The following is a 115,343-nucleotide window of genomic DNA, read 5'->3' as shown; positions in this document are numbered from 1 at the left end:
CCTTTTTAGAATAATCTTGGTATAAATCAATATATCTACTTTGATAATCTTGTAAATCTCTTTGAGTAATTATATCATTACCACAAAATTCATCAAAGGAATTAAGAATATTTCTAAGCTTTAGCACCTTACCAAATAGCTTTATAAATCCTTTTCTATCCTTCTCTGTAATCAATTCTACTTCAAGTGGATATAAATTCTCTAGATTGCTAATAACCTCTTTGTAGCCTTCTACGTGCTTTCCTTTTTCCTCATATCCATTTAGATATTCCTCATAAGTTTTTAGAATTACTATTCCACTAGCATCTTTATTTCCAAATAAAGATAATGCCTTTTCAACCTCCTCATTTAAGTTACGGAAACATACTATATTTCCAAATACCTTTATAGAATTTAAGATTCTATTAGTACGTGAGAACGCCTGTATTAAACCGTGATACTTAAGATTTTTATCTACCCATAATGTGTTTAATGTTGTTGCATCAAACCCTGTTAAGAACATATTTACAACAATAAGGATATCTATTTCACGATTTTTCATTCTCAATGATAGGTCCTTATAATAGTTTTGGAACTTGTCTGGACTTGTATCATAACTTGTACCAAACATTCCATTGTAGTCATCTATTGCTCCATCTAAGAAATCCCTTGAAGTTTGGTCTAACTCATCTGTTTCAAAGTTTTCTTCATAAAGACTATCTTCAGGATCTTCTTCATTAGGACTGTAACTAAAGATTGTTGCTACCCTTAACCCCTTTCCTGTTTCTGACATTTGATTTTTAAATTCTGTATAATACTTTATAGCCATTGGTATAGAAGCTACTGCAAAAATAGAGTTAAAACCATTTATTTTTCTATCCTCCTTTATTTCTGAAGCCGTATTATTCTTAGACTTGGCCATTTCCTCAACATTGGTAATAACCTTGTAATTATAGAATGACTTACCTTGGTTCCTATAGGTTTTTTGGTCAAAATGTTCTAATATATATTTAGTTATTTCTGCTATTCTTCGATCATCAAGTAAGGCATTTTCCTTATCTATAGCCTTTACCTTCTTATCATTCATAATGTCAGATTTAGCAATAGTATTATTATAATCAATCTTGAAAGGAAGTACGTTTCCATCACTTATAGCATCAACTATTGTATATGTGTGAAGCCTATCTCCAAAGGCCTGCTCTGTTGTTTTAAGATTTACATTCTTCCCACTTCCTGAATTTACAGAGAATATAGGTGTTCCAGTAAATCCAAATATATGATAATTCTTAAACGACTTAGTTATTTGAACGTGCATATCTCCAAATTGTGAGCGGTGGCACTCATCAAAAACAATAACTATATGCTTTTTATAAATTTCATGTTCCTTATTCTTAGATATGAATACCGATAGCTTTTGAATAGTTGTAATAATAATCTTTACGTTAGGATCTTCAAGTTGTTTCTGAAGAATTTTCGTCGATTTATTACTATTAGCAGCGCCTTTCTCAAAGCGATCATATTCTCGCATTGTTTGATAATCTAAATCTTTTCTATCTACTACAAATAACACCTTATCTATACCATCAATACTTGTTGCTAATTGAGCTGTCTTAAAACTAGTTAATGTCTTACCTGAACCTGTAGTGTGCCATATATATCCTCCGGCTTCTAATGTTCCAGTTTTCTTATATGTTGTAGATATTTTAATACGATTTATAATCTTTTCCGTTGCAACAATCTGATAGGGCCTCATAACTAAAAGTGCATCTTCAGATGTAAAAACACAATACCGAGTTAAGATATTTAGTATTGTATGTTTAGCTAAAAATGTCTTTGTAAAATCCACTAAATCAGTAATGATATTATTAGCTTCATCTGCCCAATAGCTTGTAAATTCAAAGCTGTTACTTGTTTTCTTTTTTTTACTGCTTATCTTTTGCTCAAATTCTTTTACATGTCTATCTCTAGTAGTATTAGAATAATACTTAGTATGAGTTCCATTTGAAATTATAAAGATTTGAACATATTCATATAAGGCACACCCAGTCCAAAAGCTATCCCTTTGATACCTTTTAATCTGATTAAATGCTTCCCTTATAGCCACTCCCCTACGTTTTAGTTCAACATGAATTAACGGTAGCCCATTAACCAAAATAGTTACATCATACCTTGTTTGATGAGCTCCATTATCTTCTTCATATTGATTCAAAACTTGCAAATAATTATTATGAATATTCTTCTTATCAATTAGCTTTATATTCTTAGTTTCTCCATTATCACAAGTAAGATTTTGAATATAATCATCTTGTATTTTACGAGTTTTCTCTAAGATCCCATCATTACTATTTGAAATTATATTACTATAAAAACTCTTCCATTCATTATCAGAGAACTTATAGTTATTTAATTCTTCCATCCTATGACGAAGATTTGCTATAAGTTCCTTCTCATCTTTTATCTTAATATAATCATACCCTTGCTCAGTTAAACTCTTAATAAATTCACGTTCTAACTTATCCTCGTTTTGATATGCTGTGTCTGTTCTTTTCTCAGGAATATACTCAGCTACAACAGTAGCTTCAGTAGTTTCTGCAATAGTTTTATATTTCATAATTATCAATCAATAATGCTAAATGCATTACATCCCCCTTTTATAATCCTTAATTCTTTCCCTTAAAAGTCAAAAGTTTATCTCTATAATAGTCATATTGCTTTTGTATTGCTTCAATTTCTGCTTGAATCTCTATACTAATCCCCTTGTAAATAACATCATATTTCTCTAAAATATCTACTATACGCTGTTGTTCTTCAAGTGATGGAATTGGAATTAATGCTTTTCCAATTCCTTGTGCCGAAATAGAACATATTTTCCCGATTGAAACGTATTTTTTTATTTGCAAATGGTAAATATTAGTTCTTAAATAGTATGAAATATATTTCGGATTAATATTATGCTCAAATATATAACAAGCATCATGCACTACAACATCTTCATCTCCCATCCATGCAACACCAATTCCAATATCCATATCATTTTCTCCAGCTTGAACAATAACAACATCACCTTTATGTGCAAAACGCATTTTTTTAGATAATTCCTTATCTAAAAAGCACTTAGTTTTTTTGGCACTTACACCAAAATAAGTATATAAATCTCCATAATGTATACATGGAACTCCTTCTTCTTTTATATCATTTCTCACAAATCTTTTGCCTCTGGTAAATTTCCCAAGCTCTTCTAGGGTAATTACTTTGATGTTGTTTTTTAAACATCTATTTATCATTTCATCACAATCTTTTCCAAACAATTCATCCCTATAATATTCATATTGCTTACGTCTTGCTTCTAGCTCTGATGTTAACTCTGATATTAGCTTAGTTTTAAGTTCTGTGTAACTATCTAAAATACGTACAATTTCTTCTTGTATAGCTATCGGCGGAACTGGAATTTTTACTTTATCAATACTTGATATATATACATGTGGAACCCCACTACCTTTTTTTGTACCATATATATACTCTTGAATATTAGTTAAACAGTAAAATAAATATTTTGTATAATTGTTATCTATTGCCTTTATCGAGAAAGCATCACACACCCAAATAGGCATATTCCAATATTGTACATACCCTGCACTAGCCCCACTTCCTGCAATAGTTATTGTTTCACCCTCTCTATTGTATTTATCACAATAATAAGCAGGATCCTTCCCTCCAGAAATTACCGGAATATCTCCAATTTTTAAATCTTTTTTAGTTACCGCTGTTCCACGTTGCATTATTGATATATCTTTTAACATCTTGTACTCCACACCGTCTGGACACATTGCTTCTATCAGTTCTTCTAATCTACTCATTTTACACCTCTATTTCAGCAATAATTTTATCAATTTCATCACGTAATGAAGCTTCTCTTGATACTATTTCTTTTATCTCAGCATTTAAAACATCGATATCTATTATTTCTCTTGTATCTTCTTGCTCTACGTACGTAGATACTGAAAGATTATAATTTTCCTTTTCTATATCCTCATTTCTAACAAGCTTTGAGAAATATTCTATCTTATCTTTTTTCTCTACATATGTCTCAACTATTTTCTTTATATTATCTTCAGTTAACTTGTTATTGTTAGTTACTTTTATAAATTCTTTTGAAGCATCTATAAATAATGTTTTATTTTCTGTTTTTGATTTCTTAAGTACCATAATACAAGTTGCTATTGGTGTTCCAAAAAATAAGTTTTCTGGTAACTGAATAATACAATCTACGAAATTATTGCTAACTAAGTATTTTCTTATTTTTTGCTCTGCTCCACCTCTATACATTACCCCTGGGAAACAAACTATAGCTGCTGTTCCATTAGTTGATAGGCTAGATAAGCTATGCATAATAAATGCAAGGTCCGCTTTAGACTTTGGGGCTAATACTCCGGCATCTGAAAATCTTGGATCATTTATAAGTAATGGATTGTTGTCTCCTTCCCATTTAATTGAATAAGGTGGATTAGATACAATTGCTTCAAATGGTCCATCATCTAAGTGTTGTGGGTTTATAAGCGTATCTTCATGTGCAATATCAAACTTATCATAAGGAATATCATGCAAGAACATATTAATCCTACAAAGATTATAGGTAGAAATATTTACTTCTTGCCCATAAAAACCTTGCCTTACATTATCTTTTCCAAGTATCTTAGCAAAATTTAATAGCAATGATCCACTTCCAACAGCTGGATCGTATACTTTATCTACTTCTGTTTTTCCTACAATAGTAAGCCTAGTTAAAAGCTCTGATACTTCTTGTGGTGTGTAATACTCCCCACCACTTTTACCTGCATTTGAAGCATACATTGCCATTAAATACTCATAAGCATCACCAAATGCATCTATAGTATTATCTTGATAATCTCCTAACTTCATATCTGCAATACCATTTATAAGTTTTACTAAATTTTCATTTCTCTTAGCAACTGTAGCTCCTAGCTTATTGCTATTTACATCTATATCATCAAATAAGCCCTTAAAACTTCCTTCACTTTCTGTTCCTTGTGATGAATTTTCAATGTCTCTAAAAATCTTTTCTAGAGTTATATTAAGATCCTCATCATTCTTAGCTCTTTCTTTTAAATTTTCAAAAAGCTCACTTGGATAAATGAAGAATCCTTTTAAACTTACTAAGTCATCTTTTATTTCAGCTGCTTCTTCATCTGAAATCTTTGCATAATCAAAATCAGTATTTCCCGCTTCATGTTCATCTGCATTTATTGTATTAGTTATATTTTCTGAGATATAACGATAAAACAACATTCCTAAAACATATTGCTTAAAATCCCAACCATCAACACTCCCTCTTAGGTCATTTGCTATCGCCCAAATAGTACGATGTAATTCTGTACGTTCATTATTGTTAGCCATTTCATTTCCTCCATTTTTTATCTAATTTCTTATGATATAATCATCATTATTTTAAAATTTATTTTTTAAATCTATAAATTATTGATTTTCCACTTAATTCTACTTAACCTTACTTAACTTACTTATCATTAAGTAAGGCTAATATAGATTTTGACTTATATTATTTCAAAAATATCTTTTATATTCATTTTATCATATAAATCAAACTTAAGATTGTCTATTTTAGCTTGAAGTGCTTCCATCTCTCTTTTTAAACTTTTCTCTTCTTCTATATATTCATTAATAATCCTATTTTGCTCTTCACTACTCATATCTATTAAAGGTATCTCCTTTAAATCCTTCGCATTAATCATAGCTACTGCTGTTCCTGTTTTTCTACCTTCAATTAAATATTCACCTATAGGACTTTCTAAAAATTCTTTTATATATTGAGGATTATTACCTTGTTTTAATCTTATACCAATAAAGTTTTGTGATATTAAAATATCTCCATCATGTTCTGGAATGATACAAATCTTAGTTGCACCCTTATTCGATATTATTATATCCCCTGCTTCAACCTTGTAAGTTTCAACTCTAGCATTATTTTCTATAGAATACCTTGGCATAGACTCTACATCTAACTTACCATTTTTAATATCTGCAAGATTTATTATTTTATATTCACCATTAGCATCTTGAACGTTCTTACTAGTAACATTTATTCCTCTAAAAAAGCTTCCTATATCACCTAATGTTTTCGATGTGTTAAGCTTGTCTAAATGAATCTTAACCTTACCAAATTCAGAAGATTCAAACTCTGTTCTAACAACATTTCTACTTGGTAGAATATTACTATTTTCTATATTGTTTAACTCTACTATTGAACTAATACCATCAACAACTTTTTTGTTTCTATAGATATCTAAAATTGTATTGATATTTTCAGCATTTAAAATATTCTTACCCCTTCTTACATTTTCATATATATCATCAGCATTTATGAATTGTATCTTATTCTTCATTTCTTCACTTTTATTCATATTAAATACAATCATTGCACAAGGTATAGCAGTATTAGTAAATAATCCACTTGCTAACTCTATAACTGACTCAATATAATCAAATCCTATAATTTTCTTTCTTAAGCTTTCCTCTGCACCAGCTCTAAATAATGCACCAAGAGTTGTTATTATTACAGCTTTTCCATTTTCTTTTAATGATTTTAATGCACTACATATAAATAACCAATCAGCACTTGATACTCCTGGAGTTCCATATATAAATCTTCCATACTTATCATTTAATATTTCATTTTCTCTATCCTTCCACATCATGCTAAATGGTGGATTCATTATTACAGTGTCAAACTTCTTAATCGTATTTTCCCCTTCTTTAAATACCGGATTTATTAATACATCTCCAACTCTTATATCTGCTGATTTAATTCCATTAATAAACATTCTTATGCAAGCTATTGAATATGTTTTTAACTCTAATTCTTGACCATAAATTTTAAGCTCATTTCCATAACTTGCTGCAAACTTATATGCCTCAAAAGCATCTCCACCTATTCCAAAATTTCCATCATAAAACTCTCCATCTTTAGGTTCCACTATTTCAACTGCTAATTTGTTTATAAAATTTGGCGTTGATCCCGCAACTCCCATCTTTCCTGATAATTCTGTTGTACTACCTAACATATATTCAAATGCATCTCTATATTGTTCTGCATTAAAGAATGAACTTTTCAATATCACTAGTATTTTAGCTATTTCTTCACTTGATAATTTTAAATTATTTAAATATGATACAGCACTTCTTATTTCTTGTACTTCTTCACCTATGTTGTCTAATGCTTCTTTAATAGCAGCTTTAATATCGACACTATTTAAAATCACATCTAAATTTACATTGTCAGAAATATCATTGTTAGAACAATAACCTACTAATAACAATATCGCTGTACTTGAATCTAACTCCTCTACACTAATTGCCCCCCTTTGAACCTCTAATACTTCATCAATAACTCTCTTAACATTTTTCATTTTAACATCTCCTTACCTCTTTTTAATAATTTAATTACTAACTTGTTTTCTTTAAAATTTTTATCTCTTTGTTTATGTTTTAAGTATACATCCACAAAATAACAATGTCAATACTTTATTTTAATAATTTAATTACTAGCTTTTAATATTTAAATTCGCTATTTTAATTTCGTGTAATCGTTAGACCCCCTAACGCAAAAATTCCCCAAGACCGTAGTCTTAGGGAACATAAAACACACTATTAAATTTTCTAAAAACCCGCTAAACCTTTGATACCAGGCTATTTCTTAATCAGCCTTACAACCGTCTCAGCGTGTGATGTATTAGGGCATATTTATTATCCATTTAAATAATTATTATAACAAACAAATAATACTATTTACCATTTGTTTTTTCTAGCATATCTATCCTTGTTTCTACTTTTTGTGATAAATCTGCTGCAACCATCTTTAAAAATTCAATATTTTTTTGTGAATTCCAATTATCATTATCTATATCGGTTTTATAAGCTTGTACTAATAACGGAAGAATTTCAATGTATATTAATAAGTATAACTTGGCTAGTAATTCTTCTTCATCAAACTCCTCATACTCACCTTGATATCTTTCTAAAGCCGTAGTTACAGTACCATTATTAGTTAATACTAACTCTATGTTTTCATGATTTCTATATTCTAAATCAAGTTTTATTTGATTTAGATTTTTACTTTCTAATAAAAATGATAGTGTACTTATTATATTTATAACTGATTCTCCAGTTGCCGAAACTTTATTTAATAAATCTTCTGTATCACCTTTAAATCCTTTTATTGTATCAAGCGAAATATTTCCCAACATCTCACTTTCTGTTTCAATAATATTTTCACCAGTATATACTTTACTAATCAACCATACAAAGAAATCACTTTTTATATCAAAACTATTTTTAGAAATTTCATTTCTCCCTGAATATTTTAACATTTTTCTTAACAATTTCATTCCGTCTGAATTTCTACTAATTATGTAACCAATCCCTACCCCATTAGAATAAACAACTATAAACCCATTTTTAGGTATTGTCCTATCCTCTATCGGTTGATTTCCTGATGATATTTGATTATATGAATATTTTATTAGATTATAGCTAATTTCTCTATTGTTAAGCGTAATTTTAGGATTACCATCAAATTTCTTATTAATTTTCCAATCAGCATATGCTATAGATTCCCCTATCTCATCATCTTCTGGAATTTGCAATAACCTTTCAATAACATTATCTAAAATGCTATTCTCACTATCTGACCATCTCGTAGTAACCATTTTACCTCCATATTAATTTAAATTAAATTTATTATATGTAAACTTATAGCCAAACTTTTTTTCTAAGCTAGGCTGGATAACTGTTGAGTACTCTTGATTTGAGGAATAATTCTTTATCAATCCGATTTTAAATTTAACACTTGTACTTTCTATAGTATCTCCTCTTAAATTGATAATTTTATCAATTTTAATTTTACAAACATTATTCTCTATCACAATTAAATCATCACAACTATCTATTTGAATATCTACCCAATTAGGTATTGTTATCAAAACATTATTTTTGCACAGCTTCTTTACTTTTCCTGAAACATTAATTTTACCATTAATATAAGCAACTTCATTTCTAAATTGAATAGCTGGATTACTTTCAATACTTTCTTGCTGTCCACTACAGTAAAATAAACATTCAATCTTAGCTTCATTTTCTTTAATTTTCCATACTAGTCCAGCATATAACCACTCCAGAAAACCTAAATACGCAGCTAGTCCAAATTCAAATACATAATCATTGGGTATAAAAGTAATACTCTTAAACAAATTCCATTTATCCACCAAAAATACTGCAATTATAGGAGCAAGTACACATTTTACAATTATAAAGAATAAAGATGCCTCCATTAACTTAGACACCTCTCAATCTTTTTAATAAGAATTTCTGACTCTTCTTCAAAACATTTTTTATTTATTCCAATTATACCATTAACTTGTAATGAAATATTAACTGCTTCTTTCTTATCATTTCTACCCCTTAGTTCAATACTTCTAATATCAATAGCTGATTCTTCTGATAAAAAATTAATTTTTTCTAATAATAACCCAAAATATGCTCTCTCTAATCTTAGCTTACTTAAAATTGAATCAATTTCATTTTTTAACGTTACATCATCTTCCATAAACTCTATAGATGTAATATTATATGAGTTTGTATAAAAATACTCCTCAATAATAGATGTCATAATCTTTGAGGTAATAATTATCTGCCTATAGCCTTTGGTACAATTTTCTTTTACAATACTATAATAATCATCATGCTCTGGAGAATATTTTACTTTTACAATTTTATTATCTAACTTATTTACAAATAACTTCGCATAATCATTCCTCAAAATAACTCTCCTCCTAATTAATATCTTTATAATATAGCACTATATATTATATTATACTTTTGTATTCTTTTCCATAGCTTTATTCATATTATTATTTTCTTTAATACTTACCCCTTTATGCGTAAAAATGTACACCCATTAGTGAAAATTCCACTAAGGGGTGTGCACAAATACTCAAATTACCTAAAAACGGCTAAAATCTCTATTAAAATCAGTTTTAAATTTATCTTTAAAAAGCAAAATACAATGGCCAAGCCTTGATATTTCAAGGTTTTACCATTGTATCCTTACTTGCGTTCTTATTTGGTGGAGGCGAGGGGTATCGAACCCCTGTCCGAAAGCAGACCAGCCTGACTTTCTACGAGCGTAGTTTGTGACTAAAATTTCGGTCCTTAGTTCGCTCACAAACAAACTCCTAATTCCCTAGCTTCATAAATACCCCTCTAGCTCAAAGCTTTGCTAGACTTCGTTCCCTACTTCAATGACACCAGCTACCCAAGACGTAGGCATCCTGGACTGATGAGCAAGCTATATTAAGCTGCTAATGCAAAATTGTCTTCTGCGTTTATATTTAGTGCATACCTGATTATCGAGGTCACATGCTTCCCTCGGCCCGCTTATCAAACCCATCACACCCCCGTCGAAGCCAAAACGCCCCCATGTTAAGGTAAATAGGTCATAAACGCTTTCCCTATTCAATTTTTAAACGATAATTTATATCGTGTTTTTATTATAGAACATGATTCTCTAACTGTCAACTTAACTATACCATTAAAGTATTAGCAAACTCTCAATAATATAGGTAATAAAGAAAAATTTAAGTAAATAGAATTATTTTTCTTTACTATCTAATTGTTATTATTATAAATTTCTAATATTTACTATTTATATTTTAAAATAAAGTTCTTGCACTATTTGTCGAAAGATGTTATTCTAAATAAGCAGTTGGTACGTAAAGTGCTAATTATTTGTAGAGCCTAGTTTGTCCTTCGCCGGAGTCTAGGCTCTACTTTATTTTTAAAATAAAAATTTATCCACACATACTAAAAAACAATTCACACTTTAATTAACATTTTTCCCAATAAATGTTTATAACTTTATTTCCTATTTTCTTTAGGTAAAATAATTATAAATTCTGATCCCTCATTTATTTTACTAATAACTTTTATATCCCCACCATGAGCATTTATTATAGATTTGGATATTGTAAGTCCAACGCCAATTCCTTTTACACTTCCTCTTGATTTATCTACTCTATAAAATCGTTCAAATATATTACTTATCTCATCTTGTGGTATACCAATTCCATTATCCTTAATTGATAAATTAACATTATTATCTTTTATAAAAGTTCTAATATGTATTTGACCATTTCCTTTATTATATTTGATAGCATTAGATAATATATTTACTATTACCTGTGCAAATTTCTCTTTATCAATTAAAACTTCTAAATCTTCTAATTGATATTTAATTATTATATTCTTAGCAAGTGCTTTCCCCTCATAATTATAAGTAATATTTCTTATATAATTTTTCAGGTTTACTACTTCTTTTTCTAAAGTATTTCTTCCACTATCAAACTTTGCTAATTTCCTTAAATCATCAACAAGCTTTGAAATTCTTGTTACTTCTTCATTTATACTAACAAGCCTTTCAGTTGTAGGTTCCCAAATTCCTAAAATAATTGCATCTAAATGACCTTTAACACTTGTTAATGGTGTTCTAAGCTCATGTGCTATATCTCCAGTTAATTGTTTCCTTAAATTTTCTTGCTTATTTAAAGCAGTGGCCAATTTATTTATAGAATCTATAAGATCATCAACTTCTCTTATATTACTTTTGTACTCTAATTCCTTTTTATAATTTCCTTGCTCTATGGTTTTTGTCATTTTTGCTACTTTAGAAATAGGGTTTGCTATAGATTTAGATATTATTATTGAAATTATTATAATGCTACTTATAGAAATTACTCCTATTATAAATATAATTTTATTGATAGCATTAAAAAGTTCCACATCATTTTCCATATAATAAGTTGATGCATAATGACCTATATACGCATATCCAACTAACTTTCCATCTATATCGATAATATTAACCTTATACTCTTTAAAATAATCATCCCATTTTCGTTCTATACTTTGCATATTATTACTTATTTTTCTTAAGGTAATATCTGATAACACCTTTTCATCTTCAAATACACTCCATATTTTATCATTGCTCTCATCATATATCTCAATTGCAATTCCTTTTCTTATTGCATCTACGCCTAAATTTTCTATTAACTCAATATCCCAATCATTATTTACATATATATTTTTAATATCAATATCTAATAAGTGATCTACTTCAGTCTTATTACTATCATCAACATACTTCTCAAACGAAGCCTTAAAGCTTGTATTTACAAAAAATCTTATTGCTATAATAGTTGCAATCATAATAAAAGTGAAAGATATTATAAGCTTACTATTTATTGATCTTAATTTACTTTTATAATCCAAATCTATATCCAACTCCATATACAGTTTGAATTATTCTTGGATTTCTTGAATCTATCTCTAATTTTTGGCGTAAATTTTTTATATGACTATCTATAGCTCTATCACCTTTTTCATAATATCCATCAATAGCATTCTCTAATAATTTATCTCGCGTATATATCTTCTTAGGATTATTTATTAATGTAAGTAATATCTTATATTCTGTATTAGTTAAACTTACATATTCACCTCTAACCTTAACCTCATGAGAGGACATGTTTATTTCTAATTCATCATCATATCTTATAATTTCTTTTTCATTCAAATTATTGCTTCTTTTTAAAATAGCCTTTATTCTTAATATTAATTCATTTATATTGAACGGCTTGCAAATATAATCATCACACCCTAATTTAAATCCATCTATTTTATCTTCATCTTCTATTTTTGCTGTCAACATAACTATTGGAACATCAGATCCCCTTCTTATATATTCACATATTTTTTCTCCACTTATATCTGGAATCATTCTATCTAATATTATTAAATTATATTTCTTTGAATTAAATTTATCTATAGCACTTTTTCCATCATAAGCAACTTCTGTATAGTATCCTTCATTATCTAAAAAAGCTTTTATAAATTCACATATTTTCTTTTCATCATCAACTATTAATATGCTTATCATAATATCCTCCTAAAAATTTATAATTTAATATTACAATAATATTATTCATAAAAACACTTAAAGAGTTGCATAAAATATTTTTTATAACAACTCTTTGTAAATTTTATATTCCTAAAAATATTTTAGCAAAGCCAAAATATACTATTAATGCAAAAGCATCTACTATTGTTGTAATAAGAGGGCTTGCCATTATTGCCGGATCTAAATTTAATTTTTTTGATATTATAGGTAAAATTCCCCCTACAACCTTAGCTAATACAACAGTAAAAAATAAACTTATACATACTGTAAATGAAATCATAATATCTGCACTAGTAAAGATATATAATCTCAGGAAATTTACCACTGCCAAAACTGTTGCTACTACTATACTTACTCTAAATTCTTTAAATATTACTTTAAAAAAGTCTTTTGTAGTTATTTCACCTAATGCTAGTCCTCTTATAATTAATGTTGATGATTGAGACCCTGAATTACCACCAGTATCCATTAGCATAGGTATAAATGATGCCAATATAACTACTGATTGTAGAACTTCTTCAAAACCTTGAATTATTGCTCCAGTAAATGTTGCTGATATCATTAATACAAGCAACCATATTATTCTATTTTTTGCTAACTTTAAAATTGGTGTTTTTAAGTATGGCTCTTCATTTGGCTCTATCCCAGCCATTTTTTGAAAATCCTCAGTATTTTCTTGTTCAATAATATCTACAATATCATCTACAGTTATAATTCCAACTAATCTATTTTCATTGTCTACTACAGGCATAGATAATAAATCATATGTTTTGAACAAGGCTGCTACATTTTCTTGATCTTCCGATGTTTTAACAGAAACTATATTTGTGTCCATCACCTGCGAAACTAACATTTCTTCATTACTTAAAATTAAATCTTTTAAGGATATAACCCCTTTTAATACTCTTTCTTTATTTATTATAAAACAGTTATCTAACGACTCTTTATTTATACCTATTTTTCTAGTATGATTTATAGCTTCTTTTATAGTCATCTGCTCCTTAAAATCTACAAACTCTATAGTCATAATAGCTCCGGCAGAATCCTCTTTGTACTTTAAAAATTGATTTATTAACTGTCTTTTTTCTAATGAAGTATTTAAAATTACTTTTCCTACTATATTAGCTGGTAATTCTTCTATTATATCTACTGTATCATCTAAGAATAAATTTTCAATTATATCTTTTAATTCATTATCTGTAATTAATTCTATAATCTTTTGCTGTGATTTTTTATCTAAATATGAAAACACTTCTACAGAAGTATCTTTAGTTAAAAGTCTAAAAACTACTAGCAAAGATTTATCATCTAATAATTCCATACTTTTTGCTATATCTACAGGATTCATTTTTTGCAGTTCTTGACTTAATTGCCCCATATTTTTGTACTCAATAATTTTTAATAATTCTTTTGTCATAATTGCCTCCTTATAAAGCTCATATATAACAAAATTACATAATAAAAACTAACGATAATTAACCAATCTCTGCTATATATGAACTACTTAACCTATTTAATTTATCTATTTTTTTAATTCCTAAGGGTATATCGTCCATATAATCACTCTCCTAAAATAATCTACTTTCAAATTATATAAAACAATTATGGAGAAATTATGAGTTTTTATATTAAACCAAAAAAAATGATAAGACCTATGCACTTTCATAAGCCTTACCATCTCTTTTACTTAACTAATATATACTATTCATTTTTGTTGAAAATGATACTGATTTCCCAAATGCTAAACTCCTATTGGTGGTAAAAGTTTAAAACAATTAGAATCCCTTTATTTTCATTATATATATTAAATTAGTATTATCAATATTTATTTTATGAATATTGATTTTATGAATACTTTTTTACAAATTCCACTTTTCTATTAAAGCAGTTCCTGTTCCTTCAAGCTTTAGGCACTTATCTATTGAATCATTATAAATTCTAGTAGTAAATACCTCTTCTCCATCATTTAGGAATATCTCTAAAATAGAATTATCAGAGAATATTTTTAAAGAATCTATAGAATTAATTTCCACAGCTCTCATAGCTCTTCCATAACCTGATTTTCCAAGTTCTAATTTGAATACTCCATCTTTAAATGAAAGTACACAATCTTCTCTTAATGAAACTCTAAAGTCATTACAATTCTTTAAATCAATATTTAACTCAAAAGTATTGTTTTCGAATATTTCTAAAGTTTTTCCTTCTTCTAAAGAAACTTCAGCCTTGTAAGCTTCACCTTTTCTTAAAGTTTCTAATTCAATAACTGGTACTTGATATATTTTATCATTTTTTAAAATTAATTCTCTTGGAATAGTTAATGCATGTTGCCAAAAGTTATCTATAGTTGGATTCCTATGTATAACTGCATCTGGAACTCCCATCCATCCTATCATTATTCTTCTATTCTTGCTATCTTCAAATGTTTGTGGTGCATAGAAATCAAATCCTCTATCTATCTCAATGAAGTCTCCAAGTTCTAAATGCTTTTTACCCTCGTCAAAGTTTCCAACAGCATATCCACTTTGATATACATTATTATACTTATAACCTTCTGCATCTATTCCTTGTGGTGAAAACATAAATACATCTTTACCTTCTAGTTTAAATGTATCTGGACATTCCCACATATATCCCATATCATCTCTTTCGCCTGCTGGTATTGAATTAAACTCCCAATTATAAAGGTCTTTTGATTTATATAATAAAATACAACCTTTATCATCAACAGTTCTAGCACCTAATACCATGTAATAAACTCCATCTTCTTCCCAAACTTTAGGATCTCTAACATGAAGTGACATATTACTTGGGAAATCTTCATTTCTAAGCACTACTGTCTTTTCTGAAAAGTTAACTCCATCTTTACTAGTTACAAGTATAACATTTTGTTCTCTTCCAGTTAAAATATAATCATGCTCTCCTGCATGTTTAACATTCCCTGTATAAAAGAAATAAACTGTATCATCTTTCACAAATGCAGAACCTGAATAAACACCATCTTTATCTTCAGCTATATCTGGATAAAGAGCTACCCCTCTATCTTCCCAATTAACTAAATCCTTAGATGTATATTGACCCCAGAATTTTAATCCTCCCATTGGAGTAAGTGGTGAATATTGATAGAAACAGTGATACTCTCCATTAAATTCACATAATCCATTTGGATCATTTATCCAACCTATTGGAGCCATTATATGATACTTATTTCTCCATTTATCATTTTTTACAGCCTCTAAATTTCTGTCCATACAGTCCTTTATTTGCTTATCGAACTCTTTTCTTAACATAAAACTATTATCTCCCTTGTGCTAAAGTTAATACTTCTTCCTTAGTTGGTAAAGCTCCTATAGCACCTCTCTTACATACTGTTAAAGCAGCTGTTGCATTTGAGAATGTTAATATTTCTTTTACTTTTTCTTCATTTAAGCTAACTAAGCTTTCTAAAGTATTATCTCCTTCAGCAACTTGGTATAGGAATGATCCTATAAATGAATCTCCAGCCCCTGTTGTATCTTGAGCTTCTACCTTAAATGATGGCGAGAATATTTTCCTTTCTTTTGTTATAAATTCTGCTCCATTAGTTCCTTTAGTGTATATTATAACTTCAACAGCTCCTTGTAATAAGAAGTTTAATGCTTCTGTTTCATCAGCTATTCCAGTTATAAATTCTAATTCTTCATCACTTATTTTAACAATGTTTGCAAATGGTAAGAATTCTAATATTGCTTCTTTGCAAGCTTCTGGAGTTTCCCATAATGGCAATCTAACATTTGGGTCAAAGCTTATTAAGCAATTATTTTTCTTAGCTAATTCTATAGCTCTTCTATGAGCATCTTTTATTGGAGCATCTATTAAACTTACTGAACAGAAGTGTAATATTCCACCTTCTGAAAATACTTCTTCTTTTATTTCTGATGCATTTAATAGCATGTCTGCACTTGGATTTCTGTAGAATGAGAAATCTCTTTCTCCATCTTCTTTTAATGAAACAAAAGCTAAAGCTGTGTTAGCTTCTTTTGTTCTTAAAACATTTGAAACATCAACCCCTAATGGTTTAACTTCTTCTAATATATGATCTCCAAATCCATCAACACCTAGTTTAGTTAACATTACAGATTTACCACCTAATTTTGAAACAGCAGCAGCAACATTAAGTGGTGCTCCACCAGCAACTCTTAAGAAATTGCTTACATCCTTTAAAGCTACTCCTTTTTCATGAGGTATAAAGTCTATTAAAGCTTCTCCGATTGAAATTACTTTTTTCATTTATTTTCCTCCTAAATTATCCTTAATGGGAACGTTCCCTCATTTTCAAAAAAATATATTGAAATCGAATTACTTATCCCCTCTTTATAATTTCATAAATTATAAAATACTACGCTTATGAAAATATTATATCATTTATCCTATGTTAGTCCATATATTTTTCTTAGAAATATCCCCCTTTTTATTCTATAATTTAAACATCTATATTAATGAGAAACATAATATAAGTTATAGATAAATTAAATTTTAATTCATCTATAACTTATATTACTTTTTATCTTTACTTGAATTACCTAAAAGAAATCCTATACATCCGCTAATTAAATCTCTAAATTGAGATATTTTCGAGTCTGCTCCTGCCGGAATTATATTAAAGTTTACTCCAATTATTAGAGATATAATAATTGTGATACATAAAATTATAGCTATAGCATTCTGTAGTGTTTTATTACAAAAGTATCTTTCTTTTTCTCGTGTTATTTCTTTTTCTTCATCATATTCAGTTTCAACTTTTCCCCTTATATTATCTTCTTGTAATTCATTGTTTAAAATCTTAAACTTATAGTCATTTTCCTCATCTATATAAGACTCTTCCTCTTTGTTTCTAACCAAAAAGTTAGAGCTTAAAAAATATCCAAATATACTAGCAACACTAGTTCTAATCATTACATTTACAGTGACATAATCTGTGTTAGTAGGATCAGGGGTATATAAGTTATGAATACATTGTATAATTAAAATTATCATAATTAATATTAATCCCTTATCTTTAAAACTTATCTCACTCCAACATCTTTTAATAACCTTAATAAATCTAGGTTTCCTTTTACTCACACCCTCACCACCTTAACTTTACCTATTATTATTTTATTAAGTAAAAATTAAAATGTTACTTTATCCAACCTTCTGAAAATTACACTTTCTCTTTCTTAACTATATTTCCTTATATTTATTTCTACACAACCTTTAAACTCATTTATAAATATGATAAATAAAAAAATAGCAACTATATTTATTTTTATACAAATATAGCTACTATTTTTAAAATTAATTACCTATATAATTTATTTTTATTTTACACTTTCTTTATAAACTTAATATCGAAATATATATCATATTATGATATTAGTTTTTCATATGGTATAGTCTTATACTTACCTTAGTAAAATTCGTATTTATCTATTGTCAAACATATATATAACTTGAGCTAGATAATTATCTTCTCTATCTTCATATCCCAAGTATACAGTATGCATAAATTGATCGAATTCTACTGTATCAAAAGATATTAATCCATTTTCATCTATACACTCTTCTACATTAAGAATCGTATCTTCCAAGGTTTTGTTATTTCTCACTATTATTTGTGTTGGATTTAACTTTTCCCCTTTTCTGTTTATAACATCGAAGTTTATAGTTATTTTATTATCTTTTTTATAAAGACTACCTGCAACTATATTTTGATACATAGCTTTTACGTCAGTTAATTTTTCAAGATTCTTTATTGGTACTAGATTCTTTATTTCATTATACTGAATATTTAATGACTCCAAGTTCTTAGCATATTGCAATCCTTCTAGGTTTGAAATTCCATATCCAATAGCATTTAACTCAATAAGATTATATATATCTCCTATAGTTATAGCATCTGATGATATATTTAATTGTGCCTTAATAGCTCTCTTCAGATATTCATCTGGAATATTTACTACTTCTGATAAATCAATAGCTTGTTCTAAATTTTCATATGCTTCATTTAGTTTAACAAACAAGTTATCAACCTCTTCTTGAGTATATCCATTAGCTAAATCTACATTAACTTCTTCTAAAACCATTTGTAAATTATCGAAACTTTCTTCAGTATAAATATCTTTATTTAAGTTATTAATGCTTTCAATTAATTCATCTAATTTAGCTCTATTTATTTCAATACCTTCATTATTGGCAAAGTGTAATTTAGTATCTCCCCATGTTGCATGATCTGAACCATTACCATTTCCACCATCAGTTACAACAAGCTTTAATTCCTTAGCTCCATTAATATCTACTTCAACATATTTTTGTGCATCTCTCGATGTCATTAATCCACTATCAAACTTCTTATCGCCATCAACCCAAACTTCAAAAGTTACAGATCCAACAGTTCCGTACATTTGTCTATCTACACCAACATATGAACTAAAGTATGCATAATCTTTATCACTTAAATCATAAATTATCGTTGATGTTGAATGAGCTCCTATACCTCTTTCATAAGATATCTCTTGTCCATTTTCATCTGTTAACCTTAACGTTCTTCCACTTATTGATATATCCTTTCTAGGTGCAGTGTAACTATTATTAGTTGATTTCCAATCATATTCTGTTAAATACTTATAATCATTCATGTCAACTACTGCAACACTTCTTGTTTTTATACTTGTATTTCCATCAGAATCTGTTACCTTGTAAGTTAATTCATACTTTCCAGCTTTATTAAAATTAACTTCTCCTAATACTTCAATATTAGATGTTAAATCTCCATCTTCAGCATCAGTTGCAGAATACTCTTCATTTAATTCTATAGGATGACCTACTTTTGTAGATACTGATTTTGGTACATTAATCTTTGGAACCGAATTTAATATTAAGAATTTGGCATCACCAAAACTAGCATGATCTGATGCATTACCATTACCTGCATTATCAGCAATAATCTTCAACTCTGATACTCCTTCTAATGGAATCCTTACTAATTTAGCATCATCTTCCCATTTCATAAGTCCACTATTATAAACTTCTAAATCATCAGCATAAATTTTGAATATTACACTTGAATTATTTTGCTTTGTAATATTTCTATCTATACCAACGTAAGTTTCAAAATATTTATAATTTGTACCTTCTAAGTTATAAACTATCTCTGAATTTGCATGAGTTCCAATACCTTTATCAAATATCTTTTCCTCGCCATTTACACTTAATTTAATTTTAGCTCCAACTGAAGCTAAGTCTTTTCTTACTTGACCATAATCAGTTCTTGCAGAAGTCCATTCAATATCAGATAAATATTCTAAATCACTATAAACTATAATAGTTTTTTCTAAAGTAGCAACATTTCCATCATTATCTGTTACTGTATATGAAACTTTATATTCACCTGTTTTATTAGTTGTAAAATCATTTGCATTAACTATTACTTTATTAGTTATGTCTCCATCTTCTTGATCATTTGCACTTACAGATGACATTAAGTCATATTCACTTCTTAACTTAACATATTCTGTTCCACCTACTACTAAGCTTGGGAACTTATTTCTTATAATTTGTTCAGCTCTATTTAAGTCATCTTGGAAAAGCTCCCTTGCTGGATGAGCATCAACCTCTTCTCTTAAAACTTCTAGCTTTTCTAAAGTATTATATTTTTCACTTACTTCATTTTTATTACTATCAGTAAATAGTTCATTTGTAATCTTATCTGATAATTCATCACTCTTATAGAATGACATCTCCCCTATACTTGCCCAATTTTGATTTGCTTCAATAAATTTAAATTTCACTCTTCTTGCTTCTGTTTTAGTTATATCAATTTCAATAACATCATTAACACTTCCATTGTACGAACCAGTACCTGCTAGTCTAAAGTCATTTCCTTCTGCTTCAGTAGAAATATAAATTTCAAACTTAGTTGCAAATCCTTTTCCACCATTTCTAGCAGCATAAGCAATTTTATCTATTTCATTAATTTCACCTAAATCAAATATAACTTCATTTTGGAATGAAAGGCTATTTGGTTTTCCTGTTTCCCAATGTGTATTTCTATTATTATCTATTGCATAACCAATAACACTACTTCCATAGTTTCCACCATTATTAGAAACTGAAACTACTGGTATTTTAAACTTTTCATTATAAGCTTCTAAATCATTAAATAAACCATACTTTGATTTAGTAGTGACTAACTCCTCGTATATTGTTATATATGAAGTCTTTTCAACCACATTATTATCACTATCAGTAACTCTATAAACAACCTCAAATCTTCCAACTTTATTTTCTTCAAAACTATTAGAAATTATTTCAACATTATCAGTTAAGCCTCCATCTTCTATGTCTGATGCAGTAACTCCTTCCATAAAGTCTACTGTTTCTCCTAATTTATAAGTTTTATCTATAACAGTTAACGATGGTTTAGCATTATTAGTAGTTAACTTTGGATTAGCTATTACTGCATGGTCAGAAGTATTACCATTTCCTCCATCATTAACTTCTATAACTAATTCTTTAACACCCTTAACTGGAACATTTATAGTTACCATATTATCTTCATGCTTTATTACACCTGTAGTCGCCAGAACCTTACCATCACCTATAACCTTAAATGATATGCTTGAGTTAGCTTGAGCTGTTATTCCCATATCAACACCAACCAATGCCTCAAAATTATCATAATCTTCATTAGATAAATCATAAGTTATCTTACCATTTGCATGTATTCCAAAACCTTTATCAAAAGTCTTTGTTTCATTATTTATTCTTCCCTTTATATTCGCATTTCTTCTTGGAGTTCCATGTTGAGTTGTAGCATTTTTCCAATCTGAATCTGATAAATAATCATAATCACTTACAACTTGTACATTTACTGTTTTTGTAACAACTACTCCATTATCCTCAATAGTATATTCTAATGGATAAGTTCCTTTTTCATTTACATTTACTTCTCCATTTATAACTATATTTGAACTTATATCTACACCATTGTAATTTAATGCTTTAACTAAATCCATTGGATTAAATTCTTCTCTAAGTTTTATGCTTATTGATTGTTGTTGTAAATTTAAACTTGGAGTTAGAGAATTTACTACTACCTCTTCTCCACTATTTAATTTCTTATCATAAGGTATAACAGTATAATTTGCATCTTCCCCTACCATTGATTCTGTATCCACAAAGCTATTAGTTGAAGTAAATCCAATTAATTTACCATCTTTAAATATTTCATAACCTAATACATCATTTTTAGAATCTTCATTAACACTAAATAATAATTTTATATTTTCATTTTCTTTAAGAATACTAACACTTAATTCAGGATTACTATCAAATCCTTCACCATCATACTCTATATAATCATAATTAGCATACCAAGTTTTTATATCTGGTTTTGGATATTTACTTAATAATTCTTTTGTCTCATCAGAAACCCAGAATCCATGTCTTTCAAAATGCTCGCTTAAATCTAATTCTAAGGCTATACTAGAATATTTAGCTAGCTGATTTAATTTATCATTTGCTGAATTTTCAGAATCTAAAACTACGTTATTTTCTCTATACTGACTATTTAATTTTCCCCAATATCCTGGATATATCATTTCTAATTGCCAGAATACAGCTAAGTTTTCAAAGTATCCACCATTATAATAATTGTTATTATTAGTTGCTATAACATTCTTAAAAACATGACTTTCAAAAGGTATTCTTCTATTTGCCTTATTATAATAATAAGAAGAATATTGAGGTATCATATTGTTTGTAACCTCACCTATAGTTCTTACTCCTATATCCAGCTTATGCCCCATTTCATGATCAACACCCCAGCCACCTACACTAGTTAACATAGATACCATTACATCACCTTGAACACCAATATGTCCAGATGCAGCATACATATATCCAAATGGTTGAGCTAATCTTATATTCTCTCTAGTATACTTAATATCATTCTTTATACTACTTCCATCCATGCCTAAATATTCAAATATCATATCCATATGATCATCATACATATTTACAGTATTCATTGGACTAAAACCTTGATTTATATAAGCTTCATATGCCCCTGTTGCAGTTCCTGTAAATACAAGATGATCTGAAACTACCTCTACAACATCTATCATTTTTCTATCCATAACATTTGGATTTTCTACCTTATCTGCATCAACTCTTGCTTTATAATCCTTTAGAAGTTCTAAGAATTCTTGTTCATCAGTATTTTTATCCATCATAGGGAACTGTTCACAACCTGATGCAAATCTTATAACTGGTGCTTTACTTTGCTGTTCCTCTGTATAAGGATTTACTATATATACAGCTCCACCTGGAGTTACATCATGATTGTACCATCCATCATTTTGACTAACAGCTGGTACAGTTATTACATTCTTACCTATGTGTAAACTTACAGATCTTCCCCAACTTGCAAAGCTTCCTTCCTGTTGAGAAAACATTAATTGTGGTAATGGCTCACCTGGTTCTGCATCAACGTATACAGTTATTGTTTCCCCCGCTCTAGCAACTATTCCTGTAGGTTGATTATTATTACCAAATCCAAACTTTAGATTCTTATTTGCATGTGCATTTCTATCTCCATACTGTTCTGCCACAACAGTTTTAACAGTTTCTAATGCACCATTTATAATATCCTTAGCCATTTGTATATCTTTTAAATAAACTGGTGCTAACGGATGCTCATTAACCTGATTTTCAAGTTCTGTTAACTTTTCTATAGTATTAAATTCTTCTGAAACAATATCCATTAACCCATTTGTAAATAATGTTTTTATTTTTTTAGATACTAAATCCTCTTTATATAATCTTATATCTTAAATTGATGCCCAATTTTGATTAGCCTTATCAAATACAAACTTTACTCTTTTAGCCTTAGTAGCTTCAAATTGTATCTCTAGCATATCACTAGTTACTGTATAACTTCCTTCAGTTACTTTTTGGAAATTATCTCCTGAAGCTACTGGCGATATATATATACTAAACTGCTCTGCAAATCCCTTACCATTGACTCTTGATTTATAAGTTAAACGACTTATCACTTCTGCATCTTCTAAAGTTAATATAACTTCATTCTTAAATGAATCACTATTTGGATTTCCAGTTTCCCAATGACTATTTGTATCTTCATCTATTGCATACTTTATCGCTGAACTAGAATATTGTCCACCATTGTTGCTTATACTTAAATTTTTAACTCTATACACATCATCATACTCATTTATATAGTTTGTATAAAATGGTTCAAATTTAGACACATTTGCAGTACCGCTTTGAACTTTTCCAAATTCTACTAACTCTTTAGCTATATTTAATTTTTCAATATATTCATCTTTAAACGGATGTCCATTAGCTTCTTCTATTAAATTATTAATAACTTCAATTGTTCCAAACTCTGGGTTAACTTCATTCATTTTTTCATCTATAAATAATATATCTATTTTTTGATCTAATTCATCTGGCATATATAAACCAAATTCAGAAGCTAAAGCCCAATTTTCATATCCTTTTTTATATACAAATTTTATTCTTCTTACTTCTGTTTCTTTAAATTTTATTTGTAAAGTATTTTTAGTTGTTATACTTGTAGACCCATCTGATATTTTCTCAAATGTATCCCCCTCAGAAGTTCTAGATCCATATATCTCAAATTCTTGTGCAAATCCTCTTGAAACTAGGCTTGTATACATTATTCTATCTATTGTAGTTAACTCATCTAAAGTTATTACTACTTCATTTGTATGGCTAGATGTATTTTGCTTACCTGAATGCCAATTTGTATTTACATCTCCATCCATAGCTCTTGCTATAACATTAGAGGAATAATGTCCACCATTAGTTGTTATACTTGTAACTTTCTCTAACGGCACTTTGAATAATTCATCATAACTAGCTAGCCTTTCATCATTAAATGACTTAAAGTTAGATACCTTAGCCTCTGTAAATTCCAATGCTTTTCCTTCTAATATTATTCTAGCATTATTAATATCTTCTCTTATTTCACTATATAAAGGATGTGTGCTGGCTTCTAAATCAAAAGCTTCTAGTTTTTCTAGAGTATTAAACTCTTCACTTAACTGATTTTTTGAATCATTAGTAAATATATTATTCATTTTATCTATTATATTATCTTCTTTATAAAACATAAATTCAGATGCACTTGCCCATCCTTGATTTGCTTTTTTAAATACAAATTTTACCCTCTTAAATTCAGTTGCATCAAATTTTATTTCTACAATATCTCTTATTGAACCATCATATTGACCTGAAGCTACTAGTTCAAAGTCTTCTCCATCCTCTGTATTAGATGAATATATTTCAACTTCCTCTGCAAAACCTTTTCCACCTGCATCTGGTCTTGCCGCATAAACTATTCTATTTAATGTAGCTACTTCATTTAAAGTTATTATAACTTCATTAGTAAAATTACTATTATTAGGTATTCCTGTTTCCCAATGAGTTTGGAAGTTTCCATCTATGGCCTTATCTATGGTACTACTTGAATATTTCCCACCATTATTAGTTATAGATTTTATGTTAGAGTTGTCCATTTTAAAAATTTCATTATAACTCTCTAACAACTCACTACCATATAAAGTAAATTTAGTTATAGTAGCTTTATTAGTTTTATTTTCCTCCTCCACTTCATTAGTTTCAATAATATTGTTTCTTGTTAATGTTTCTGCAAACACATTAACTGGTGTAGCAACTAAATTAGTTATTGTTGTTGCTAAAATTAATGTTGATAACTTTCTTTTTAACATTCATTTTCCCCCTGAAATATTATTTCCCCCAGAAAAGCACATTAAAAAAGCTACTCCCTAAAGAGTAGCTAAAATAAACATAAACTTTTAATAAAAGTAATTTTTACTTACAGAAAATATCGGTATCATTATTAAACGTTATCATTTAAATATAACTTTTAATTTTCTATAAATACTATTAACCTTTTAAAACTTTATAAACAAAAAGTATAATGCACTCTTTGGCAACTGGCTGACATAGAAATACTTCCTTAGTCCCTATAGCTTTGCGTCTCTAAATTTCTTTAGATTTGCCTATTTAATTTTAAATTTAATATCAATATGCTACCACTTATAATATGTATTATTTATTATTAAATAATAGTTAGCAATTGTTGTTTTTGATTATACTATAAAATTTAACTTTTTACTACAAAATGGCATATCTTTCATAAATTTCAGTATAAATAGATTTCTCACTTATTTTTTTCTATTTAGCACTGTATTTTTCCCTTTTATGATTAGAATAATATACTTTTAAAAGCCTAGTTGTTAAAAAATACAATTTACTTATTATCTTTATATACTTGAAAATACAATTAAATAAATAATCACAATAACTTCTATTATATTTTTAATATAAAAAAAGAAGAAATTAATTTAACAACTTCTTCTTTATTATAAAATATTAAGCTTCTTCTTTAATTCCCATTATCATAGTAGCGGCAAAAGCAACACCTATTGCTATAACCATTCCTATAACATAATGTAACATTGATGTAGAATTTGTTATGGCTATTCCTGGTATTCCAGTAACACCAACTGCAGTCATTCCAACTTTCATAGCTACTACATAAGCTCCACCAATAGCTCCACCAATGGCTGCTCCTATAAATGGAGTCTTATATCTTAAATTAACACCAAATATAGCTGCTTCTGTTATACCGAATAGTGTACTTACTGCTGATGGAAGAGCTACAGCCTTCATCTTCTTATTCTTAGTTAATAAGAATGCTGCAAAACATGCTCCCCCTTGAGCTACATTTGCCATTGACCAAATTGGTAATAATGTATTTACACCAGTTTCAGCTAAAAGATTAAGTTCTACAGCGTGGAAACTATGATGAATTCCTGTTATAACTATTGATGAATATGCTCCTCCAAATATAAGTCCAGCAATTACACCTAATTTAGATATTGCAAATGTTAAGAATATACTTATTGCTGCTCCAACAACATTGGCTAATGGCCCTACAACTGCTAAAGCTAAGAATCCAGTTACTAATACTGTTATTAATGGAGTTACTAATATATCAAGCATTTCTGGAACTATCTTTCTAGTACCCTTTTCTATATATGCCATTATAAATACAACTAATAATATAGGTAATACTGTTCCTTGATATCCAAGTAATGGCATATTTATAAATCCTAAAACTTTAATAGTTTCATATCCAGTACCTTGTGTCCATGCATTTTGTAAAGCAGGGTGAATCATTATTCCCCCAACAGTAGCCGCTAAATATGGATTACATCCAAATACCTTTGCTGCACTTATTGCAACTAATATTGGTAAGAAGTTAAATGCTGCTGAACTGAACCAATCAAGCATCATCCACCACCAAGTATTAGAGTATTGCTCTAATCCAAATTTACCTGCTAAACCTAATAATCCCATTAATAAACCTGCTGCAACTATAGCTGGTATAATTGGAACAAATATATCTGATAATATCTTAGCTAACTTTTGTATTGGATTTAGTTTTTTAGCACCTTCTTGCTTAACTTCTGCAGTGCTCATTTCTTTAATTCCTGCAATTTTTATAAGTTCTGCATAAACTTTATTTACTGTCCCTTGTCCTATTATTATTTGGAATTGACCTCCATTTAAAAAGGCACCTTTAACAATATCTAATTTTTCTAGTTCTTCTTTGTTAGCTAAGTTTTGATCTTTTAATACTAATCTTAATCTTGTTGCACAATGTGCAGCACTACCAACGTTTTCTGGCCCACCGATATACTTTAAAATATCTTGAGCAGCATCAAAATACTTATTTGACCCCATTTTAAAATCCTCCTAATAATTTTTAATTTTTAATTTTTAATAAATTTATAATTACCTTATAATAAAGGCTTTATTCAATAAGTGGTAATGTTCCCACAGTGCTTATAAAAAACTTGTGGTAATGTTCCCATTCACCTTAAAAAAACGTATTACGTTTTCATTTTTTGCTAAGTCAATTGTCGAAATTTGTTTATAATTTAATTTCAATACGATTATATAACTTTATTTTATATAAGTCTACACTTTCTTAAAATTTTTATCTTGGTAATTTTTGAATAAACATTATACATTTCAGTATTATTCTATTTAACCTATATATTTTTTTAATGATTTATATATAGGAACATTCCCATATATAAATCATTAAAACCTTTTCACAGTTTGATTATACACTATTTCTTTTTATTAGTAAACAATTTATTTTAACTTTTTTTACCATTTTTTCTTTTTGTATTGTTTTCTCATTAAGATATTCCAACATTATTTCTGCCGACTTTCTTCCTGCAGTTTTATAATGATAGTGAATTGTTGTAAGTTTAGGGGTAATAACCCTTGATATTTTAGAATCTCCCATACCAACCACTGCAACATCTTCTGGAACTCTGTAATTATTATCAATTAAATACTCTATTGCACCTAATGCTAAATTATCAGTCACTGCAACTATTGCAGTAGGTGGATTATTTCCTTCCATAATTTCCTTTGCTAATTTATAACCACTTTCTTCAGCAAAGTCACCTATTTTTATATTCTCATTAATTATTTCTATATTTTTTTCATTTAATGTTTCTATAAATGCCTCTCGTCTATCAAAACCAACAGCCTGATCTTCTTCATAAACTCCAATATAGCCTAACTTTTTATGACCTTTTTCAATTATACAATTTGTTATATCTCTTGTTGCATCAAATTCATTAAAGAATACTGATGAAAACCCCTCTATATCTTGAGCTACAACTACAATAGGCACTTCTAAGTTTTTCATAACACTTATATGTTTTTCAGTTACTTTAGTTGCCATAAAGATAATTCCATCTACTTGATTAGCCTTAAATATATTAAGATATTCTAATTCCTTTTCAATTGAAAGATTCGTATTTGCAATTAAAATATCATAATTATTAGGTGATAAAATTTCTGTAATTCCCTCCACTACTCTTGCTGGAGTTTCACTACTTATTTTAGGAACTATTACTCCTATTAAATTTGTTTTTTTAGTTCTCATTCCTTTTGCTTGTCTCTGAGGAGTAAACCCTGTTTCATCAAGCACTTTTTTTATTTTTTCTCTAGCTTCAGCACCAACATACCCATTATTTAAGTATCTAGATACTGTTGATTTAGATACCCCTGCTAACTTTGCAATATCAATTATATTTAATGCCATTATCGCTTCTCCTTAATAATTGTTTAAATGTTTTCACTTAAAAACATATTCATATACTATACTAATTTATATACTGTAATATTTCAACTTTAAAATGTATATACTTAAATAATCAACTTCAATCATATTATTACTATTTTTAGTAAATAATAAATTTATTAATTGTTAATACTATATTTAGAATTATTTTCTTAGTATATTTTCTATACTAACCATACCTTATATATATTAATTAAATATTAAATTTATAAAACCTTATATTTGTTATAAGTTTTTAATATCATATTTACTTTAAGTTTTAGTTACAAGGAGTGATTGAATGTTTTCTAAAGATAAAAATATTAAAGTAAGATATACCTTTAAACATTTTTTTCTAGTATTCATATATGATATCCTTATAATTTCTTTATTTATATATTTCTTTTATACACTAGGAACTGTTAAAGGTCATAGTTATATTGATTATACTGAAAATAATTTTTTCCTTACTAATAATGATTCTATTTATACCTTTGTAGATTACACTGAAAATTCACTACCTAAAAATAGTAATTTACAATCTTATGAAGAAAGTATAAATAAATTTTTATCTGAAGCTTTTACCAAAAGAAATAACAGCTTCTTATCTGGAGATGTATCTTCTTTATATAACTACTATAGAGCTTCTAGCTCCAATGGTAGATATTCATTAATATACGAATTTAAAAGAATTGCTTATTTAAGAGATTGGGCTATTGAGCGTGGTATTTTATTTACTTCCATAAACTCTTTTATAATTATAAATAGTATCACTCAGAAGGATAATAAATTTATAATAGATGTGGATGAACAATGTACTTTTACTTATGTTCATAATAAAGGTAAATTAAAAAATGAATTTTCACTAACTATTCCCCATATATTAACTCTATATAGTTATAGTGAAAATTTTGATGATTTATATTTAATCGATAAGGATTACTACTGTGATGTATTTGATGATGGAATAGATAATTACACATTTACATTAACTGAAACAGTCTTACCTTATACCAAAACTTTAAATAGCAACTTTTCAACACCTACTAATTTGAAAGTTGATGATATTTTAAGATTTGAAAAATCACTATTTACAGATCATAAGGCTGTAATTTCTGGCTTTGATTCAAATGGTTATCCTCTAATAAATTGCAATAGCTTAAATGCTGTTAATATGCCATTCGACTTTGGTTGGAATGAAAAAAATATTAAATCTTCTTATTAACACCTTCTTGCCTCAATATAAAAATGAGATTATATCAAAATTGATGATATAATCTCATTTTATAATACTTTAAATTAGTATCTATTTCTTTCTTTCATTTGACGCTCTATATCTCTTTTATGTGCTTTTTCAAGCATAGAATCTCTCTTGTCATAGTTTTTCTTACCTTTACAAATACCAAGAGCTACTTTAACTCTTCCATTTTTTAAATATAAAGATAGAGGTACTAATGTGTATCCATCTCTAGAAACTAATCCTGCAAGTCTTCCTATTTGTTCCTTATGAAGTAAAAGCTTTCTTTCTCTTAAAGGATCAACATTAAATATATTTCCTTGCTCATAAGGACTAATATGCATATTTAGAATAAATACCTCACCATTTTTAATATCAGCATAACAATCCTTTAAATTACACTTTCCACCTCTTATAGACTTAACCTCTGTCCCAACTAATGCAATCCCTGCTTCAATTGTTTCTTCAACAAAGTAATCATGACGAGCTTTTCTGTTTTCAGCTAAAGAATTACTATTCTTAACTCTTGCCATATCCTCACCCACTTCTTTATTAACACGTTTTTTTTAATTATATCAATTTATAACTAAAATCACAACTTAAGTAATTTATTCATTGAATTCTTCTTCTGGTTCTATTGATTCCTCTGTTTTTTCTTCATCTTCAATCTTAGTTCCAAACTCTTTTTTTACTTCTGCAATTATTGAAGCTGTCTCTTCGCTTGGCACTATTTCTTCTAAATGTTGTTCACTTTCAAGTATATCAAAGAAAATTTCTCTGTTATCTATATCAACTCTAGAGCATTTTACTTTAACCGAATCACCTAATCTATAAATTTTCTTAGTTCTTTGACCTAAAAGCATTAAATGTTGCTCATCATAAACATAATAGTCATCATCTAAATCAGTTATATGAACAAGTCCTTCTACTGTATTTGGAAGTTCAACAAATATACCAAATGATGTAACAGATGATATAATTCCTTCAAATTCTTCACCTATTCTATCCATCATATATTCAGCTTTCTTTAAATCATCAACTTCTCTTTCTGCTTCCTCTGCAAGTCGTTCCATATCTGATGATTGCTTTGCAGCTATATCAACTATTGGTGCAAGTTTGGCAGCTCTTTTTTCATCTATCTTACCATTTAAGAATTCCTTTATTATTCTATGAATTTGTAAATCAGGGTATCTTCTAATTGGTGATGTAAAGTGGCAATAATATGTTGCTGCTAATCCAAAGTGCGAAGAACATTCTGGTGTATATTTTGCCTTCATCATACTTCTTAATAAAAGAGTACTAACTACAGTTTCTTCTTTCTTACCTTTAACCTTTTCTAGTACTTCTTGAAGAATTCTTGGATGAATATCTTGTGTTACTTTCATTGTATATCCTAAGTTGTAAATAAAGTCCCTAAATTTTTGTAATTTTTCTTCATCTGGATTTTCATGAACTCTATATACAAAAGGTAAATTAGTCCAGAACATATGCTCAGCAATAGTTTCATTACAAACAAGCATGAATTCTTCAATTATTCTATTTGCTATTTCTCTTTCATATGGTTTTATATCAATTGGTTTACCATTTTCATTTAAGATTATTTTAGATTCTTCAAAATCAAAATCTATAGCGCCCCTTCTCATTCTCTTATTTCTAAGTATTAAGCAAAGCTCTTGCATTGTTTTAAAGTCATCTACTAAATAATCATACTTCTTAATAAGTTCCTCATCATTATCTCTAAGTATTTTAGTTACATCTGTATATGTCATTCTTTCTGATGTTCTAATAACAGTTTCAGCTATTTCATGGTCACAAACTTTACCATTGTTATCAATAGTCATAAAGCAACTTAATGCTAATCTATCAACCTTAGGATTAAGTGAACATATGCCATTTGAAAGCTTCCTTGGAAGCATTGGTATAACTCTATCTATTAAATAAACTGAAGTTCCTCTTTTTAACGCTTCTTTATCTAGCGGATTTTTTTCTTTAACATAATGAGTAACATCTGCAATATGAACTCCTAACTTATATCTACCATTATCTAATTTTTCAATAGAAACAGCATCATCAAGATCCTTTGCATCTTCTCCATCTATTGTTACCATTCTAAGATTTCTAATATCTTTTCTTCTCTCTATTTCTTTTTCTTCTATTTCTTCTGAAATTCCTTCAGCATAAGCTAAAACCTTTGGTGGAAACTCTTCTGGAAGACCATGTTTTTTAATTATAGTTAAAATATCTAATCCTTTTTCACCTTTTTTTCCAAGCACTTCTTTAACTATTCCTTCAGGACTTCTTCTCTTTTCTGGCCATTTAGTTACTTCCGCAATAACTACATCACCATGCTTTGCTCCATTTTTATCTTTCTTTGAAATAAATATATCTTGATTTAATCTAGAATCCTCTGGAACAACAAACCCAAAGTTTCTACTATCTTCATAAACACCTATAATTCTAGTATTAGCTCTCTCAAGTACTTCTACAACTTCTCCTTCTCTCTTCTTCCCATTAATATCATCTCTAGTAATTTGCACAAGTACCCTATCGTTATTCATAGCACCATTAATAAATGAACTTGGAATAAAAACATCCTTTTCTCCTTCTTCTTCTGGAATTAAGAAACCAAATCCTTTTTGATGCGCCTGAAGTTTCCCTTTTATAAGTCCTAATCTTTCAGGAAGTGCAAATTTATCTTTTTTTGTTCTAATAATTAACCCTTCTAACTCCATAACCTTTAAGGCTCTTTTAAATGATTTATATTCATCTGGATTTATATCAAAAACTGTAACTAGTTCTTGAATATCCATAGGTCTATATGCCTCTTCCCTCATAAAGCTGAGTAAGGTGTCTTTTATTTTCATGTAATTTCCTCCGATTAATTTAATTTATTGTCTTTATCCATTATTTTCTTATACACACTATTTATTATAGTACCACATGTATGTTTTTTTATTCAACACACAGCGCTTAAAATAATTTCCCTACTATAATAGTATTCTCAAAATTTTAGTAAATCACTAAAAAAAGACCACTATTTTATATAGTGGCCTAAGTAATAATTATATTAAACTATATTTAAAACTACTGTGTTTATTGCAAATAGAAGCATTGAAACTATTGTTAACTTAACTAACATTGCTTCTTTTGTCTTAGCTTTGTTTTTTGTAAAGAATGTTTCACTCTTACTTCCTTGAATTAACCCACTTAAAGCATCAGCTTTACTTTTTTGCATTAATATTGACACTACAACTATTAATCCTAAAACCGCTTCTAAAACAAATAATACATTTTTCACGGTTACACCTCCCACTCTATACTTTCAAGCATACTCATATGAAATTATCATAACATAATAATCCTACTATTACAAGATTATTTACAAATAACTCCATAATTTTCTAGGCCATTCTTCTGTAAATATCAAAATATTACATTAAGATTTTACTAAATAAATTTAATATATTTTAAGTATCCTATAGATAATATTAATAAGCTCAAATTATAATTTTATATAATTTTTTCATTGGTTAAACTACCTTTGCTACACTTAATGCTAGACTTGCTTTTTAATAATCTTATGCTAGCTACAACAATTCCACTTATTATTACAAACAGATAAAAACTAATCCCTCTACTAAGTAACATTGCTGAGCTTAATGAACTTGATGGAAAAAGTGTTTTAAATAAAGTTAAAAAACTACCTTCACTTGTTCCAACAGCTCCAGGAAGAGGAATTGCAGAAACAGAAATAAACAATATTGCTTGTATTAAAAAAACTGTAAAGAATGAAAAATCATCAAGGCCAAATGCTTTATACACAAAAAAAGTTATACTATACATTGCTCCTATTTGAATAATAGTTATTAAAAGTACTTTTATAAAAATATATTTATTTTCTATAATTAGTATTGCTCCTTGTTGGTATTGACTTATTTGTTCTTTTACTTGTTTTCTAATCTTTTCAACATCTATAAATTTCAGTATACTTATTAATCTTAAAAATAATTCCGCTAATTTCATTGTAAATTTTTTCGAAAATATAGCTAAAATAATAAAGCAAAGAATTAACAAATTAATTAACAATCCTAAAAAAATAAGAATCCTCATTGTGTAATTTAAGTTCATAATAAAATCTAAATTAGCTATAATACCTATTACTGCAATAGTTACTGTAACAATTTGAAAACTAGCAAGCTCCATAAGTAATACAAGCGAAGAATGTGAAATATTAATGTTGTCTCTCTTCATATAATAAACTTGCATAGGTTGTCCTCCTGAAGCTGATGGAGTTATGGAACTAAAAAAGAAACCTACAAATGAATATTTTAATCCTTGAAAAACACTTATATCATATGAAAATATTTTTAGCATTCGTCTAATATTTATTCCTTCACAAATTATGAATATAAACATACAAATAATTCCTATAAATATATAAAATAAATTTACAGACTTTAGTGAAATTAATATATTACTTACACTACTGTCTTTAAATAAAATAAAAAATGTAACTGAAATTAACGCTATAAAAAATATACTATTTTTAAAAATATCTTTTGGGGTTATATTATTACTCATACAGTTCTCCTATTGTGATAAACTCATATCCTTCTTCAAGCCATATAGGCAATGTTTTTTCTAAAGCTTCAATTGTTCTAAGAGGAGCTTCATTTTTACCTCTTCCATCATGTAAACAGATAATACTTTTATTTTTTGTTTCATTTAATAATCGTTTTGATATTTCATCTGAACTTATATCACTTTTCCAGTCACCAATTATTACATCCCAAAGTACTAAACTTAAGTTATATTTCTTCAAATTAACTAATGTTGTTAAATTGAGATGACCCCACGGTGGTCTAAATGACTTAACTGAAATCTTTAAATTCTTAAAGATTTTTATACTCTCTTCAAAATCTTTATTTGTATATAAAGGACCTCTTATTAAACCATTTTGATGTTCTAAAGAATGAAGTCCTATAGTGTGTCCTTCTTCTTCCATACGCTTTATAATGCTACTATTTTTTTCTGCAAACTTAGCAACAACAAAAAATGTAGCTTTTATATTATATCTTTTAAGTAAATCCAAAAGTTTTTCTGTATATTTTTCATCTGGTCCATCATCAAAAGTTAAGGATAAAAACTTTTCACTTTTAACCTCATTAGCAATAGACGTACCTTTAAATTTAAAATAAAAGGTTGGAAAAACGCTATATGCCAATATACTAATTGCTATAATAACTACAAATCCCATTACTAAGCTCCCCTCTTAAACTTTTCTATAATATTTATAATCTCTTCTTGTCTTAGTTTCTCTTTAATTTTCTTCATATTACGTTTCATTTCTAAAACAGCTACATCATTATTTATTAATTCTATAATGTCTTTTTCTATATAAAAATTCTTTTTCCAAATAACTTTACCTATTTTTTCTCTTTCAATATATTGTGCATTTTTAATTTCTTGTACTAAAAAAGGTTCTATAACATAAATAGGTACTTCACTATGAATTGCTTCAAATAAAGTTATTCCACCTGACTTTGATATTATTAAATCTGCTTTTTTCATATACTCGCTTATTGTATCTGTATATCCAACTACAACTATATTTTTATACTTCCCTTTAATATAGTCATACATTTTTTTATTATTTCCCGTTATAATTGTTGTTTTTATATTTCTTTCATTATTAAGTGATTCAAATACCTCTTCTTTAAAGGGAATTAAACCTAAGCCTCCACCCATAATTAAAACCTCTTTTAATCTATTTTTATGAAGTGATACAGTATTATTTTTAAATTGTTGCTTAACCGGAATTCCGGTAACAAATATTTTCTCTTCATCAATACCTTTTTTAATTAAATCTTCTTTTATACTATAATCTCCAACACAATAAAAATCTGTATTTTTGTAAATCCATTCACTATGACTAGAAATATCAGTTATGAATGTAAATAAAGGAATATTTAATTTCTTAATGGATTTATATTTTGAAATATATTGTGAGCTTATTGGTAATGTAGATATAACTAAGTCAGGTTTATACTCTAAAAATAACTTATCTATTTTATTTACAAATAAATAATTAAAAGTTTTAATATTATAGTCTTCATTATTACTATTTATAAAATTATATAAATTCGACCATTTTGTAACTAATACATTAAAACTACTATAAATAACCTTACTTGTTTTTGGCATTAAATATTCTAATATATCTACTATATCTACATTAATATCTGAACACTTACTTTTTATTTCTTCATTTATTGCTTCTGATACAGAATAATGTCCCATTCCGAATTTTCCTGTTAAAATTAATACATTCATTTTATTTCCCCCAACTTTTTACTATAAATTAATTATAAATAGTAAATCTTAATATTTATTTAATTCAAATCTTAATATTTACTTATATAGAATGCTTAATTTATTAAGATTTTATTAAATTACTTCATATTTAAAACTCATTACTTTTTCTTAATTAATTTTATATAAAAAATTTTTTATAACATATCGATTAATATTACATAGTTATTACAATTTTGTAATATATAAAAAGACCGTGCTAAATTTGCACGATCCTTTATTTTTAACTATTAATTTTTTATTGTTCCTTTATGTTAAAGAATGCTTTTCTTCCTCTATATTCTGCAACATCATCAAGTTCTTCTGCTATTCTAATTAATTGATTATATTTAGCAACTCTTTCACTTCTTGCTGGTGCACCAGTCTTAATTTGACCTGCATTAACTGCAACAACTAAATCTGCTATTGTAGTATCTTCTGTTTCACCACTTCTATGAGATATAACAGCTGTATATCCTGCTCTATTTGCCATTTCTATAGCATTTAATGTTTCTGTTAATGTACCAATTTGATTTAATTTAATAAGAATTGAATTTGCAACTCCTCTATAAATACCATCTTCTAATCTTTGAGTATTAGTTACAAATAAGTCATCTCCAACTAATTGAACTTTCTTACCTAATCTATCAGTAAGTAATTTCCAACCTTCCCAATCTTCTTCTGCCATACCATCTTCAATAGAAATAATAGGATATTTATTTACCCAATCTTCAAAGAAATCAACCATTTCAGCAGCAGTTAAGCTCTTTCCTTCATGTTCTAATACATATTTACCATCTTTATAATATTCAGATGATGCAGCATCTATTGCTATAAATATATCTTTTCCTGGTTCATATCCAGCCTTCTTAATAGCTTCTAATATAACTTCAATAGCTTCTGCATTACTCTTTAAATTAGGTGCAAATCCACCTTCATCTCCAACCCCTGTTGAATATCCTTTATCATTTAAAGTTTTCTTTAATGCATGATAAACTTCTGCACAAGCCTGAACAGCTTTATCAAAAGAATCAAATCCAACTGGCATAACCATGAACTCTTGTAAATCAACAGAGTTATCAGCATGAGATCCACCATTTATAATATTCATCATAGGTACTGGAAGAACTTTCGCATTTACTCCTCCTACATATTGATATAGAGGAAGTCCTAAATAGTTAGCTGCTGCTTGTGCAACTGCTAAGGAAACACCTAATATTGCATTAGCTCCTAATTTTCCTTTATTATTGCTTCCATCAAGTTCAATTAACATTTTATCAATATATGTTTGATCAAAAACATTACATCCAATAAGTTCTTCAGCTATTGTATCATTAACATTTTCAACAGCCTTTAAAACTCCTTTACCCATATAATAATCCTTATTTCCATCTCTTAATTCAACAGCCTCATAAATCCCTGTTGATGCTCCTGATGGAACTGCAGCTCTACCAATTGTACCATCTTCTAGATAAACTTCTACCTCTACAGTTGGAAAACATCTTGAATCTAGTATTTGTCTTGCTACTACATCAACAATTTCAACAAAATTTTTCATTTTATATCCTCCTTAAATTTAGCAATAAATGAAATATTTATTTTTTTCTTTACCATCTACCTACTTATTTTTTACAGTAAAAATGAATAATATTCACTTATTAAAATAAAAAATAAGATAGCAAATAGATATTTATTTTCCATTCACCACCTTACTTTTTATTAATACTCTTTTGCATAATATTGATTAATTTTTTGCTCCCACTCTGTTGCCTTTCTTCTATCTATTATATATATGCCTTTTAAAAACTCTTCTAAAACACCTACTCCATCAAGACCTTTCATCAAATGCCTTGGATAATCAACTTTTCTTCTATAACACTGCTTAGGATCAATAACCATTAACCTTTCAGCTTTATCTACATATATATCTCTACATCTAGCATCTAATTTTGTAAATTTTAAAGCCTTAAATTCATTTATTAATCTGTAAAGATTATATATTAACTGCTGACTTAATCCATTTTCTTCTATATAATCATCTAATCTCTTTCCATTTACCATATCCCTTAATATATAATAATCTCCATTTTTATATATTTTGGGGAAATATTTAGATTTTTTTACTTTGTATAATATTTCTGCTTCACTTCTACAAACATTTTTATCTGTAAATATTTTTATAGCCCTATTTCCAGGTACTTCATAAACAATTCCATTATGCCCTTCCCCTAAAACTTTAGCATCTTTGAACAATCGTTCCACTTCTTTATCGAAGTCTGCTGAATACGCATATGTCCTAGCCATTATAACCTACCTTAATTAATATTTGTACTATTATATTAATAATAATATTATTATATTCTTATAATACTCACCTATAGTATATTAATCCTATCTAAAATACAATTTTCTTTTTCTAAAAAATATATAAAAATAGTTAAACTTAATGGATATCAAGTTTAACTATTTTTTATAATTCTATAGTATTTAAATTTATATATATCAATAACTTTTCTTTACAATATTTTTTTAATATCTGTGATAAATAATTAATAACATCTCTTTTACATAGGATAACTTTTTATTACTTCTAATTCACCTTTAACAGAATAATTCCCCAATTTTGCTGGAATTAAGTAGCTATCTCCCATTTTAATTTCTTCAGAGAATTCTTTTCCTTCGATTGTTCCTTTTCCATCAACACAAGTTAAAATAAAGAATTTTTCTTCATTGCTACAGTCTGTCCATTCTTTTTTAATATTAAATTTTTGCATTCCAAAATATTCATTTTCACAAAAATTAATTTTAGAGAATCCTTCAAACTCAACAATCTCATGATTTGATAAATTTTCTGCTGCTAAATCAAAGTTTATTACATCAAGTGATTTTTCAACATGAATTTCTCTTGGTCTTCCGTAATCATAAACTCTATAAGTAACATCTGAATTTTGTTGAATTTCAGCTATTATTAATCCTTCACATATAGCATGAACAAGTCCACTATTTATTAAGAAGCAATCACCTTTTTTAACTTCAATTACATTTAGATAATCTTCTGATTTACCTTCTTCTATAGCTTTTGCAAAAGTAGCTTTATTACAATTTTTTGTTCCAACAATTAACTTAGCTCCTGGTTTTGCATCAACAACATACCAAGCCTCAGTCTTTCCAAATTCATTTTCAACTCTCTTTGCATATTCATCACCAGGGTGAACTTGTACAGATAATTTTTCTTTTGAATTTATAAGTTTAACTAATAATGGAAACTTTTCTGTGCTTACTTTTGAACCAACTAAATCATGACCAAATTCTGAAATTATTTCATCAAATCTTTTTCCTTTAAGCTCCCCATTGGCTACAATTCCAATACCATTTGGATGGCAAGCTATATCCCAGCTTTCACCAATCTCCCCCTCTGGCATATTATCTCTAAAATTTTCAAAATCTCTTCCACCCCAAATTTTATTATAATAAAGATTTTCAAATCTAATTGGATACATATCAAACTCTCCCTTTCTTAAATAAACTTATTATCTTAATTCACTTATAGCTAATGCAGCTGCCCCTAAAACACCTGATTTACCTTCTAAGTTAGATTTTTCTATCTTACAGTTTTCAGCTATTATACTTAAAGACCTATGTTTTACAATTTCTTTTACTCTTTCTATAACAACCTCTCCACCATTAATAACACCACCACCAAGGACTATCATATCTGGATCTAAAGTATTCATCACATTAGAAACTACTAGGCCTAAATATGATAATGCTTCATCTAAAATATCATTAGCCACATAATCTCCTTCAGCTGCTTCAACAAACACCTCTTTAGCTGTTATATTTTCATAATTTTTAAGATTCGTATTAACATTGCTATTAACAGCCTCTAATGCTCTCTTCATTATCGCCGTACCTGATGACATTCTCTCTGAACACCCTTTATTTCCACACCCACATCTTGGTCCATCCTTAAAAACTGTAGTATGTCCTACTTCTAATGCATTTGAAGTGCTACCCCTATATATCTTTCCATTTAATATAGCTCCTCCACCTATGCCTGTACTTACAGTTATATAAACCATATTTTCAGTACCTTTACCTACTCCAAACATATACTCGGCTAATGTAGCTGCATTTGCATCATTATCTAAAAAAGTTGGTAAATTATACGTAGTAGTTAATTCTTCTACTATATTATAATTATTAAAAGGTAGGTTAGGTGGTGCCACAATTAACCCTCTTTTTACATCTAAAGGTCCTGGCGATCCAATCCCTATTGCCCCTACTTTTTCTCTATCAATATCCTCTAAAACATAATCTATAGTTTTCTTTATATTAGAAACTATTGCAATATCCCCTTTATTAGCTTCTGTACTAACAATCTTTTCTTTTATAATATTTCCTTTTAAATCAACTAATGCTGTATATATTTTAGTTCCACCTAAATCAACAGCTACAACATAATCTTTATCCATAATATTTCCGTCCTTGATAATATTTTATTTTCAAAATTTCACCTTAAAAATTAAGAGTAAAGAGCTAAAATTACTAACTCAATACTCTATTTATTATCTATAAAAACTTTAACTCTTAATTTTTAGCTCTTTTAAAATCCATTATTTTCTGCTACTTCTTTAATCCATCTACCTGACTTCTTTATTGTCTTCTTTTGAGTAGCTAAATCAACAGCAATAAATCCATATCTATTTTTGTAAGCATTAGACCAAGACCAACAATCGATTGGAGTCCATGAATGATATCCAAAACAATTTGAACCTTCCTCTATTCCTTTATGAAGATATTGTAAATGCTCTTTAAAGAATTCAATTCTATAATCATCTTGAATTTCACCATTTTTATCTATATATTTTTCTTCACCTTCAACACCCATACCATTTTCTGAAATATACCATGGAATATTATTGTAATTATCTCTTATATTCATAGCTATATCATACATTGCTTGAGGGTATATCTCCCATCCTCTATATGGATTCATTCTCTTACCTGGCATATCATAATAATCAAAGTGCTTGTCTGGCATCCATCCTTTTGAATTATCAAACTCCGATTCTTTTGCTTTAACTCTTCTTGGTTGATAATAGTTTACTCCTAAGAAATCAACAGTGTTTTTTCTTATTATCTCCATTTCTTCCTCTGAAGCTTCCCACATAACACCATTTTCTTTTAATAGTTCAACTAAAAGAGATGGGAATTCTCCCTTAACAGCTGGATCTAAGAATGAGTTATTAAATATGTCATCAGCAATTTTAGCTGCCTTTAAATCTTCTTCACTATTACTTCTTGGATATGCTGGAGTTAAGTTAAGAACTATACCTATTTTTCCTCCATCCTTATCACATCCAATTTCTCTAAATTTATTTATTACTTTTGCAGATGCAAGATTTAAGTTAAATAATACCTGCATAGCTTTTTTACCATCTACTAATTTCGGATAGTGGAACTGATATAAATATTCTCCTTCAACAACTACTATAGGTTCATTAAAAGTAGTCCAATACTTAACTCTATCTCCAAATAACTTAAATGCTGTTTCTGCAAACTTTACAAATAAGTCAACAACATGTTTAGATTCCCATCCACCATATTTATCATATAATTCAACTGGTATATCAAAGTGATGTAAATTCATAACTGGAATCATGCCATTTTTTATAGTTTCATCTATAACATCATTATAAAATCTTATTGCATCTTCATCTGGTTCTCCAGTTTCTAAATCCTTTATAAGTCTTGTCCATTGAATTGATGTTCTAAAACTATTTAAACCAATTTCCTTAAGCATAGCTAAATCTTCTTTGTAGCTATTATAAAAATTAGATGTAACTTGTGGTCCTACTCTATCAAAGAAAGCTTCTGGCTCTACTTCATACCAATAGTCAAATACACTCTTATGTGGTTTATTAAAATCTCCTTCTGATTGTGGACCTGATGTTGCTGATCCCCACCAAAACCCTTCTGGAAATATATATTTTTTAGTCATCTTTTTTCTCCTCCGAAATTTATAATTTATAGAACTAATTCTTAATCATATTATATCCTCGTCTTTTTTAAATGTCTATACTTTTATTTATAAAAACATATCTTTTATTTTTAAAATCATGTTTTTGATTTTAAAAAAACATACTTTTATATTGGAATTTTTCTTATATTACTGCAAAACATATTGATATTCATTTGTCATAATTAAAAAAAGCAAAAAAAATTCTTAGTTAATAAGTTGTGATTTATTAACTAAGAATTTTTTATGTTTTCTCATTGCAGTAATTTTTTAAATTACTGTAATTGCTTTAAATTCAAATTTATCATATCTATGTCTAGAAAAAGAATATTCAAAAACTTTTCCATTATCTAAGTATGCAACTCTTTCTACTTCTAATACAGGTTCATCTAAATTTAATTCTAAATATTCTCTATCTAAATCTGTACTTTTATAGGCTCTTACTGTAGAGTGTGCACTTTGTATTTTTAAATTTAACTTATCTTGTATGTAACTATATATAGATCCTTTAACATCTGCTAATTTCATTCCTGGAATAAGATTTAAAGGTATGTAAGTTTTTTCTATAACTACAGGGATATCATCTACATATCTTACTCTATGGATAGAATAAATAAATTCATCTTTTTCTATTTTTAGCATATCAGCAATTGTTTCGGAAGCATTTATAATTTTAAACTCTAACACTTTACTTGTTACTTTATGCCCTAAATTAGTATTAGTTAATCCAGAAAATTGTTTTTTTTCTATTATTCCTTGAATTTCATTTTCTGTTATATCTTTTACAAATGTCCCAGAACCTCTTCTCTTTATTATTAGACCTTCACCCACTAATAAATCTAATGCCTTTTTTACAGTCATTTTACTTACATTGTACTTTTCACATATTTCCTTTTCAAATGGAAGCTGTTCATTTGGTTTATATTTACCTCTTAAAATATCATCCTTGATATCTAATGCTATTTTTTGATATTTTATCATTTTTTATTTCACCTTTACCTTTATCTACTCTATTTTTATTCTACTAATTATTTATGATTTATTCAAGAAAGATTAAATATATATTTTTTATTGAAATTTGTAATGTTCTATTATATAATAAGTATATACTTTTAAGAGAGAGGGTTTTGTTTATGAATAATATGGAATCAGTTGCATTTGAGTTAATTAGTAATGTTGGAGAAGCAAAATCATTATTAATGGAAGCTTTAATGTTAGCTAGAGAAGAGCAATTTGAAGATGCCGATAATAAAGTTACTTTATCTGGAGAGTTTTTATCTAAAGCTCACCACAGTCACTTTGATTTAGTTCAAAAAGAAGCTAATGGTGAACAATTACCATTTTCTTTAATATTAATGCATGCAGAAGATCAATTAATGACAACTGAAACATTAAAAATGTTAGTTGAAGAATTAATCTTAACACATAAAAAATATTCAAAATAAGTACTTTTTTAATAAAACCAGCAATATGCTGGTTTTATTTTTTATTTATAAATTATATATTAAAATATTAACTCTATTACTTACACTTATTTTTTAATATTTAATTTTCCTTTAATAAATATATCTTTAAAAATTTGTGCTTTATAATATAAAACACAACATAGATTATACTTTAATCTAAAGCTAATCTACATTGTGTTTTATTTTTTAACGATATCTAATATTCCTTTTGCATATAAAAATTTTATGCTTCAAATTCATCCATAACATCATATGCTTGTTCTAAAACAGCTAATCCATCTACTCTTCCGTAAGTAACAGTATCAATTACTGCAACTGGTATTTTTCCACCAACCATAGTTTTCATTTTTGACTCTAAAAAACGTACTTGTGGTCCTAATAATAATACATCTGCTTTTTCCCAATTATTTGGAGCATCACTTTGTGATACTGCCCAGATTTTGCATTCTACTTCATTTTCTTCTGCTGCCTTTTGCATTTTAGTAACTAATAAACTTGTTGACATTCCTGCTGAACAAACTAATAATATATTTTTCATAATAATATCCCTCCAGATTTTATATCTATTTATTTAAATACTGTATTTAAATTTTCTTAGTAAGCTTTTTCTGTCATTTCTGCTGTTTCTTTTGTCTTTTTAAATCTGCTTACTTTATTTTTAGATTTTTCTGCAGCTTCTTTTTCTAATTTAATTGCTTGTATATCCATTACTTTTATAAATGGTGTCCAAATTGCTAATACTACAGCTAATATAACTAATTGTAATATACCACCAGCTAAAGAGTTAGTTGCAAGCATACCACTAAAGAAAATTGGTACTGTCCAAGGTACTGCTACCCCTGTTGTCATTGGAACTAATCCAAATTTCATTGATAAATAAGCTATAGTAACACCTACTATTAGTGAGATAATCCAAGGAATAAGTATTGTTGGATTCATAACTATTGGCAAACCAAATATAACTGGTTCATTAACGTTAAATATTCCTGCTGGTCCTGCTAATTTAGCTACCTCTCTTAATTGTTTGCTTTTTGCAATTATTAATATACCAATTACAACTGCAAGCGTCATACCTGTACCACCTATACCAACAGTAAATGTTTCCATGAACTGTTTAGTAACTATGTTAGGTAAATCTGTATGATTAACTACTGCTTCATAATTTTGAAGTGATAATGTATTCCAAATTGGATCTAATACTGAATTAACTATAATTTGACCATGTAAACCAAAGAACCATAAAAGTTGAATTGCAAATACCGCAACTATTGTTGCTGCTAATCCACTACCTAAGTGCATTAATGGAACTTGTATAAGTTGATATATAAAGTCATGTATATTACCCCAAGGTGTATAAACAAAAATAGTTCTAATTACTAAAAATACTGTCAATACTATACATGCTGGTATTAATGCGGCAAAAGATTTTGCTACTGTTGGTGGAACACCATCTGGCATTTTGATTGTCCAATTTTTTTTCATAATACGTACATATAACCAAGTTGCTAAGAATGCTGCTAAAATACCAACAAACATTCCCTTTGCACCTAATCTTGTAATTGGAATTATATCTGTTACTAAAACACCTGCTTCTGTAGTCATTGAAATCGGTGTTAAAACTAAAAATGATGCTACTGAAATAGCTGCTGGAAAAATAGGATCAACATCATAACTTTTTGCTAAATAATACCCAATGCCCATTACAACAAATAGTGTTGCTATACTCATAGTCGCTGATGGTAGTATACTTAATACATCTGTTACAGTAGCTACCCCATTACTACCTATGACCTTATCTAAATATGGTAGATTCATTATAACAACTGCAAGCGATCCAACTATTGTTAGTGGAAAACTTAGCATAAATGAATCACGTAAAACTGTTAAAACTCTGCTAGCACTTAACTTACCAGCTATAGGTAGTAAATACTTTTCAATTAACTCATTAAATTTAGACATCTAATCCATCCCCTCTCAAGTTTATAACTTTTTATGAAATCTATTACATGACTTATTATAATAAAAGATATATCTTTTGTAAAGCAAAAGTATATTCTTTTATTATAAAAATATAAATTTATTAAAAAAAGTGTGCAAATCATAATTTTTGCACACTTTTTCTACTTTATAATTACACTTTTAAATTCAAATTTATCATTTCTATGATGAGATTTTGAATATTCAAATGGTATACCATTATCTAAAAAAGCTATTTGCTCAACTTCTAATAATGGTGAATATTTCTCTATCTCTAAATACTTTCTCTCCTCTTCATTTGCACTTACAGCTCTAATAGTTCTATGAGCACTTTTAATTTTTAAATTTAGAGTTTCTTCTATATAGTTATATATAGATTTTTCTAAAACATCCTTTTTTAATCCTGTAATAACATTAATAGGCATATATGTATATTCAATTACATATGGTTCATCATTTGCATATCTTACACGACATATATAATAAACAAATTCATCATTAGATATTTTTAACTTATTAGCAATCTCACTAGTTGTATTAATTATATTAAACTCAATAACTTTACTTGTTACTTTTTTTTCCGCAAAATTACCTGTAAATCCAGTTAATAAATTACTTTCACTTATTTCTTTTATTTCGCTACTTTCAATTCCTTTTACAAAAGTACCTGCCCCTCTTCTTTTTACAACTAATCCTTTCATTACTAAAATATCTACTGCCTTTTTTATTGTAATTCTACTGACACCATATTCTTCGCACATTTCCTTTTCTAGTGGCAATTGATCATTTACATTATATTCTCTATTTGCTATTTTATTTTGAAGATCAATTGCAATTTCTTCATATTTTAACATTATAACACCTCATAAAATTTTAATTTTCTATATATCATTATAATTTTACAAATATCTTTAAACAATATCTATATTTAAGTTATTACTATACTTTTTCATATAAATACTCTTCATTATATCTATAACGTAAAATAGAGCTATATTCATCTTAATATATAGCTCTATTTTTATATCCTATATCAAATTTTGTTTTTGTAAAAAATTGTATAAAGCCCCTAATTTATTTGCATCATTTCCATACTTACAAATCTTTACTATTGGTCTTATTGTTGCATCTGGATTAGAATTCATAACTTCATCTATCCTTTTATTTACTTCATCTAAAAAACCTTTTCTTTCACAAATAGCTCCACCTAAAACTATAACTTCTGGGTCATAAGTATATTGAATATTAAATATGCCTATAGCCATATATCTAAAAAATTTATTTACCTCTTCTATCGCAACTTCATCTCCGCTATCATATAATTCAAAAGCTTTTAATCCGTTAAACTTTTCTATATCTATGCCTTTTCTCTCTGCAATAGATTTTGCTAATGCAAATGTTGAGCCTACTCCACTCCATGATAAATATTTTTGCTTAGTAACATCTATATCTACTAAGCAATAACCAAATTCTCCACCATGCTTATGAATACCTGAATGTATTTTTTTATTCTTAACTAATGCTCCACCTATGCCTGTCCCACAAACCACAAAAGCACAATCATTTTCTTCTTTTGCCACACCAATCCAACATTCACCTAAAGCTGCACAATTTGCATCATTTTCTATTTCAACTGGTAATCCAGTATTTTCATTTAATATTCGTTTAAAATTAGGCCCATGTATATATGGTAATGCACTCATACCTCCAATAATTCCACTTTCACTATCTACAGCTCCTGGTGCACTTAAAGCAATTCCCTTTAAACTATACTCTTCTTTTAAACTATTAATTTTAGTAGATAAGTTTTCGAAAAATTCTTCACTGGTTTTAGCTATATCTATTTTATCACTAATAATTATCTTACCTAAATTATTAATTATAGACCACTTTACAGATGACCCACCTATATCAAATACTATATAATTGTTCATATATTCCTCCTACTTATAAAAGTTATTAATATTTACATTTAATATATCGTCCTAATATTTTGTTGTCCATAATATTTAAGTATCTGTGTAATATTTATATTTAAATCTTAAAATTAATCTATTATATATTCTTTCTTTTTTAAGTTCCAATCATTATTAGTTTCAGTTATTATATTTTCTATATTTTTATCAATAATATATCTTTGAGTAAAAGTATAATCTAATCCAATAGATTTTCTTATATTTTCATAAATACCATGTATATCTATAGTATTATCTTTCGTTCTTTCATCTAATATTTCATCTTCATCTTTATTTATTGAAATATTAAATCCTTTTAACTCATTAAAAAATTCCTTGTTTTTCTCACTGGTTTTTAAAGATGATTGTATATTTAATGCATTAACATACTTATCTTCTTCAAATAAAAATTTTAAAAATTCCTTTGCTACTTCGGGATATTTTGTATTTTTAGCTATTGCTAATTTATAATCACCAAATATTTTTATTACTTCACTTTCAGGAAGTGGGAACATTCCTATATCATCACTATTCATTCCCATCTCACTTAACTGATACTTAAAATCAGAATTATAAAAAATCATTGCAACTTTTCCAGATACTATATCCCTTTTACACTGTTCCCATTTATAATCTAATATATTTTCCTCTACATATCCCTTATCTACTATACTTCTAACGAAATCTAAGGATTTTAACATTCCTCCATCTTCATAAAGAATATTGTCATTGCCTAATATTGCGTCAGTCTCTAAATTATTATCTAATAAATATGGTGCTATAGATATCCAACACTCCATTACCCACGACTGCGTATAATTTAAAGCCATTGGTACAATTCCATTACTTTTAATCTTTTCACAAATTTCAAAAAACTCTTCATTTGTACTCGGTATCTTATCAATTCCTAATTCTTCAAAAATAGCTTTATTATATATAATTCCATACCATAAACTAGAACTTGCTAAAAAATATTGTTTACCCTCTTCATTAATTCCATATTTATAATGATATATTTCATTTTCATCAAAGCCTAAATCATCTATGGGTAAAAAATACCTGTCATATTCACTTGATTTTATAGCTCCTGGAACTATTGTAACATCTGGTAATTCCTGTACTGCTGCCCTTCTCTGAAGTATCTCTTCTATTTCACCTATAAGCTCTAGATTAACAGTTACATTGGGATGTAATTTTTCAAATTCTTTTACTAAATTCTTTAATTCTTCTTTTTTATCGGTTCTATTGCTTACAAAACTTATTTCACCTACTAGCCCCTTTTCTTCTATAGTACTCTCATTATTTTTATTATAAGGTTTAATTATACAAATTGTAGCCATAATAATACTTACTAAAATAACAACTACAATACTTAAAACTTTAAAGCTACCTTTAGTTTTCACAAACACTACCTCTTTCTAAAAGCACAATTACATATTTCCTTCTTTATCATCATTATTTCTAAATTCATTTGGAGTCTTTCCTGTTATCTTTTTAAAAGACCTACCAAATGTTCTTGCATCATTATACCCAACATTTTCTGCAATTTCATAAACTTTGAGATTAGTTTTTAAAAGTAGCTCTTTAGCAACACTTATTCTATGTTTTGATAAGAAATCATAAAACCCTTCATTTGTTTCCTTTTTAAATAATTCAGATAAATAGTTTTGACTTAAATACACTTCATTAGCAACTTCTTTAAGTGTTATATTCTTGTTAAAATTATCAACTATATACTGCTTGGCTAACTTTATGGCTGTTAAATTAGTTTTTTTCATTTCTTCATTATTACTCAAATATGCTTTATCTGATAAGTTAAGATTATATTTTTTTATTCTATGCTCTTGTCTTATACTACTCTTCAGCTTTCTAAACTCTTTAGATTGCTCTCTAAGCTTCCAAACCTTTTCTGTTGATTCTACAATATATACATTTCTATTATTTTCAATAAACATATCAACATTTTCATATATATATGAATCAAAATAACTTAAATTCTTTTCCTTAGTAGTATCTATATAAAATATCATATATGTATTATCCTCAAAATTAAATGATAAATACTCCATGCTCTTAAAGTTATCAATTACAGATTTAATAAAGTTTCTCACTAATTCTTTTTCATTATTTTTATCCCTATCTATAATGATCATTTTATATATATAGTTTTCACTTAACTGTATATTTTCAAGTAACCTTTTATCAGTTTTATAATTTGTTTCTCCATTTGAAAATAGCATATGCTTAAAAAAGTCCTTCTTTAAAATATCAATAGATTTATTTAATATCTTTTCTTTTTTGCTATTATCCTTTATTTTATTTTCTACTTCTTCTAGTACACTTATTAATTCATCTTGCTTAATTGGTTTTAACAAATAATTAATTGCACCTAACTTCATTGTATCTCTTACATATGTAAATTCATCATACCCACTTAACACTACAAACATAGGAGGATTAGTTAATGTATCTAAAGAGTTTTTTATTAACTCTGTACCTGTCATTATAGGCATCTTTATATCAGTAATAACTAAATCCACTTTATTTTCCCTTAAATATTCTAGTGCTAACAAGCCATTTTGAAAATCTGAAATTACTTCATGTTGATCAAATAACCTTTTTATTATTTTAGTCAATCCCATTCTGATAATTTTGTCATCATCAACAACTAATATTTTCATATATCCTCCCTTTTATTGAATAAACTTACTAATTGATATATATTAGTATTATACATTAAATGTTTACATATTGTAATTATATATTTTTAGGAATTTATTTATTGGGGGATCACATGACTTTAATTAAAAATTCTTCTATAAAGAAGTTAACACTATCAATTTTTGCAACTTTGTATTTAATTTTTTTCATATTTACTATTTTAAATTTATACTCATATTCTAAATATGAATCTTTAAAAACAGAAAAACTCATTAAAAATTTCAATCTTAGTTTAAGTAAACAAATATCTGAAAAGATTAATAGTATTTCTGATGTGTCCAAGTATCCATTACTTATACCAGAAATATCAAACTTACATAATATCCTTAGATCAGATAATGTTCTTGATATAAATAATTATAATTATTTAAAACATCTTTGCGAAATGATTTTAATTCAAAACGATTCAATAAATGGAGCTTACATATATGATTTAAAAGGCCGTGGTACATTCGCTTCTAGAAATACCTCTACAGATATATTAATAAATCCATCTTTAGAGTGGTGGTTTCTAAAAAGTATTCAATCCGATAACTCAACTTCCATATTTAGCAATATTAATATTAAAAGTATTGTTGATGTTAATACTTCTAGTAACGAAAATTTAATTGCTCTAACACGACAAATTATTGATATATCATCAAATGAAATAACTGGATTATTGTTAATTACAATTCCTACTGATAAAATTTTAAATTTATTAAATAATGACATAGCATTTAATAATCAAATTCTTTCACTTTATGATTCAGATGGCCAGTTAATAGCAGAAACTAATAAAAATCCACTATTCAATGATTTATATCAAAATACACAACTTATAACTACTAATACAGAACCTCAGATTGAATATATGTACAAAGATACTAGCTATATAGTAACTTATAATTATATTCAATTTTATGATTGGATACTTATAAATACAATAAAAAAATCAGATGCTTTTAACTTAAACACACTATATATGATGTTTTTCTTTATTAATTTAATATTCTTCTTGATTATGTCAGCTATACTTTATTTATTCTTAAAAAATAGAATATTTAATCCAATTGAATCATTAGCTAAAAATATGAAATCAAGTAATTTAGAAAAAAACCTTGATACAAAAATTATTTATGATAAAGATGATGAAATAGGTTTTTTAGTTAACTCTTATAATAAAATGAAAAATCGAATAAATTATTTAATTAATATCAACTATAAAAATGCTCTTGAACATAAAGAATTAGAGTTACAACAATTACAAAATCAAATAAATCCTCATTTTATATATAATACATTAGAATCTATTCATATGATGGCTGAAATAAATGACGATATAGAAACATCAACTATGGCAGAATACTTTGGTGAAATAATTAGATATAGCATGAACCGTAGAATTAATACTGTGACATTAAAAGAAGAGCTAAAAATTATAGATAATTATATCTATTTACAAAAAATAAGATTTGACCAATTATTCACTATTGAAAATATGGTTTCAGATGAACTATTATCTTGTGAAATAATTAAAATGATAATTCAACCCTTAATAGAAAATGCCATTTATCACGGATTAAGTGAATGTAGTGGCAACGGTAAAATAATAATTCAAGGGTCAAAGGTAAATAATAATCTTTTATTAACAATATCTGATAACGGAATTGGTATACCTGAAGAAAAATTACAAGATTTAAATGATTATATAAATGATAAAAACCATAACTTTAATGGTATTGCATTAAGAAATATAAATAAAAGATTAAAACTTAATTACGGTGAAAATTATGGTCTTGAGATTTTTAGCATAGAAGGAAATGGAACATCAATGGTATTAACTCTACCATTTATAATAAAATAATTACTTAACCTTGGTATCATTCCATCAAATATAAGAATTAATAATATCACCATTTCTTATATAGTCGTTTAAGCAATAAAAAATAGCTATAAGAAAATCTTATTTTTTGATTTTCTTATAGCTTAACTTTTATATTTAAACATATATTATAACCTTTTTAAATGAACTATATTACCATTGTAATTTTCATATAGCTTTTTTATATTTACTCCACAATACATTAATGCTCCACCTAAAAATACTTCATTAGTGTCCTTATTCACATATACTGCATCTTCATTTAATCCCTTTAATCTTATTCTTTTGCAATTATAACTATTTTCTATTTGACTATCATTGAATATAAGTAAAACTTCTGATTTATCTTTAGAGATAACTTCCCAATATTCTAAAGTATTGTTTCTTGTAGAATTCTTTATAAGATAATAATTCCCATTATTTATTATATCAATACTTATATTGTGTCTTTCTAGCTTTCCCTTAACAGTTTCCTTATCTAATATAACTCTATTTTTATTTATATACATCATTTCATTTTTTAAACTAAACATACCGCTATTTTCTATAATTCTTACACCCATATTTGACTCCCACTATCTTTATTATTTAAAATTCCAATATATATTAACTAATTAATCGCACTCTTGTTAACGTTTACCTATAGCATATCGTATATTCATCTATTAATCAATATTTTTTTATAATTTATTGCAATAATATCCATATATATTATATTTTTTATAATGTCATTAACAAAAAGATGCTATACCAATTTTTTTTGATATAACATCCTTATTTTTTTACTATTATTTCTATCTATTACTCCCTAAAAACAATGCTGCTAAAACTCCTGGTCCTGCATGTGCTCCCACTACATTTCCAACATAGTTTACAACTACATTTTTAAATTCTTGTTCTTCTAATATAATATCCCTTAAAGTCTCTGCTTCTTCTAAGCAATCTCCATGACATATATATAAAGTTTCATTTTTAGTATTTATCGCTTTTTCCTTAACTTCATTAGCTAAAAACCTTAAAGCCTTTTTCTTACCTTTAATTTTTTCACCTTGTACTAATTTTCCTTCATCATCTATATATAATGTTGGCTTAATATTTAAAAGACCTCCAATAGTTGCAGTTGCCCCTGAAATACGCCCACCTCTTTTTAAATGATTTAAATCATCTATTATTATTGAGTGTACTACTTTTCTCTTATTCTCTTCAAGCCAATTAACTATTTCTTCTACACTTTTACCTTCATCTCTCATTTCACATGCCTTACTAACTAGAAAACCTTGTCCAACAGAAACACTTAATGAATCAACTAACAAAATATTTGCATCTGGATATTCTTCTAGTAAAATATTTTTTGCTATATTGGCACTATTAAAAGTACCACTTAAACTTGAAGATATTGATATATAAATTATTGAATCTCCATTCTTTATATGCTTAGTAAATTCTTCTTCAAATTCATGAGCATTTATTTGAGATGTTGTAGGTGTTGCACCTTCTCTCATCTTGTTATAGAAATCTTTATAGCTCAGAGTTTGTCCTAAATCATCTTTTATTAACTTCCCATTTAAATTTAATATTAATGAAAGTAATCCTATATTGTTATTTTCTATATATTCTCTTGTTAAATCACATGCTGAATCAGTTAATATCTTTATTCCCATAATCTTCATCCTCCACTAAATTTATATTAGTTTTGTTTTAAAGCAATTATATACAGAAACATTAATATTGTCAAATCTTTTGATTGCCAAATATTTTTTTCAACAAAAAAAGAGAGGGGTAGCCCTCTCCTTAAATACTATTTTATTAAAGATTCACCTGTCATTTCAGCTGGAACTTCTAATCCCATTACTGTTAACATTGTAGGTGCTATATCAGCTAATTTACCATCTGATAAAGTCTTTCCTTCTGTATGATTAGATACCCATACAAATGGAACTGGATCAGTTGTGTGAGCTGTAAATGGATTTCCTGTTGAGAAATCGATCATAGTTTCGGCATTTCCATGGTCAGCAGTTATAAATACTGTTCCATCTAATTCTAAAACTTTATCAACAACTCTACCTAAGCATGTATCTACAGCTTCAACTGCAGCCTTAGCAGCTTCCATTACTCCAGTATGTCCAACCATATCTGGGTTAGCATAGTTTAATATGATCATATCATATTTACCTGAATCTAATCTGTTTATTAATTCATCAGTTAATTCTGGTGCGCTCATTTCTGGTTTTAAGTCATAAGTTGCAACCTTTGGAGATGCAATAAGAGCTCTATCTTCACCTTCGTTTTCTTTTTCAACACCACCATTGAAGAAGAATGTAACGTGAGCATACTTTTCAGTTTCTGCTATTCTTAATTGATTTAATCCCTTAGAAGCAACATATTCACCTAAAGTGTTTGTGATAGCTTCTGGTCTATAAGCAACTAAAACGCCTTCTAAAGTTTTATCGTATTGAGTCATTGTTACAAATGTTAAATTTAATGTTTCTCTTTCAAACCCTGCAAACTCTTTATCGTTTATAGCTCTAGTTATTTCTCTAGCTCTATCAGGTCTGAAGTTGAAGAATACTACTGAATCTCCATTTTTGATTGTTCCAGTTGGAGCTCCGTTAGTTTCGATAACGCATGGTAATACGAACTCATCTGTTTTGTTATCATGGTATGATTTTTCCATACATTCTACAGCAGATGTAGCAGTTTCACCTTTTCCAAGTACCATTGCATCGTAAGCTAATTGTACTCTTTCCCATCTATTATCTCTATCCATTGCATAATATCTACCTGAAATAGTAGCTATCTTACCAACTCCAATTTCAGCCATGTAGTTTTCAAGTTCTACTACGAAATCTTTTCCTGAACCTGGAGCAACATCTCTACCATCCATGAAGCAGTGAACATATACGTTCTTAACTTCATTTTCTTTAGCTAATTTTAATAATCCTTTTAAATGATCTATATGAGAGTGAACTCCACCATCAGATAATAATCCCATTAAATGTAATGCATTATTATCTTTCTTAGCATTTTCCATAGCTTCTAATAATGCTTCATTCTTAAAGAATCCACCTTCGTTTATTTCCTTAGTTATTCTAGTTAATTCTTGATATATAATTCTTCCTGCACCAATATTTAAATGTCCAACTTCTGAGTTACCCATTTGTCCATCTGGTAATCCAACAAACATTCCACTTGCTTGTAATTGTGAGTGAGGATAATTCGCAACTAATTTATCATAGTTTGGTTTTTTAGCAGCAGCTACTGCATTCCCATCACTTTCTGGAGCTATTCCAAATCCGTCTAATATCATTAACATTACAGGTTTCTTCGCCATAATTCCCTCCAAATATATAAATACTTTTTAGTTTCAAAGAACTTATAACTTTGTGAGTTTCATTATGCAATTTAATTCTCCTTGAATCTCACTTGTCATTAGTGTCCTTAATTGAACCATGTTTATTATACTATAATTATTATTACTAAACAATATATAGAGATTTTTGTAAACGTTTGTCTAAAAAATTTTCTGATAATTTGCTTTTTATTTTTAAAAACACTTATTCAATACTGTTCATATAATATTTTATACTAATTTAAAGGATGTAATACTATAAAAAAGCTAATAATTTATATTATAACCATTAGTATAGCTCTAGTTATATCTTTAAATGTTTTTATGTTTATTAAAAACTCATCATTATCTAATGCCATAAACAATTCATCAAATATAAGAAATACAATAATAGAATTAGATAACTTTAAAACTACTATAACTAACATGAGTAATTCTCAAGAAATTTTTTTAATGACAGGTAACTCAAAATATAAAAATGATTATAATAACTATTTAGCAGCTGCTTATACTGCAACTGATTCACTTTTAACCGATAATATGATTTCAAATGAAGATAAAACCACCTTAGATGATTTAATTAATGACTATGATTCAATTAATGCATCTATATTTAATAGTACAATATCATACCCTGCAAATTCTGAATTTGAATCTCAAGTAATAAGTTCTAATAATGCAAAATTAAAAATTCTTCATACAGTTAGCAATATTATTTCTTCCCATAGAGATATCCTAAATGATTCAAGTGACTCAATTGCTGAATCTATAAGTAGTCAAAAAAGTATTGTCAATTGGATTAGTAGTATTTTTACAGCACTATTAGCTCTACCAACAATTTTTGCTAAAAAATTATTAAAAGTTAACTCTAATTTTTCCGCTGATATTAATTCTAGCACTTCTAATGATTCATCTACATCTAATTCTAATACAGATAGTGAAGGTATCACCCCTTCAATTGTAACTCTTGAAAAGTTTTTTAACTTTGAGAATAATGCAGAGAGCCTCAAAGAAGTTAGAGAACAATTAATCGAAAATGCTGTATTACTTAATTACATTCATATATCATCTTTTAATAGTTCTACTCTTTCTAATAAGTGCGAGCTTTGTAGTAATCAACTTAATTCAATAATAAATGAATTTTCTTCTATTGAAAAAATATATTTAAGTAACTTATCCAAAGAATCATTAGATATTTATTCTCGTATTGCAAATTTAAAAGCTGCATTGAATAATTTATCAATACAGCTATCTCAACTTAATGATTATAATAATTATATAATTAAGATAAATGAAATTCTAATAAATGAAAATCATACTACTTAAAGTGTTTGTTAATGCTAATATTCCATTATCTTCTCTAATAATTTCAGATAAACTTTTATATTATATTAAAAAAAATACTTCAAAGTAAAATATATTACTTTGAAGTATTTCTTCTATTAATAGTTTACGATTTGTGCAAAATCAGTAGCAACTAAGCTAGCTCCACCAACTAAAGCTCCATCGATATCAGATTGAGCCATTTGAGCTTTTATAGTTCCAGGTTTAACTGATCCACCGTATTGGATTCTTACTTTGTTAGCAACTTCTTGACCAAACATTTCAGCAACAACGCTTCTTACAGCCATTATTGTTTCGTTTGCTTGTTCATCAGTAGCAGTTTTACCAGTTCCAATAGCCCAGATTGGTTCGTAAGCTATAACAACTTTTTCTGCTAGTTCTGGTGCTAAACCTTCTAAATCAGCTTTAATTTGAGCTCCAACAACTTCGTTAGTTGTTCCGTTTTCTCTTTGCTCTAAAGATTCTCCACAGCAAAGGATTGGAGTTAAGTTGTGAGCGAAAGCAGCCTTAACCTTCTTATTTAAAGCTTCATCAGTTTCATTGAAGTATTCTCTTCTTTCACTGTGTCCTAAAACAACATAGCTAACACCCATAGCTTCTAACATTCCTGGAGCAACTTCACCAGTGAAAGCTCCTTTTTCTTCAAAGTGCATGTTTTGAGCAGCAACTTTGATGTTTGATCCTTCAACTGCTTTTAATACAGCATCTAAGCAAACAAAAGTAGGACAAACTACTACATCACAAGTAGCATCCTTAACTAATGGTTTTAATTCATTTATAACTTTAACAGCTTCTTCTGGAGTATAGTGCATTTTCCAGTTTCCAGCGATAATAGCTTTTCTCATTATATTCACCTCATAATTTATTTTAAAATAATTAATTATGAATGAAGTCTAGGCTTCATTCATAACCTTTAAATCTATTTTTATTATACTTGCAATTTTTAAATGAAGCACCTACTCCCTTATGCTCGTAGGTGTACACCATTGCATAGCTTAAACTAACCAAATCAAAAATTTGGAATCTTTATAGGAAACTCCTACTCACTTTCGTTCGTATGAGTAAGTTCGCCTATCTAAATCACAGATTTAGAGGCTTACTTATCGTTTAAAGCAGCGATTCCTGGTAAAGTTTTACCTTCTAAGAATTCTAATGAAGCTCCACCACCTGTAGAGATGTGAGTCATCTTATCTCCGAATCCTAAGATATTAACAGCAGCAGCTGAGTCTCCTCCACCGATAACTGTTGTAGCATCTGCATCAGCCATAGCCTTAGCAACTGCAATTGTTCCCTTGTTGAAGTTTTCGAATTCGAATACTCCCATTGGTCCATTCCAGATAACAGTCTTAGCATCTTTAATTGCATCAGCATATAAAGCTTCTGTCTTAGGTCCGATATCTAATCCCATGAATCCAGCTGGAATGTTTTGATCTTCAGTAACTGTAGCTTCAACATCTTTGAATCCATCAGCAATTCTGTGGTCTACTGGTAATAAGAATTTAACACCGTTAGCTTCAGCTTTAGCGATCATTTCTTTAGCGTAGTCCATTCTGTCATCTTCACATAAAGAAGTTCCGATTTCATATCCTTGAGCTTTTAAGAATGTGTAAGCCATTCCTCCACCAATGATGATTGTATCAACTTTTTCTAATAAGTTGTTGATAACAGCAATTTTATCAGAAACCTTTGATCCACCTAATATAGCTACGAAAGGTCTAACTGGGTTATTTACAGCTTCTCCTAAGAACTTTAATTCTTTTTGAATTAAGTATCCGCATACAGCTGTATCTACGAATTTAGTAACTCCTTCAGTTGAAGAGTGAGCTCTGTGAGCAGTTCCGAATGCATCATTAACGTAGATATCACATAAAGAAGCTAATTCTTTAGATAATTCTTCTCCGTTCTTAGTTTCTTCTTTTCTGCATCTAGTGTTTTCTAATAATACAACGTCTCCGTCTTTCATATCAGCAACAGCTTTTCTAGCATTTTCTCCAACAACTTCTTCATCTCTAGCAAAAACTACTTCTTTACCTAACATTTCGCTTAATCTTACAGCAACTGGTGCTAAAGTCTTAGAAGCATCTTTTCCTAAGTGTGAGCAAAGTATAACCTTAGCTCCATTTTCAACTAAGTATTTAATTGTTGGAAGAGCTCCTACTAATCTATTTTCATCAGTGATAACACCATCTTTTAATGGAACGTTAAAGTCACATCTTACTAAAACTCTTTTACCATTAACTTGAACATCTTCAATTGTCTTCTTATTAAAGCTCATTTTCTTCACCTCATAAATTTTTTATCGTTTTCTTCATAATTTTAAAATAGGCCCGGTCTTATAAGTATGCCTTAGAGACCGGACCCGTTTTTAGGATCTTATAAGAGTGCTTTTATAAGCATCTAATCCGTATATAATTATCTATTAAAAATTAAGCTAATTCAGCGAAGTATTTAATAGTTCTAACCATTTGGCTAGTGTATGAGTTTTCGTTGTCATACCATGAAACAACTTGAACTTGGTATAATCCTTCTCCGATTTCAGATACCATTGTTTGAGTTGCATCGAATAATGAACCGTACTTGATTCCGATGATGTCTGAAGAAACTAATTCTTCTTCAGTGTAACCGAATGATTCGTTTGAAGCAGCTTTCATAGCAGCGTTGATTCCTTCTACAGTTACATTTTCACCCTTAACAACAGCAACTAAGATTGTGCTTGATCCTGTTGGAACTGGTACTCTTTGTGCAGAACCGATTAATTTTCCGTTTAATTCTGGAATAACTAATCCGATAGCTTTAGCAGCTCCAGTTGAGTTAGGTACTATGTTAACAGCCCCAGCTCTAGCTCTTCTTAAATCACCTTTTCTTTGAGGACCATCTAAGATCATTTGGTCTCCAGTGTAAGCGTGGATTGTTGACATTATTCCTGATTGGATTGTAGCATAGTCATTTAAAGCTTTAGCCATTGGAGCTAAACAGTTTGTAGTACAAGATGCAGCTGAGATTATGTTATCTTCAGCAGTTAATATATCTTGGTTTACGTTGAATACAACTGTTGGAAGGTCGTTTCCAGCTGGAGCTGATATAACAACTTTCTTAGCACCTGCTTCGATATGAGCTTGAGATTTAGCTTTTGATACGTAGAATCCAGTACATTCTAAAACTACGTCAACACCAATTTCTCCCCATGGTAATTTAGAAGCATCAGCTTCAGCATATATTCTAACTTCTTTTCCATCAACTGTGATAGAATTTTCTCCAGCAACAACTGTATCACCTAAAGCGTATCTTCCTTGTGCTGAATCATATTTTAATAAATGAGCTAACATTTTTGGGCTTGTTAAATCGTTGATAGCAACTATTTCATACCCTTCAGCTCCAAACATTTGTCTAAATGCAAGACGTCCTATACGTCCAAATCCATTGATTGCAACTCTTACCATTACAATTCCCTCCTAAAAATAGATATTATATATTTAAAATTAAATTTTAAATCTTATTAATTAAATTAGACTTTATTAACTCAGCAATTTTTCTGCCTACTGCTTCATCTGTTACTAATACAGCATTAGTATTATACATTTCAGTTGCAATTATAGCTTCTACTTTATTCTTTCCTGCTGCAACAGCAATATGCGTATTAATTTTCTTTGCATCATTAATATTAATTCCAATAGGATTATTTTGTGAAACTACCTTTGAGTCTTTATTAAAATAACACCCAAATGCTTCTCCAACAGCGCCTAATTTTTCAAGATTATTTATATATTCTTCAGATGAGCCTCTTTTTTTAGCCATATGTATTGCATTACCAATTCCATATATTAAAATGTTAGCATTATGAATATTTTCAATAACCTCTTTAATTTGTTTTTCCTTAAGTAATCCTTCTAATACATCCAAACTAACATTTTCAGGTATATGTAACAACTTATACGTTCCATTAACCTTCTTTGCTAAAGATGCAGCCAAAGTATTAGCTTGACTTTCTACTTTTCTTCCCATTCCACCTCGTGCTGGAATAACAAGAATATCAGATAGATTACTTACCTTTGGAAAAGCTTCAACAACTTCTTTTATTGTGCTTCCTCCAGTAATGGCGATTATATCTTTATCTTTTATTATATTTTTTGCATAATTAGCGGCTGCTTTTCCTAATTCCTTTAAAACTGATGGATTTTCATCAACATCTCCAGGAACTATTATAACATCTTTAAGCCCTAAAAATGCTTTTATATACTCCTCAAGGTCATTTAGTCCCTTTATTTTATGTATGAATTCATGTAATCCTTCTAAGACATCTTGTCCTTCTTTTGTTACCGTCATACCTGGAGTATTAATTTCTATTAAATTTTGCGCCTTTAATAGATTTATTTCATTTCTTACTATTCTTTCGCCAAGATCAAGTTCACTTGCGAGCATTCTTCTTCCAATGGGTTGGTTATAATATATTGTTCTCAAAACATTATAACGTTTTTCTAGGACTTCCACCAGCTCAGGAACTATCTTTCTTTGCAAATCTAATATTTCCTGCACTCTAGATCCTCCTTTGGACTAAAAACGTCCCAGCAATGACTTTTATGTCCCACATCTATTATTATAAATCATATATTAAAAATTTAAAAGTCTTTAAAAGAACTTTTTTTAAATTATTTTTCCTTTTTTAATGTTTTCTACTATTTTTTATTTTTTTATTATAATTTTCGTTGTCTTTTTTTACTTTTTATGTAATTTCAAAATTACTCTTATAATATATTTTTTCTAATACTATTATTTTCACTTTTAATTTTCTATAATATTTTGTCCTTATATTTTTATATCTATTCATCTTTTAATTTTTAACACACGAAAAAATAGAAGCTATAAATTTATAGCTTCTATTTTAAATAAAATATAATCAAAAATATCAATATAATAGCTTCTTATTATTTTTCAATAAAGAATATTCCACAAGCTCTTGTACCAGAATGTATCCCTACAGTACACCCAACAATACCATGAATATATTCTATATTTTTTTCTTCAAAATATTTTTTAAGACCTTCAAAAATTTCCTCATTTAATATTTCATCTATAACTATTGGTGAGTTAAAATCTACATTTGCACTTTCAAAGTCAGAAATAATTTTCTTTAAAGCTTTTTTACTTCCTCTAACTTTATCTTTAACTGCCATTTGTCCTTCTTTAACTTCTAATATAAGTCTTAAACCTAAAACACTACCTATAGTACCTGCAGTTTTAGATAATCTTCCACCTCTAACTAAGTTTTCAAGTGATTCAAATCCTAATGAACTTTTTACCTTTGGAATTATATTTTTTATTTTTTCTTCAATTTCAAAAATACTATCTCCATTATCTCTGAATTCACAAGCCTTTAAAGCAAGTACCCCTAGCCCTGAAGTAACATTTCTTGAGTCAATAACTACTATATCATCGCTTTCTAACATATTCTTAGCAATACATGCAGATTGATAAGTACCACTCATTTCTGATGATAAAGTTAACGTAACTATTTTGTATCCTTCATTTAAGTATTTTTTAAATGTGTCTTCAAATCTATTTGGTGTTACTTGAGCTGTAGTTGGAAGCACATTTTCTTTTTCCATTCTTTCTAACATCTCATGAGTAGTTATTTCTACTCCATCTAAATAACTCTCTTCTCCAAAGTTAATAAGAAGTGGTAAAACTTCTATATCTTTCTCTCTAATAAGAGAAACTGGCAAATCTAAAGTACTATCAGTAATAATTTTTATTTTTTCCATAGTAGTACCCCCTTTTATTATTATTATTTCATATTTGGAAATCCTATTTGTTTTAATGCTTCATATGCTATTATCGCAACTGTATTTGATAAGTTTAAACTTCTAGTACTTGTTTGTACCATTGGAACTCTTATTCCACTATGTGCATTATGAACCTCTTCTGGAACTCCTGATGATTCTCTTCCGAACATTATAAAATCACCATCTTGAAATTTCTCATCAGAATATATATTTCCTCCATGAGTGGTTGATAAAAATATTCTTCTATCTCCGTATTTAGCCATAAAATCTTCATATGATTCATGTACTTCTAACTTTAAATCTTTCCAATAATCTAATCCTGATCTTCTAACAGCTTTATCATCTATACTAAAACCTAGAGGCTTAATTAGATGAAGTGTTGAATCAGTTAAAACACAAGTTCTTGCTATATTCCCTGTATTTTGTGGTATTTCTGGTTGATATAAAACTATATTTAAATTCAAGGAATTCACCCTCCAAAACAAAAAGTAAGATGCTTTACACCTTACTCTACAATAATCTTTATAATTTAAATGATACTATATCTATATTTATTAGTCAAAGTTTTTTACAGTTTATTAACTTTTAATATATGGTATTTAATAATTATTACTTTAGTACAATTTTATTACTTACCCTAATTTAACACAAATTCATATGCACTCTTCACTACTACATTGTTTATATTACTATAAACACCATAATTGCTATATTTCTTAAAATAAGCAAAAAAATATGTATCAAAATAACTTTTGATACATATTTTTTATTACTTTATTATTGCGCTTCAGAAGTTTGTTGTGATTGTTGCTCACCTTCTGTTGTTTGTTGCTCATTTTTACTTTCTTCTTGAACCGGTGCTTGTGTAGCTTTTTTAGTACCTCTTAAAACAACAGCATTCATTGGTTGATATATATCAGTTGAAACTAATTCTCTATTTACTTCAACACCATTTTCATAAGTTACTAGATAGCCATTAGATTTATATCCAGCTGCTCCTCCACTCTTTGTAACTTGTTGACCTTCTGCCAATGTTGGATCATCAACATATTCTGTTGTATAGTCATATTTATCAATCACTTCATTTACAAGTTCATATGTCTTTCCAGCCATACCTTCAACATTTCCATAAATATTGAAAACTATAGTACTACCAGTCATATATCCTTCTATATAAATTGGGAAATCATATGTATTAATAAATCTATAATCTATGTCCCCTTCTGCTACTGTTGCATCTAAGCTTGCTTCAGAATATCCAACCATCATTGAATGGTTATATCTTAAAGATGATTTTAAATTAGCTCTCATAGCTGTTCTATATAATGCAGTAGATATTTGACATACTCCTCCACCATATCCTGGTACAACATTTCCACCTACATATGTATTAGCTTCTTTATAACCTCTATCAGCAGTAGTTTCACCTATAGTTTGGTTATAACTAAATTCATCTCCTGGCATTAAAAGTGTTCCATTTACAAACCCTGTAGCTAATTCCATATTTGTAACTCTTCCACTACCATCATTTCTATAAGTATCAATATATTGCGATATTCTACCGTCAATCTTAGCTAACTCAGCTGATGTTATTCTCGGAGCATACTCTTTTAATTCTACAGCTACACTTTCATTAGATGTAGGATTAGGATTTATACACTCAATTAGTTTATTATGTAATTCTTCTGAATCTATCTTTTTACCATTTTGTTCTGGTGTAATAGATATTTGCCCTGAATTTATAGTTATACTAGCATTAACTGCGGCTATGTCTACTTGTGATTCAATATCATTTTCGAACTCTTTTAATTTTTCTTCATTATATGATAGTACTGGTTCTACTTGATACTCTACCCCATCTTCAATCATAGATTTCTTACTAAACATTCCTTCTTCTTTTCCATATTCTAATGCATTTACTACAGTTTCTTCTGCATTTACAGTTGGATTTAAATCAGAATATTTAATTTCAAAGTTTCTATCTCCAACAGATACTGTTATAGTTTTATTACCTATTAAAGTAACTAACTCATTATTTAATATGTTAACAGCTTCTTCTTTAGTTTTTCCACCTAAATCTAAGCCATAAGCTTGTACCCCTGGATATATCTTATCTTCCCATGAATCAACTTTACCTTTTACATTCATTACATAACCAAATGTTACACCTAAAGCTAACACTAGAACTCCTGAAGCTATAAGTATATTCTTTTTATTTTTGTAAAAAGCAACACTTTTTTTATTGATATTATTATCCTTTTCCATAAAAAGCTTTACTCCTCCCCATATATGTTTTTTCTTAATGATATACGTATCTTTTATATTATATTCTATTATTAATACTAATACAATTAATAAAATATCTTTACCATCGTTTCCCTATACATTATTTTAACAAGAATTCTCTCTAAATGTAAGATAAAACATAAAAATTTGTAACTTGCATTATTTTTCATTATTGTTTCATCTTAAATTCAGAAAAAACTCTTGTTACTTTTATACAGTCATACTACTTCTCTTCTTTGATGTCTCTCCATCATAATCAAAAGCTTCAATACTTATTTTTACCGGACCTGTTACATTGAAAGGTAAGTTTTTAACTTGAATACTAAAACTAGTATCTTTTGCATCAACTGTTCCAATCCAATAATTATTTGCAAATATATTATATCCTAGCAAATCTGTATCAGTATTCTTATTCCAAGTAACATTTATAACATTTCCCTTTCTAGTAACACTAAGCCCTGTTACATCTCTAGGTTGAGTTAACAAGTCAATACTATCAGGACCCCAATTTGCATCTACAGGATTTCCAACACCCCCAACACTTGCTTCTTCACTGTATTGCCAAATTCTCCATCTTGTCCAACCTCCTACATCAGGTGGTATTGGTGGATTTCCTGGAATAGATGTATATAAAGCAATCCATAAAATCATATTCTTCAATGGATATCCTCTATTTGGTATAAAGAAATTATCATAAAGCTGAACAAAAAATACTCCAGTATAAAGCATAAGTCTTCTTCTTGTTTTTTTCTCAAATCTCTTTCTAAATCTATCTATCCAATCAATTAATGTAGTTGTTGTAATAGATTTATCTGTAGGTGTCTCTACATCTAAAACTGGAAATAAATCTCCATAATCCTTATTTCCAAAACCTTGTTGTAATATATTTATAAAATCGTCACATTGTGAATCTGCTGTTGTTAAATCTGCACTTGGTACCCCAAAATGATATGCTCCTACAGGAATTTTAAAATCTCTTGCTTGTTTTGCAAACTCTATAAACTTTCTATCCACTCTAAATCTACCTGTTGCTGATCCTGATGACCTTAAGTATAAAAAGTCAATTGTTGTAGCAAGCACTGAAAAATCTACCGATTGTGTATATTCATTAATATCAATACCAAAAAGACTTTTATCAGTTCTATTTTGCATAATTTCCTCCAATAAAAAATTCTCCTTGATATTATGATATTTAACAATTTAATTATGGTTACAAATTAATAATCAACATTTCTTATTCTATAATCATTAGCTAATATAAATAAAACCTATAGGTATTATCCCTATAGGCCTCATTCAATATATCATCTATTAATTAAATAGTTCTCTCAACTTTTAATGAAGTTTCTATTATTTTATCTAAAAGCCCTGAGTAACTAACTTCTATAGCTGCAGCACTCTTAGGGAATAAACTTGCCGGAGTCATACCTGGTAATGTATTTACTTCTAAAATATAAGGTATTCCTTGCTTATTTATAATCATATCTACTCTCGCATAAACTTGACACTTTAAAGCTTTGTAAGTATCTAGTGCCATTTTTTCAACTTCTTTATGAAGATTTTCCTCTAATTCAATAACTATTTCATCTGCACCATCAGCTGCATACTTCTGAGTGTAATCAAAGAAATCCGTTTGTGGTTTTATAGCTATAACTGGCCACATCTTTCCATCAAATACTGGACAAGTTATTTCATCACCTTCTACAAATTCTTCTATCATAACTTCTGTATCCCATTTTAATCCTTCTTCAACAGCAGCTTGAATTTCTTCTTTAGCTTTTACTTTAAATGTAGCTACACTTGAACCACCATTTGTAGGTTTAACAAAAACAGGATATCCCATTTCCTCTATCTTTTCATAATCTATCTCTTCAACTGAAGATACATTTATCCATCTTGCAGTTCTAATATCACTAGCTTTTAAAACTCTCTTAGTTAAATCCTTATCCATGCACATTCCTGAACTTATCGGTCCACAACCTGAATATGGTATATCTAAAGTTTGAAGTACCGATTGAACAGTTCCATCTTCACCAAATTTTCCATGAAGAGCTAATAATGCAAAATCTATACCTTTAACCTTTTCTATTATATCTTCTTTTTTATCAATAACTATAGGTATTATTTCATATTTACTTTTATCTATTTTTTCAACTATAGAATTACCACTTTTAAGAGAAATTTCTCTTTCTGAAGAAATTCCACCCATTATTACTCCAACCTTCATTAGTCAGACCTCCTATTTAACATTAATATAAATTAATTTACTATTGCAAACACTTAAACATTATATCATAACAAAAAAATATTGCGAAGTAATGTTCATTTACTTATTTTTAGCCCTTATTTCTTTAAAATACTTACACCTATTAGTCAAAGGACATTCATTGCATTTAGGATTTCTAGCTATGCAACACCTTCTTCCATGAAATATAAGCAAATGATGTGTAAGACTCCACTCTTTTTTAGGCAACTCTGCCTGAAGCTGTTTTTCCACCTCTAATACATTATCTGAATCAGCAAGTCCTAATCTATTTGAAACTCTAAACACATGGGTATCTACTGCAATAGACGGTACTCCAAAGGCATTTGATAATACAACATTAGCGGTCTTTCTTCCTGCCCCAGCTAACGTTACTAATTCTTCCATAGTTTTTGGAACTTCTCCATTAAAATTATTTTTAAGTTGATTGCACATTATCATTATATTTTTAGCCTTACTTCTATAAAGCCCTATTTGCCTTATTCTATCCTCAAGTTCATCGATAGATAAAGTTAAAAATGCATCTAAATCAGGATATTCCTTAAATAAATCTTTTGTTACTTCATTAACTTTTTTATCAGTTGTTTGAGCAGATAAAATAGTTGCAACCAACAATTGGAAAGGACTTTCATGATTCAATTCACATTTAGCATCAGGATACATTCTTTTTAATTCTTCTAATATTATTTTCGTCCTCTGTTTCATAACAAATTCCACCTTTACTTTAACTTTTAGTTTTACATCTTAACTTAATTGTAATATTTCTAGAATTAAATTTAATCCTAATTCCTAATTACTATAAACACCCCTATATTTTTCTGGAAGCCCTTTTGCTATTGCTTCCATTAAATATCTTAAACATCTTTCATCATATTCATGCTTTGATTCTTCTTTTTCCTTTTTAGGTAACTGTATTGGTTTCCCAATATTCACATTAACCTCAGCTTCATTCCACTTTTCGCTTCCCATATCTCCATCTTTATTTATTGGAAGTAATTTTTCAGTTCCCCATAAAGATATAGGTATAATATTTGCTTTACTCATTCTAGCTACCAAAAGCACACCTTTTTTACCTTCTATCATTGAACCTGTTCTACTTCTAGTACCTTCTGGAAATAAAACTAAGTTTTCTCCTCCCTTCACTACATTTATCATAGCCATTATTGCTTCTTTGTCTGCACTATTAGGTTTAATAGGAATATTCTTCACTATCTTAGTTCCCAAATTCGTAACTGGATCATTTGAAAGTTTAACTCCTGCAACAAATGTAGGATCATATTTTTCTTTTAATACTTTTTCTATAATAAATCCATCAGAATTACTTAAATGGTTGGAAATAAAAATCTTTGCACCTTCTGCCTTTTCTATATTTTCATAACCATCAATTTTTATATCTGCATATTTTTTTAAATATCCATTTATTTTATTCCTTGCTATTTTAACAACCAAACCTTCCGGTAATAGCTTTATTAACTTTGCCGTAGTTTTAGATATCAAATTTACTCCCCCCTAATTTCCTTTTCATCTGATAAGATTATTATATTTTATAAATTAATACTAAACAATGTATTCATTTATATTAACTTTGAAATATATTCATTTATATATGGAGAATCCCCTTCATATTTTTTTATATCTTTTCCATTATTATGTAACCTTATTATAGCATTTCTTTTTATAACATTTTTTCCTCTCCATCCACATGAGGTTTTTGAAATATTTTCTTTGAAAAATTTATTATTCATTCCTGCATATATATCAATTTTTTCGTTACACATAAAATCTAAAGGTTTGAAAGCTTCAATATTAGAAAAATAAACTTCTTTATTATAAGGACACTTTATTTGACATATATCACAGCCAAAAATTTTATCTTTTAAAAGTTTTATTTCAATTTCATTCAAATCCTTCTTTTGTGTAATATATGAAGAACATATATTAGGATTTTTCTTATTTATATTAATTGACTTAGTAGGACACTCTTTATAGCAATTATCACATTCCCCACACTCATTAAACATTTTAATTTCAGAAAACTTTCTTTTATCTGTGCATTTTATATCCAAGTCAGTTATTATTTCTCCTAAAAATACATATGATCCATATTTCTTAGTTATAATCATATTATTTTTCCCAATAAATCCGATACCCGATAAATAAGCGATATATCTTTCTGGCAGCATGTTGCTATCTACAAAAGAGATAGCATTTCCACCTAATTCATTTATATATATACATATTTTATCTAAATAACTTTTAACTACTCTATGATAATCTAATCCCTTTGTATATTTAGAAAATCCATTATCCATATCATTTTCTTTCCAAAGATAAGGGAAAGCTATTGAAATAATAGTTTTCCCATCTTCCATATATATATTAGGATTAATCCTTTTTTCTATATCTGATTCTTCAAATTCGTTTTCTAATAAATTTTCTTTTCTAAATTTAAAAAACTCTCTAAGTTCTTCAAACTTTCTACATTCTATAAATCCAATAGTATCTAATCCTAACGAATTACAATAGTTTATGATTTTTTCCTTTAGCATATTTAAATCACCATATCATTATATATTTTTTTACTATTCCCTCTATAATCACCCATCTCGATTATACTAGTTTCTTCTCTCCTGGGCTTTACTATATTTTTTGCTGGTATTCCAACTGCTGTAGCACCACAAGGAACATCTTTTAAAACAACTGAATTAGCTCCTATTTTGGCATTACTTCCGATATATATAGGGCCAAGTACTTTAGCACCTGCACCAATTACTACATTATTACCCAGTGTAGGATGCCTTTTACCTTTATCTTTTCCAGTTCCGCCCAAAGTAACACCATGGTATAAAAGAACATCATCACCAATCTCTGCAGTTTCACCAATTACTACACCCATTCCATGATCAATAACTAATCCTTTTCCTATTTTTGCTCCTGGATGTATTTCTATACCTGTAAAAAATCTAGATATTTGAGAAATAAGCCTAGCTAAAAAGAATAACTTTTTTGTATATAAATAGTGAGCTATTCTATATGAAATAAGTGCATTTATTGTTGGATAAAGCAAGAACACCTCTATCTTACTTCTAGCTGCTGGATCATTTTCCATAACCCTATTCAAATCATAAGATAAATTTTCAAATAACTTCATATTTTATCTCCTCCGTATTATCTTAGCCATTATTTATTTTCCAATACCCCTCTAACTTATTGCTACCTACTTATTACTACCTAAAGTTAATCGAAAAAACTATAATATACCATTCCAGAAATTAATATGATTTCATTAGGAATTTATATCATAATTTTTTCTGATTTAACTTTTCTATATAATTATTATTCGTATATTCCCATTGAAATATATTTTTCTCCGCCATCTGGAGCTATCGCTAGTACTTTCTTGCCTTTGCCAGCTTCTTTTGCAAGTTGTAAGGCTGCATAAACAGCTGCTCCTGCTGATATTCCAATTAAAACACCTTCTTTTTTGGCAAATTCAACTGCTGTATTTATAGCATCTTTATCATCAACTGCTACTACTTTATCAACATATTCTGCTTCATAATTTTTGGGTATAAACCCAGCTCCAATTCCTTGAATTTTATGTGCACCTGGTTTTTTTCCTGAAAGAACTTGTGAGTTACTTGGTTCAACTGCAACTATATTTATTTTAGATATCTTTTGCTTTAAATTTTTTCCTACACCTGTTATAGTTCCACCAGTACCAACACCTGCAACAAATATATCTAAATCATTTATATCTTCATATATTTCTTCTGCAGTTGTTTCATAATGTTTTTCAGGATTAGCTACATTTTCAAATTGTTGTGGTAAAAAATATCCATGTTCTTTAACTAGAGATGTAGCTTTCTCAATTGCACCTTTCATTCCTTTAGAACCATCTGTTAATACAAGCTCTGCTCCATATGCCTTTATTAAATCTCTTCTTTCCTTACTCATAGTTTCCGGCATTACTATTATTACTCTATAACCTTTTATTCTTCCTATCATTGCAAGTGCAATCCCTGTGTTACCACTTGTAGGCTCTACAATTACTGAACCTTCCTTTAATAATCCCATTTCTTCAGCTTTCTCAATCATTCCAAGCGCTGCTCTATCTTTTATACTTCCACCTAAATTAAATTTCTCTAACTTAACGTATACTTCTGCACTATTTTCATCTACCATATTGTTTAACTTTAGTATTGGTGTTCTCCCTATTAATTCAATTGCATTGTTATAAATCATATTACTACCTCCAATATAGTTTTTAAATATTTTTTAAATATAAAAAAACCTCGTCTCTATATATAGAGACGAAGTTTACTTCGCGGTTCCACTCTAATTAAACCATCATAATAATAATGATTTCCCTCATTCTACAGTACTAAATAATACCTGATCACTATAACGGGTGCTACCGTAAAACCTTACTATTATTTCAGGCTTAAACTCCAAAGGGCACTTCATATAAAGTGATTCTTAGCTTTACTATAAGCTTAGAGGAATTTATCCATGTCATACTAAGTTAACTTCATTTGAAGTTCTACAGTAACTAAACATCAGATAAATTACCGGTAAAAAGTTCACAGCATCCTTTTCTCTCTGTAACCATCCTTTATACTACTTTCCTTCTTCATAGTCTTAATTCCGAGTATTTAACTAAACTTTATATTTTTATTATATTCTTATATTTCAAAAAGTCAACACTTTTTGGGAATTTTTTACTTATTCTTCTTCTTCCATATAGGATATAATATTTCATCAATTAAATCATGTGTATTTACCACACCTATTAACATGTTTTTTTCATCTACAACTGGTATTGTTAATAAATCATACTTTGCTGAAATTTCAACAGCCTCATGTATATCTTCATAGTGCTTAAGAACATCTATATTTTCATTCATTATTTCCTTAGCCTTAACACTTGAATCATTTAACAGTAAATCCTTTAATCCAAGTACTCCTATAAGCCTATCCTCTTCATCTTTTATAAATATAGAATTTAATTCTTCATCTTCTGGATTAGTTTCTCTTAATATATCTATTATTTCTCCAATAGTAATATCTAAATTAAAAGCAATAAAATCCTTACTCATTACACTTCCAACTGTTTCGTCTTCATATTTTAGTAATTCTTTTACTTCTTCAGCATCTTCAGTTTCTAAATTTACAAGTATCTTTTCTCTTTCATCATCATTAAGTTCATCTAAAATATCAGCAATTTCATCATTAGGCATATTCTCTAATACTTCAGCCGCTTTAGCTTCACTTAAATCTTTAAGTATACTTCCCCTATACTCTGGTTCAATTTCTTCTAGAGTATCTGCCGCTAAATCCTCATCTAAAGATTCAATTATTTGCTTTCTATGCCCTGCATCAAGATTCTCTAATATATCAGCTAAGTCAGCTGGATGTAATGTAGATAGTTTTTTATATGGCACTGAAATTTGCAAATTTTTATTTACCATTTCTAAAGATTCAACATCATCCCACATAAGAACTTTATCATCATAATCCTTATTCATAACCTTATATATAAACTTTCCTAAACCTTGACACTTCATTCTTCTGAACTTAGCAAGCGGTCCTGTTTCAACAGCAATTACTCTATATTCTCCAGCAATTTCTGCTATTCTTAAGTCATCAACTCTTACAACTTGCTTACCATTAATATCAACAATCTTTTTATCTAATAAGTTTCTAGATAGTAAATAAGAATACGTTCTTGGAAGTATTTCCTTACTACCTCTTGTCATTATCTTAACATTGTTATCTATAGAATAAAAAATTATACTTCTAAATTCATAATGAAAAGTAACTCCATCTCGTCTCACCTTATAACCTATTACTCTTGGATATCCATCATCAGTAGTTACGTATATATCCTTTAACTCCCCTAGCACATCATTAAATTCGTCATACATCTTCTTGCCTAATATACTAGTAAATAGGAAAACAGATAGTTTTTCCATACAACTTCCTCCTTCATTAACAGAGAGGAAATTCAATATTTATAATGAGCTACAATTTTCTTTTGCTAATTTTGTGTAAATTAAACCTATAAAATTACTACTATTTGCTCAATTTACTTTAGTAAATAAAATTTACTATACATAAGTTTTACTTGCTAAAGCTAAAGTTGGAATCTCACTTAAATGAAAGTTTTCCTCTCTTTTTATGTTTATATTCAATTTTCTTAAATTTATCCTCTGAGGGACACCCTCCATTTAATCTCACCACCATTTTTTATAAATTTAATTTTTTCAATTGACTATACAATAATCTTGCAGCAAAATATTTCAATTTATTTTAAACTACATACAAAAACCCCTTTTTAGGGGTGTCTCATATTAATATTATATTAAAGCAACTCTAAAAGGCAATACTTTAAATACCATATATTTATTAAATTATATTTTTATTTAGATATACCTTGATTTTTACTCTAAACATATCCTTTTTTACCTTATTTTAAAAGTATTTATAGCATTATAACTACAAATAAGCATAAAAACCTCTCCTACAATATTATATGGAAAAATCATCATATTGCTCACAAACATAATAAATTCTCCTATTAATACTATTAATGAAATCATCAATAACCTCATCCCTTTTTTATTACTATAAGGTTTATCTCCTAAAAGAAGGGTTATAATCATAATAGCTGCCAATATTATTAAATAAATTAAACTTGGTACTAATATTTCTTTAAATCTTACAATAAACCCAAATACACTATCTATTTTAATATCAAGCTTATAAATTTTTATAATAATTACATAACTTATAATTAGTATAATTGTAAAAACATAATTATAATCAAAACTTTTATCTTCCATCCTCAAAAAAATATATAGCGCTATTAATGCCAAAAGTGGAATTGCTATATAGTTAGTTTGCGTTAATGATTTCATACTATATATTATGCTTTGCTTTTCAACTATCCATAAAACTACCAAAGAGATATATCTAAGTAAAAGTGTTAGTAATGCTATTGAATATACTAATTTTATTTTTTTAGGTGATTTTTTATTATTCAAATACATTAGATAAAAAATAAAAATAATTATAAATAATAATATACATAAATAAGTAAAAGCTATCATATTTTACTTCCTTTCAAAAATACTATTATTTATAATTATTAATTTTACTTTTTATTTATTCTTTAAATAAATTAATTTATTCCTAAAATTTTAACTCCACCTTTAATACATTTAACTTCTAGTGGAAAATCTGGTCCTCTTTCACCATCAATATCAGTAACAATTCCTTCATCACACTCTATATGAATATGTTCTGTTTTAAAATATAGCACTCCTTCTGAATCTAGATGTTCACCTCTTAGTATTTTTATAAATAAAGGTATTAACTCGTAAAGAGGTACAGCTTTAAATATGATAACATCTAATTTTCCATCTGTAGCACTTGCTTTATTAGCTAAAGAAAAATTACCTGCAGTTTGCCCATTAAACACTAACATAAGATACATATTACCTTCAAAATTTACTTCATCAGAAGTTATTTTAACCTTTAAAGGTCTAAAATTAGGTAACTCTTCTAAACCTTTTAAATAATATGCAAGCTTTCCTATTGTATTCTTTAAATTTATATCTGTCTTTTGAGAAACATCTGTAAATAACCCCGTACTAGCTACATTTACAAAATATTTATCATTTATGCTTCCAAGATCTACTCCAACAGCACTTGAATTTATTATTTTTCTACAAGCTTCATTTACATCAAAAGGTATACCTAGGAATTTAGCAAAATCATTTGCAGTACCTACTGGCAAAATAGCAATTGGTAATGAAATTCCTAACTTAGCCATAGCATTAACAACAGAATCTACTGTTCCATCTCCACCGGCAATAAGTATATATTCATAGTTGCCACCTTTAACATCTGCAAATGCCTCTTCTATTCCACATTCTCTTTTTATTCTATAAGGAACAATAGTATATCCTGATTCTTGATGAATATTTATTACATTGTCTAACTTAGCCAAAATAACATTTTCCCCCGAATATGGATTATATATTAATTTAACTTTTTTCATTATATCCCTCCACACTTAATTTTCCTTAATAAATTATATCATAAAACAATTTCATATAACTTAGCAATGGTAATTGTTAATATTATCTGTTATTTCCTTATTTTTATATCATTATTTTTCATATGTACCTAACTTTATCTATATAATATTATATAAATAAGTTTATACACATATTACCATAACTCTAATAATGTTATTTTCTATTAAATTTTATTTTACTTTGTGTTATAATTGTATCTTATTATAAGATATACTTAGGAGTGATTATATGAAAAAAAGTTGTATTCCTAACATCTTTACATTTATTAATTTATCTTTTGGAATACTATCTCTACTTTCTACCTTTGAAGAAAAATATAAGTTAGCTTGTATTTTTATACTTTTAGCAGCATTGGTAGATAGATACGATGGTAGGATAGCTAGATTTCTAAATGTTTCTAGTGATCTTGGTAAAGAGTTAGATTCACTAGCAGATTTAGTATCATTTGGTGTTGCACCTGCTATTTTAATATTTCTAATATTTGATTTTAATACTTTGGGACCAAGTGGCTTGTTCGGGTATATTTCATTACTTTTATTTCCTATATGTGGTGCATTTAGACTTGCTAGATATAATGCTAGTGAATTTAATGGAGTTTTTACCGGGGTTCCTATTACTGTTACTGGAAGTTTTTTAGCTTTATTCGCTTTATTTACTGTTAATGGAAATATTTCTGCTATTATTCCTTTTTTATTAATATTATTATGTTCTTATTTAATGGTAAGTACTTTTAAACTAAGGAAATTCTAACACTACAACTGGTTATATAATTTTAAAAGGGCTGTATCATTTTATTTAATTTTGATTCAGCCCTTCACAAATCTTTTTTATTTATCATCCTTATATTTTTTTACTTCTTTAAACTCTTCTCTTGTCATTGTTGCATCATTAAAAAGCAATTCTTCATCAACTTCTGTCAATATAGCCTTATTATCACCCTTCTTTAGCATATAATCTCCAATAACTGCACAATAATGAAAATAACTTTCTCCACAATCATCTATTAATTCAATTAAATGATCAATTGTTTCTCCCAATTTATCTGCCCTATGAACAGCATCTTTAACATAACTTGTTCTTGCTTCATTTATATTATTAAGTTCTGCTGCTCCAGCAATCAACAATCTATATGAATCCACCATAGATCTCAATAATTGCGTTAAATTATTTACATTACTATAATACTCTTTCATTAATTGATTATATTTCATTTAACACCTCAATTTAATGAATTTTAACTTATTATCTACTTATTCTTACAGTCCTTCTTGTCAACATTATTAATATATTCATCATCTAATTCACTAAATATATCCGTAGAGATTTTACACTTATCAGCTACCTCTTTACTCTTAAGTTCTATATACATAGTATTTATTTCTATACACTCTTTTTTTGCTGCTTTATTTTTAATAGCTACATTTGTTTTCTCTTCAATAGTACTTTCTGCTTTTTTATTACTTATAATAGTTTCTTTTTTTGCTTCACTTACACTACTCTCCTTAATTGGTATATTCTCAGTTGCCTTAGTTTTTGTACTTTCTCTATATAAATTTGTGTCTAACTCTAAGTTATTGCTTTCTTCATTAAAAACAAAATTTTCTCCATAAATTACAGGAACAAAAAACTCTTTAGGTATTGATATAAACATGATTCCACCTCCTATGCATCATTAGATTCACAATATGCTTTAAAATATTCTCTTGGATATGAACATAGTGGGCATTTTATCGGTGCATTTGCACCTTCATATATATATCCACAATTCATACATACCCATTTTGAGTCTTTTGATCCGCTAAACATAGTACCATTTTCTATATCGTCATATAATTTTTTAAACCTTTTTGCATGCTCCTCTTCAACTTCTCTTAATTCTTTATAAAAATCTGCAATTTCAGTAAACCCTTCTTCCCTTGCCTCTTTTTCAAACTTAGCATAAATATCATTAGCTTCCTCTGTTTCCCCACATATAGCATCCATTAAATTTTCCTTTGTTGAACAGATAAGGTTAAGAAAATCACCATACACTTTTCTTGCATGAGCTAATTCATTTTCTGCTGTAATATCAAAAACTTCTGCAACTTTTCTGTATCCTTCTTTTTTAGCCCTTTCTGCATATAAAGTATATTTATTTCTAGCCCTACTTTCTCCAGCAAATGTTCTATATAAATTTTTCTCTGTCTTACTACCTTTTAAATTCATTATAATCTCCTCTATAATATTTCTACTATTAAGTTATTCATAATTAAAAAAAATGCAACAAATAAAAATGACGGATTACGAATTGTGTAAAATAACTTTTCTAAAATCATCTTACTTTTCATCCTTAATCCATCATTTTTAATGTTAATATATTTTTTATTATTATTCTAACTATTTAATTTACTGATACTCTTCTATCATTATCACAAGTAATTTGTATTGCCCTACCCTCTTTAGTCTTGGTATTTAATACAACCTTGTGTCCCCATAAATCAAATAAATATTTTATAGTTTCTTTTGCATATATAAGTTCAAGTTCTCTTCCATCAAATACATGCTCTAAAGTCAATGTACCATCTTTCCTATTTAAATCAATTATTCTTATATAAGGTATACCACCTACGCCACAGTTATTAGCTATGGTATCTCTAATAGATTGCCATCCTTCTTCATCAGATACTTCATCAACAACAAACTCAAAGCTCTTTTTAGCATATTGGAATAATCCAAGCTCCCTACACAAATCTTGTGTTAAGTACTTTCTTAAGAAGGAATTATCTCTTTCAATATATCTAACTTCAAAGATTTTATCTCTTCCATACCTTTTTTCTATATCTTCAAAAACTTTAAATCCTATATAATATGGATTTAATCCTCCTAATATTGGAGCTATGACATCATTGTGGCGCTTTATAAACTCAAAATGTAATCCTTCTGGTAAATCTAAACTTTTAAGGATATTATAATGGCAATAGCTTGCCCATCCTTCATTCATTATTTTTGTTTCTATTTGAGGCATAAAGTACTCTGTTTCTCTTTTAACTATTTTTAATACACTTTTTTCCCACTCTTCTAAATTACCATACTTAATTATAAACCCAATAACATCATCACAAGGTTCAAGAGGTATCTTGCTTAAATCTGGCAAAGGTATTTCTGCAGTATCATCTAATGAATCTCTTCCCTCTATTTTTCTATTATACTCATTCATTAAATTTTCTTTTATTTCTTCTTGAGTTAATTCCTTCATTCCAACAACTCGTGGAATCTGAAATTTTAATGCATGTGCAGCATCTAATATTTTTTCTACTTTGCTATAACCTATATTAGGATTATTTATATATCCTCTTATTATTTCTGCATCAAGCTTAAACATTTCAACAGTATAATGAGCTTTTGTCCCTTCTCTAAATAATCTATTATTTTTAAAGAAATCATTATGACCATAAACATGAGCCATAGTCAATATCTGAAGTAATAATGTATTATCTTTCATAAGATATGCAATAGCCGGATTGGAGTTTATAACCATTTCGTATGGTAATCCTGTTAGATTCAAAGAATATAATGTCTTATTTTTCTCATATGCTTTACCATAGCTCCAGTGAGGATACTTTGATGGCATTCCAACATAAGATTCATAAGCTAGCATTTCATTAAATCCAATTATCTCAAACTCTTGTGGATAATAATCTAACCCAAATTCTACAGCTTTTTTCTCTATCTTTTCATCCCACTTTTCTAAATCTTTTAAAGTATACTCCACTATTACTCCTCCTTTAGCTCTTTACTAAGCATTAGCTTAAGCGCATCCCATAAATTCTTTTTTTCCTTAACAACTACAGATACAAATTTTTTATCTACTATTTCCTTATTAAATCTATAATACATAGTTGTTGAATAAGTTGATGGTAATAGTTCTGCATAACCAAACATATTGCTAATTTCACAAAGTTTTTTTACAGATTCAATTGCTCTTTCATTATCTTCAGACCAGTTATCTCCATCACTAGCATATACCGGATATATGTTCCACACTTCTGGTGAATACTTCTCTTCAATCAACTTAAGTGCAAGATTTAATCCGCTTGATATATACGTTCCTCCAGATTCAGCCTTATGGAAAAACTCATATTCATTTACTTGCTTTGCAATTGTTGTATGTGAAATAAATTCAAAGGCAATATTATTGTATTTCCTTCTTATAAAGGTAGATAGTACAAAGAAGAATGATCTTGCTAAATATTTTTTTGTACTATCCATAGATCCAGATACATCCATGATAAATATCATAACTGCATTACTTTCTTTTTTAGGTTTACTTTTAACTCTATAATATCTCATATCATCTTCTCTAAATGGAAACCTATCTATTTCTGGATCTAATCCTGCTTCTATAAGTCCTCTCTTCTTTCCTTGCTTACGTGCAGTTTTAGCCATAACTGTTCTCTTTTTAGCAAGTCTTGGGTTTATACCATGTCTTTGATATCCCCTTTTTCTACTTGCACTTTCAGTTATTATCTCTGAATATTTCTTTTTATCTAAATTAGGTAAATCTAAATCCTCTACTATATAGTCCATTAACTCTTCAAGTGTTATTTCAGTTTCATATATATCATCGCCCTCAGAGTTCCCGGCGCCCTTATTTCCTTTCTTACCACTTGAATCTGCACTGCCTAATTTATCTCCTCTTTTTTCTTCTCCTGTTCCTGTTGCAACACCCTTATTATTGCTACCAAATACAAATTGGTATTCTTTTATACCCCTAATGGGAATTTTAAATTTCTTATTTTTAGTCTCTCCAACTATACTTTCTTCAGAAAGTATATCTCCTAAATTTTCTTTAATGGATTTTTCAACTAATTGCCTATGACGTCTTCTATCTTCTATGCTTCTATCGTGTTCAACAGGATTTTCACTACTATCTCTAAATATAGCCATCCTTATCAATCCTTCCACAAATTGTTTGCTGCATATTTAAGAATTACATCACAACAATGTGAACAATATCCATTCCTTTGCATTTCTTCAACCATAGTATTATATTTTTCAGTTTGTTCTTTATCTCTAACTCTAGATTTTGTTATTATTCTAGATAAATCTTTTACAGATGCAATAAGTTTCTTTTCTATGGCTTCTTTTAATGGTTCATATGATGTATAATCAATTTTTGCTCCATTTCTAACTAAATAGAACATATAAGAAGTTACATCTGCTCTAAAGCCTTTACTTGAAGCTTCTGAAACACCTATTTGTTCTTCTATACTTCTCATAAATTCTTCATCTGGTTTTAATTCTTCACCAGTTTGAGCGTCTTTAATTCTAGTTTTATTAACAAAAGCTTCTGCATTATCAATATAATTATTGAAAAGACTTTCAGCTTGTTCTCTAAATGAATGAATAAATGCCTTAGTTATTTCTTTTTCTAAAATTTTATTATATTCCTTACGAATTGTATCTTGAATAAATCCTAGATATTTCTTCTTATCATCATTAGAAATATCCATATCCTTTACAGATTTAATTATACTTTCCATTATGCTTAATGGATTTATACAATCAAATTCTGAATTTGAAAGTGCATTATCAATAGCTTTAATAATAAATCTAGTACTAATACCTTTCATTCCTTCATAAGGACCAGCTTCTTCTCTAAGCTCAACTATATCAATTTTCTTTGTAGTTCCCTTTTCAACTAAGTCCTCACCATTATAAATTCTAAGTTTAGTCATAGGATCTACCTTAGCAGATGGTGATAATCTTGAAAGAATTGCAAACATTGATGCTATTTCAATTGTATGTGGTGCAATATGAGCCTTAAAATTACTCTTTCTTAATATTTTTTCATAAATCTTAATTTCTTCATCTAATTCTAAGCAATAAGGCACTTCTACCTTTACTATTCTATCTAAAATTGCTTCATTTGTATGATCTGATTTAAATTTATTCCACTCAGCCTCATTTGAGTGAGCAATTATTAATCCATCAAAATAAATCATTGAACCTTTACCTGGTGATGGTATAGATTTTTCTTGAGTTGCAGTTATTATAGTATGAAGATATTCAACATCATTCTTAAATACTTCTATGAATTCCACAAGACCTCTATTTCCAACATTAAATGCTCCATTAAGAGAAAATATTCTTGGATCGTCTTCTGGATACATATCCATTTTAGAAATATCTATAGAACCTGTAAGTATTGAAGTATCTTGGTTATTAGGATCAACTGGAGGAACAACTCCAATTCCCTTTCTTGATCTTATAGAGAAATTCTTTCTCTCTACAGGGAAATTTTCATATTCTCCATTAAACTCATGTATTAATCTGTATTTACATATAGGACATAAATCTCCTTCTATTTGAGTTCCCAACATATCATTAAACTTAGCTCTCAAATGATTTGGAACTAAATGTAATGGTTCTTCATGCATAGGACATCCTTTAATTGCATATATAGGTTCACAACCTACTAAAGCACTTTTTAATGCCTCTACTAAAGATGATTTTCCGGCTCCTACTGGCCCAACTAAATATAAAACTTGTCTAGCTTCTTCACCTTTCATAGATGCTGAATTTAAGTAATTTACAATTTTCATTATAACTTTATCAATTCCAAAGAAGTCTTCTTTAAAGTATCCGTATTTTTTAATAGTGTCATTTCCATATATTTTTCTTATTCTTGGATTTTCATCACCCTTTAATACCTCTACACCTTTGCTCATAATAAAATCATATAGTCTCTTATGAGAAAGCTTTGCTACGTCAGGATTTTCCTTAACTATTTCTAAATAATCCAAAAATGTTCCTTCAAACTTTTCATTGTTTCTACTCTCTCTATCTGTAATTATAAATTCCCTAAAGTTCATAAACTTATCCCTCCCCTTAATTTAGTATATTATTACTATAAATAGTTATATTACTATTTTTTTATTTAGACTTCTTTATATTTTTATATGATAAAATTTTATAAATATTATTGTTAATTTATCTTTTTATTGTTTTTTTAATAATCTTTGTCTTAAAATAATTTTTTGAGCAAAAAAGAGCCCACTTGTAAGTTCAGGCTCCTTTGACTTTCTTACTATAAATTATATTATTATTTATATTAATTAATTCCTTATATAAATATTTTTGTCTATGTACTATAATTTATAAGCTTATTTATTTTTTTGTTCTAGCATTAAATTTAATATTTCATGGCCATATTTTTCAAATTTCTTCTCACCCATACCTCTTATTTTCAATAGTTCTTCTTGATTTCTTGGCACTTTATTACTTAATTCTATAAGGGTTGCATCTGAAAAAATTATATATGGCTTAATACCTTCTCTTATTGCTGTATTTTTTCTCCATCTCTTAAGCGTATTGAACAATAAATTATTCATTACTTTTTCTTCATTTTCAGTAGTTAATTTTAATAAAACCTTCTGCTCTGATTTAAGCACTCTATATGATTTTTCATTAAGTTTTAACATTGAATATGTTCCTTCCTTTAAGCTAACATACTCAAAATCTATTAATGCCTTTATTAAATCTCTTATAAATTTACTACTATAATCCTTCATTATTCCATAAGTGGATAATTGATTTAATTTGTCATTAACTATTTTAGGTCCTATCATTCCTCTTAATACATCTATCAATACAGCTATCCCATATTTTTCTCTACTTCTATATACACAAGATAATATCTTTTGTGCTTCTATAGTATAGTCTCTAAGCTCATCATTTTTTAAGCAATTACTGCAATTTGTGCAATATTCCTTTGCACCTTCTTCTCCAAAATAGTTTAATATAAAAGCCCTAAAGCATCCTTTATTTTCACAAAAATCTATCATACTTTGTAACTTTTTAATTTCAATTTCTTTTCTATTTAATTGAACCGTTGTGTAAATTAAATATTCTAGAGTTCTTATATCACTTCTATTGTATAAAAGGTAACATTCAGAATTTTCTCCATCTCTACCGGCTCTACCTATTTCTTGATAATAGCTTTCAATATTTTTAGGCATTGTAAAATGAATTATATATCTTACATTACTTTTATCTATTCCCATTCCAAAAGCATTAGTAGCAATCATTATATTAGAATTTTCATTTAAAAACTCTTCTTGATTATACTCTTTTTCATCATCTCTTAATCCACCATGATATCTTAAAACATTATATCCTAAATCTTTTAAATAATAATATAATCCATCTACTTCTTTCCTCGTTGCACAATAAATTATACCTGCTTTATCCTCTTTTTCCTTTATAATATCTTTAGTTAACTCAAGCTTATCCTCTTCAACATATACTTTAATCAATAAATTTTCTCTATCAAAACTACCTATATATGTATAAGGATTTCTAAGCCCTAAGAGATTAACCACATCTCTTCTAACCAACTTAGTAGCTGTTGCTGTAAAAGCAGTAACTACAGGTCTTCTATCCAAAGAACTAATAAAATCTGCTATTAAGCTATAACTTTTTCTAAAGTCATGTCCCCACATTGATACACAATGAGCTTCATCTATGGCTACTTGACTTATGTTAAGTTTTCTTAGCTTTCTTTTAAAGAATTCATTTTCTAATCTTTCTGGTGCTATATATAAAAGCTTTACTTTTCCAGTAAAACATTTATCCATAATTACATCAATGGCTTCTAAAGATTGACTACTATTTATATATTCTGCATTTATTCCACTCTCATTTAAATTATCTACCTGATCTTTCATTAATGAAATAAGTGGAGATATAACTATAGTTACACCTTTAAATAAAATTGCAGGTACTTGATAACAAATAGATTTACCTCCACCAGTAGGCATTATACAAAAGCTATCTCGTCCTCTTAAAATGTTATTTATAATTTCGTACTGTCCTTTTCTAAAAGAATTATATCCATAGTATTTATTTAAAACATCAAAAATAACATTCATTATCCTCACCCACCTAAACATTTATTATATTAATTTTAATTCAATACAATAAGTTTTGCCAACAGCATAATATTTTTATAATATTTTTTTTTCTATTGACTTAATAATAATATCATAATATAATAATTCTTGCCTGCTGAAGTGGCGGAACAGGCAGACGCACAGGACTTAAAATCCTGCGGTAGCGATACCGTACCGGTTCGATTCCGGTCTTCAGCACCAAAAGAACTTCAATAATAATTGAAGTTCTTTTTTTTGTTCTTTATTATTTTTTATCTAAATCCGAAAACTCCATTTGAACCATATAATCTAATGAATTTCCCACTATACTATCTTCTTTTTCACTTACTTCAACTGTTCTTAATGGTAAAGTTATAATAACTGTTGTTCCCTTATTTAATTCACTTTCTAACTGTATACTACCTTTATGTAAAGTTATTAATCCCTTCACTATAAATAACCCTAACCCACTACCCTCATTTTGTCTTATAAATCCTTCATTGAAATCTGCTCTTTTAAATTTTTCAAATATATGATTTTTATTTTCTTCAGACACTCCTATACCATTATCTTTAATTTTTATAATTATACTACTCTCTTTTCTTTCTACTGATACCAGTATAGTTCCACCATCGTTAGTGAATTTAATGGCATTAGATAAAAGATTTAGTATAACTCTTTCAATTTTAATTTTATCTATAGCCGTAATTATTTCCTCTTCATCTGTATCAAAAATAACTTGTATATTATACTTTCTTGCTAAATCAACAATATTTAATGTAACATCTTCAACTACTTCAACTATATTTTCATTTTTAAACTGTGCATCAACATATCCCATTTCTAATCTATTTACATCTATAAGATTATTTATATATTTTCTAAGCCTATTGGAGTTTTTCATTATATAATCTAACTTTTCTAAAAAAAACATTTTATCATATTTGTTCTGTTTTACATTAATTTTAAGTAAATTAGTAGCATTAATTATTATATTTAACGGAGTTCTAAGTTCATGAGATATAGTTACTATAAAATCTGTCTTTACCTTTTCTCTTTCTATAGATTCTATTAATAACAAATTGTTTTTTTTCATTCTTTTTCTATTAATAACTAATGAATATATCAATACTACAATTCCAGTTATAAACAAAGCTATTAAACTATAAATTATTATAATCATATATTTAGGTAATAATATATTATAAAATTTCTTGTTTATATAAACAGTATCCTTTGGTAGTCTTAATGGATTTATATTATATTCTCTAATAGATTTAAAATTGAAAACAGGCACACTAAAAGTATCATGTGGTGGAACTATATTGTATATATTATTTCTAGCTATAATACTTTCTAAAATATTATTAATTAATGTTCCAAGTTTATATCCATCATTAACTATTCCACCAATAGCTCCAGCTTCAACATATTCTTCAAGAGTTGTATAAATAGGTGCTTTAGTTAATTTTTTTATATTACTAATAAGCACTTCTGGTTTTATATTTTCATTATTTTCAATATTTTTATATGTACATCCTAATAAAATTGCAGAGTTTTTATAATCTATTTTCTTAACTTCCTCTAAAATATCTTCGAAATAAACACTTCTTACAACATTTACATTATATGGTTTTTCCGCGAATTCAATTGAATTTTTAATATTTTCATTTATTGTGTAAGAATAAATGCTATTATCTAAAAGCAAATAAATATTATCTATTTTTTTACCTGCAGTTAACATTATATTTACCATTGGTAAATTATCTTGATATTCTATAATTCCTGTAATATACTCACTTTCTTCATTTGTTAATGATATATTATTATTTACTCCTGCAAAAATTATTGGTTTTTTATAGGTAAATAATTCTTCATTAAATAAATTACTTCTAACTAATTGAAATGCTTCATCATCTAGAGTTATTATATAATCTATATTGTTATAATATTTAAGATTAAGTAAATTAATAAAGCTACTATCATATTCTTCACTTGATAACACTTTACTATCTAAAAATTCTACTTTTATAGAGTGTTCCTTTTTCGCTGAGTTCTGTAATCCATCAATTACTGAAGTTTCCCAATTATTATTTATCGAATAAGAAGCTATTACAAGAATTTTTTTACCGTCATTAAAATTGACTTTGCAATTATATATTTCGTATGGTATTAAAGCGAAAAGTATAAATAAGTTTAATATTACAATTAATATTTTTTTATTACCCATAACTAGCTACCCCTATACTTAAATCATTTTACTTATATAATGTGTATTTTTAATGATAAATATATAAAAACATTAAAATATCTTGAAAATAAATAATGAGAATATATCAAATTAGATTTTGATATATCCTCATTATCAATAAAAAGCACTTCTATTTTATTTTAATAATTTATCAATATTTAATAAGCTACTATCTTTATTTATAGCTCCAATATAGTACTCTATCCCTTTACTAACAGCTCCAAAATCACCATGCCCATCAGAACCAGCAGTTATTATTAAATCATTTTTCTTACAAAACTCCAAACATGTTTCTGTCATTAATTCACTATTAGCTGGATAGTAGCATTCCACTCCATCAATACCAAGGTTCTTTAATATATCTAATTTTTCTAAAATTTCTTCCTTAGTTTTATCTTTATAATAGTTGCAAGGATGTGCTAGTACCACATATCCACCGGCTTCATGTGTAACTTCACATACCTCTTTTACACTTGGAAAATCAAATTTTTCATGACCACATTCATATTGTCCATAAAATTTCATTCCATCAAATAGTCCTTCTGTTATATTTCTTTCTAAAAGGTAATGTATCCCCTTCCAACCACCTTTTCTTCTATCATATTCATAAGAATCATAATCTTCTATAGATATGTTTTCATAATCATTAGCCATCTTTTTAATAAGTTCTTCACTAGTTTTAAGTAAAGTTCTTTTTGCTTCATTTACCAAATTGATAAATCTTTCATTATCATTAAACTTATAAGCTAATAAGTGAACTAAATGCCCTTCAAATATAGAATCTATTTCTACCCCTCTTATAGCTATTATTCCATTCTTTTCAGCTTCAGCTTTAAACTCATTATAAGAATCTAAAACATCATGGTCAGTTATTGCAATTATACCTAATCCTTTGCTTTTAGCATCCTCAACAACCTCTTGTGGAGACATAGTTCCATCTGAATAATATGTGTGTATATGTAAATCTACCAACATAACTTTCCCTCCTTAGTGTAATCTTACTATATTTATTAATAAGTATTAAACGCTTACTCTAAACTAGTAATATTAGATATATTTTATATATTTACTTATAAATTGTCTAGTTAAAGCGTTATAATTACCTTCTTAAAAGTTAATTTACATAATTTTTTGTTTTCTTTCTTATTAATTTAAGGTATAATAACCAATGGAGAATAAAAACGATATGGTATTGTTAATAAAATAACATTCTAATTTATCTAATTATATTCCCAATAAATTTAAATTGAAATATACGGAGGTATTGCCATGTTAGTTTCAGCTAAAGAAATGTTAAACAAAGCAAGAGAAGGAAAATATGCTGTTGGTCAATTCAACATTAACAACTTAGAATGGACTAAAGCTGTTTTATTAACTGCTCAAGAAAATAACTCACCAGTAATCTTAGGAGTATCTGAAGGTGCTGGAAAATATATGTGTGGTTACAAAACTATCGTTGGAATGGTTAACGGTATGTTAGAAGAATTAAACATAACTGTACCAGTTGCTCTACACTTAGACCACGGTAGCTATGAAGGATGTTACGCTGCTATGGAAGCTGGATTCTCTTCAGTAATGTTCGATGGATCTCACTATGCTATAGAAGAAAACATTGCTAAAACTACTGAATTAGTTAAAGCTACTGCAGAAAAAGGATTATCTTTAGAAGCAGAAGTTGGTTCAATCGGTGGAGAAGAAGATGGAGTTGTTGGTAAAGGTGAAGTTGCTGATGCTCAAGAATGTAAATCAATTGCTGATTTAGGAGTTACTATGTTAGCTGCTGGTATCGGAAACATCCACGGAAAATACCCAGAAAACTGGCAAGGACTTGCTTTTGATGCTTTAGAAGAAATCAACAACGCTTGTGGAAACATGCCATTAGTATTACACGGTGGTACTGGAATTCCAGAAGAAATGATTAAGAAAGCTATCTCTTTAGGAGTTTCTAAAATCAACGTTAACACTGAATGTCAATTAGCATTCCAAGAAGCTACAAGAGCTTACATTGAAGCTGGAAAAGATAAAGAAGGAAAAGGATTTGACCCAAGAAAGTTATTAAATCCTGGATTCGAAGCTATCAAAGCTACAGTTAAAGAAAAAATGGAATTATTCGGATCAATCAATAAAGCTTAATTCCTATAAATATAAAAAGAGCACAAAAGTGCTCTTTTTATTTAACTTTTAAATGAATACCGTATTTTATCACAATCTTCTATAGATTTTGAAGTTATCTCATGTATCTCATCTATTATATATTTATATAAAGTCTCATCTTTATTATATTCATAATCTCCTTCATCCATAAATTCTTTTTCAAATTTTACTACAGCCATTTCTTTAGAAATTATAAATACTAGTGTTGAGATTAAAATAGCTTGAACCATTTCACACTTATTTTTACAGACACTCACTCCTACAGATAATATACACTCATAAATACAATCTAATATTTCTTTATCTAATACTATATTATTATCTTGTATATAAAACTCACTATACCCCTCAGTAATATAGTATCCCTCATCTTCAACTATTAAAATTATATTATTTTTCTTTGAAAAATCTCTATACTTAAAGTTAGTATCTATATTATAAATTTTACTATTATCTTGTACTTTAATTAACGCTTCAATTTGGCTTTTTGTTCCCTTTATAATTCCTATCTTCCCTCTATTTAAAAAGCTTAATACTAAATTTCTTTTGTATATTACTGAATCTATTCCTTTAGCATCCAATATCACTACCGCTTGTTTACCTAAATTAATTAATAATTTTTCTAAATTAAAACTTTCTTCTTCATTTAAAGATTCCATAAAAATTAATAATGTATTTATTGATTTTATATCCTTTTTATTATCTTTTGATATAAAACTAACCTTTCCATTATAATTCATTATTATATCTTTAATTACTCGAATATTTTCTGAGTTTGAAAAGCAAATATTAGGCAATATCTTCTTTTGCAAGCCTAAAATATAATCAATAGATTCCTTACTAAGCTTCATAAGCTTTTCCCCACTTTATATCCATAGTGCAAATTTGCCTACTATCATAATATTCGACAATTTTCACAACGTGCATAATTTAGTTAAATTGCAAACTTTTCATCATTATGCTTGTTTACAACATACCTTTACTCTTCTCCGAAGACTTTTTTACGTAGGATAAGTCCTGCTTTAGTAACAGCAACTCCTCCCATTGCAGTTTCTCTTAACTCCGATGGTAAACTCTTTCCTACTCTATACATAGCTGAAACTGTATCATCAAAAGGTATTTTACTACTTACTCCTGCCATAACTAAATCTGCTGTACATAATGCACTTATTGCTCCTGCAGCATTTCTTTTTGCACATGGAATTTCAACTAGTCCAGCTACTGGGTCACATACAAGGCCTAAGATATTTTTAAGTACTATTGCAGCGGCATCTAAACTCATTTCTGGTGTTCCACCCATCATTTCAACTACTGCTGCTGCACCCATAGCTGCCGCTGATCCACACTCTGCTTGACATCCTCCTTCTGCTCCTGAAAGAGTTGCATTCATACCAATTATCATTCCAACTGCAGCTGATGCAAATAAGGCATCTATAAGCTCTTCATCAGTTTTACAAAGCTTTTCCCCTGCTGATAATATTACTGCAGGTAATATACCACAAGATCCTGCTGTAGGACATGCAACTATTCTTCCCATTGCTGCATTAACTTCTGATGAAGATAATGCCATTGCCATTGCTTTTACTGTTACATCTCCAGTTAAAGTTTCTCCCTTTTCTAAGTACTTCTGTACCCTATATCCATCTCCGCCAATAAGACCACTTAAAGAATTAACTTCCTTTTCCCTACCTTCAGTGGCACCATCTTTCATAACCTTAAGATTTTTTGCCATTTTTTCATATACTTCTTCTCTTGAAAGCTCTTTATCTCTCATTTCAATTCTAATAGCATATTCACTTAATGATATATTTTCTTCCTTGCAAATCTTTAATAATTCTTCACCAGATCTTGCTAGCATCTTATTCACCATCCTTAATTGGGTTAATCATTATAACTTTATTTATACCTTCTATTGCTTTAACATTACCTATTATTTCTGGTGTAACTTCATGGTCAACTTCAAATACCATTGTTGCATCTTTACCTTTTTGATTTCTAAAAACCTTCATAAATGCAATATTTATATCATTATCATATAAAAGTGATGTCACTTTAGAAACTACACCTGGTACATCTTTATTAGATACAATTATTGTTGGATATGCACCTGTAAAGTTAACTGAATTTCCATTAACCTCATTAACTTCTATACTTCCTCCACCAATAGATGAACCAACTAACTCATATACGCACTCTTCTCCCTTTATAAGAAACTTAACTGTATTTGGATGAACATCTCCTAAATCTGCTTCTTTAAATCTAATTTTAAGCCCTTTTTCTCTAGCTATTTCTAAAGAATCTCTTAATCTTAAATCACTTGGTTCCATTCCTAATATTCCTGCAACTAATGCTCTATCAGTTCCATGCCCTTTATATGTTTTTGCAAAAGATCCATGCAATAAAAACGTAACTTCTTTTATGTCTCCACCAGCAACAGCTCTTGCAACTTTTCCAAGTCTAGCTGCTCCAGCAGTATGAGATGATGACGGTCCAACCATTATAGGACCAAGTATATCAAAAACACCTACACTTTTCATTATGTAAATCCTCCTTAAATTGTTTAATAGCTTTAAGCTAGTAGTTAGTAGTTTAACAATAATTTATAATAAACTATATTTTTAATAATTCAAATAAAATTTCTAACTTATTTTATTAAATCTACTAACGACTAACTCTTAGCATCTAACTTTAATTATTATTAGTATTTATAAAAAATACTTCCTCCAATAAACTCTCTTAAAATAGAATTTTCTGGCACAATATTCTTTTCTACCTCTCTAAAGAACCCTAAAAATGATTTTAATCTTTTAGCTTCCTCATAAACTATACTATCCTTTTCTATTTTATCAAGCTCTTTTAATGCATATTTTTTTAATACACTTAATTCATATACTAATGTTGAATTGAACATCACATCTGCTTCTTCTTGATAAACAAAAATATTTTTTTCTTCTCCACGTTTAATCTTAGGCCACATTTTTAATGTATCTTCTGCACCATGTCCTCTTGATAATGAATCTCTAACTATTCTTCTAATTTTTCTAACATCAGTAGTTGTTATTCTATTGTGATTATCTAAATTTAATTGTGTTAATGCTGATATATAAATTTTAAATTTATATATTTCATCAATATGTGAAGTTAAGATTGGATTTAGCCCATGAATACCTTCAATTATAACTACTCCATTTTTAGGCAACTTGACTTTTTTTCCTACCCACTCTCTTTCTCCTTTTTTGAAATTAAACTCTGGAATTTCAACTTCTTTTCCTTGTAATATTAAACTTAAATGCTTATTAAATAGTTCTACATCTACAGAACCAATGGTTTCAAAATCATACTCTCCATTTTCATCTATAGGAGTTTGATCTCTATTAACAAAATAATCATCTAGAGATATTGGAACCGGAATTAATCCATTTACTCTTAACTGTATTCCCAATCTATTTGCAAATGTAGTTTTTCCTGAAGAACTTGGTCCTGCTATTAAAACTAATTTAATCTCATTTCTTGATTGAATTTTATCTGCTATTTCTGCAATCTTCTTTTCATGTAATGCTTCTGATATCATTACTAAATTTGCAAGCTCTCCATTATCAATCTTAGAATTTAAAGAAGCTACAGTTCCTACTTCTAATATATTAAGCCAATTCTCTGTCTCTCTAAATATTTTTGTTATTTTTCTTTGCTCAACAAATTCTGATAATGTAAATTTTTCATAATCATTAGGTCTTCTTAAAATAAATCCATTTTCATAATATATTAAATCGAAAGCTTTTATAGCACTAGTCTTTCGTGCTATATGACCATAAAAATAATCATATCTTCCTTCTAATTCATAAAGGTTTACTTCCTTTAAATCAACTTGTTCTAATAATTGTACCTTATCATACATTTTATATCCCTTAAATATTTTTATAGCCTCTTCTTTAGTTACTTTAATCTTATTAATAGGCAAATCTCTTTGTATTAAATCTTCCATCTTCTTTTTTATTTCTTCTACATCTTTTTCATCAAGAGGTTTCTCTTTAAAAATTTCTCCGAATATTCCTTTACCTACACTATGTTGAATTGTAATAACTGAATTTGGAAATAAATCCAAACTTGCCTTAATAAAAATAAATTGTAATGTTCTTATATATTTTTTCTCTATTTCGTCACTATTATTTAATAAACCAACTTTTTGTTCCATAAATACTCCACCCTTCTAAACTCTTTATATAATAAAATTTATAATTAAATCATTTAATGAATATTAGAACCTTTTCTCTTATGTTTTAAGAATAAATTCTCTTTATTTTATTATATACTGCTTTAAAAATTATTCTATTGTTTTATAAATTTTAATTATTATATTTTTTTACCACGGTGTTATCTAGGGAGAATAAAAGTATCAAATTTACAAATACTTTTATAGAGGTGATTACTATGTTTATTGTTCTTATAAGAACTGCAATACTTTATTTCTTAGTAATACTTGTAATGAGATTGATGGGCAAAAGGCAAATTGGAGAATTACAGCCATATGAATTTGTAATAACAATAATGATATCTGATTTAGCTGCACTTCCAATGCAAGATACTAGGTTACCTTTAATTCTTGGAATAATTCCTATTGTAACCTTGCTTTTTATAAAAACTATTCTTACTCAATTACAACTTAAAAGTCAGTTTGCTAGGAAATTTTTAGAGGGAGAACCTTGTATTCTTGTCTGCAAAGGTAAAATAAATTATAAAGCCTTAAAGAAGCAACAGATTAATTTAGATGAACTTATGGAAGAGCTAAGACTTGCTGGATATTTTGATTTAAACGAAGTTGAATATGCAATTTTAGAAAATAATGGTCAACTTTCATTTTTAACTTCTCAAAGTAGTAGCTCTAGTAGTGGTGGCTCTAGTGATACTTCTTGTAGTTGTAATACTCAACCTACTTCTTCTGGCAGTCAATCATCATCCTCTCAAAGTAATTCTAGTGACAGTACTAATACTAACAGTAGTAGTAGCAACTCTACTACACCTCCTAAACTTCCTATTATTTACGTGTTAGATGGTCATGTAAATAAAAATTCTCTTACTACTAGTGGCAAAAATAAACATTGGATTTTACATGAATTAAAAAAACATCATATAAATGCAATTGAAGATGTATTAATAGCTATGACTGACACTCAAGGAAAGTTTATTTATCAATTATATGATGATTATCCTGATAAAGGTAAAAAAGGAGATAGCAAATGAAGAATTCTATAATTTCTTACTGTATATTTATTGTGTTAATTGCTTTTTTAACTTATGCTGATATTAATTTTAAGCATCTTTGTACAGATATAATAGATATGTGTGATGAAATGGAAGAAACATTGGACACCTCTTCTAAAGAAGAAAATTTTAATAATGCTATGGATATTTTTAACTTGATACAAACTAAAGGTTCACTTGCTTCTATTTATATAAATCATGTTGATTATGATGTTATGTTAAATGAAGCACTTAAATTAACTGTATATATAGAAAAAGATGATGAAAGTGAAACTGAAGCATCTCTTCATTTATTAAAATTTAGCACTGAACACATGAAAAAGTTACAGGTTCCTAATATTGAAAATATCTTTTAAAGTAAAGTTGGGAATGCTATATAGCATTTCCAATTTTACTTTTTATTTTTATCATATAATAGTTTTTATAAAAATTTACTCAGTATATTAATACATTTATGTTATAAAAATAAGCTATTATAATTGATTATCATACATCTCATTTCTATGCTAATCATCTAGTTTAAAGACAATCTCTTATAATATAACATAAAAAAATTCGTTTACATACTTTCAATTCAGTTTATGCATATTAATACCTTTTTTTAGTATAAAAAAATATTTTATGCATTTTTACATTTTTCTGTTGCATATTTATTCACTTATATGTATAATCATAAATATCAAATATTGGTATTTATTTCTTGGGGATAATTTAACTAAATACCTGTATTACAAATTTTATTATTTTATTTTGATGTTAAAACTTAAAAGTTAAGCATATAAGTTTATCTATAAATAAAAATTTAATAACTTATTTTCAATTCACCTCTTAACTATTAACTTTTAACTCTTATTTAAATAAAAGGGGGCTTTTAAATATGAAAAAATTTAATAAAGTAGTTTTAGCTTATTCAGGAGGACTTGATACATCAATAATAATTTCTTGGCTAAAAGAAACTTATGGCTGTGAAGTTATTGCCGTAGTTGGTAATGTTGGTCAAACTGATGAACTAGAAGGTTTAGAAGAAAAAGCATTAAATACTGGAGCATCAAAAATTTATATTGAAGATTTAACAAAGGAATTTGTTTACGATTATATATTCCCTACCCTTCAAGCCGGGGCAGTTTATGAAGGGAAATATTTACTTGGAACTTCTTTTGCTAGACCTTTAATTGGAAAGAGACTTGTAGAAATTGCAGAGAAAGAAAGTGCTGATGCAATTTGTCATGGTTGTACTGGTAAAGGAAATGACCAAGTTCGTTTTGAACTTGCAGTTAAAAATTTCGCACCTGAAATGCCAATTATAGCACCATGGAGAATTTGGGATATTAAATCTCGTGAAGAAGAAATAAAATATGCTTTAGATAGAGAAATTCCAATAAAAATTACTTATGAAACTAATTATAGTAAAGATAAGAACTTATGGCATTTAAGTCACGAAGGTTTAGATTTAGAATTTCCTGAAAATGAACCTAAGTACGATAAAATCTTAGAAATGTGTAATACATTAGAAAATGCACCAAACAAAGCAACTTATATTACTTTAACTTTTGAAAAAGGTATTCCTGTTGCTTTAAATGGAGTGAAAATGGATGGTGTTACATTAATTCAAGAATTAAATAAAATTGGTGGAGAAAATGCTATAGGAATTATGGATATGGTAGAAAACAGACTTGTTGGAATGAAATCAAGAGGTGTTTATGAAACTCCTGCTGGAACTATTCTTTATAAAGCTCATGGCGATTTAGAAGAAATTTGTCTAGATAAAGCTACTCATCACTTTAAGCAAACTATCGCTTTAAAATTTGCTGATTTAGTTTATAACGGAGAATGGTTTACTCCTCTTCGAGAAAGTCTTTCAGCTTTTGTTTCTAAAACTCAAGAAACTGTAACTGGTGAAGTTAAACTAAAATTATACAAAGGAAATATTGTTAATGCCGGCATGAAATCTCCTTATTCCTTATACAGCGAAGAATACGCTACTTTTGGTGAAGATGGTGTATATAATCAAAAGGATTCTGAAGGATTTATAAATCTTTACGGTTTACCAATAGTGGTAAATTCAAAGATGAAAGAATCTGTTAAGGACTTAGATAAATAATATGAAACTTTGGGGTGGAAGATTTAAGTCAGGAGTTAATGAGTTAGTTAATACTTTTAACTCCTCTATCTCAATAGATTCAAGAATGTATAAGGAAGATATAGAAGGAAGCCTTGCTCATGTAAAAATGCTTGGAGCTCAAGGAATTATTCCTCTTAAGGATAGTGAAAAAATAATAGCTGGTTTAATAGAAATTTCAAAAAGAATTGATAATGGAACTATAGAAATTGATAATGCTTCTGAAGATATTCATAGTTTTATAGAAAGTATATTAACTTATTATATCGGTGATGAAGGTAAAAAATTACATACCGGAAGAAGTAGAAATGATCAAGTTACATTAGATACTAAGATATATTTAAAAAAATATATAAAAATAATAATTGATGAGCTTTTAAAACTTCAAGAAACTTTATTAGAAAAAGCAAACTCTAATATAAATACAATAATGCCTGGATATACCCATATGCAAAAGGCTCAACCAATAACTTTTGCTCATCATCTTTTAGCTTACTGTGAAATGTTTAAAAGAGACATAGGCAGACTTTTTGATTGTTTTAAAAGATTAGATGAAATGCCACTTGGAAGTGGTGCTTTAGCAACTTCTACTTATCCGTTAGATAGAGAGCTTGTTGCAAAAGAATTAGGTTTTTCTAAAATTACACTTAATAGTTTAGATTCTGTTTCTGATAGAGATTATGCTATAGAAATATTATCTGATCTTTCATTAATAATGATGCATTTATCTAGATTTTCAGAGGAGATTATACTTTGGTGTACTGGAGAATTTAATTTTATAGAACTTGATGATGGATATAGCACTGGAAGTAGCATAATGCCTCAAAAGAAAAATCCTGATGTTGCTGAATTAGTTAGAGGTAAGACAGGACGTGTCTATGGTAATTTAATGACACTACTTACTGTTATGAAAGGAATACCACTAGCCTATAATAAAGATATGCAAGAAGATAAAGAAGCTTTATTTGATGGATTAGATACTGCTCTTCTTTCATTACAAACCTTTAACGGAATGATTAAAACTCTGAAAGTAAAAAAAGATAATATGAAAAAATCTGCAGCTGGTGGATTTACCAATGCTACAGATGTTGCTGATTATCTTGTAAAAAAAGGTATGGCATTTAGAAATGCTCATGAAGTTGTAGGAAAAATAGTTCTCTATTGTATAGATAAAAACATTTCTATAGATGATTTATCTATAGATGAATTTAAAGACTTTTCTCCCATATTTGAAGAAGATATATATAAAGCAATAGATTTATTAACTTGTGTTGAAGAAAGAAGTGTTATTGGGGGCCCTAGTTCTTCATCAGTTAAAATACAAATATCCGCTTTAGAAAAATTTATAAAAGAAAATAAGGAGAATTTATCATGTTTAAAATAGGAATAATTGGGGCTACAGGTTATGTTGGCGTTGAATTATTAAGGCTTTTATTAAATCATGATAAAGTTACAGTTGCTGCTATCTCCTCTTCTACTTTTAAAGATGAGGAGATAAGCTCTGTGTATAAGAGCTTTTTTAATAAAACAAATTTAATCTGTGAAGATATAGATGATGTTATTGATAAATGTGATGTTGTCTTTACTGCTCTTCCTCATGGTTTAAGCGAGGAAATTGCAAATAAAGCTATTACTAAAAATAAAAAAATCATAGATCTTGGAGCTGATTTTAGATTAGACTCTGAAGAAGAATATAAAAAATGGTATGGAAAAACTTTTTTAAATAAAGAACTACATAAGTATAGTATTTATGCTTTACCTGAATTTAATGGTGATAAAATTAAAGATTTTAATATAATTGCAAATCCTGGTTGTTACCCTACTAGTATTCAACTTGGACTTATGCCTTTACTTGAAAATAATTTAATTAATACGAAAAATATTATCTGTGACTCTAAATCTGGTATTACCGGTGCAGGAAGAAGTCTATCACTTAAAAGTCATTTTTCAGAAGCTAATGAAAACTTTTCTGCTTATGCTATCGGTAGCCATAGACACTCCCCTGAAATAGAGCAAGCTCTATCTCATATTGCTAATGATAATGTTGAAGTAACGTTTACCCCTCACTTACTACCTATAAATCGTGGAATATTATCTACTATTTACTGTGAAACAAAAAATAAACTTACCTTAGAAGAAATCCATGAAATATATACAATTAGATATAAAAATAAAGACTTTGTCCATGTATTACCACTAGGCGAAACTGCTGAAATTAAGCATGTTAAATATACAAATAATTGTCATATATCACTACATCAAAATTATAGAAAAGATAAATTAATAATAATTAGTGTTATAGATAATATGGTTAAAGGTGCTGCTGGACAGGCTATTCAGAATATGAACTTATTGCTAGGACTACCTGAAAATTTAGGACTTACATTAATAGCACCTAGCTTTTAATAAATTTTCTTAATTTAAAACGATTGGATGTGTGTTTTTATGATTAAAATAGATGAAAATCTAACAGTGGTATCTCCTGCTGGTTTTAAAGCATCAGGAATTCACTGTGGTTTAAAAAAGAGTTTACTAAAAAAAGATTTAGCTCTTATATATTCTGAAACTCTAGCTAATTCTGCTGGTGTTTACACCAAAAACAAAGTAAAAGGTGCTCCTCTTACTGTAACTAAAAAGCATTTAACTAATAAAAAATCTCAAGCAATAATTATAAATAGTGGTAACGCTAATACATGTACCGGTGATGATGGATTAGCTAAAGCTAATAAAATGACTAGTCTTTGTGCTAAGGCCTTAAATATAAAAAATGATGATGTATTAGTTGCATCTACTGGTGTTATTGGAGTTCCACTTAATATAGATGCTATAAAAGATGGAATACCTTCATTAGTAACTAACTTATCTTGCAACAACTCTTCTGCTAAAGATGCCTGTAGTGCAATTATGACTACAGATACTGTAATGAAGCAAGCTGGTGTTGAAATAGAGATTCAAGGTAAAAAAATAACAATTGCTGCTATGGCTAAAGGTTCTGGTATGATTCATCCCAACATGGCTACAATGCTTTCTTTTATTACTACAGACCTTTCAATTTCTCCAATACTTTTAAAAGAAGCATTAAAAACTTCTGTTAATTTATCATATAACAGAATTAGCGTTGATGGTGATTCTAGTACTAATGATATGGTTTTAATTATGGCAAATAGTCTTGCTAATAATGAAACTATCCTTGAAAAAAATGATGATTTTAATTTATTCCTAGAAGCTTTAACTTTATTAAATATTTACCTTGCTAAAAAAATAGCAAAGGATGGTGAAGGTGCTACCAAACTTATAGAATGTACTGTAAAAAATGCACCTTCAATAGAAAATGCTGAGGTTCTTGCTAAAAGTGTAATTAATTCAAACTTAGTGAAAGCTGCCATATTTGGTAGCGATGCAAATTGGGGCCGAATCCTTTGTGCTTTAGGTTATGCCGATATCGAATTTGATCCTGAAAAAGTTGATGTAAGATTTGAAAGTTCTGCTGGTGAAATTGTAGTTTGTAAAAACGGATTGCCAACTAATTTCGATGAATCTAAGGCAAAGAAAATATTATTACAAGATGAAATTAAAATTTTAATAGACCTAAAATTAGGCTCATGTAAAGCAACCTCATGGGGATGTGATTTAACTTATGACTACGTAAAAATAAACGGCGATTATCGCAGTTAATTTAAACTGCCCGCGGGGTCAACCCATTTTTTTACATTGGTATTTCTATGGCTATTCATGCATTACACAGAGCAATTGTAAATATTTGTATTGACCCCTGGGGCAAAAAAGGAGGCTTATATGAATTATACTCAACATGCTAATGTATTGGTTCAAGCTTTACCTTATATTCAAGAATATTATGGTAAAACCATAGTAATTAAATATGGTGGTAATGCCATGATTAATGATGAATTAACTAAAACAGTTATAAATGATATTATCCTTATGAAATGTATAGGAATTAATCCAATTATAGTTCATGGTGGTGGACCTGATATTACTAATACTTTAGCTAAAATGAATTATAAAAGTAAATTTATAAATGGATTAAGATATACTGATGAGACTACTATATCTGTTGCTCAAATGGTCTTAGCAGGAAAAGTTAATAAAGACTTAGTTAAGCTTATTGAAATAAATGGTGGTAAAGCTCTTGGTTTATCTGGAATTGACGGCTCATTAATTAAAGCTAAAAAACTAGAAAAAGACGTAGATTTAGGTTATGTTGGTGAAATAACATCTGTAAATACTGATCTTTTAAAAATAGCTATGGATTCTGGCTATATTCCTGTTATATCTTCTATTGCTATTGGTGAATCTGATAGTAATAGCTATAACATTAATGCAGATACATGTGCATCTAAAATAGCAGCTTCACTAAAAGCTGAAAAATTAATTCTTTTAACAGATGTTCCGGGAGTAATGACTGATCCTTCAGATCCCTCTACTCTTATTTCAACATTACGATTACATCAAATTCCCAAATTAACTGTAGATAAAATTATTAAGGGTGGCATGATTCCTAAAATAAATTGTTGTGTTGAGTCTGTACGACTTGGCGTTAAAAAAGCGCATATAATTGATGGAAGAACTCCACACTCAATATTACTTGAACTTTTATCCGAAAAAGGAATTGGAACAGAAATATATTAGGGGGTATCTTTTAAATGAATTTAATAGAAGAATCAAATAAATATTTAATGAATACTTATTCTCCTATTCCTATAAGTTTTACTTATGGAAGTGGATCATATTTATTTGATAGTAATAATAAAAAATATATAGATTTCACTAGTGGAATTGGGGTTAATTCTCTAGGATATAATAATACAGCTTGGAAAAATGCAATTGTTTCTCAACTTAATTCTTTTCAACACTTATCAAATATTTTTACAAATACAACTACAATTAATTTAGCAAAAAAACTTACTAATCTTTCAAATATGAGCAAGGTTTTCTTTGCAAATTCTGGAGCTGAAGCTAATGAATGCGCTATTAAGCTTGCTAGAAAATATAGCTTTAACAAATATGGCAACCATAGAGGTACTATTCTTTCTTTAAAACAATCATTTCATGGTAGAACACTAGCAACACTAACTGCAACAGGACAAGATAAGTTTCACAATTACTTCTTTCCTTTTCCTAAAGGCTTTAATTATGTAAGTGCAAACTCTATTGATGATTTAAAAGAAAAATTAACATCTGATGTTTGTGGAATAATTATGGAAGCTATTCAAGGTGAAGGTGGTGTTCATCCTCTTAATAAGGAATTTGTTATCAAAGCTTGTGAACTAGCAAAAGAAAAAGATGTTTTAATCATCTTTGATGAAGTTCAATGTGGAATCGCTAGAACTGGAAATTTATTTGGATTTAATGAATTTGGTGCTAATCCAGATATAGTTACTTGTGCTAAAGGTTTAGGGGGTGGACTTCCTATAGGTGCAGTTTTATGCAACGATAAACTTTCAAATACTTTTGTTCCTGGCGATCATGGCTCAACCTTTGGTGGAAATCCAGTAGTTTGTGCTGGTGCCATTGAAGTATTAAATGAGCTGTGCAACACTTCATCTTATAATTCTATTTATAATAAAGGACAACTTATTAAAAATACTCTAACCGCTTCAAATCTTTCTATAATAAAAGAAGTTCGTGGATCAGGTTTAATGATAGGAATAGAAATAGATGGAGATTCTTCTGTATTCCAAAAGAAGGCTTTAGAAAATGGACTATTAGTTCTAACAGCAGGTAAAAATGTAATAAGACTACTTCCACCACTAAACATTTCAGAAGAAGAAATTGATGAAGGTTTAAAAATCTTAATTTCTTCATTAAAAAAACTTTAATATTAACTTTTTAACTAAACCAATTAAGTAATTAATCTAATAAAGGGGGCTTTATAAAATGAATAAAGATTTGTTACGTATGGATAATCTTTCAAAAGATGAAATATTAGATATATTAAATCTTGCAGATCAATTAAAATATGAAAAAAAACATGGTATAGAACATCCTTTACTTAAGGGAAAATCCCTAGGGATGATTTTTGAAAAGTCATCAACTCGTACTAGAGTTTCCTTTGAAGTCGGTATGTATGAGCTTGGTGGTAATCCATTGTTTTTAAGTTCTAAAGATTTACAAATAGGTCGTGGGGAACCTATTCAAGATACTGCTAGAGTTCTATCAAGATATTTAGATGGAATAATGATAAGAACATTCTCTCAAAAAGGAATTGAAATCTTAGCTGAAGCTTCTTCAATTCCAATTATCAATGGTCTTACAGACGATGAACATCCTTGCCAAATTTTAGCTGATTTAATGACTATAAGAGAAAAAAAATTAATTTTAGATGGTTTAAAGGTTGCCTATATTGGTGATGGTAATAATATGTGTAATTCTTTAATTGTTGGCTGTTTAACTTTAGGCATGCATATTAGCATTGCTAATCCTCAAGGTTATAAACCACCTAAATATTATATAGATAAAGGTAATGAATTAGCTCTTAAAAATAATGTTTCATTTACAATGACTAATTTACCTAAAGATGCGGTTAAAGATGCAGATGTAGTTATAACAGATGTATGGGCTAGCATGGGACAAGAATCAGAAGCTCAAAAAAGAATGATAGCTTTTAAAGGATATCAAGTAAACAAAGAATTAATGAGTTTAGCTAAAGATGATGCTTTAGTTCTTCATTGCCTTCCTGCCCATAGAGAAGAAGAAATAACAGAGGAAATTCTTGAAGCTCATGCTGATGAGATTTTTGAAGAGGCTGAAAATAGATTACATGCCCAAAAAGCAATTTTAGTAAAACTTCTATCAAAATAGTTTATACCTCAGCAGAAAGGGAATAATAATACCTTTTCTACTGAGGTATAAATCATTTTATTGTAGCTTTTCTAATTAATAAATTAGCTATAAAATATAAACCTATAAATAAAATACCATAGGTTAATAACTCTATAATTATATTATTATCAGTAAAATTTAAAATATCTTTAATTTTATTATTTATTTCATAAGGTACGACATCAAAATGCTCCATTATATTTCTTACTATCTTTGGCAAAAATATTAAAATAGTTATTGCTACTAACTTACCTAATTCATTTCTATTATAAAAAATGATTTCTATAACTAGTGCTAAAATATATACCATACAATAAATTAAAAATAAAAATATTATATTCTTTAACATTACATCTACACTATTATCCTGTATCCAAGTACTTGATGAAACTTTACCTTTAAAATTTCCAATGATAAATTCATAAAGACTAGGCATTTTTATAAAAGCATTTATTGCTCTATTTATAAATAAATCTGTTATTGCCATAGCCATTGATATTGGAAATATTGATAATATAATTCCTTTAATAAATGACTTCCTTGATATGTTATTGCTCTGTGCAAAATAGAACTTTCTTTTAAAAGTCTCCATACCATGTAATACAATAAAAAGTACTGTAAATATTTCTATGCCACCCATTATTACTTCTTCACTACCTATTGACCATCTTGTTATAAATAATAAATAAGCTAATAAAAAACCGTAAAATATTACTATTGGCTTAATCATATCCTCAATATTAAATTTTGAAACCTTTAAAATCTTATCCATATATCCTACTCCCTTATCTCTTAACCCGCTAAACCACTCACATAATACTTCTTATCTTTCCTTTATTTCAGCTGTTTTAATTAATCTATAAATACAACCTGATAAAACTATAAACATTAATATACAACTTAAAATAGCTAAATAAACATTTTGTGTTTTAATTCCAAGTACTCTTTCTAATACTTTAAACAATCCATAATTTAAATCTGAAGATAACCAAGTTATTAATATTCCTCCACCAATTACTGATACAGCTATTTTCATAAGTGTATTACATCTATAATAAATCAGATTAATAACAATTCCCAAAATATAAGCAAAGCAATAAAGTACAAAAGATAATAGTATTGTATTTACTACTGTTGTAAAACCATTACTTTGAATCCACTCAGTATGCAAAGCACCATTATCAAAATTTTTAAGTGCAGTATATCCCATATCATAAAGACTTGGAGAAGGTATAAATAAATTCATTACTCTATTTATAAGTAAATCAATTATTGCCATAATTATAGCAATAGGAAAAGCTGATAATATTACTCCACCTATAAAGCTTTTTCTAGATATATTATTACCTTGTGAAAAATAAAAGTTTTCCTTAAAAGAATTTAAACCACATACGAAAATAAAAATTATAGATGCAACTTCTAGTCCTGAAACACTGCCATTAGCATTTATAGCAAATAATGCAGCTAACGTTATCAAAAGTATACAATAAAATACCCCTGTGGCTTTTAAAATATCAATTACATTCATTTTTGCTATTTTTAAGCTTTTATCCATTTTACTTTTCCTCCTTACTAGTTAAATAAATGAATAGCTTTTGAAGCTCTACCTTTGAAAACTCTAATCCTAACTCCTCTGCTAATTTCTTATCCTCACTACATATTTCACCTAAAACAGTTGCTGCTTTAAAATTAGTTAAAGCTTCTATATTAACAATTTCTTTGGCTTTTATATACTTATCAACATTTTCACTAAGACCTGATACTGTATATACTTTATTTAACAATTCTTCAGCGTCTTCTGTATTTACTATACTTCTATCATTTAAAATAACTACATTTTCTATAATATTTGAAACTTCTTCTATAATATGAGTTGATAGAATTATTGTCTTTGGTTCATCAATATAGTTCTTCATTAATTCTTTATAAAACAACTCTCTATGATTAGCATCTAATCCTAACACCGGTTCATCAAATATAATAATTTCTGCTCCTGATGCCATAGCTATTATAATTTTTGCTATGGAACAATACCCTGTAGATAAATTTTTCATCTTTTTATTTATATCAAGTTCAAATTTTTTTGCCAATTCTAAAGCATATTCCATATGAAAATTCTTATAAAATTCCGATGTCCACTTTAAAATCTTCTTTACCGTATAACTTTCTGGGAATAAATTTCTTTCAGTCATAAAATATATTTTTTCTAAAGCATTATCATTTTCACGTACATTCTCCCCATCTACTTCTACTACACCATTATCTTGAAAAATTCTATTTGTTATTATATTTAAAAGTGTAGTTTTTCCTGCTCCATTTCTTCCAAGCAATCCATAAATTTTATTTTCATCAAACACTATATTAATATCATCTAATACCAAATTACTATTATAGCTTTTCTTTAAATTTTTAACTTCTATCTTTGCCATACATTACACCTCTCTTTGAATCATCTTTATAACATCTTCTTTAGATATATTTAATTTTTTTGCTTCATCCAGTAAAGAAATTATATAGTCATTAAAAAATCTTTCTTTTCTTCTATTTATAAGTAACTCTTTACTACCTTCCGATACAAACATACCTATACCTCTCCTTTTATAAATAATCCCTTCATTCACAAGAATATTGAATCCTTTTGCCACTGTTGCTGGATTAATCTTATACTTAACAGATATCTCTGTAGTTGATGGAATCATCTCATTTTCCTTAAAAATATCTTTCAATATACTATCTTCTATTGACTGTGCAATTTGGATATATATAGGTACATCATTAGTAAATTCTAAATTCACAATATCCCCCCTACTTTATTTATACTTATACTATATTCAATTTTAGTTAAGTGGTTCATTACTTATATAACTAACTATACAACTATTTATCTTATATGTAAATATTTGTATTAAAATTACAAAATCTTTTTCTTATTTTATTAAAAAATTCTCCTTCTTTTTAATATTTTTAGAATTAACACTTAAATAAAAAACACTAATAGAGAATAGCTATTAGTGTTTTAATATAATTAAGTTACAAGTAATTAATGATATTGCCGATACAAGTTCTCTAACAATTTAATAATTCTTTTGAAATTCTATCAAAGTCTTTATCGGATATTCCTAACTTTTTCTTAAATATTTCATCTTCTATTCTAGAAATTATTATCTTATCTGGAGATATTTTTGTAATAACATTTTTTATACTACTAATTGACTTTTCATCATCGTTATACCCATTAATAATAGTAATCTCAAATATAAATTTTCCTTTATATTGTTTATTAAAAGATTCCATATTTGAAATATACTTATCTAATGTATATCCTTCAATTGGTCTTTGAACTTTTTTAAAATGATCTTCTGTTATTACTTTTATCTCTCCAATAACTTCATCACATTTGTTAGCAATCTTTATATATTCATCCCTGCATAATAAATACCCATTAGACAGTAACCTTATAGGTAAGCCTTTACCCTTTATAAAATCAATAACATCATTAATTTTATCATTTACTAAAGCCTCACCTTTTGAGTTAATAAATATCAACTCTGCTTTTGTGCTTTCTATTTTGTTTTCTAATTCAATCAATTCATTGTCTATTTCACCAAAGGATCTTTGATTATCTACTTTATTTTTAGATCTTCCAATAGGACAAAATATACAATCAAAATTACAATATTTTTCTGGAAGTATATTAACCTCCAAAACTCTTCTTCCCTCTTCAATATAAGCTTCCTTGTAAGTAAAATTATTCATTCTTCGCTCCTCCAAATTTATAAAATAAAAAAAGCCTTAGAGATATTAAAATATCTCCCAGGCTTTTATCCTTCCGTGTACACAATAAATTGTGCGCTTTCTCTCGGACCTGCCAATTAAATACTGCGGAACCCTAGAAAGCTTTTTATATATAATTTTTATTTTAATATTCTAAGAACTTTTTCTCATTTATAATATATCAAAAATTTTTTTAAAATCAACTAATTTTTAATTAGTGTTAGTTTCTTCTTCTACTTTTTCTATTGTATTATCATCTTCATTTGTATTAGTATCTTGATCATCATCTACTATTGTATCTCCAACTTGCTTTTCTGGTTCAATAGTTTCAGTATTTTCCGGTGTAGTTACCTCTTCATCATTTGCATTTGTTGTGTCATTTTCACTTTCAACTGGTACTTCATCAGTTGTATCATTATCTTTTTCCGTGTTACTTGAATTTTCTACATCGCTATTTATTGTATCTTGTACTGGTTCTGTTGTATCTTTTGGTTCATCACTTTTAAATAAAGATATAAATTTATCCCAAAGATTTTTAAACCAATTTCCTATCTTCTCAAAGAATCCTTCATCTTTAAGTTTAACACCCAAATCTTTTAAATTTTCTTTTAATGTATCGCCAGCCTTATTTAAAGCATCTTTAAGTTCTGAATAGTCTAAATCTAAATCTTTAACATCATTCATTAAAACTACTAAAGACTCTTTAGAGTTATCACTTATGTTAATATTATATTGTTCAGTAACCTTGTCCACTATTTCTGCAACTTCTTCTTCTGTTTTTGGTTGTTCTTTAATAACTTCTGTTTTAACATCATTTATTATTGTTGATGCTTGTTCTTGTCCAACCTCTTCTGCAACATCCATAGTAGTTTCTATTTCTTTTTGTGCAGTTTCCTTTTGCTTTAAAGATATTTCAAACCCACCAACTTCTTCAACACCAGCTAATATTCCTGATAATGCTGAAGTTCCTGTAACTTTAAATGGGGCTGAAACCTTAACACTTGCTGAACTTATTCCTGAAGTTATAAGTGCATTCATAAGCATACTTTCTGTAACTTCCGTTAAATTTCTTGCATCTACTGTTATTCCTTTATTACCATCTAATAATTTTACATATGCACTTGAATAACATCCTCCTGCATAATTTGCTGGATCATTTGGATCTAAGCCTAATTGTTCAATAATAGTTTCATCAGTTATATAAATAGTTCTTGTCCCATCTGGAGCATCAAAAAACTCTCTTAATTCATTTTCTTGTGCTTTAGTTAAATCAGAACCAAAAGTTAATACATCGCCACTATTATATTCGCTTTTTGCAAAAGCCGGAGTGCTTAAACTAACACCCATAATAACAGCTAAACTTAATGCTATATTTCTAAATTTATTTTTTAACATTCTAAAATCACCTCTCTATATAATTTTACTACATATTACTATAATAACAATAATTTATCTATACAACTTTCCATTTTGTAATAAATTCTTAATATATATTGCTATTGAAAACTTAAAGTTAATGTTTTTGCTACAAGCATAACAACTAACTTATAGTACAAACATTAACTTCTCACAATCACCATTGTTAGTAATATACTTCTATTTCTCAATATAGTTGATTACATGTTTTATTATCATGTTAATGCTTCCATCACCATTTCTTTGTATTTCAAATTTTGAATTATCATGATATGCTTCTTCATTAATATATAAATCAATATCTTTATCTATTTTAAGTCTAACTCGCTTAAGCTTCTTTTCAACCCATGCCTTATCAACATTAACTTCATTTTCTAATCCATTTCCTTTTATAAATGTTTCAAAGTCTTGCTTTTTACTTGGTTCTTCTTTAAATAACTCTTGGGAAAGTTCTTCTATATTTATAGAGTCTTCTTCTTTTAATTTGCTCTTAATAGTAGTTCTTATTTTTTCTGCTTTTTCTGCATCTTCCGTAACATTACTTCTAGTCCATGTTTCTGTAGCCTTTAAAAATGTTTTTGTCATATCTCTTTTATTTGTAACAACTGAGCATCCTAAAAAACTATTCAAAAAGTAATTTGCACCATATTCATCATCATCTTTAGACTTCTTTTGTTTATCTATAACATATAAGTCACACTTTTGTCCTTCTCTAATTGGTTTAATAAATGCTGCTTTCTGAATTCTTTGACTACTAGCTGGAAGACCTGCTGCTTGAGGTACTATTCCAATCCCAATTTTATTATCAACAAATTCAACAGAATGAGTAAAGTTTTTAACATAATCCATTTTAAGTATACCTGTCATTGGACCTATATCTGTAATTAATGAAACTACAATTAAATCGCAAGATGGAATATTAACATTTCCCTTCATTATTGAATAAAGCTGTCTTGCAAGCTCTTTAGATAAACCCACTATATCCGTGTCTATTCCATTTAAATAATCTTGAACTATTTCTTTTACTATATTTCTTTCAGGATTAAATACTGCTGTCTTTAATTCTTCATCTTTTAAACACTTTTCAATATGTCTATGTAAAAATTTATAAACATCTTCACTTAACTCTAAAGTATATTCATTTAAAATTGGCTCGTCACTATTACTATCAAGTATATGTATTACTGCTTCCTGTATATTTATATCATTTATATATTCCATATTTATCACCTCTAAATGTTACTAAACTATTAAAATACAATATTACACAAATTTTATTTATTTGAAAACTTTTCTTTGGCATATTCTATACTATATTTTTTAAACAAGCTAACAGATGGTGTTAAATACCTGTTTTTTAAAGCAGCAAGATATATAAATCTTTCATGCTTTGGATTTACTATAGGCAACACTTTTACATTATAATGCTTTAATGATGATATTTTAGGGAGCACTGCAATTCCATAGTTTATTTCAACTAATCCTGCAACTGCATTATCTTCTTCAACCTCACATATTATATTAGGCGTAATATTAACTTTTTTAAATAAATTATCTATTAATGGCCTTATCCCACTTTTTTCACTAAAATATATAAATGGATATTCCTCTACTTCCATTAAATCAATAGACTCTTTATTGGATAATGGATGGTCATTAGATACAATTAAAACTAACTCCTCATGTGCTATTGGTACAAACTCAATATCTGGTTCATTTTCAACAAAAGAACAAAATACCATATCAAACTTTTCACTCTTTAATCCTTCAATTAGTGTTTTTGTAGTTCCTTGCCCAAAAGAAAATTTTATATTTTTATTTTCTTCAACTAACGAAAAGTTTTTAATCAATTGTGGTACAAAATTAGGACCTAATGTGTATATGTATCCTAGCTCTACAGTTCCTGTTGATACATTAGTAAGTTCTCTTAATTTTTTTTCACCTTTTTCTAATTCACTTAAGGCTCTATCTACATATTCAAAATATATTTTCCCATACTTAGTTAACTTAATATTTCTACCTTGCTTTTCAAATAAATAAGTTCCTAAATCCTTTTCTAATGAAGCCATAGCATGACTTAAACTAGGTTGAGTTATTGATAATTCCTCTGCAGCTTGAGTATAATGCTCAAGTTTCGCTAATACTCTAAAATAATTTAAATGATTCAAATTCATATTATTTTTCCTTTCTTATTTAACTATTAAAATTAAATAATTTTTTTACTATTAAATTTATATATCTTATAAAAGTTTATATAATTAAAGCTAACTTTCTTCTAAGAAGTAATTCACAATAAGTTAAATTTTTAATAAAGTCCTAGATGTGAAAATTGAATTAATTTTAATATCAGCTTTAAATTTCCTAGCTAATTATATCATATCTATAGATACTTTCTATAGATATTCCTAATAATATGTATTAGATTAATTAAAAATAATATATTAAAATTTATTTTGTAATAAGAAATAGATTTTTATACATAATTACGTTAAATTTTTATCAAAAGGAGTATTAAAATGCAAAATACACTTACAAAAAATAAGTATTTGCCTACGGCATTATCTATGTATATTAACTACTTTATACATGGTATGGGTTGTATAATATTAGCCCAAAATATTGATTTCTTAATGGAACAATTCAATACTAATAAAGCTGGTGTATCTTATGTTATCTCAGCTTTAGGATTAGGTAGATTAATTGTTTTATTTGTATCAGGTATCCTATCAGACAAATATGGTAGAAAGCCTTTCATACTTTTAGGTATGGGAACTTATGTGTTATTCATGGGTGGTATATTAATTAGTAATAATGTTACAATGGCATTCTTCTTCGCTTTATTAGCAGGTATGGCTAATTCATTTATGGATGCTGGTACTTATCCTGCATTAACTGAATGTTTCCCTGAGGCACCTGGAAGTGCTAACGTTGCAATTAAAGCATTTATCTCTGCTGGTCAATTCATATTACCATGGATAATAAGCTTCTTAATTGCTAACAATCTTTACTTTGGATGGTCATTCATATTCTGTATCGTAGTATTCTTAATAAATGGATTATTTATATTCAAACTTAAATTTCCTGAATTTAAGCCTGTTGAAAAAGCTGAAACTGATACAGAAGAAAAAGTTGAATCTACTGTTAAAGCTAACTTCTGGATTGAAGGTATCTGCTTAATCTTAATCGGTTTTACAGCTACTGCAACATTCCAAGTAATTGCAAACTGGTTACCATCTTTTGCAAGAGAAGTTGCCGGTGTTGAACAAACAGTTTCACTAAAATTAATAAGTATTTATAGTACTGGTTCAATAGTATCTGTTTTTGTTACTTCTATATTAGTTGCTAAATGGATTAAACAAGTTAGATTTACTTTTGTTTACCCATTAATATCTTTAGTAATGTTAACAGTACTTTGGATGTTCCCAAGCACTATAACTTGTATAGTTGCAGCATTCGTAATTGGATTCTCTGCTGCTGGTGGAGTTTTACAATTAGCATTAACTTCAATGTCAGAATTATTCCCATCAAGCAAAGGAAAAATTACTGGTATAGTATTTACAGCTTCAAGCTTAGCATCTACTATAGTACCAAGTATTACTGGTATATTAGCAGATATAAATTTAAGTCATGTAATATTATTTGATATTGGAATTACAGCATTAGGTGTTGTATTAGCACTTATAGTTAACATAAGATATAACATAGTTAAGAAAAATGAATTAAAAGCTAACAAAGCTGCTTAATAACCTTAAAGAGATTGTACAAAAATGTACAATCTCTTTTTTATTATACTGTTTATGTAATTACATAATCTCATTTAACTCTTTTATATTATAAATATTATTATTATAAACTTTAAAATTTATATACATTTAAATTTATTAATTTACATATTATAATCTATGAACATCTTTTATAAATCTTAAAGAAGTAATTTCAAAAAACAACTTTATTTTTTTTGTATTTACTTATAGTAAATACATTTATACTAAAGGAGGTAAAACTATGGAAACTAGAATATTTAAATTAAATCAAGTAGCTATAGGAAATGATAATCAAGCTACAAAAACTCCATTTTACTCTACTGATTCAACTAGTGGTGTTGTTTGGGTTGTTAAGCCTGGTCAAAAAGTACCTACACATATGCACACTACTTCTGATGATGTATGGATTTGTATGCAAGGCAAAGGAGTTTTTTATCCTGAGGAAGGTAAAGAAGTAGAGATTTCTAAAGGCGATATAATAGTATCTGCCAAAATGAACATCATGGAATGATTAATACTGGAGATGAAGATTTTATATTTATAGGAATTGTTGCACCAACTCCTTCAGATTATCATCCACTTTAATAATATTTATTAATATAATATCTAGTTATTTATCTACTTATAATTTTAAAACATAAAATCACCTAATAAGATTTTTAATCAAATTAGGTGATTAATTATAAATAAAAAACTCAATCTTATTTCAAATAGAGCTTTTATCTTTAACTGTAAATTTTATAATAATACTCTAAGGCATTTGAAATTAATTCTTTCTTATTAGATGTTAATATACAGTTTATATATTATTAAATCCTAATTTCTTTTATATATTAAATTTATTTTATTTCTTAAATATACTTTCTCCTTCTTTTATTGTTTCAAGTACTTGTATATTCTTAATTTCCATAGGTTCAACTTTTAATATATTCTTATCTAATATAACTAAATCAGCCAGTTTACCTTCTTTTATAGTCCCTTTAATATCTTCTTCAAAATATTGATATGCAGCATTTTTAGTTACAGCTTTTAATGCTTCTATCGCTGGTATTCTTTCATCAGCACCTAATAAAACTCCATTCTTAGTTATTCTGTTAACTGCGCACCAAATAGTTTCTAACATATTAGGTTCAATAACAGGTGCATCTTGATGGAATGTAAATAATATTTCTTTATTTAATGCACCTTTAGCTAAACTTATCCTACTGGCTCTTTCCATTCCGAAATTCTTAATATGTATATCCCCCCAATGATATACATGTGCAATAAAGAAAGATGGTATCATATTAAGATCTTTTACTCTATCTAATTGATCTCTATCTAATAATTGAGCATGTATTATAACTGGTCTTATTTCATTTGTTGATTTAATTTTCTTCTTAGCAAGTGCATATTGATTTATGTATTGTTCACAAGCTGCATCACCATTACAATGAACTAAAATTTGCATATTTTCTTTTAATGCTAATTCTAATTTAGCTTCTAACTCTTCATCGCTTTGAGTTCCATATGCATAATAATTCTCTTTTTCTCCTAGATACGGTGTACGCATCCAAGCTGTACGCCCTTGTGGTGAACCATCTAAAAATGTCTTATAACCTCCAATCTTTACATGGTTATCATACTTATTTAAACAATTTGCAAACTTTTCTTTTAATTCATCTGCTTTAGCTACATCCATAAAGCCTATTAAGTCTATTTTTAATAATTTTGCTTGTATTAAATATTGAAAAATTGGTGCTAGTTGAGTTATTACAAACCCTTCTTGTACTGTTGTTATTCCATAAGATGCATAAGCATTTTGAGCTTTAATTAAACTTCCCATAAACTCTTCACTAGAAACCATAGGTAACCTTTGAATATAATTCATATATGCTGCTTCTTCTAAATATCCTGTAAGCTTTCCATCTTTTTTTTCTATAATTCCCCCATCTGGGTTTGGTGTATCTACAGTTATGCCCATTTCTTTTAACCCTAAAGAATTAAATACTCCCATATGTCCTGATTTATGTTTACATAAAAGTGGATTATCAGGTGCCGCTTCATCTAAAAGCTCTAACGTTGGATGCATTTTTTCATCTAAAAAGTTTTGATCATATCCATTTGCTTGTATCCATTTTCCCTTAGGTATATTATTCTTTTTAATAAATTTTTGTATTACTTCTTTAATATCTTTAAAGTTTACAACTTCTGATAAATCTACTTGAGTAAAAGAACTAGCATATCCTGAAAAATGACTATGTGCATCTATAAATGATGGCATTAGTGTTTTTCCTTTTAGGTCTATTAACTCTACATCTTCACTAGCTACTTTTTCACATTCTTCCTTAGTTCCAACTTTAAATATCTTATTATTCTTTGTTAATATTGCTTCAACATATAATTGTTTATCTTCAAGTGTTAATATATCTCCATTAAAATATAATTTTTCCTTTATCTTCATTTTAAATCACCTTCACTTAAAATATTTTTCTTGTAATTTAACAATATAAATCTTTTTTTATTATTAACAAAATTTACATTTACTATTGTTATTACTTTAAATAATTTCTTTATTTTAGTTTCCTCTAACTTTCAACACTCTCTAATAAATATATGCCTTTAAGTTATTATTTTTTTAATGCTATTATAACAAAATTTACAATATTATACCTATTATTAACTATAAATAAATTTATTAAAATTTTAAGAACAATTCTTTTATTATTAATCACTCCTATTTTATAAAATTAAGTTCCTTATCTATACTTTTAAATATTTTTCATTAATTTCCTAACTAAAAACTAATAATCGAGTAGGAGGAAAATAATTATTTTATTTTCCGTCCTCTCACACCACCGTGCGTACCGGTCTGGTACACGGCG

Annotated in this window: 95 protein-coding genes, 1 tRNA gene, 1 other RNA gene and 2 riboswitches (1 of these 99 running past the window's edge); of the genes, 18 read left to right on the top strand and 79 right to left on the bottom strand. The window is 27.9% G+C overall.

The annotated features are described in order from the left end of the window. The 18 genes from LPC13_RS02425 to LPC13_RS02340 all read right to left on the bottom strand — a co-directional run. Window positions 1–2,593 carry the 5' portion of a type I restriction endonuclease subunit R gene (locus tag LPC13_RS02425; protein WP_407080851.1) on the bottom strand. Its footprint begins 497 nt before the window's first position, so only the first 2,593 of its 3,090 coding nucleotides appear in the window; the start codon lies at window positions 2,591–2,593; the stop codon falls past the left edge of the window. Window positions 2,594–2,639: 46 nt separating this feature from the next. Continuing rightward, window positions 2,640–3,836 (bottom strand): restriction endonuclease subunit S, encoded by a 1,197-nt coding sequence (locus LPC13_RS02420; RefSeq protein WP_005211590.1) that lies wholly within the window; start codon window positions 3,834–3,836, stop codon window positions 2,640–2,642. Between the two features lies 1 nt (window position 3,837). After that, window positions 3,838–5,394, bottom strand: coding sequence for a type I restriction-modification system subunit M (locus tag LPC13_RS02415; RefSeq protein WP_005211592.1), 1,557 nt, complete (start codon window positions 5,392–5,394; stop codon window positions 3,838–3,840). 155 nt (window positions 5,395–5,549) lie between these two features. Next, window positions 5,550–7,421: an N-6 DNA methylase gene (locus LPC13_RS02410; protein ID WP_234088528.1), complete on the bottom strand. Its 1,872-nt coding sequence runs from the start codon at window positions 7,419–7,421 to the stop codon at window positions 5,550–5,552. A gap of 375 nt (window positions 7,422–7,796) precedes the next feature. Next, on the bottom strand, window positions 7,797–8,720 hold the full coding sequence (locus LPC13_RS02405; RefSeq protein ID WP_234088526.1) for a hypothetical protein: 924 nt from the start codon (window positions 8,718–8,720) through the stop codon (window positions 7,797–7,799). 12 nt (window positions 8,721–8,732) lie between these two features. Next, window positions 8,733–9,353 carry a hypothetical protein gene (locus LPC13_RS02400; RefSeq protein ID WP_234088524.1) on the bottom strand — a complete coding sequence of 207 codons (621 nt, stop codon included), beginning with the start codon at window positions 9,351–9,353 and terminating at the stop codon, window positions 8,733–8,735. After that, window positions 9,341–9,829 (bottom strand): hypothetical protein, encoded by a 489-nt coding sequence (locus tag LPC13_RS02395; RefSeq protein ID WP_005211602.1) that lies wholly within the window; start codon window positions 9,827–9,829, stop codon window positions 9,341–9,343. The genes LPC13_RS02400 and LPC13_RS02395 overlap by 13 nt, the downstream gene beginning before the upstream one ends. A 304-nt stretch (window positions 9,830–10,133) precedes the next feature. Further along, window positions 10,134–10,488: a transfer-messenger RNA gene (ssrA, locus tag LPC13_RS02390) on the bottom strand. A 438-nt stretch (window positions 10,489–10,926) separates the two neighbouring features. Beyond that, the gene (locus tag LPC13_RS02385; protein WP_234088521.1) at window positions 10,927–12,339 is read right to left on the bottom strand and encodes a HAMP domain-containing sensor histidine kinase; all 1,413 of its coding nucleotides are present in this window, start codon (window positions 12,337–12,339) and stop codon (window positions 10,927–10,929) included. Continuing rightward, window positions 12,329–13,006: a response regulator transcription factor gene (locus LPC13_RS02380; protein ID WP_005211606.1), complete on the bottom strand. Its 678-nt coding sequence runs from the start codon at window positions 13,004–13,006 to the stop codon at window positions 12,329–12,331. The genes LPC13_RS02385 and LPC13_RS02380 overlap by 11 nt, the downstream gene beginning before the upstream one ends. A 103-nt stretch (window positions 13,007–13,109) precedes the next feature. Beyond that, window positions 13,110–14,444 carry a magnesium transporter gene (mgtE, locus tag LPC13_RS02375; RefSeq protein ID WP_195244960.1) on the bottom strand — a complete coding sequence of 445 codons (1,335 nt, stop codon included), beginning with the start codon at window positions 14,442–14,444 and terminating at the stop codon, window positions 13,110–13,112. 442 nt (window positions 14,445–14,886) lie between these two features. Beyond that, complete coding sequence (locus LPC13_RS02370; protein WP_234088519.1) at window positions 14,887–16,314, bottom strand: glycoside hydrolase family 32 protein; 1,428 nt, start codon at window positions 16,312–16,314, stop codon at window positions 14,887–14,889. Window positions 16,315–16,321: 7 nt separating this feature from the next. Further along, window positions 16,322–17,293 (bottom strand): carbohydrate kinase family protein, encoded by a 972-nt coding sequence (locus tag LPC13_RS02365; RefSeq protein ID WP_234088517.1) that lies wholly within the window; start codon window positions 17,291–17,293, stop codon window positions 16,322–16,324. A gap of 267 nt (window positions 17,294–17,560) precedes the next feature. Next, window positions 17,561–18,127 (bottom strand): hypothetical protein, encoded by a 567-nt coding sequence (locus LPC13_RS02360; RefSeq protein ID WP_005211620.1) that lies wholly within the window; start codon window positions 18,125–18,127, stop codon window positions 17,561–17,563. Window positions 18,128–18,468: 341 nt separating this feature from the next. Beyond that, window positions 18,469–23,808: an NPCBM/NEW2 domain-containing protein gene (locus tag LPC13_RS02355; RefSeq protein WP_234088515.1), complete on the bottom strand. Its 5,340-nt coding sequence runs from the start codon at window positions 23,806–23,808 to the stop codon at window positions 18,469–18,471. A gap of 66 nt (window positions 23,809–23,874) precedes the next feature. Next, complete coding sequence (locus LPC13_RS02350) at window positions 23,875–25,821, bottom strand: discoidin domain-containing protein (protein ID WP_234088513.1); 1,947 nt, start codon at window positions 25,819–25,821, stop codon at window positions 23,875–23,877. A 220-nt stretch (window positions 25,822–26,041) separates the two neighbouring features. Then, window positions 26,042–26,126: riboswitch (cyclic di-GMP riboswitch) on the bottom strand. 362 nt (window positions 26,127–26,488) lie between these two features. Then, window positions 26,489–27,865: a sucrose-specific PTS transporter subunit IIBC gene (locus LPC13_RS02345; protein WP_005211627.1), complete on the bottom strand. Its 1,377-nt coding sequence runs from the start codon at window positions 27,863–27,865 to the stop codon at window positions 26,489–26,491. A gap of 385 nt (window positions 27,866–28,250) precedes the next feature. Next, window positions 28,251–29,249 (bottom strand): LacI family DNA-binding transcriptional regulator, encoded by a 999-nt coding sequence (locus LPC13_RS02340; RefSeq protein WP_195244965.1) that lies wholly within the window; start codon window positions 29,247–29,249, stop codon window positions 28,251–28,253. Between the two features lie 319 nt (window positions 29,250–29,568). Here LPC13_RS02340 and LPC13_RS02335 point away from each other — a divergent pair, with 319 nt between their 5' ends. Then, a complete protein-coding gene (locus LPC13_RS02335; protein ID WP_005211630.1) occupies window positions 29,569–30,492 on the top strand; it encodes an amidase domain-containing protein in 924 nt (307 codons plus the stop codon). A 74-nt stretch (window positions 30,493–30,566) separates the two neighbouring features. Here LPC13_RS02335 and smpB read toward each other — a convergent pair whose 3' ends face one another. The 12 genes from smpB to LPC13_RS02275 form a co-directional block, all read right to left on the bottom strand. Next, on the bottom strand, window positions 30,567–31,037 hold the full coding sequence (gene smpB / locus LPC13_RS02330) for an SsrA-binding protein SmpB (RefSeq protein ID WP_040418851.1): 471 nt from the start codon (window positions 31,035–31,037) through the stop codon (window positions 30,567–30,569). Between the two features lie 75 nt (window positions 31,038–31,112). Continuing rightward, entirely contained in the window at window positions 31,113–33,368 is a 2,256-nt protein-coding gene (rnr, locus tag LPC13_RS02325) for a ribonuclease R (protein ID WP_005211634.1), read from the bottom strand. A gap of 203 nt (window positions 33,369–33,571) precedes the next feature. Next, on the bottom strand, window positions 33,572–33,802 hold the full coding sequence (gene secG, locus LPC13_RS02320; RefSeq protein ID WP_040418853.1) for a preprotein translocase subunit SecG: 231 nt from the start codon (window positions 33,800–33,802) through the stop codon (window positions 33,572–33,574). Window positions 33,803–34,014: 212 nt separating this feature from the next. Continuing rightward, window positions 34,015–35,085, bottom strand: a complete 1,071-nt coding sequence (locus LPC13_RS02315; RefSeq protein WP_005211645.1) for a lysylphosphatidylglycerol synthase transmembrane domain-containing protein — start codon at window positions 35,083–35,085, stop codon at window positions 34,015–34,017. Next, window positions 35,078–35,761 carry a polysaccharide deacetylase family protein gene (locus LPC13_RS02310; protein ID WP_005211647.1) on the bottom strand — a complete coding sequence of 228 codons (684 nt, stop codon included), beginning with the start codon at window positions 35,759–35,761 and terminating at the stop codon, window positions 35,078–35,080. The genes LPC13_RS02315 and LPC13_RS02310 overlap by 8 nt, the downstream gene beginning before the upstream one ends. Before the next feature lie 2 nt (window positions 35,762–35,763). Continuing rightward, window positions 35,764–36,837 (bottom strand): MGDG synthase family glycosyltransferase, encoded by a 1,074-nt coding sequence (locus LPC13_RS02305; protein WP_195244968.1) that lies wholly within the window; start codon window positions 36,835–36,837, stop codon window positions 35,764–35,766. A gap of 277 nt (window positions 36,838–37,114) precedes the next feature. After that, entirely contained in the window at window positions 37,115–38,413 is a 1,299-nt protein-coding gene (gene eno, locus LPC13_RS02300; RefSeq protein WP_005211653.1) for a phosphopyruvate hydratase, read from the bottom strand. Window positions 38,414–38,574: 161 nt separating this feature from the next. Continuing rightward, window positions 38,575–39,159, bottom strand: a complete 585-nt coding sequence (locus LPC13_RS02295) for a hypothetical protein (protein ID WP_005211655.1) — start codon at window positions 39,157–39,159, stop codon at window positions 38,575–38,577. A gap of 260 nt (window positions 39,160–39,419) precedes the next feature. Then, window positions 39,420–40,355 carry a type I phosphomannose isomerase catalytic subunit gene (locus LPC13_RS02290; protein ID WP_005211657.1) on the bottom strand — a complete coding sequence of 312 codons (936 nt, stop codon included), beginning with the start codon at window positions 40,353–40,355 and terminating at the stop codon, window positions 39,420–39,422. A gap of 30 nt (window positions 40,356–40,385) precedes the next feature. Further along, window positions 40,386–41,330 (bottom strand): ROK family protein, encoded by a 945-nt coding sequence (locus tag LPC13_RS02285; RefSeq protein ID WP_005211658.1) that lies wholly within the window; start codon window positions 41,328–41,330, stop codon window positions 40,386–40,388. A gap of 131 nt (window positions 41,331–41,461) precedes the next feature. Beyond that, window positions 41,462–42,859, bottom strand: coding sequence for a glycoside hydrolase family 1 protein (locus LPC13_RS02280; RefSeq protein WP_005211665.1), 1,398 nt, complete (start codon window positions 42,857–42,859; stop codon window positions 41,462–41,464). Window positions 42,860–43,147: 288 nt separating this feature from the next. After that, complete coding sequence (locus LPC13_RS02275; RefSeq protein WP_195244970.1) at window positions 43,148–43,858, bottom strand: GntR family transcriptional regulator; 711 nt, start codon at window positions 43,856–43,858, stop codon at window positions 43,148–43,150. Between the two features lie 152 nt (window positions 43,859–44,010). On the opposite strand from LPC13_RS02275, the gene LPC13_RS02270 reads away from it, so the two are divergent. Further along, the gene (locus LPC13_RS02270) at window positions 44,011–44,322 is read left to right on the top strand and encodes a PTS lactose/cellobiose transporter subunit IIA (protein ID WP_005211670.1); all 312 of its coding nucleotides are present in this window, start codon (window positions 44,011–44,013) and stop codon (window positions 44,320–44,322) included. 244 nt (window positions 44,323–44,566) lie between these two features. On the opposite strand, the gene LPC13_RS02265 is transcribed toward LPC13_RS02270, so the two are convergent. The 6 genes from LPC13_RS02265 to LPC13_RS02240 all read right to left on the bottom strand — a co-directional run bounded on the left by LPC13_RS02265 (window position 44,567) and on the right by LPC13_RS02240 (window position 50,956). Further along, window positions 44,567–44,881 (bottom strand): PTS sugar transporter subunit IIB, encoded by a 315-nt coding sequence (locus LPC13_RS02265; RefSeq protein ID WP_005211671.1) that lies wholly within the window; start codon window positions 44,879–44,881, stop codon window positions 44,567–44,569. Between the two features lie 56 nt (window positions 44,882–44,937). After that, window positions 44,938–46,302: a PTS cellobiose transporter subunit IIC gene (gene celB, locus LPC13_RS02260; RefSeq protein ID WP_005211672.1), complete on the bottom strand. Its 1,365-nt coding sequence runs from the start codon at window positions 46,300–46,302 to the stop codon at window positions 44,938–44,940. Window positions 46,303–46,463: 161 nt separating this feature from the next. After that, window positions 46,464–47,174, bottom strand: coding sequence for a GntR family transcriptional regulator (locus LPC13_RS02255; protein ID WP_234088511.1), 711 nt, complete (start codon window positions 47,172–47,174; stop codon window positions 46,464–46,466). 174 nt (window positions 47,175–47,348) lie between these two features. Further along, entirely contained in the window at window positions 47,349–48,254 is a 906-nt protein-coding gene (locus tag LPC13_RS02250) for an ROK family protein (RefSeq protein WP_005211674.1), read from the bottom strand. 113 nt (window positions 48,255–48,367) lie between these two features. Next, window positions 48,368–49,678: an ABC transporter substrate-binding protein gene (locus LPC13_RS02245; protein WP_234088509.1), complete on the bottom strand. Its 1,311-nt coding sequence runs from the start codon at window positions 49,676–49,678 to the stop codon at window positions 48,368–48,370. 27 nt (window positions 49,679–49,705) lie between these two features. Continuing rightward, window positions 49,706–50,956, bottom strand: a complete 1,251-nt coding sequence (locus tag LPC13_RS02240) for a response regulator transcription factor (RefSeq protein WP_005211676.1) — start codon at window positions 50,954–50,956, stop codon at window positions 49,706–49,708. Between the two features lie 113 nt (window positions 50,957–51,069). Here LPC13_RS02240 and LPC13_RS02235 point away from each other — a divergent pair, with 113 nt between their 5' ends. Next, window positions 51,070–52,842 carry a sensor histidine kinase gene (locus LPC13_RS02235; protein ID WP_040418855.1) on the top strand — a complete coding sequence of 591 codons (1,773 nt, stop codon included), beginning with the start codon at window positions 51,070–51,072 and terminating at the stop codon, window positions 52,840–52,842. A 146-nt stretch (window positions 52,843–52,988) separates the two neighbouring features. Here the strand turns inward: LPC13_RS02235 and LPC13_RS02230 are convergent, their stop codons facing one another. The 4 genes from LPC13_RS02230 to LPC13_RS02215 form a co-directional block, all read right to left on the bottom strand. Further along, complete coding sequence (locus LPC13_RS02230; protein ID WP_195244975.1) at window positions 52,989–53,423, bottom strand: GH36 C-terminal domain-containing protein; 435 nt, start codon at window positions 53,421–53,423, stop codon at window positions 52,989–52,991. Between the two features lie 231 nt (window positions 53,424–53,654). Then, the gene (locus tag LPC13_RS02225) at window positions 53,655–54,521 is read right to left on the bottom strand and encodes a DegV family protein (protein WP_234088507.1); all 867 of its coding nucleotides are present in this window, start codon (window positions 54,519–54,521) and stop codon (window positions 53,655–53,657) included. A gap of 137 nt (window positions 54,522–54,658) precedes the next feature. Beyond that, window positions 54,659–56,191 carry a 2,3-bisphosphoglycerate-independent phosphoglycerate mutase gene (gene gpmI, locus LPC13_RS02220; protein ID WP_195244896.1) on the bottom strand — a complete coding sequence of 511 codons (1,533 nt, stop codon included), beginning with the start codon at window positions 56,189–56,191 and terminating at the stop codon, window positions 54,659–54,661. A gap of 293 nt (window positions 56,192–56,484) precedes the next feature. Then, a complete protein-coding gene (locus tag LPC13_RS02215; protein ID WP_005211686.1) occupies window positions 56,485–56,637 on the bottom strand; it encodes a hypothetical protein in 153 nt (50 codons plus the stop codon). Between LPC13_RS02215 and LPC13_RS02210 the strand changes: the two genes are divergently transcribed. Further along, on the top strand, window positions 56,636–57,535 hold the full coding sequence (locus LPC13_RS02210) for a hypothetical protein (RefSeq protein WP_234088505.1): 900 nt from the start codon (window positions 56,636–56,638) through the stop codon (window positions 57,533–57,535). The genes LPC13_RS02215 and LPC13_RS02210 overlap by 2 nt on opposite strands. A 116-nt stretch (window positions 57,536–57,651) precedes the next feature. On the opposite strand, the gene tpiA is transcribed toward LPC13_RS02210, so the two are convergent. The 17 genes from tpiA to LPC13_RS02125 form a co-directional block, all read right to left on the bottom strand. Beyond that, complete coding sequence (gene tpiA / locus LPC13_RS02205) at window positions 57,652–58,398, bottom strand: triose-phosphate isomerase (protein WP_005211696.1); 747 nt, start codon at window positions 58,396–58,398, stop codon at window positions 57,652–57,654. Window positions 58,399–58,649: 251 nt separating this feature from the next. Further along, the gene (locus tag LPC13_RS02200; protein ID WP_042398445.1) at window positions 58,650–59,828 is read right to left on the bottom strand and encodes a phosphoglycerate kinase; all 1,179 of its coding nucleotides are present in this window, start codon (window positions 59,826–59,828) and stop codon (window positions 58,650–58,652) included. Window positions 59,829–59,979: 151 nt separating this feature from the next. After that, window positions 59,980–60,993, bottom strand: a complete 1,014-nt coding sequence (gene gap, locus LPC13_RS02195) for a type I glyceraldehyde-3-phosphate dehydrogenase (RefSeq protein WP_005211699.1) — start codon at window positions 60,991–60,993, stop codon at window positions 59,980–59,982. A 46-nt stretch (window positions 60,994–61,039) separates the two neighbouring features. Further along, window positions 61,040–62,086 carry a sugar-binding transcriptional regulator gene (locus LPC13_RS02190; RefSeq protein ID WP_195244897.1) on the bottom strand — a complete coding sequence of 349 codons (1,047 nt, stop codon included), beginning with the start codon at window positions 62,084–62,086 and terminating at the stop codon, window positions 61,040–61,042. Between the two features lie 389 nt (window positions 62,087–62,475). Beyond that, window positions 62,476–63,312 carry a DegV family protein gene (locus tag LPC13_RS02185; RefSeq protein WP_005211703.1) on the bottom strand — a complete coding sequence of 279 codons (837 nt, stop codon included), beginning with the start codon at window positions 63,310–63,312 and terminating at the stop codon, window positions 62,476–62,478. Window positions 63,313–63,335: 23 nt separating this feature from the next. Next, entirely contained in the window at window positions 63,336–63,797 is a 462-nt protein-coding gene (locus LPC13_RS02180; RefSeq protein WP_040418861.1) for a tRNA (cytidine(34)-2'-O)-methyltransferase, read from the bottom strand. A 313-nt stretch (window positions 63,798–64,110) separates the two neighbouring features. Then, window positions 64,111–65,598, bottom strand: a complete 1,488-nt coding sequence (locus LPC13_RS02175) for a VanW family protein (RefSeq protein ID WP_005211710.1) — start codon at window positions 65,596–65,598, stop codon at window positions 64,111–64,113. Between the two features lie 231 nt (window positions 65,599–65,829). After that, window positions 65,830–66,771, bottom strand: coding sequence for a glycoside hydrolase family 25 protein (locus LPC13_RS02170; RefSeq protein WP_195244898.1), 942 nt, complete (start codon window positions 66,769–66,771; stop codon window positions 65,830–65,832). A gap of 163 nt (window positions 66,772–66,934) precedes the next feature. After that, window positions 66,935–67,846: a D-alanine--D-alanine ligase gene (locus LPC13_RS02165; protein WP_005211723.1), complete on the bottom strand. Its 912-nt coding sequence runs from the start codon at window positions 67,844–67,846 to the stop codon at window positions 66,935–66,937. Between the two features lie 99 nt (window positions 67,847–67,945). Continuing rightward, window positions 67,946–68,587: an endonuclease III gene (gene nth, locus LPC13_RS02160; RefSeq protein ID WP_005211725.1), complete on the bottom strand. Its 642-nt coding sequence runs from the start codon at window positions 68,585–68,587 to the stop codon at window positions 67,946–67,948. Between the two features lie 84 nt (window positions 68,588–68,671). Beyond that, on the bottom strand, window positions 68,672–69,379 hold the full coding sequence (locus LPC13_RS02155; RefSeq protein WP_005211726.1) for a lysophospholipid acyltransferase family protein: 708 nt from the start codon (window positions 69,377–69,379) through the stop codon (window positions 68,672–68,674). A 77-nt stretch (window positions 69,380–69,456) separates the two neighbouring features. Next, the gene (queG, locus tag LPC13_RS02150) at window positions 69,457–70,431 is read right to left on the bottom strand and encodes a tRNA epoxyqueuosine(34) reductase QueG (RefSeq protein ID WP_005211728.1); all 975 of its coding nucleotides are present in this window, start codon (window positions 70,429–70,431) and stop codon (window positions 69,457–69,459) included. A 2-nt stretch (window positions 70,432–70,433) separates the two neighbouring features. Further along, window positions 70,434–71,033, bottom strand: a complete 600-nt coding sequence (gene epsC, locus LPC13_RS02145; RefSeq protein WP_005211730.1) for a serine O-acetyltransferase EpsC — start codon at window positions 71,031–71,033, stop codon at window positions 70,434–70,436. Window positions 71,034–71,218: 185 nt separating this feature from the next. Next, the gene (gene cysK, locus LPC13_RS02140; RefSeq protein WP_005211733.1) at window positions 71,219–72,127 is read right to left on the bottom strand and encodes a cysteine synthase A; all 909 of its coding nucleotides are present in this window, start codon (window positions 72,125–72,127) and stop codon (window positions 71,219–71,221) included. Between the two features lie 476 nt (window positions 72,128–72,603). Continuing rightward, window positions 72,604–73,857, bottom strand: a complete 1,254-nt coding sequence (locus LPC13_RS02135) for a magnesium transporter (protein WP_005211734.1) — start codon at window positions 73,855–73,857, stop codon at window positions 72,604–72,606. Window positions 73,858–74,346: 489 nt separating this feature from the next. After that, entirely contained in the window at window positions 74,347–74,802 is a 456-nt protein-coding gene (locus LPC13_RS02130; RefSeq protein ID WP_234088503.1) for a hypothetical protein, read from the bottom strand. Between the two features lie 263 nt (window positions 74,803–75,065). Then, complete coding sequence (locus tag LPC13_RS02125) at window positions 75,066–75,947, bottom strand: YegS/Rv2252/BmrU family lipid kinase (RefSeq protein WP_040418864.1); 882 nt, start codon at window positions 75,945–75,947, stop codon at window positions 75,066–75,068. A gap of 268 nt (window positions 75,948–76,215) precedes the next feature. Here LPC13_RS02125 and pssA point away from each other — a divergent pair, with 268 nt between their 5' ends. Then, entirely contained in the window at window positions 76,216–76,737 is a 522-nt protein-coding gene (gene pssA, locus LPC13_RS02120) for a CDP-diacylglycerol--serine O-phosphatidyltransferase (protein WP_005211741.1), read from the top strand. A 77-nt stretch (window positions 76,738–76,814) separates the two neighbouring features. Here pssA and LPC13_RS02115 read toward each other — a convergent pair whose 3' ends face one another. The 7 genes from LPC13_RS02115 to recQ all read right to left on the bottom strand — a co-directional run bounded on the left by LPC13_RS02115 (window position 76,815) and on the right by recQ (window position 84,899). After that, window positions 76,815–77,198 carry a hypothetical protein gene (locus LPC13_RS02115; RefSeq protein WP_005211743.1) on the bottom strand — a complete coding sequence of 128 codons (384 nt, stop codon included), beginning with the start codon at window positions 77,196–77,198 and terminating at the stop codon, window positions 76,815–76,817. A gap of 35 nt (window positions 77,199–77,233) precedes the next feature. Continuing rightward, the gene (locus LPC13_RS02110; protein ID WP_005211745.1) at window positions 77,234–77,638 is read right to left on the bottom strand and encodes a hypothetical protein; all 405 of its coding nucleotides are present in this window, start codon (window positions 77,636–77,638) and stop codon (window positions 77,234–77,236) included. An 11-nt stretch (window positions 77,639–77,649) separates the two neighbouring features. Beyond that, entirely contained in the window at window positions 77,650–78,192 is a 543-nt protein-coding gene (locus LPC13_RS02105; RefSeq protein WP_195244900.1) for a rubrerythrin family protein, read from the bottom strand. A 175-nt stretch (window positions 78,193–78,367) separates the two neighbouring features. Next, on the bottom strand, window positions 78,368–79,738 hold the full coding sequence (locus LPC13_RS02100) for a SpoVR family protein (RefSeq protein ID WP_005211752.1): 1,371 nt from the start codon (window positions 79,736–79,738) through the stop codon (window positions 78,368–78,370). Between the two features lie 2 nt (window positions 79,739–79,740). After that, window positions 79,741–80,913, bottom strand: coding sequence for a sporulation protein YhbH (gene yhbH / locus LPC13_RS02095; protein WP_005211753.1), 1,173 nt, complete (start codon window positions 80,911–80,913; stop codon window positions 79,741–79,743). Window positions 80,914–80,918: 5 nt separating this feature from the next. Then, window positions 80,919–82,841 carry a PrkA family serine protein kinase gene (locus tag LPC13_RS02090; protein ID WP_195244903.1) on the bottom strand — a complete coding sequence of 641 codons (1,923 nt, stop codon included), beginning with the start codon at window positions 82,839–82,841 and terminating at the stop codon, window positions 80,919–80,921. A gap of 291 nt (window positions 82,842–83,132) precedes the next feature. Next, on the bottom strand, window positions 83,133–84,899 hold the full coding sequence (gene recQ / locus LPC13_RS02085; protein ID WP_195244904.1) for a DNA helicase RecQ: 1,767 nt from the start codon (window positions 84,897–84,899) through the stop codon (window positions 83,133–83,135). A gap of 135 nt (window positions 84,900–85,034) precedes the next feature. Between recQ and LPC13_RS02080 the strand changes: the two genes are divergently transcribed. Continuing rightward, window positions 85,035–85,121: transfer RNA gene (locus tag LPC13_RS02080), tRNA-Leu, on the top strand. 43 nt (window positions 85,122–85,164) lie between these two features. Here the strand turns inward: LPC13_RS02080 and LPC13_RS02075 are convergent. Further along, window positions 85,165–87,129, bottom strand: a complete 1,965-nt coding sequence (locus tag LPC13_RS02075; protein WP_005211759.1) for a sensor histidine kinase — start codon at window positions 87,127–87,129, stop codon at window positions 85,165–85,167. A 156-nt stretch (window positions 87,130–87,285) separates the two neighbouring features. After that, the gene (locus tag LPC13_RS02070; protein ID WP_234088501.1) at window positions 87,286–88,125 is read right to left on the bottom strand and encodes a PHP domain-containing protein; all 840 of its coding nucleotides are present in this window, start codon (window positions 88,123–88,125) and stop codon (window positions 87,286–87,288) included. Window positions 88,126–88,419: 294 nt separating this feature from the next. On the opposite strand from LPC13_RS02070, the gene fba reads away from it, so the two are divergent. Continuing rightward, window positions 88,420–89,283, top strand: coding sequence for a class II fructose-1,6-bisphosphate aldolase (fba, locus tag LPC13_RS02065; protein WP_195244907.1), 864 nt, complete (start codon window positions 88,420–88,422; stop codon window positions 89,281–89,283). Window positions 89,284–89,324: 41 nt separating this feature from the next. Here the strand turns inward: fba and LPC13_RS02060 are convergent, their stop codons facing one another. The 4 genes from LPC13_RS02060 to LPC13_RS02045 form a co-directional block, all read right to left on the bottom strand. Next, window positions 89,325–90,155, bottom strand: a complete 831-nt coding sequence (locus LPC13_RS02060; RefSeq protein WP_005211767.1) for a hydroxyethylthiazole kinase — start codon at window positions 90,153–90,155, stop codon at window positions 89,325–89,327. Window positions 90,156–90,283: 128 nt separating this feature from the next. Next, window positions 90,284–91,162 carry an L-serine ammonia-lyase, iron-sulfur-dependent, subunit alpha gene (gene sdaAA / locus LPC13_RS02055; protein WP_040418866.1) on the bottom strand — a complete coding sequence of 293 codons (879 nt, stop codon included), beginning with the start codon at window positions 91,160–91,162 and terminating at the stop codon, window positions 90,284–90,286. A 1-nt stretch (window position 91,163) separates the two neighbouring features. Beyond that, a complete protein-coding gene (sdaAB, locus tag LPC13_RS02050) occupies window positions 91,164–91,841 on the bottom strand; it encodes an L-serine ammonia-lyase, iron-sulfur-dependent subunit beta (protein WP_234088499.1) in 678 nt (225 codons plus the stop codon). A gap of 161 nt (window positions 91,842–92,002) precedes the next feature. Further along, window positions 92,003–93,496, bottom strand: a complete 1,494-nt coding sequence (locus LPC13_RS02045; RefSeq protein ID WP_005211774.1) for a nucleoside kinase — start codon at window positions 93,494–93,496, stop codon at window positions 92,003–92,005. A 236-nt stretch (window positions 93,497–93,732) separates the two neighbouring features. On the opposite strand from LPC13_RS02045, the gene LPC13_RS02040 reads away from it, so the two are divergent. The 9 genes from LPC13_RS02040 to argF all read left to right on the top strand — a co-directional run bounded on the left by LPC13_RS02040 (window position 93,733) and on the right by argF (window position 103,504). Further along, window positions 93,733–94,542 (top strand): DUF421 domain-containing protein, encoded by an 810-nt coding sequence (locus LPC13_RS02040; protein WP_040418868.1) that lies wholly within the window; start codon window positions 93,733–93,735, stop codon window positions 94,540–94,542. After that, window positions 94,539–94,919, top strand: coding sequence for a DUF4363 family protein (locus tag LPC13_RS02035; RefSeq protein ID WP_005211778.1), 381 nt, complete (start codon window positions 94,539–94,541; stop codon window positions 94,917–94,919). Before LPC13_RS02040 ends, LPC13_RS02035 begins: the two co-directional genes overlap by 4 nt. A 521-nt stretch (window positions 94,920–95,440) precedes the next feature. Continuing rightward, window positions 95,441–96,664: an argininosuccinate synthase gene (locus LPC13_RS02030; protein WP_234088498.1), complete on the top strand. Its 1,224-nt coding sequence runs from the start codon at window positions 95,441–95,443 to the stop codon at window positions 96,662–96,664. 1 nt (window position 96,665) lies between these two features. Further along, complete coding sequence (gene argH / locus LPC13_RS02025) at window positions 96,666–98,066, top strand: argininosuccinate lyase (RefSeq protein WP_195244912.1); 1,401 nt, start codon at window positions 96,666–96,668, stop codon at window positions 98,064–98,066. After that, on the top strand, window positions 98,054–99,088 hold the full coding sequence (gene argC, locus LPC13_RS02020; RefSeq protein ID WP_005211797.1) for an N-acetyl-gamma-glutamyl-phosphate reductase: 1,035 nt from the start codon (window positions 98,054–98,056) through the stop codon (window positions 99,086–99,088). The genes argH and argC overlap by 13 nt, the downstream gene beginning before the upstream one ends. 39 nt (window positions 99,089–99,127) lie before the next feature. Further along, the gene (gene argJ / locus LPC13_RS02015; protein ID WP_040418870.1) at window positions 99,128–100,357 is read left to right on the top strand and encodes a bifunctional ornithine acetyltransferase/N-acetylglutamate synthase; all 1,230 of its coding nucleotides are present in this window, start codon (window positions 99,128–99,130) and stop codon (window positions 100,355–100,357) included. 120 nt (window positions 100,358–100,477) lie between these two features. After that, window positions 100,478–101,332, top strand: a complete 855-nt coding sequence (gene argB / locus LPC13_RS02010; RefSeq protein ID WP_195244914.1) for an acetylglutamate kinase — start codon at window positions 100,478–100,480, stop codon at window positions 101,330–101,332. 14 nt (window positions 101,333–101,346) lie between these two features. Beyond that, on the top strand, window positions 101,347–102,522 hold the full coding sequence (locus LPC13_RS02005; protein ID WP_005211801.1) for an aspartate aminotransferase family protein: 1,176 nt from the start codon (window positions 101,347–101,349) through the stop codon (window positions 102,520–102,522). A gap of 58 nt (window positions 102,523–102,580) precedes the next feature. Next, on the top strand, window positions 102,581–103,504 hold the full coding sequence (gene argF / locus LPC13_RS02000) for an ornithine carbamoyltransferase (protein ID WP_005211803.1): 924 nt from the start codon (window positions 102,581–102,583) through the stop codon (window positions 103,502–103,504). Window positions 103,505–103,556: 52 nt separating this feature from the next. Here argF and LPC13_RS01995 read toward each other — a convergent pair whose 3' ends face one another. From LPC13_RS01995 to LPC13_RS01960, 8 genes are all read right to left on the bottom strand, one after another. After that, window positions 103,557–104,297 carry a hypothetical protein gene (locus tag LPC13_RS01995; protein WP_005211804.1) on the bottom strand — a complete coding sequence of 247 codons (741 nt, stop codon included), beginning with the start codon at window positions 104,295–104,297 and terminating at the stop codon, window positions 103,557–103,559. A 51-nt stretch (window positions 104,298–104,348) separates the two neighbouring features. After that, complete coding sequence (locus LPC13_RS01990) at window positions 104,349–105,080, bottom strand: hypothetical protein (RefSeq protein WP_005211805.1); 732 nt, start codon at window positions 105,078–105,080, stop codon at window positions 104,349–104,351. Between the two features lies 1 nt (window position 105,081). Beyond that, window positions 105,082–105,954, bottom strand: a complete 873-nt coding sequence (locus LPC13_RS01985; RefSeq protein ID WP_005211807.1) for an ATP-binding cassette domain-containing protein — start codon at window positions 105,952–105,954, stop codon at window positions 105,082–105,084. Window positions 105,955–105,957: 3 nt separating this feature from the next. Next, a complete protein-coding gene (locus LPC13_RS01980) occupies window positions 105,958–106,320 on the bottom strand; it encodes a GntR family transcriptional regulator (RefSeq protein ID WP_005211812.1) in 363 nt (120 codons plus the stop codon). A gap of 271 nt (window positions 106,321–106,591) precedes the next feature. Beyond that, window positions 106,592–107,281: a radical SAM protein gene (locus tag LPC13_RS01975; RefSeq protein WP_005211813.1), complete on the bottom strand. Its 690-nt coding sequence runs from the start codon at window positions 107,279–107,281 to the stop codon at window positions 106,592–106,594. A gap of 52 nt (window positions 107,282–107,333) precedes the next feature. Beyond that, window positions 107,334–107,429, bottom strand: a riboswitch (guanidine-I (ykkC/yxkD leader). A gap of 80 nt (window positions 107,430–107,509) precedes the next feature. Then, window positions 107,510–108,694, bottom strand: a complete 1,185-nt coding sequence (locus tag LPC13_RS01970; RefSeq protein WP_005211814.1) for a DUF1002 domain-containing protein — start codon at window positions 108,692–108,694, stop codon at window positions 107,510–107,512. A 201-nt stretch (window positions 108,695–108,895) separates the two neighbouring features. Beyond that, the gene (locus tag LPC13_RS01965) at window positions 108,896–109,936 is read right to left on the bottom strand and encodes a nucleoid-associated protein (RefSeq protein WP_005211815.1); all 1,041 of its coding nucleotides are present in this window, start codon (window positions 109,934–109,936) and stop codon (window positions 108,896–108,898) included. A 53-nt stretch (window positions 109,937–109,989) separates the two neighbouring features. Beyond that, window positions 109,990–110,889 carry a LysR family transcriptional regulator gene (locus tag LPC13_RS01960; RefSeq protein WP_005211817.1) on the bottom strand — a complete coding sequence of 300 codons (900 nt, stop codon included), beginning with the start codon at window positions 110,887–110,889 and terminating at the stop codon, window positions 109,990–109,992. 342 nt (window positions 110,890–111,231) lie between these two features. On the opposite strand from LPC13_RS01960, the gene LPC13_RS01955 reads away from it, so the two are divergent. Both LPC13_RS01955 and LPC13_RS01950 read left to right on the top strand, forming a co-directional pair. Continuing rightward, window positions 111,232–112,458: an MFS transporter gene (locus LPC13_RS01955; protein WP_005211819.1), complete on the top strand. Its 1,227-nt coding sequence runs from the start codon at window positions 111,232–111,234 to the stop codon at window positions 112,456–112,458. Window positions 112,459–112,720: 262 nt separating this feature from the next. Then, window positions 112,721–112,990 carry a cupin domain-containing protein gene (locus LPC13_RS01950; RefSeq protein WP_005211821.1) on the top strand — a complete coding sequence of 90 codons (270 nt, stop codon included), beginning with the start codon at window positions 112,721–112,723 and terminating at the stop codon, window positions 112,988–112,990. A 333-nt stretch (window positions 112,991–113,323) separates the two neighbouring features. Here LPC13_RS01950 and LPC13_RS01945 read toward each other — a convergent pair whose 3' ends face one another. Beyond that, window positions 113,324–114,922, bottom strand: coding sequence for an amidohydrolase (locus LPC13_RS01945; RefSeq protein WP_234088497.1), 1,599 nt, complete (start codon window positions 114,920–114,922; stop codon window positions 113,324–113,326). Between the last annotated feature and the right edge of the window lie 421 nt (window positions 114,923–115,343).

It is taken from the genome of Clostridium celatum, from assembly GCF_021412605.1.
In the GTDB taxonomy this organism is placed as follows: Bacteria; Bacillota; Clostridia; order Clostridiales; family Clostridiaceae; genus Clostridium; species Clostridium celatum.
Note: the sequence above shows the minus strand (reverse complement) of the source record. Positions and strands in the feature narration are given on the sequence as shown.

Bases quoted from the DNA above. Each gene is read 5' to 3' on its own strand.
- LPC13_RS02420 (WP_005211590.1), bottom strand. From the start codon at position 3,836: ATGAGTAGATTAGAAGAACTGATAGAAGCAATGTGTCCAGACGGTGTG.
- LPC13_RS02415 (WP_005211592.1), bottom strand. From the start codon at position 5,394: ATGGCTAACAATAATGAACGTACAGAATTACATCGTACTATTTGGGCG.
- LPC13_RS02410 (WP_234088528.1), bottom strand. From the start codon at position 7,421: ATGAAAAATGTTAAGAGAGTTATTGATGAAGTATTAGAGGTTCAAAGG.
- LPC13_RS02405 (WP_234088526.1), bottom strand. From the start codon at position 8,720: ATGGTTACTACGAGATGGTCAGATAGTGAGAATAGCATTTTAGATAAT.
- LPC13_RS02380 (WP_005211606.1), bottom strand. From the start codon at position 13,006: ATGATAAGCATATTAATAGTTGATGATGAAAAGAAAATATGTGAATTT.
- mgtE (WP_195244960.1), bottom strand. From the start codon at position 14,444: ATGACAAAAGAATTATTAAAAATTATTGAGTACAAAAATATGGGGCAA.
- LPC13_RS02370 (WP_234088519.1), bottom strand. From the start codon at position 16,314: ATGTTAAGAAAAGAGTTCGATAAGCAAATAAAGGACTGTATGGACAGA.
- LPC13_RS02365 (WP_234088517.1), bottom strand. From the start codon at position 17,293: ATGAAAAAAGTAATTTCAATCGGAGAAGCTTTAATAGACTTTATACCT.
- LPC13_RS02355 (WP_234088515.1), bottom strand. From the start codon at position 23,808: ATGGATATTGTTTCAGAAGAATTTAATACTATAGAAAAGTTAACAGAA.
- LPC13_RS02350 (WP_234088513.1), bottom strand. From the start codon at position 25,821: ATGTTAAAAAGAAAGTTATCAACATTAATTTTAGCAACAACAATAACT.
- LPC13_RS02345 (WP_005211627.1), bottom strand. From the start codon at position 27,865: ATGGGGTCAAATAAGTATTTTGATGCTGCTCAAGATATTTTAAAGTAT.
- LPC13_RS02340 (WP_195244965.1), bottom strand. From the start codon at position 29,249: ATGGCATTAAATATAATTGATATTGCAAAGTTAGCAGGGGTATCTAAA.
- LPC13_RS02335 (WP_005211630.1), top strand. From the start codon at position 29,569: ATGTTTTCTAAAGATAAAAATATTAAAGTAAGATATACCTTTAAACAT.
- smpB (WP_040418851.1), bottom strand. From the start codon at position 31,037: ATGGCAAGAGTTAAGAATAGTAATTCTTTAGCTGAAAACAGAAAAGCT.
- rnr (WP_005211634.1), bottom strand. From the start codon at position 33,368: ATGAAAATAAAAGACACCTTACTCAGCTTTATGAGGGAAGAGGCATAT.
- LPC13_RS02315 (WP_005211645.1), bottom strand. From the start codon at position 35,085: ATGAGTAATAATATAACCCCAAAAGATATTTTTAAAAATAGTATATTT.
- LPC13_RS02310 (WP_005211647.1), bottom strand. From the start codon at position 35,761: ATGGGATTTGTAGTTATTATAGCAATTAGTATATTGGCATATAGCGTT.
- LPC13_RS02305 (WP_195244968.1), bottom strand. From the start codon at position 36,837: ATGAATGTATTAATTTTAACAGGAAAATTCGGAATGGGACATTATTCT.
- eno (WP_005211653.1), bottom strand. From the start codon at position 38,413: ATGAAAAATTTTGTTGAAATTGTTGATGTAGTAGCAAGACAAATACTA.
- LPC13_RS02295 (WP_005211655.1), bottom strand. From the start codon at position 39,159: ATGGCTAGGACATATGCGTATTCAGCAGACTTCGATAAAGAAGTGGAA.
- LPC13_RS02290 (WP_005211657.1), bottom strand. From the start codon at position 40,355: ATGTATCCAATTAGATTTGAAAATCTTTATTATAATAAAATTTGGGGT.
- LPC13_RS02285 (WP_005211658.1), bottom strand. From the start codon at position 41,330: ATGGATAAAGATTATGTTGTAGCTGTTGATTTAGGTGGAACTAAAATA.
- LPC13_RS02280 (WP_005211665.1), bottom strand. From the start codon at position 42,859: ATGACTAAAAAATATATATTTCCAGAAGGGTTTTGGTGGGGATCAGCA.
- LPC13_RS02275 (WP_195244970.1), bottom strand. From the start codon at position 43,858: ATGATAAAATATCAAAAAATAGCATTAGATATCAAGGATGATATTTTA.
- LPC13_RS02270 (WP_005211670.1), top strand. From the start codon at position 44,011: ATGAATAATATGGAATCAGTTGCATTTGAGTTAATTAGTAATGTTGGA.
- LPC13_RS02265 (WP_005211671.1), bottom strand. From the start codon at position 44,881: ATGAAAAATATATTATTAGTTTGTTCAGCAGGAATGTCAACAAGTTTA.
- celB (WP_005211672.1), bottom strand. From the start codon at position 46,302: ATGTCTAAATTTAATGAGTTAATTGAAAAGTATTTACTACCTATAGCT.
- LPC13_RS02255 (WP_234088511.1), bottom strand. From the start codon at position 47,174: ATGTTAAAATATGAAGAAATTGCAATTGATCTTCAAAATAAAATAGCA.
- LPC13_RS02250 (WP_005211674.1), bottom strand. From the start codon at position 48,254: ATGAACAATTATATAGTATTTGATATAGGTGGGTCATCTGTAAAGTGG.
- LPC13_RS02240 (WP_005211676.1), bottom strand. From the start codon at position 50,956: ATGAAAATATTAGTTGTTGATGATGACAAAATTATCAGAATGGGATTG.
- LPC13_RS02235 (WP_040418855.1), top strand. From the start codon at position 51,070: ATGACTTTAATTAAAAATTCTTCTATAAAGAAGTTAACACTATCAATT.
- LPC13_RS02230 (WP_195244975.1), bottom strand. From the start codon at position 53,423: ATGGGTGTAAGAATTATAGAAAATAGCGGTATGTTTAGTTTAAAAAAT.
- LPC13_RS02225 (WP_234088507.1), bottom strand. From the start codon at position 54,521: ATGGGAATAAAGATATTAACTGATTCAGCATGTGATTTAACAAGAGAA.
- gpmI (WP_195244896.1), bottom strand. From the start codon at position 56,191: ATGGCGAAGAAACCTGTAATGTTAATGATATTAGACGGATTTGGAATA.
- LPC13_RS02210 (WP_234088505.1), top strand. From the start codon at position 56,636: ATGAGTAATTCTCAAGAAATTTTTTTAATGACAGGTAACTCAAAATAT.
- LPC13_RS02215 (WP_005211686.1), bottom strand. From the start codon at position 56,637: ATGTTAGTTATAGTAGTTTTAAAGTTATCTAATTCTATTATTGTATTT.
- tpiA (WP_005211696.1), bottom strand. From the start codon at position 58,398: ATGAGAAAAGCTATTATCGCTGGAAACTGGAAAATGCACTATACTCCA.
- LPC13_RS02200 (WP_042398445.1), bottom strand. From the start codon at position 59,828: ATGAGCTTTAATAAGAAGACAATTGAAGATGTTCAAGTTAATGGTAAA.
- gap (WP_005211699.1), bottom strand. From the start codon at position 60,993: ATGGTAAGAGTTGCAATCAATGGATTTGGACGTATAGGACGTCTTGCA.
- LPC13_RS02185 (WP_005211703.1), bottom strand. From the start codon at position 63,312: ATGGAAAAAATAAAAATTATTACTGATAGTACTTTAGATTTGCCAGTT.
- LPC13_RS02175 (WP_005211710.1), bottom strand. From the start codon at position 65,598: ATGGAAAAGGATAATAATATCAATAAAAAAAGTGTTGCTTTTTACAAA.
- LPC13_RS02170 (WP_195244898.1), bottom strand. From the start codon at position 66,771: ATGCAAAATAGAACTGATAAAAGTCTTTTTGGTATTGATATTAATGAA.
- LPC13_RS02165 (WP_005211723.1), bottom strand. From the start codon at position 67,846: ATGAAGGTTGGAGTAATAATGGGTGGAATTTCTTCAGAAAGAGAAATT.
- nth (WP_005211725.1), bottom strand. From the start codon at position 68,587: ATGAAACAGAGGACGAAAATAATATTAGAAGAATTAAAAAGAATGTAT.
- queG (WP_005211728.1), bottom strand. From the start codon at position 70,431: ATGCTAAAGGAAAAAATCATAAACTATTGTAATTCGTTAGGATTAGAT.
- epsC (WP_005211730.1), bottom strand. From the start codon at position 71,033: ATGAAGTTATTTGAAAATTTATCTTATGATTTGAATAGGGTTATGGAA.
- cysK (WP_005211733.1), bottom strand. From the start codon at position 72,127: ATGATTTATAACAATGCAATTGAATTAATAGGGAGAACACCAATACTA.
- LPC13_RS02135 (WP_005211734.1), bottom strand. From the start codon at position 73,857: ATGGAAAAACTATCTGTTTTCCTATTTACTAGTATATTAGGCAAGAAG.
- LPC13_RS02130 (WP_234088503.1), bottom strand. From the start codon at position 74,802: ATGAAATCATTAACGCAAACTAACTATATAGCAATTCCACTTTTGGCA.
- LPC13_RS02125 (WP_040418864.1), bottom strand. From the start codon at position 75,947: ATGAAAAAAGTTAAATTAATATATAATCCATATTCGGGGGAAAATGTT.
- pssA (WP_005211741.1), top strand. From the start codon at position 76,216: ATGAAAAAAAGTTGTATTCCTAACATCTTTACATTTATTAATTTATCT.
- LPC13_RS02115 (WP_005211743.1), bottom strand. From the start codon at position 77,198: ATGAAATATAATCAATTAATGAAAGAGTATTATAGTAATGTAAATAAT.
- LPC13_RS02110 (WP_005211745.1), bottom strand. From the start codon at position 77,638: ATGTTTATATCAATACCTAAAGAGTTTTTTGTTCCTGTAATTTATGGA.
- LPC13_RS02105 (WP_195244900.1), bottom strand. From the start codon at position 78,192: ATGAATTTAAAAGGTAGTAAGACAGAGAAAAATTTATATAGAACATTT.
- yhbH (WP_005211753.1), bottom strand. From the start codon at position 80,913: ATGGCTATATTTAGAGATAGTAGTGAAAATCCTGTTGAACACGATAGA.
- LPC13_RS02090 (WP_195244903.1), bottom strand. From the start codon at position 82,841: ATGAACTTTAGGGAATTTATAATTACAGATAGAGAGAGTAGAAACAAT.
- recQ (WP_195244904.1), bottom strand. From the start codon at position 84,899: ATGAATGTTATTTTTGATGTTTTAAATAAATACTATGGATATAATTCT.
- LPC13_RS02075 (WP_005211759.1), bottom strand. From the start codon at position 87,129: ATGGGTAATAAAAAAATATTAATTGTAATATTAAACTTATTTATACTT.
- LPC13_RS02070 (WP_234088501.1), bottom strand. From the start codon at position 88,125: ATGTTGGTAGATTTACATATACACACATATTATTCAGATGGAACTATG.
- fba (WP_195244907.1), top strand. From the start codon at position 88,420: ATGTTAGTTTCAGCTAAAGAAATGTTAAACAAAGCAAGAGAAGGAAAA.
- LPC13_RS02060 (WP_005211767.1), bottom strand. From the start codon at position 90,155: ATGAAGCTTAGTAAGGAATCTATTGATTATATTTTAGGCTTGCAAAAG.
- sdaAA (WP_040418866.1), bottom strand. From the start codon at position 91,162: ATGCTAGCAAGATCTGGTGAAGAATTATTAAAGATTTGCAAGGAAGAA.
- sdaAB (WP_234088499.1), bottom strand. From the start codon at position 91,841: ATGAAAAGTGTAGGTGTTTTTGATATACTTGGTCCTATAATGGTTGGA.
- LPC13_RS02045 (WP_005211774.1), bottom strand. From the start codon at position 93,496: ATGGAACAAAAAGTTGGTTTATTAAATAATAGTGACGAAATAGAGAAA.
- LPC13_RS02040 (WP_040418868.1), top strand. From the start codon at position 93,733: ATGTTTATTGTTCTTATAAGAACTGCAATACTTTATTTCTTAGTAATA.
- LPC13_RS02035 (WP_005211778.1), top strand. From the start codon at position 94,539: ATGAAGAATTCTATAATTTCTTACTGTATATTTATTGTGTTAATTGCT.
- LPC13_RS02030 (WP_234088498.1), top strand. From the start codon at position 95,441: ATGAAAAAATTTAATAAAGTAGTTTTAGCTTATTCAGGAGGACTTGAT.
- argH (WP_195244912.1), top strand. From the start codon at position 96,666: ATGAAACTTTGGGGTGGAAGATTTAAGTCAGGAGTTAATGAGTTAGTT.
- argC (WP_005211797.1), top strand. From the start codon at position 98,054: ATGTTTAAAATAGGAATAATTGGGGCTACAGGTTATGTTGGCGTTGAA.
- argJ (WP_040418870.1), top strand. From the start codon at position 99,128: ATGATTAAAATAGATGAAAATCTAACAGTGGTATCTCCTGCTGGTTTT.
- argB (WP_195244914.1), top strand. From the start codon at position 100,478: ATGAATTATACTCAACATGCTAATGTATTGGTTCAAGCTTTACCTTAT.
- LPC13_RS02005 (WP_005211801.1), top strand. From the start codon at position 101,347: ATGAATTTAATAGAAGAATCAAATAAATATTTAATGAATACTTATTCT.
- argF (WP_005211803.1), top strand. From the start codon at position 102,581: ATGAATAAAGATTTGTTACGTATGGATAATCTTTCAAAAGATGAAATA.
- LPC13_RS01995 (WP_005211804.1), bottom strand. From the start codon at position 104,297: ATGGATAAGATTTTAAAGGTTTCAAAATTTAATATTGAGGATATGATT.
- LPC13_RS01990 (WP_005211805.1), bottom strand. From the start codon at position 105,080: ATGGATAAAAGCTTAAAAATAGCAAAAATGAATGTAATTGATATTTTA.
- LPC13_RS01985 (WP_005211807.1), bottom strand. From the start codon at position 105,954: ATGGCAAAGATAGAAGTTAAAAATTTAAAGAAAAGCTATAATAGTAAT.
- LPC13_RS01975 (WP_005211813.1), bottom strand. From the start codon at position 107,281: ATGAATAATTTTACTTACAAGGAAGCTTATATTGAAGAGGGAAGAAGA.
- LPC13_RS01970 (WP_005211814.1), bottom strand. From the start codon at position 108,694: ATGTTAAAAAATAAATTTAGAAATATAGCATTAAGTTTAGCTGTTATT.
- LPC13_RS01965 (WP_005211815.1), bottom strand. From the start codon at position 109,936: ATGGAATATATAAATGATATAAATATACAGGAAGCAGTAATACATATA.
- LPC13_RS01960 (WP_005211817.1), bottom strand. From the start codon at position 110,889: ATGAATTTGAATCATTTAAATTATTTTAGAGTATTAGCGAAACTTGAG.
- LPC13_RS01955 (WP_005211819.1), top strand. From the start codon at position 111,232: ATGCAAAATACACTTACAAAAAATAAGTATTTGCCTACGGCATTATCT.
- LPC13_RS01950 (WP_005211821.1), top strand. From the start codon at position 112,721: ATGGAAACTAGAATATTTAAATTAAATCAAGTAGCTATAGGAAATGAT.
- LPC13_RS01945 (WP_234088497.1), bottom strand. From the start codon at position 114,922: ATGAAGATAAAGGAAAAATTATATTTTAATGGAGATATATTAACACTT.